Below are 114566 nucleotides of genomic sequence, written 5' to 3'. Positions count from 1 at the left end.
GCGGAGATTAACCCCGCCAGTGCACTTCCACGCAGCTCACGCGCAGTTCCTGCACGATGCGTGATTTCAGCTCCGCCGGGGCTTCCTCACCGCAGCGTTGCCGGAGCAGCTGCTGCACTTCCTGCTCTGCGCCCAGAAGCTCGAGGCAGCGCGGGCATTCCCGCGCGTGCTCCCGGATCAGCTTCAACTGGGTCTCGGCGCAGTTGCCATCAATGCATTCGCCGTTGACTTCCCCGTACATGGCGTTGATCAAGCCCGGACAGTTCGTCTGTTTGTCGTCTTGTGGATTCATCGGGTTGTTCCTCATCCCTTCACCTCTGATTTTGCTTTCTTCGCCGTGCTATTCGCCGCGCTTTTCGTCGTGCTCTTCGCCCTGTTCTGTGCGGCTGTGGGCTTGTCCACCGTGATCCCGTGCTCGGCGGCGACATCCCTGAGCTTGACGCGCAGCTGCTTACGGCCACGGTGCAACCGGCTCATCACGGTGCCGATGGGCGTATCCATGATTTCCGCGATGTCCTTGTAGGGAAGCCCTTCCACATCCGCGTAATAAACCACCATGCGGTAATCCTCGGCGAGCCCCATCAGAGCATCTTGGATTCGCTTGTCGGGGATGTTCTTCAGGGCTTCCACCTCGGCGGACTCCAGACCCACCGAATCGTGCGACGCCGTCTCCGCCATCTGCCAATCCGTCACATCTTCGCCGGCAGCCTCAGAAGGCCGACGCTGCGCCTTGCGGTAATTATTGATGTACGCGTTGGTCAGGATGCGGTACATCCACGCTTTCAGGTTGGTCCCCGGCCGGAATGAGGAAAAGGCCTGAAAAGCCTTCATGTACACGTCCTGCACCAGATCTTGCGCGTCCGCCGGATTACGCGTCATGCGTAACGCGGCGCCGTACATCTGGTCCAGCAGTGGCAGCGCGTCTGCTTCGAAGCGCTGCAGCAGCTCAGCCTGACTCTCGTCAGTGCGTTTCGATGCTGTGGGGGTCATCTGTCTCCTTCCCTCCAACGGATTAACGCTGGGTTTGCCCCTAGTATTCCTTTTCTTCTTCTTTTCCACCCGCAATGAGTTCAGGTCCATTGTTTCCGACGCCACCCACCGACTTATCAGCTGCTCGCGTGGCCAAATCCTGGATGGCTGCCTCGCTGGGCGCGTGTTGCGCCATCTCTTTGGCGTCGGTTTCTGGGGCCATCAACCACGCCATCGCCTCTTCGGCTTCCAGAACCCGGGGCATGCGATGGTGCAACCACTCCAGGGGTTCCGCCGCGTCCACGGTGACGATGGTGCCGTGCAGCTGGTTTCCAAAGGGCTTGCACAGACCCGCCACCACGAATGGTTTGTCATCCTTGCGGTGCGTGTACCACGGCTGCTTAGAACCCTTTTGCCCTGTCCACTCATACCAGCCGTCCATCACGAACAGGCACCGCGAGCTGCCTTTGAACAGCGGTTTGGAGAACGCGGTTTCCCCGCGGGCGTTGAAGACGGACGCTGAACCACCGCTGCCCTGGCTGCCACTTTGGGCTCCACCTTGGCCACGGGGATATCCCCACTGCGCTGGACCCAGTGCCAGACGCTCGCGGAATTCCCGCACCACGGGCACCTGGTGAGTGGGGGCGATGTTGTAGTTCGGCCGGTACGGCCCCACGCCCTCCATGCGCGCAGCCACATCATCGACCTGCTCGGCTCCCGTGGCTCGCTTCACGGCATCGATGATCTGCTCCTGAGCACTGAAAAGTACATATCTGCCACACATATCACCCATTATGGCGGTTTTCCGCTGTGCCCAGTGACTCTTCCGAGGGTTTTGGTGCCACAATGGAAGGCATGTCTGAACAACTGTGGTCCGCCCCCACTGCCGATTCTCCGGTCGTGGCCACCGTCTCGATTCCCGGTTCGAAGTCCATCACCAACCGGGCTTTGATTCTGGCTGCGCTGGCCGATGGCCCCTCTGTCATTGAAGGTGCGCTGCTCAGCCGCGATACCCACCTGATGATGGACGCGCTGCGAGCTTTTGGCACTTCCATCACCGAGGACGGCACCACCCTGCGCGTGCAGCCGGCGATCCAGCTCTCGGGCGGGAGCGTGGATTGCGGGCTCGCAGGAACCGTCATGCGCTTTGTCCCACCCGTGGCGATGCTGGCAGGTGGAACGGTGGAGTTCGATGGCGACCAGGCTGCGCGCAAGCGCCCCATGTCCACCACGCTGGAATCCCTTGAGGCGCTGGGCGCGGACTTGGAGTACCCATGCGGGCACAAGGGACTGCCTTTCCTGGTTCATGGACGCGGTGGAGTTCCCGGTGGTGAAGTTCGCATCGATGCCAGCGCTTCCTCACAGTTCGTCTCCGGGCTCTTGCTGGCCAGCCCCAAATTCGCTCAGGGCGTGCGGGTCATTCACGAAGGCACGGCGTTGCCTTCCCAGCCCCACGTGGAGATGACCGTGTCCATGCTGCGCGAGGCGGGTGTGGAAGTGGACGTGGAGTTCAATCAGTGGACCGTCTACCCCGGCAGCATCGCTGGCCGCACCTGGCACGTGGAACCGGATCTCTCCAACGCCACCCCGTTCATGGCAGCAGCTGCGGTCACCCGTGGCAACGTGCGCGTCCTGCACTGGCCACAGACCACCGACCAGCCGGGTGATCAATTCCGCGAGATCCTGCGGGACATGGGTGCAGAAGCCATCTTCCACGCGGATTCGCGCAGCCTCGAAGTCACGGCAGACGGTCCACTGCGCGGAATCACGTGGGACCTGCATGACATCGGAGAGCTCACCCCCACCATCGTGGCCCTGGCCGCACTCGCGGACAGCCCCTCGCACCTCTACGGCATTGCCCACCTGCGCGGACACGAGACCAACCGTCTGGCAGCACTGGCCGCGAACATCAACGCGCTGGGTGGCGACGTGCGCGAAACCGAGGATGGATTGATGATCGAGCCCCGGCCTCTCCATGGCGGGCGTTGGGAATCCTACGAGGATCACCGCATGGCAACCGCAGGTGCCATTCTGGGACTGGTCATTCCCGGCATCGAGGTGGAAAACATCGAAACCACGTCCAAGACCCTCCCCGGTTTCCGTGATTATTGGACGGACATGCTCGGCGGCGCGGGAGAGCTGAATGGCTAGACGCGGACAGCGGAACTGGGACGAAAGCGACATCCGCTTCCGCCCCTCCAAGAGCTCCCGGCCGCGCACCAAGGATCGGCCGGAACACGAAGATGCCGAATTCGGCATGGTGGTGAGCAAAGACCGCGGGCGCTGGGGAGTCGTGCTGGACAGCACCGGTATCCAGGTGACCAGCATGCGCGCGCGAGAGCTGGGACGCACTGCCATCGTGGTGGGTGATCGCGTGGGCATCGTCGGTGACACCTCCGGCAAGAAGGACACGCTGGCGCGCATCGTGAAGCTCGAGGAGCGCTCCAGCGTGCTGCGACGCACCGCGGATGACACTGATCCCTACGAGCGCGTGGTGGTGGCCAATGCTGACCAGCTGTTCATCGTCACCGCGGTGGCCGATCCACCGCCCCGCGCTGGGTTTGTGGAGCGCGCGCTGATCGCCGCCTTCGTGGGCGGAGTGAAACCAATCCTGTGCCTCACCAAATCCGACCTCGCTGACCCTTCCGAATTCGCGGCGGAATTCCGGGATCTGGACGTAGAAGTTGTGCTGGCAGGAGTTTCCGAGCCATTGGACGCCGTCCAAGAACTAACCGCCGATAAGGTGACGGCGTTCGTGGGGCACTCTGGCGTGGGCAAATCCACGCTGGTCAACCGCCTCATCCCCACCGCGATGCGTGAGACGGGCGAGGTGTCTGGCGTCGGAAAAGGACGGCACACCTCCACCCAGTCAGTGGCGCTGCCCCTGGAGGGAGGCGGCTGGATCATTGATACGCCAGGCATCCGCAGCTTCGGGCTGGCGCATGTGCACCCGGATACCATCGTGGGCGTGTTCGAAGACTTGCGCGCGGTGGTCGAAGACTGCCCGCGTGGATGCACCCACATGGGGCCACCGGCTGACCCGGAATGCGCGCTGGATTCGCTGGAAGGTGCCAGCGCTCGGCGCGTAGAAGCGGTTCGACTGTTGCTGGTGGCATTGCGCACCAACAACGAGTGGGAGCTTTAAGGAGCTCTAGAGCAGATCCACCAAGAAAGGCAGCTCCTGGGAGTCGTACCAGCTCATGAAGTTGTCTTCGCAGTCGCCCAGGGTGAGCTCGGCCTCTTCGGAACCCAGATCGGCCTCATCGATGACCTCGATCGCGGCCGTCGTAGCGGGCTCGGCATCTTCATCATCCACATGGATGGCGGCCAAGTTCTGGGTTGTCACGAGAGCCGGTGAGAGACGGACCACTGATTCCCCGTCTTCCGGGGAAAAGGCAACTGCGCTTTCTTCCATATCCGCGCTGATCACCACGCGACGGTGTGGGAAACGCTGCTCATCACCGATGGTCAGCAGGCGCAGAGACGCGCGCGCAGCATCGAGGAAGGCCATGTAGGCCATTTCCTCATCATCGCCTTCGGTGTAGAAATCGCGCACCGCTGGGGTCAGAGCAAACCCGACGCCAGAACGGATGGGCATCTGACCCTCCTCCGCGAGCGTGCGCAGCAGGTCAAACGTGGCGGGGATATAGACGCGCAGGGTCACTAGTATTCACCCTCCAGTTCAAGCACGCCGGTGATTTCCACGATGGCGCGATCAAACTGCTGGTAGAAAATACCGATCATGCCCGCATCCACGGCGCCGCGGATGTTCAGGATGGAATCATCCACCAGAACCAGATCCTTCACGGACAGATCCAAGCGATCCGCGACGATCTCAAAGATTTCCTCGCTGGGCTTTTCCGCGCCCACCTCGCCGGAGAGGATCACGTCATCCACGTAGCCCTGCTCTTGCCACGCACGGATCTGCGCTGCTCCGGGGCCACCGTTGTCATTAGACAGGATGGCGGTTGAGATCCCATCCTCCTTGGCCGCGGTCAAGACTTTCCGCCACCGGCGACGATCTTCTTCCGCACCGTCCAACACTCCGCAATAATCCACTACTAATCCACGCATAACTTTCATTGTGCCACTCCCCGCAGTTCGCGGCTATAGTGGGACGACGAACGGGGAATTCATGTGGGGGATTCAAACGGGGGATATCACCATGGCACTGCACGCTTTACCTGGCTATATCTACCTCAAGCGGCCCAGCGGGCGGGCATTCTCGCCCGCAGAGCTGTTGCCCGCCCCGGAACGCGTGCAGGTGAGCAACACCCCTCCCCCAGCGATACTGCCCTCCGCCCCACCCCGGGAAGTGCTGGGCCGGTTACTGGTGATGTGGCTGGAGGCCGTGGATGGGAGGCGTTCCCCGCGTTCTCTCAAGAACGGCCCTTTCCACCCAGACCTGTTGGCACAGCTGGGCAAGCATCAGCGTTTGGCTCATGCCAAGGGCCCGGGGCAGGGATCGGTGGTGGCGTCGAAAATAAAGACGCTGCACATTCAGAAGTCCTCCGGCCCCACGGTGCGCTTTTGCGCCGCAGCGGTGATCGGTGGCCGGGTCAGGGCGATCGCGGGGACCATGCGCATGGGGCGGGTACCGCGCAGAAATGGGCCCCCACCCGCCAACGTGAATCAGTGGAGGATGGAGACCCTGCAGATCATCTGAACGAGCTAGAGGTTAGCCGCCGATGGTGGTCTGTGGCTTGGCGTTCTTATCGCCCTCATGAGCCGCGGGATCTTCCACCTTGAGCGCAGAGCTGGAGTTATCCAGCTGCTTGCGGATGAGGAAGAGCTGGCGCACGGTCTCTTCCTTGATGCCGTCCTTCATGTGGTTGAACATGTCGCCACCCTCGCGCTGGTATTCCACCAGTGGGTCACGCTGGGCCATGGCGCGCAGGCCAATGCCCTCCTTGAGGTAATCCATCTCGTAGAGGTGCTCGCGCCACTTCTCATCCACAACGTTGAGCAGGGTTGCGCGCTCCATGCCGCGCATCTGCTTTTCGCCGCTGAGCTCGGTGACCTTTGCCTCGAGCTCGTCGTATTGTGCGTTGGCATCCTTGAGGATGGCCTCCAGCAACTGGCTGGAGCTCAGCTCGCCTGGCTTGCTGTACTCATCGCCATCCACCAGGGACTTGTGGGAAATCCGAGGGCCGTAAAGAGAATCCAGCGCGCTCCACAGCTTGTCCAGATCCCAGTCCTCCACGTAACCGGTGTTGGTTGCGCCATCCACGTATGCGGCGACGGTGTCCTCGAGCATGGCGCGGATTTCATCTTCCACGTTCTCACCCTCGAGAATCTGGCGACGCTCGGAGTAAATGACCTTGCGCTGCTCGTTGAGCACTTCGTCGTACTTCAGGACGTTCTTGCGCATCTCGAAGTTAGCGGCTTCCACCTGCGCCTGCGCGCTCTGCACGGCCTTGGTGACGGACTTGGACTGGATGAAGTCATCATCCGGGATGCCCAGGCGGGTCATCATGTTTTCCATGGTGGCACCCACGAAGCGCACGATGAGGTCATCACGCGTGGAGAGGTAGAAGCGGGTCTCGCCAGGGTCGCCCTGACGCGCTGCGCGGCCACGCAGCTGGTTATCGATACGACGGGACTCGTGGCGCTCGGTGCCCAGCACGTACAGGCCGCCGGCCTCGGCCACAGCCTTGGCTTCTTCCTTGGACTTCTCGCGGAAGGTTTCGATCTCCTCTTCCCATGCAGCCTCGTAGGCCTCCGGGTTTTCTACGGGATCAAAACCGCGCTCGCGCAAATCGATGTCCGCGAGAATGTCTGGGTTACCACCCAGTACGATGTCCGTGCCTCGTCCCGCCATGTTGGTAGCCACGGTGACCGCACCCTTGCGGCCAGCCTGAGCGATGATCTCGGCTTCCTTTTCGTGGTACTTGGCGTTCAGCACGTTGTGCTTGATGCCGCGGGATTGCAGCAATCGGGAGAGGTACTCGGAGCGCTCCACGGAGGTGGTACCGACCAGCACTGGCTGGCCCTTTTCCACGCGCTTGGCGATGTCATCCGCGGCCGCCGCGAACTTCATTTCCTGCGTCTTGTAGATCAAGTCCACCTGGTCTACGCGCTTGTTTTCCTTGTTGGTGGGAATAATGGCCACGTTGAGCTTGTACGTCTGGTTCAGCTCCGCAGCTTCGGTCTCGGCGGTACCGGTCATTCCCGCCAGCTTGTCGTAGAGACGGAAGTAGTTCTGCAGGGTGATGGTGGCCAGGGTCTGGTTTTCGTTCTTGACCTCCACGCGTTCCTTGGCCTCGATGGCCTGGTGGATGCCTTCGTTGTAGCGGCGGCCATCCAGGATGCGGCCGGTGAACTCATCCACGATGACCACTTCACCGTTGCGGACGATGTAATCCTTGTCCTTGGTGAACAGCTCCTTGGCCTTGATGGAGTTGTTCAGGTAGCTCACCAGCTGGGAATGCTCAGGAGCATAGAGGTTTTCAATGCCGAGCTGGTCTTCTACGAACTCGACGCCCTCCTCCTTCACACCAATGGTTTTCTTTCGAAGATCCACTTCATAGTGAATATCCTTGGTGAGCTTTGGCGCGATGTTGGCGAATGCCTTGTACCAGTCGCTGGATCCTCCAGCTGGGCCGGAGATGATCAATGGCGTGCGGGCCTCATCGATGAGGATGGAGTCCACCTCATCCACGATGGCGTAGTTGTGTCCACGCTGCACTAGGTCATCCACGCGGTGTGCCATGTTGTCGCGCAGGTAATCGAAACCGAACTCGTTGTTGGTTCCGTAGGTGATATCAGCTGCATACGCCTGGCGACGCTCAGCTGGGCTCTTGCCGCCGAGGATCACATCGGTGGTCAGCCCCAGGAAGCGGTGCACGCGGCCCATCCACTCGGAGTCACGCTTGGCGAGGTAATCATTCACCGTCACCACGTGCACACCCTTGCCGGACAGTGCGTTGAGGTAAGCGGGAAGTACACAGGTCAGGGTCTTACCCTCACCGGTCTTCATCTCCGAAACGAAGCCGAAGTGCAGGCCAGCACCGCCGGTGATCTGCACGGGGTAGTGCTTCTGCCCCAGCACGCGCCACGATGCCTCGCGGGCCGTGGCGAAGGCATCCAAGAGCACGTCATCTAGGGATTCTTTATCCTCTTGAACCCTCTTTTTCAGTTCATCCGTCTTGGCTCGCAATTCTTCATCGGTGAGCTTTGCATACTCATCCTCGAGTGCGATTACCTGATCAGCAATCTTGGTGAGCCGCTTAACTGCGCGGCCTTCGCCAACACGGAGAACCTTCGAAAGTCCAAGCACGTCCTAGTTGTCCTTCTGTTTGGAGATTTAAGAGGCTCAGCCACGTAACTGGCGAACCATCTTCGGCAAGCCACCCATCAGGGTGGCCGGAAACAAATCTCTATCCTACCCCTAGCCCCCGCCACGCGGGGAGGGGCGGAGGCGTTTTCGAAGGGTATTCCAAGGTAGGACGCAAGGCAGGACGCGGCTGAACCGCCAACCGGTAGCTACTGCGCAGGCTGGTTCTGCAGAGCGATCAATCCGTAGTCAAACGCGTGACGACGGTAAACCACGGAGGGCTGATTCGTCTCCTCATTGATGAACAGGTAGAAATCATGCCCCACCAGCTCCATCTCACTGAGGGCATCATCCACGCTCATCGGGGTGGCCACGTGTTCCTTGGAACGGACGATCTGCCCTGGGCGGAACTGATCCTCGTAAGGATCCACGTCGTACTTGCCCTGCTCTCCGGCATCAGTGTTGCCCTGGTTCGAGGCGGGTTCTGCACCGTTGTCCACCAGCGCAGCGGTGGCCTCTCCCACGGAGATGGGGGCGCGGTGGCCGGATCGCGCGATCTTGCGTCGAGCCTTCACCTTGCGCAACGAGCGTTCCAGACGGCCGAGCGCTACCTCCAACGCTGCGTAGAAGGAATCTTCCTTGGCTTCCGCGCGGGCAATGTGGCCGGTGCCGGTGGCCGTGATCTGGATCCGGTCGGACTCATCGGCGCGGCGAGGATTGGGCTCATGCTTGAGCTCCACGTGGAAGAAATTCAAGGTGGGGTCAAGCCGCTCGATCTTGGCGAGCTTGGCGTTCACACGTTCCGCGAAGTGTTCGGGCACCTCCACGTTGCGGCCAGTGATCTGCACTTCGGCTTCTGGCATCCGCGTTCCTTCGCGCTGATCTTCACGTTGATCTGCACTCGGTGAGTGGTGAGCATTCGACATGTGAAACCTCCTAGATGGAGTTCATCGTTCTTGCGAAAGGCCGGGTGCCCTCCGTAGGGGCGACGAAACGTGTACACCCTCCACACTAGATGGTTTTATTCACCTACGGTTTCGCTTTTATTAACTTTTACGGGCATTCTCAGGCTGGCCAACCCCGCGCGTTACCCATCACGCAGCAGCCAGGACAAGAGCCGCGTTCACCACCACTCCCCGGCCCCGCAACACCGTGGCGAATTGGCTGAGCGTGGCTCCCGTGGTGCACACATCATCCACGATGAGCACCTGGGTTGGCAGCCCCCGCGCACCCGCCTGATGTTCCGCGCGCAAGAGTCGCCGCAGCTTGTGCAGCTCGGACTTGTCCACGCGGAGATTCGCTGACACATTCGCCCTGCGCTGCGCCCGATTCAAACCGACGGAATCCGCCGCCGCATCATCCAGGTATGCCACATCCACCACCACTATTCCCGGGTGTCGGGCTGCCACCAGGTGACATATCCGGCTCACCACGTCTCCACCGCGGGCGCGGGCGGCGTTGCGTCGGGAAGGAGCTGGAAGCAAAACCACCTGGCCCCATTGCGGATCCGGCACGCTCCCCTGCCTCACCAAGTGCATCACGCCGGCCTCCAACACCCGGGCTGCCACGTGAAAGGCCATGGGGCGTAAACGTTCCTTGAGCGCAATGATCAACGCCCGGCGCGGCCCGCCGTACGCCCCCGCGGCAAACACAGGGAGCACGGAGACGGGCGGCTCCGCGCGCACCCAGGGGCGCTGCAATTGCGCACCGCAATCGGCACAGAGTTGATCCCCCACTCCCCAACCGGCAGCGGGCAGTTCGGTCTCCGGGCTGACCACGCGCCCACAGCACAGGCAATCCGCGGGCCACACCAACCCGCTCGCGGCTCGCGCCAACTGCCGCGCGCCATCACCGATGCCACCGCTTCTTGCCCCCGAGATGCTCCCCACAGCTCCCCCAAGAAAACTCGACCTGACTCAGATTCCCCCGCTGCTCAGCCTAGCTACTGGGTGAGGATTGGTGCTGCCCGTTGTCCTCGCACGGGTGGCACTTCGCGCCAGAAATCCATGTCTGACGTGGAATTATCCAGCTGCATCAACGCGCGTGCATCGGTGGCGTACATGTGGGTGGAATTGGCAGCCACGGCCACCACTGGTGCGGAGAGATTCCGCGCGGGGATGGAAGAAGCACTGGAGCCATCCACGGCCACGCTCCACAGCGGGCTATCCGGAGCTCGCGTGCCCACCAGCAACCCGCCTTCCGGTGCCCAATCAGCGCTGATGGCGGTATCGCCAATCTGGTGACCCACCTGTGCCAATGGACCCAGGGCGGGGCGGCCATCCTCGTTGACCTTCAGCACCGCGATGTACACGCTGCCATTGATCAGCAGCACTGCTCGCGCCCCGTCGCGGGAGACGCGGAAGACACTGATGCGGGCGGAATCATCTTCGAGCTCCTTGACCTCATCCATGTTCACATCCACCCGCTCAGCGGAATTATCCGGTCGGAGATCCATGCGGACCAACTGCCGGCCGTCAGCCACCACATACAGCGATTCCGCGTTGGCGGACCATGCCGGCCTGGTCAAAGTGTTGGCATCCAGCGCCTTGTGTGGGGAGCCATTCGCCTCGCCCATGAGGAGCGTGCGTCGCTCATCCCCGCGGCCAGTCACCAGTGCGAACAGGTCTCCCCGTGGCGCGTAGCTGGCGGACTCGTTGTACTGCGCGTTGATCCAGCCGTTAATGGGTTCGGCACCGGAGTCATCGGAAAGGTTCACCACGTTGCCATCGATGATCGCGCGCAGCGGGGTTTGCGCCTCCGCGCGTGGATCAAAGCGGGAGACATCATCCACGCCCCAGTTCTCCCCGACACTCTCGGACAGCGGCACTCCATCTGCCATGATCCGATACGGTCCCCGCACCTCTGCGGCGGCCAGCATCCACACCACCTGAGCGGCCAGGAGTTCGCGCTCGGCTGGCTTGAGCCCCGTGATCCCCGCAAACTCCACGGAGATTCCGCGGCCATCAAGGTCATGCGTCTGCGCCGTGGCATTATCCGGCAGCAGAGAGCGCACCGCCCCGGACAGGCCCTCCCGCGGACCTTCCACAAACAGCGATACCAGCGAAGCACCCAGCGATTGCTGCTGCGTGTAGATCCACCGACGATCCGGCACCAGGGTTTGCCCCGCCAGATCCGAGAAGTAGATGGTGCGCGGCTGGTAGGCAGTAGTGAAGTCCGCGCGGTCCACGATCACCGCTCCCGGAAGATTGCTCACCCGCCACTGACCGTTTTCCCTTTGCAGGTCATAGGTGGTTTCATAACCGGTGAACAGGGGCGTATACGTTCCGCCCACTCCCACGCTGCCGATGAGGTTTCCCCGCACCTTGTAGGTGATCTTGTCTTCCCCCGAGACCCCCTCGGAGGCGATTTCCATGTTGTCCAGAATGAACAGCTCGTTTTTCGCCTGCCAGTTCTTGTTGGCATCCGCGGTGAGGAACTTTCGCGCCGCCTCGTGGTTAGACAACGGGTGTGCACTGGCAGAGAAGAAATCACGCAGCATGAGGTCCGAGGGATTATCCGGGGTCGGCTCCGGGACTTCCTTCATGGCAGGCGTGTTGGAATACGAACTCACCACACCCGGCGAAGATTCACCCGGCAGCGTGGTACATCCGGCCAGTAACGTGGCAGAACTCACCGCCGCTGTGACCGCTAGGAAATGCTTCCGCCGCCCGTGGTTCATGCCTCGTCCTTTCCATAATCTTCGGGGACCTGTTTGATTTCGACGCCACCCGCGTCGATCTCATCATCACCCGAAGTATCTGCGGGATTCACTTCCGCATCGGTCACCGCCAGCGGCAGTGGTGAATTGCGCACGGTGGTTCCCCGCACCAATGGCAGGGTGAGGCGGAAGCAGGCTCCGACCCCCAATTCGCCGATGGCTTCCAGCCTGCCGCCGTGCAATTCCGCATCTTCGCGGGCGATTGCCAGACCCAGGCCAGTGCCGCCAGTGCGACGCTCTCTGGAGGGGTCCGAGCGCCAGAAACGATTGAACACCATCTCCTCTTCACCGGTTTTCAGACCCACGCCGCGGTCCACCACTGTGATGGCGAGAGCCTCGGTGCCAACGGCCAGGTTCACATCAATGGGGTTGCCCTCGGAGTGATCCACCGCGTTGGCCAGCAGGTTACGCAGGATGCGCTCCACGCGGCGGGAATCGATCTCCACCAGCACGGGTTCCTCCGGCAGGTTCACGTTGAAGCTGGTGCCAATCTCATCGGCAATGGCGCGTACCTGTCGCAGGGCGGAACGGACCACTCCGCACACATCCACGTGTTCACCGGAGAGGTTGGCCACGCCGGCGTCGTGCCGAGAAATTTCCAGCAAGTCCCCCAAAAGCGTTTCGAAACGGTCCAACTCCTTGTTCATCAGGGTGGCCGCGCGGGCGGATACGGGGTCCAGGTTCTCGGCGTTATCGTTGATGAGATCCGCGGCCATGCGCACGGTGGTCAACGGGGTGCGCAGCTCGTGGGACACATCCGAGGTGAACTGGCGCTGCAGGCTGCCGAACTCTTCCAAGTTGTGGATCTGAGTGGAGAGTTTTTCGGCCATGTCGTTGAAGCTGGTGGCGAGGCGGGCAACCTCGTCTTGGCCATCCACCACCATCCGCTCGCGGAGGTGACCAGCGGCAAAGCGCTCGGCGATCCTGGAAGCCGTGCGGACTGGAACCGTGAGCTGCTGCGAGAACACCCACGCAATGACCACCAGCAGAACCAACAGCACGATGGCACCCGCGATCAGCAAGCCGCGCATCAGGGCCAGCGTGGCCTCTTCGGAATCCAGGGGCATCTCGAGGTAAAGCTCCACCCCAGGGATGTCCGTGGCCACCGGGGAGCCGATGAGCAGGGCTTTTGACGGCCCAGCGCTGGTTTCGCGGGTGACGTACTGATACGCCACCTCGCCCTGCTGCACGACCGCGCGTAGTTCCGGCGGGACCTCGGATCCGGTGGGAATGATGGTCTCGTTATTCCGCACGCCGGTGGCGATGAGGATGGGCTCATAGACCGCGGTGCTGGTGTCCTCGATCTCCCCCTGCCGATCCGACACCGCGGCGAGGGCGGAATTCAGCCGCACGGACGTGGGGTTGGAGGCATCCGTGGAATCGATCTGCTCTTCCACCACGCCACGGGCGCGGTCCAGCTCTTCGGTGGCGTTGTTGTACTTCTGGTTCAAGAGCTGCTGGCCCACGAAGCTGATCAGCACAAAACCGAGGACGAAAATGACCAGCGTGGAGGATAGGAACACCGAGCCGATCACGCGCAGCTGGATCGAGGTGCGCCAGCGCAGGGAGAGCAGGCGCCACAGACGCTTGGTGGTATCCACCGGTGCAAGGCTGAACTGCAGGAAACCGTCCTTGGCGCTGCGCGGTGGGTTGATCTTTTGCAGGTCGCTTCGCTCGGAATCCGCGAGGGACTCCGCTGCTGAGGCGCTGCTCAGCCCCACTTCTTTGCCTGCGGTGGGAGTGCTGGGTGCACCGCTCGGGGTGCTCGAGGCGGATGCTGCAGCAGCTGATTTCCCCGGCGAGACGTTCAGCGCAGCCGCAGTTGGCAGACCAGAAGGCTGACTGAGCGGATGGCTCGAAGCCTTGGCCGCCGTCTCAGATGCGGGCGCAGGGCGGGAAACTGGAGTGGATGCGGGCACAGATGTGCTGCTTTCCGCCTCCTGGGGATCTTTCCTGGGGCTCAAGCTACTTACACGCCGGTCTTGTAACCGATGCCACGAACAGTCTGGATAATCTGCGGGTCATCGGGATCTTGCTCAATCTTGGAACGCAGACGCTGGATGTGGACGTTAACCAGTCGCGTGTCCGAGGACTTGCGGTAACCCCACACCAGTTCCAGCAGTTCTTCGCGGGTGAATACTTGGCGCGGGCGGGAAGCCATCACCACCAGCAGTTCAAACTCGATCGGGGTCAGGGAGATTTCCTCGCCCCCGCGGGAGACCTGGTGGCCAGCGACGTTGATGCTCAGATCCGCTACTTCCAGCTCTTCCGGACGCTCGTGTGGCGTGCGACGCAAACGAGCGCGCACGCGAGCCACCAATTCCTTGGGCTTGAATGGCTTGTGAATGTAATCATCAGCACCAGATTCCAGGCCCAGCACCACATCAACGGTGTCCGTGCGCGCGGTGAGCATCACGATGGGAACGGTGGATTCATCGCGGATAGACCGGCACACATCGATGCCGTTCATGCCGGGGAGCATGAGGTCCAGCAGGATCAGATCCGGGTGGACTTGCCGCGCCTTTTGCACGGCTTCCACTCCATCCCCCACGACTACCGTCTCAAATCCTTCGCTGCGCAGAACAAGGGTGAGCATTTCTGCGATGGCTGGGTCATCATCAACAACCAGAATTGTCGGTGCCATGTGAACTTAATGTGTCCGTTCTAAAAGAGTTCTGCGAGCAAATTTCATGAAGGTCTTGATCTGATTCAACCAGATGGCCATAGCCACAATGTCAAAAGCAGCCAAATGGCGCCACCCCGAATGACGCGATGGGGCGGAACGCGGTGGAGCCCAAAAACAATGTGGTTAGTCTACCTTGAGCTCGCGACAAATCAGGTCCGCGATCTCCTCGGCGAGTAAGCGGGTTTCCCCCCGTGCTGCGTCCACCACATGCCACGGACTGCGCCAATTGCTCTGCGCCAGTTCGCGATACGCCCGAACGGTGAGCTGCTGCAGGTCATCATCGGTCTCGTAGGCATCGCGCGCGCGGCTCGCATCGCCCAGCTCACGCTTCACCGCGCGCTCGGCAGCCACCTCTGCGTCTACATCCACCAGTACCTGCAGGTCTGGCACGGGCACGCCGAGCATGCCGAACTCCAAGCTTGCTACCCAGTTCACCACGTCGTGCTCGCTCAAGCGCGCATCTACGGCGGTCGCTGAGCTTTCACTTGCTGTGCCCTCCCGCTGCGCGCTGCGAGCCGCGGAATACGCAGCATTGGACGCGGTGTAGCGATCCAACAGGATCACGTAGCCATCGCCATCCAACTCAGAGAGATCATCAGCCACGTCATGGCGATCCAGCGCGAACAAGGTGGCCATGCCGTGGATTGATTCGGTGAGATCACCCATCTTCTGGTGCAGAGCGCTCTGCGCCAGCTGGGCGGGGATGGAGTGTTCATAGCGCGGGAAACCCAGCTTGGCCACCGCCACTTCGCGGGAGATCAACTCCTGCTCCACTGCGGTAACCAAGGTGTTCTTCCCTGCTCCGTCGACACCTTCAAAGGCGATGATCATCTCTGAGATTCTCTCTCCGCGCACCCGCGCTCAATTGGTTATGGATGAAAGCGTTCGCGCTCTGCCAGCGTTCAAACCGTGCTCAAACGACGTTCAAGCAGTGTTCAAACAAAGGCAGAGCTAGCGAATTAGTAGCGGTAGTGCTCCGGCTTGAATGGGCCTTCCACGTCCACACCGATGTACGCGGCCTGCTCCTTGGTGAGCTTGGTCAGCGTTCCACCCAGTGCTTCCAGGTGAATCCGCGCCACCTTCTCATCCAGCTTCTTGGGCAGGCGGTAGACCTCATTGCCGTACTGCTCAGGCTTGGTGAACAGCTCAATCTGCGCGATGGTCTGATCCGCAAAGCTGTTGGACATCACGAAGCTAGGGTGCCCCGTGGCATTGCCCAGGTTCAGCAAACGGCCTTCGGACAGCACGATGATGCTGATCTCCTCACCCTCCGCATTAGGGAATGTGAACTCATCCACCTGCGGCTTGATGGTCACGCGCTTCACATCATCGCGATGCAGCAGGGAGGCCATGTCGATCTCATTATCGAAGTGACCGATGTTGCCCAGCACGGCGTGATCCTTCATGTTCTGCATGTGCTCGAAGGTGATGATGCCGAAGTTGCCGGTGGAAGTGATCACAATGTCTGCGTCTCCGATGGCATCTTCCACGGTCACCACCGGGAAGCCGTCCATCAGCGCCTGCAGGCCATTGATGGGGTCCACCTCGGTCACCTTCACGCGAGCACCCTGGCCGGCCAGCGCCTCGGCGCAGCCCTTGCCCACATCGCCATAACCGCAGACCAGCACGCTCTTTCCGCCGATGAGCATGTCCGTGGCGCGGTTGATGCCATCCAGCAGGGAGTGGCGAGTGCCGTAACGGTTATCGAACTTGGACTTGGTCACCGCGTCGTTCACGTTCATCGCGGGGAAAGGCAGCACGCCCTGTTCCGCGAAGTGGTACAGGCGATGCACGCCCGTGGTGGTTTCCTCGGTCACGCCGCGAATTTCCTCAGCAGCGCGGGTCCACAGTCCGTTGTCTTTCTCCAACACGCGACCCAGCATCTCCAGGAATGCAGTGTGCTCATCGGATTCGCCGGTGCTGGGGTCTGGGACCAGGCCAGCGGCTTCGTATTCGCGGCCCTTGATCACGGCCATGGTGGCATCGCCGCCATCGTCGAGGATCATGTTCGCATTCACTGCCTTGCCCTCAGCATCGGTTCCCCAGGCAAAGATCTGCTCCAGGCACCACCAGTATTCAGGGAGGGATTCACCCTTCCAGGCGAACACGGGGACACCGGCGGGCTGTTCAGGAGTGCCGTTTCCCACAACGGTGGCTGCAGCTGCCTCGTCTTGCGTCGAGAAAATGTTGCACGATGCCCAACGAACGTCCGCGCCCAGCGCCGTGAGGGTTTCGATGAGCACTGCCGTCTGCACGGTCATGTGGATCGAGCCAGCGATACGCGCTCCCGCCAGCGGCTGCTCCTCGGCGTATTCGCGACGCAACTCCATGAGGCCGGGCATTTCATGCTCCGCGAGGCGAATCTGGTGCCGCCCAGCTTCCGCCAACGAGAGGTCACGGACCTTGAACTCCAACTCGCCAATCCGATCGACGTTCATTTCCATGCCCTCTTCGCTCCTAGCTATTTGGCCGCCGTTTTTCTTTTTTTCGACGCCAATTCTCCGACCAATTTCCAACAGCACATGCGGTTAATTCGCATGCCTGCTCGATGACGTGACCAGTCTAGCCGGTGGCAAGACAGGCACCCAAGGTCTGCGCTATGTCAGCGCCTCGGAAAAGGTTTCTAGACCCTCTGGGGCATCATCGCCACGGGAATCCAGCTCTTGGTCCAGCAGCAAGCTGGCCTGTTCCTGCAAGGTATCGGGGCACTGGCCAATGTATTCGCGGACGAACGGGTATTCATCCGCGATCACCGCAGAGCTGAAAGGCGCGCCACACCAGATGGCTGCCACGCTGGCTGCGCAAAGGCCATTCGTGAATTCCACGTCTCCGGGCTCGGCATGGCGCAGGGCGAGGATGACGGAATCTTCCAGCGCTGTAGAAATTTCCTCTTGCTCTAGATCCACCAATTCATCGAGGAATTCGATGTTGCTTTCATCATGGAAGACGACTTCGTCCCACACACTCACGACACTAACTCCATATCTAGGGGTATCTTCACCGATTCTGATCAGCTCGTCTTCTCACTATCCCGAAGGATTAAACCCCCTGGGGAAGAACTCTCAAAGTGAACCCTAGCCCACCCGGAGCGACTTCGGCAGAGCTTGAATCCCTATGAATTTTTCCCGTTTTCTCGGGGTTAGTCGCAGCTTCTTGAGGTTCGCCAGGATCGGATGTGCACATCCGGAGGTGCCTCCGACACAATTTCAAATTTTCCTTTACTATCGAAGTAAGTGCGTGTCAGCAAAAATGCCACCTTTGTGGCTAATTGGAACCAAATTGTGACCTTGCATTCAGTGCATGAAGTGCGAGAGTATCGATGAACCAATGGATAACGCTTCGCCACTCACCACGATTTGTACGCCCCACACCGCTTGCTCACAAATGATCTTTAATCGCCCAGACCCACACGCTCTACAAACCCTGCCGACCACGGCAGGTGCCAACTCAGAAAGGAGGAGGACATGAATCGCTTCGAGGAATCTTCAGCCCCTCAGAACGCAAACAACCAGGTGGAAAACCAAGCCACTGGCGAATCTGCAGCTGAAATATCTGCGGAAACCACTGCCCTCCCCGCTCTCGAGTCGGCTGGATCTGAAGCGCGTGGCGTGGGTGCTCGTTTTATCGTGGGATTCGCTGCTGCTGGCTTGCTCCTCGCCGGTGTGGTTGGCGTGTGGACGCTGCAATCCACCAGCGAAACCGCGCAGGCCAAGCAAGACAGCGCCGCGCGCGAAACGGCTATCGAGTCAGTGTCTGACAGCCCGGATGCCGAAACCACCTCCGCGGAAAGCACGTCTTCCCGCCCAGAGGCGGCAGGCACAGCATCTGCTTCTCCGGCACAACCCGGTACCGCTGCCTCCACCTTGGGAAGCACCCAGCTGACGGCGGATCCTTTCCTGCCGCCCAATGCGTGGAGTGGCCGCAGTTCCACACCCGCTGCAGAACCACAGGTTCCCACCTCCGTGGCTCCTGGGCAGCCTTCGGTGAACCCAGTGCCAACGACGGTGGCCCCTCAGCAGCCAGGCAATCTCCCACCGCTGCCTAGCTTCCCCATTCCCACCGATATTCTCCCCACTGATGTGGAAACACTGCTTCCCAGCCCGTCGCAGTCCTCCGGTGTGCCAACCCCCACCGTGACCACCACGGAGTTGCCGGAGAATACGGAAACCCAGGGATCCCCCATGAGCGCTAATCGGGAGGCCAACGGTGCGGCTCGAGCTGTGGAGACCGCGCCCACCGATACCACCCGCTAACGCCACCGTTCACCGCTCGCTCGCAAGCAAAAAGCCCCTCCCGGGGGCTTTTTTCTTTTTGCGGAGTCCTCACCAGAACCCGCAAGGACCTACCTAGTTCTTGTCGGTCCCCACCGTGGCGATGAAAGCCAGGGAATCCTCGGCCTCCACTGCCACCTCAACCGGGCTGGAATTCGCGCCAACCCACACTGCACGACCGGAGGCCAGCGCGATTTCTCGACGCGGCTCATCGCTGCGCAACACCACTCCAGCTTGACCCACGCTCAAGATGATCGCGGGGCCTTCCACCGTTCCCCTGCGCCCAGCGGGGATCCTCCGCAGGCGGAAATCCGGCGCTGGGGTGTCATAGAATCCTTCAGCATCAGCCTCAAGGACAGGATTATCCAGCGGGGAGAAGGTCATCACCTTCATCAACTCCGGTACATCCACATGCTTGCTGGTCAGCCCACTGCGCAGCACGTTATCGGAATTGGCCATGATCTCTACTGCCGTGCCGTTCAGGTAGGCGTGCAATTGCCCAGCATCCAGGTACAGGGCCTCACCGGGTTGCAGGCGCACATGATTGAGCAGCAGTGAGCACAACACACCCGAATCCCCGGGGAACTGCCGAGAGAGAGTCAAGACCGTCTCCAGCGAAGGGATGATCCATGGGCTCAGGGAGTCAGGGGTGGCGTCGATTAGCTGCTCACAACGAGCCACCACAGCCTGCAGCATTTCGGACATGAAGTCCTGCGGGAGGGTCACCCACGTGGTGAACAGGCCGCGAATGTCCGCCGCATCATCCCCAGAACCCAGCATGGCGATGAAGGAGTCGAGCTCTGGGAGTTCCAGAGCACGCAGGAGCTCCACCGTGGAGGCAACCGCGCGGAAACCGGAGAGGGCGTCGAATGGGGTGAGGGCAACCACCAGCTCGGGCTTGTGGTTATCGTCCTTGTAGCTGCGGTCGAACGCGTTGAGCGGAACACCCGCGGCATTTTCCGCCGCAAAGCCTTCTTCGGCCTCTGCCTTGGAAGGGTGGGCTTGCAGGCTCAGGGCCTTGTCCGCCGCCAGGAACTTGAGCAGGAATGGCAAGCTCTTGTGCGCTTCGCCCAGCTGTGTCGGATCCGTCTCCAGGAACTGGTCCAGGGTGGATTCCTCGCTCACCACCAGGCTGGGGGCTGCCGGGTGCGCGCCGAACCACATTTCCGCTTCCGGATGATCCGTGGGCAATGGACGGCCAGTGAGCTGCGCCAACGCGGTGTGGGAGCCCCAGTCGTAGGAACGGATTGTGCCTTCAATCAAATGCACGATGAGTAATCTCTTCCTCGATCAGGCGCGAATGACGGAGAGGGCTTCATCCACGATTGCCTGTACTCCGGCGGCGGTCTTGGCTTCCACGTTCAAGCGCAACAACGGTTCGGTGTTCGACGCTCGGACGTTGAGCCATGAACCATCTTCCAAATCAATGGTTACACCATCCAGCTTATCCACACTGGCGGTTCGATCGGCGAAAGCTTCCACCACGGCTGCGGTACGGCCCGCCTGATCCTGCACCTCGGAGTTGATTTCCCCGGAAGCCTCGTACTTGTTGTACGCCTGCTGCAGCTGGCTCAGCGGCATGTCCGAGGTGCCCAAGGTGGAGAGCACGTGGAGAGCGGCAAGCATGCCGGAATCCGCGTTGAAGAAATCTGCGAAGTAGTAGTGCGCGGAGTGCTCGCCGCCGAAGATGGCTCCGTGCTCCGCCATCTGTGCCTTGATGAAGGAGTGGCCCACGCGGGTGCGCACGGGAGTGCCGCCCTTTTCCTTCACCAGCTCTGGGACGGACTTGGAGGTGATCAGGTTGTGAATGATCGTGGAGCCGGGGTTCTCCTCCAGGTAGTGCTCAGCGATGATGGCGCAGATGGCCGAGGGAGATACGGGGGCGCCCTTTTCATCGACGATGAAGCAGCGGTCGGCATCGCCGTCAAAGGCGATACCCAGATCCGCGCCCACCTCGACGGTGAACTTCTGCAGATCCACCAGGTTGGCCGGATCCAATGGATTGGCTTCATGGTTCGGGAAGTTGCCATCCAGCTCGAAGAACAGTGGCTCCAGCTCCAGTGGCAGGCCCTCGAACACGGCGGGGACGGTCAGCCCACCCATGCCGTTGCCGGCATCCACGGCCACCTTCAGCGGGCGGATGTTCAGAGGAACCAGGCTGCGCAGGTATTCCGCGTATCCCTCTAGGACATCCTCACGGGTGTCCTGGCCGGCTGCACCGGAAAACTCTGGCACGCCCTGGAGCAGATCCGCGGTGATTTCCTGCAGACCGGAATCCTGGCCCACTGGACGCGCGCCGGAGCGGCACAGCTTGATGCCGTTGTACTTGGCGGGGTTGTGGGATGCCGTGAACATCGCTCCCGGGCATTCCATGACTCCGGAGGCGTAGTACAGCTCATCGGTGGAGGTCAGCCCCAGAGAGACGGTGTCCAACCCTTGCGCGTTCACGCCTTCAGCGAAAGCCTGGGACAGGGCTGGGGAGGTATCGCGCATGTCGTGGCCGATGACCACCTTGGATGCGCCCTCTTCCCGCATGAGCTTGCCGAACGCGGCGCCGGTATCGCGGACAAAACTCTCATCCACTTCGTTGGGGCCGTTGCCCACCACTCCGCGCACGTCGTATGCCTTGATGATCTGGGAAATCGCCTGGGTTGAGCGTTCAGTCATGGTTCTGGGTTCTCCTCACAGTGTGCGAGCTCTTTGGGCTCGCTGCTGTTGAAAATGGATTGTCTTTTTGGCTACTTGTCTTGTTCCCGTACGGCGCGCAGGTGACGCCGCGGGGAGGATGGCGGCAAGTTACGCCGGGCTGGATGGTGGCCGGTGGGCAAGGGAATCTGCTCCCTCCTCACCATGCGCGGAGCGATTGCTTCCGGAAGCTCATCCACATGTTGCGAGGCTTGTTGTACTGCCTCCATGAGTGCCATGAGTTCTGACTCGTCTGCATCGTCATCCGCGTGAAAACCAACCAGTGCTGGGTCAACGCTACGCATCTCCCAGCCTCGGGGCACGGTTGTCCGCGCCGCGTGTTCTGCACACAGATCCCACCGGTGTGGGTTCCCGAAAACCTGCAGAGGTCCGATGATGGCCACTTGCTCGGCGTAGTTGAATTCGAGCGTGGCCACAGCAGGCTTCGGGCATCCGGGTCGGGAACATTGTCGGCTCACAGTCACCCAGAACATTCTAGCCGGTTTACCTAGCTCTGGGACTCAAGCGGGACTATCTCTCGTGTCACATTCGCCGCCTTGGAGAGGCGTGTACTGCAAGCGAGACCATCAGCCCGGGGCAAGGCGGTTTCCGCGACCAGCACGGGGTGTCACGGCAGGAAAATTTTTCCCGCAGGATTACACTTGCTTGCCATGGGACACATCACGCGCGTGAGGAATGATCGGCACGGTCGGGGGCCGCGCGGTGCGCTACTCCCCGAGCTACCTCGCCATAAAACGCGTTCCCAAAAGTTCGATAACGCCGTGATGGATGCCTATGAGCCCATCGCCGAGCAGTTCGAGTCCCAGCTCTCCTCTCTTGATGTGGCCGTTGACGTGGTTCCCCGCATGCGGCTCGAGGTGGGTTATCAGCAGTGGCCGGATGACGTGGTGGCTGAGGGCCAGGTCCCGCTGGGCCGTTTGGTGCCGGCTGGCGTGGATGCGGAAGGTCGGCCTACGCGGCCTCGCATCATTATTTTTCGACGCCCAGTTGAACTGCGCGCGGATTCCCCCGAAGCCCTGCGTGATCAGCTGCACCACATGTTGGTGCGCTTGGTTGCCGTGTACTTGAACGTCACCCCTGAGACGATCGACCCCCGCTTCACCTGGGATCGCTGAGCCGTATAGCTCTAGCCTGTGGCACAGATCCACGGCACAAAAAAACCCGCGGAGATTAGTCCGCGGGAACACTTGAACTGAGACCGGAAGGCCCCTGCCGAGGAGCCCTAGCCCAAGCGCTTCTTCAGCTTGCGACGTTCGCGCTCTGAGAGCCCGCCCCAGATGCCGAAGCGTTCGTCGTTCGCGAGCGCGTATTCCAGGCATTCATCGCGCACTCCGCAGGCTTGGCAGATCCGCTTAGCTTCGCGAGTGGAGCCACCCTTTTCCGGGAAGAATGCTTCCGGATCGGTTTGGGCGCAGAGGGCCTGTTCCTGCCAGTCCTGCTCCACAGCCTCGAAGAGGAGATCGAAGTTCTCTGTGAGGTCAAAAAGGTTGCGCTGACGTGTGTCACCGTGCACGTTGACGCTCCTATCCACTGCGGCGGAACCGTCAGCGAACTGGCCGTTATAGGCCGTATCTACTGACTTATCCACCGTGTTCTCCTTGTTTCTAACGCGTGCCTTGCCTGTCTCACGTCCATCGCTACTTCTCGTTACTCTTCATGGCTCGCAGGCAGGTATTTCACCACGGGCACAAGTACTTCAAAAGCAGAACAGCGTGTCACTACTGGACAGATTACACAATGGTAATTACATCGCGTCAACCTTTGGATTTATCAGCAAGACCACTCTGGTCACATGCGTAACATCAGCCCCAACTCAAGGAGAAAGGTGAGGACGAGCACGGGGGCGGCAACACGAGATACCAGACCATTACCTGCGCCAAGCACAAGATATGGGAATAAAACTGAAGTTTCCTTCATTTAGACCCAACATCTGGATATTTTTTTAGATTTTTTTCGTCTCGCGCTCAAAGTGAGAGCGCGAACTCTAGAACTGAGTTGTTTTTATACTCAGTTGGCGTCGACACGGTGACTCGCAGCGGGGAAAACAGCCGCAAGAGAACCGACCAGGCGAGCGTCGTTAGATGTCAGACGTGAAGCGCAGGCCACCATCTGGGATCTGCACTCCTGGCCACACGCGGGCGCCATCGCGCAGCTCACAGCGGGCGCCGATGACCGCGCCTTCGCCAATGATGCAGTCGGTCAGCTGAGCCCGGGCACCCACTCGTGCGCCAGCACCAATTACACAGCGCTCCACGATGGCTCCGGCTTCGATCTGCACGCCGTCGAAAATCACGGAGGTGTCCACGCGAACTCCCGCGCCCACCTCAGCACCGCGTCCGATCACGGTGCCGCCCAGCAGCAACGCGCCACCGGCAACGGCAGCCGAAGGATCCACCAGCGCCTCGCCGTGGCGGCCGTCCAGCAGAGGGGATGGAGCGATTCCGCGCACCAAGTCAGAGGAACCGCGCACGAAGTCGGATGGGGTGCCCATGTCTCGCCAGTACGCCTGATCCACGTGACCATAGACCTTGCGGCCGGTCTCCAGGAGCTCCGGGAAGATTTCCCGCTCCACAGACACGGGGCGGCCGGCGGGCATTGCCTCGATGATTTCGCGCTCAAACACGTAGGTTCCGGCGTTGATCTGATCCGTTGGGGGATCTTCGGTCTTCTCCAGGAAGGCGCTGACGCGGCCATCGGCATCCGTTGGCACGCAGCCGAAGGCGCGGGGATCGGCCACGCGCAGGAGGTGCAGGGTCACTTCTGCCTGGCGATCAACGTGGCTCTGCAGAATGGATCCCAGATCCGTGCCACCCAGCACATCGCCGTTGAACACCATTGCCCTATCAAAACGCAGGTGGGATGCCACGTTGCGGATGCCACCGCCGGTTCCCAGTGGCTCATCTTCCACCACGTATTCAATCTCCAGCCCGTACTTGGAGCCATCGCCGAAGAACTCTTCAAAGACCTCAGCCTTGAAGGAGGTGCCCAGCACCACGTGCTTCATTCCTGCGGCCTGGATGCGCGCCAGCAGGTGCTGAAGGAACGGGAAGCCCGCTGTGGGGAGCATCGGCTTGGGGATCGAGTTAGTCAACGGGCGCAATCGCGTTCCCTTACCGCCAACCAGAATGACAGCATCGGTGTTGGCTGCGAGGTTCTCAGTCATGCTTATTCCCAGTCCTTTACTCAAATACGCAATTACTTCAACGCGAAGAAATCGAACAAACTTACTGCCCGGCAGATTAACTCACCTTGTACGGAAAACTCCCCTGCCCACGCCGCAGAATGGGGAATTTCCTCGGCTCATCTCGGCTGACCCCACGAGCCCAGCCCAGACGGCTCAGGCGTGCAGTGCGCGCTTCGCCGACCAAATGGCGATTCGGCAGCGCACCGCCAGGCCAGCCTTCAGCGCCCATCGCACGGGAGCCTGCACGGGTCCCCGCAGCCGGTCCGCTTGGAATCGGTAAGCACTCTCGTGGTGCGCCCGCAGGGTGATCTCTGGGTGCTTGCTGGCGGAATGTCCCTGCGCATGGGCAATTTCCGCTGCGGGAGTGAACACGTTTGTCCACCCTGCCTTGGCCAAGCGGTCTCCCAGATCTACGTCTTCCATGTACATGAAGTAGCGCTCGTCGAACCCGCCCACGGAATCGAAAGCATCCCAGCGCAGCAGCAGGCAGGAGCCGGAGAGCCAGCCCGCGGTGCGTTCGCGTTTCATATCCCCCTGCTGCTGATACTTCACGGTCCAAGGATTGCCCGGCCACACCTCCCCCAAAAGCGCGTGCCCCACGCCGTTGAACACTCCGGGGATTTCCCTGGCGGAGGGGTATTCGGTGCCGTCGGCTTCCCGAATGACCGGGCCTACTGCCCCGGCGCGAGGATGCGCACGGGCCACGTCCACCATCTTTTCGATAGCCCCCGGGGAGAAAATCACGTCCGGGTTGGCGATCACAAAGAATTCAGAGTCGATCTCCCCCGCATCGCGCAGCGCGCGGACGTGTTCCACGCCCAGGTTCATCCCCGCGCCATAACCGATGTTTCCCCCGGAGTGCACCAGCTCCACCGCCATGGGGTGTAATGCCTCCGCCACTGCCTCTGGCGAGCCATCCTTGGAGCCGTTATCAACCATCACCACGTGCGAACCAGCTGTGGTGGCCGCGGGTACGGAGCCCGCAAAATCCCAGAGGTGTTGCCCGGGGGAAAAGGTGACGGTGATAATCGCAATCGGTGCCATGGTCAAGCACCCTACTGCATGGCTTGAGCCAGCCCATCCTGCCACGCTGGCAGCGGAGTAAGGCCGCTGGCCTGCCATTCATCGATGCACAGGGTGGAGTTCAGGGGCCGGGTCGCCGCCGTGGGGTACTCACTGGTGGGAATCCCCCGCACCCGTTGCGGGTCGTGTCCCCCGGCCGCGAAAGTGGCACGCGCCAGCTCCTTCCATGTGATGGCTTCCCCGGAACCAGCGCAGTGCATGATCGGCGCAATCTCCGCAGCCGCCACCCGCGGATGCTCGCCCACCAAGGCCTGCGCCAACTCAATCAACCCAGCTGCCAAATGTGCGGCGTAAGTGGGCCTGCCCCACTGATCGTCCACCACCGCGGGGTCCACTCCCCGCTCGGCCAGCTCGTACATGGTGCGCACAAAATCCTTGCCCGCATTCCGTGGCCCCGTGTACACCCAGCTGGTCCGCACCACGTGCGCCCCATGAGCCAGCGCTGCCTGCTCCCCGGCCAGCTTGCTGCGTCCGTATTCATTGCACGGGCCGGTTGGGTCGGTGGGCGCGTTGCACTCCCCTATTTTTCGACGCCCACCAAACACATAATCAGTGGACACCTGAATCATGGGGATGCCCAGCTCCTGGGCCTGCTGCGCGATGAGCCCCGGCGCGAGTTCATTGACCTTGCGCACCTCGGTTGCCTGTGAATCCTCCTCGGCCGCGTCCACGGCGGTGAATGCTGCGAGATTCAGGATGAGTGAGTTGGGTGGGGGTGGCGTCGAAAAAAGGGGACGAATATCCACCTGCCCACCGGCCAGGTTCAGGTTTTCCCGGCTCCACCCCACGGCCTGCGGGTCCAGGGCGGCCAGCGCGCGGCCCACTTGCCCACCGGCTCCCGTGAAGTAGATCTGCATGCGCCCCAGTGAACCACCTCACGTGATTCCGCGCACCATCGCCTAAATTAATGTGTCTAAACGAAGTGCACGCACTATGGTGAAAGCACTAGCACGCCCTCCCACTAAAGAGAACACGGCAGGAACATATGGCCAGCAATCCTGAAGAAACTGAGCAGCGGAACTCGCGTTCGCGCCACTCTCGGCACATTCAGGCTTCTCCGGTTCCTGTGCGACGGCCCCGGCAAATGGGTAATCGTCCTCTCAAGGCCAGCTTGGCGGTGCTTTCTTCCGCCTTCCTGCTGGCCACCGGCGTGGGTTATGCCACCATCGGCAACCTCAACAACCAATTGGCGCAGGCCAGTGGCTTGAACCTGGGCTCGCAACCGGACGGGGCCACGGACATCTTGCTGGTGGGTGTGGATTCCCGCACGGATGCCCAGGGTAAGAAGCTGAGCCAAGAGGAAATCGATATGCTCCGCGCTGGCGAGGAAGAAGCCACCAACACGGACACCATGATCCTCATCCGCGTGCCCAATGATGGCTCCTCCGCCACCGCTGTCTCCCTGCCCCGCGATACTTACGTGGAGACCCAGGACATGGGAAACATGAAGCTCAACGGCGTGTACGGCACGGCCAAGTTTGAGAAGACTCAGGCGATGGAGAAATCCGGGGCAACGGACGCAGAAGCCATCGATAAGGCCTCCACTGAAGCCGGCCGCAAGGCGCTGATCGACACGGTGGGTGACCTCACCGGCATCAATGTGGATCACTACGCAGAAGTGGGCCTGCTGGGATTTGTGCTGCTCACCGATGCCGTGGGTGGCGTGGACGTGTGCCTGAACAACGCGGTGGATGAGCCTCTCTCCGGCGCGAAATTCCCCAAGGGCTACCAGACCCTGGACGGCCCGGATGCGTTGAGCTTTGTGCGTCAGCGTCATGATCTCCCCCGCGGCGACCTGGACCGCATCACCCGCCAGCAGGCCTACATGGCCAGCCTGGCCAACCACATCTTGAGCTCCGAAACCCTCACCAACCCGTCCAGCCTCAACAGCATCAACGATGCCGTGAAGCGCTCCGTGGTGCTGGATGAAGGCTGGGACATCATGGGCATGGCCACCCAGATGCAATCCCTGGCTGGCGGCAATGTGACTTTCCAGACCATCCCCGTGACCAGCATCGATGGCACCGGAGATTACGGCGAATCGATCGTCACCGTGGATAGCGCTCAGGTGCACAAGTTCTTCGCTGACCTGGCCGTGAAGGATGAGCCCGCGCCCGAGGAAAAGCCGGAAGAAGCGGTGGATCCCAACGCCCCGATTGAGTCTTTCAATGCGAAGGCTTACACGGTCAACGTGCTCAACGCTGGCGAGGTGCCCGGGTTGGCCGCCAACCTGGGAAGCCTGGTGGAAGGCTACGGGTACAAGCAAGGTGACGTGGGCAATGCCTCCGAATCCGGCATCTCCGAATCCCAGGTGAATGCCAAGGACAAGAACGATCCCGCCGCCCGCGCCCTGGCTCGCCAGCTGGGCGGGCTGCAGGTGGTGGAGGATCCCACCCTGGATGAGAAGGAAATCTCCGTCACCCTCTCCGGCACGTATTCCGGCCCAGGTGCATACGGTGTGGACGTGCCTCTGCAGGACCCCAACTCCCCCAACGTGGGCACGCTCACCGAGGGCATCCGCGATCTGGATGGCGATGGCTACGAAGATTCCACCGATGAGAATTCCTCCGACAGCGGTGAATCCTCCACCCCGACCACCGATTCCAACGGCGTGGTGGGCCAGGAAGGCGTGACCCCGGATAAGCCGCAGCTCACCCAGCCGCTGGACGCGGGATCCAACGCCCCCATGTGCGTGAACTAGCAGTGTGCACGGCCTAGCAATGTGCACGGTCTAGCAACTCGCTAGTGTGGGTGAGCATGGATCTGATCACCCCCCTGCTCGATGAGCCCGCTGCCCCACGCCTGACCACCTACACCGAGGCCGGGCGAATGGAACTTTCCGGCATCACCCTGGCCAACTGGCAGTCCAAGGTGGCCAATCTGCTGTTAAGCCTCGGTGTGGGTGAAGGCGATTCCGTGGCCATTGCCGCCGCCCCTGGTTGGCAGCCCGCGTGCGTGGCCATCGGTGCGTGGAAAGTAGGCGCCCTTGTTATCGACGCCAGCACCGACACCCCAGATGTTCTCTTCACTGATTCGCTGCAGCTGGCCGAGGAGTTCGAGGATTCCCCTGCCGGAGCTCAGGTGCGCGAGGTTTACCTTCTCTCCTCCGATCCTTTCGGCCGCGGGGTGGAGGAAGCCGGGGGTGAGGTTCCCTTCGGCATCAACGACTTCTCTCCCGAATTGCGCGTACAGCCGGATGCCTTCATGGGCACCGCACCCGTGATTCCCAGCGCTGATCAGGCCAAACTGCAGATGAGCTTGGAGCAGTTGGAAGTCACGGAGGGAGCTCGCGTGGTGTGCGGAGCGTGGGATGACGTGGCAGGTCTTATCCGCTGCCTCTCCCCTTTGCTGGCTGGTGGTTCCGTGGTGGTTTCCACCGATGCTTCCCCGGAGCGCCTGGCGGAACTTCAGGACACAGAAAAAGCCGACGTGGTGCTTTAAGCACCGCGTCAGCTTGAAGTATGCGCCAGCTGAGGTTCAGGGATAACCCGCGGGAGGAGCGAGTGAGGTACTACTTCACGTCGCGCTTCCAGTTGAAGAAGAATGCCGCGCCAGTGGCTACGACGACCCACAGTGCGAGGACCAGGAACATGTGTCCCACATCTGGGCCTTGGCCTTCCACACCGGCATTCATCATGAGGTCCAGAGCAATGTGGCCCGGGGACCATTCGTAGAGCACGCGGGCGATCTCGTACTGACCGGCCACGCTCAGCAGGATGTTTTCAATGACCATCATCCACACCAGTGGGAGCGTCAAACCTGCCACGCGGCTGCGGGTGATCACTGCGATTCCGGCTGCGATCAGCGCGTAGCCCGCCATCACCAGCGCCAGCATCACCGTGTACTTGATGTCCCCACCGGTGAATTCCAGCTTGGGGAGAATCGCCACCACCAGCAGGCCGAGCAGTACGCCGGCTGCGTAGTTGAGAATCGTGAAGAGCGCGATCAGGATGAAACGCGCGCCCAGCCAGTGCCACCGCGATTTCTGCGTGAGGAAAGAATGAGCCTGCATGTGGTTATTGATCTCGCTGGCACCTGCGGAAGCACCGTACACAACCGCGAGCAGGATGAAGACCATCAGGCCGGTTGATAGATCCGACCACTCAATGTTCATGGGCTGGGAGGAAAACAGACCCTGGAGCACCATGAAGCCGTAGAGGCTGCCGGTGAAGAGAATGGCCCAGATGATGGTGCCGCGCACCGATGCCATCTTGCGAAACTCAGACTTCAGCGCATGTCCAAGGTGGGAATTCTTTGCCACCACGTTGCTCTTCTGCACGCGATTGGTCTGCTGTGGGCTGGCCTGTGCACCTACCTGAGCACCTGGCTGAGGACCCGGTTGTGGGCTGGGCTGTGGGCTCGGCTGAGGATTGGGGATGTGAGTTGCATTCATTACTTTGCCTCCTGCTGGTTAGCGGTGAACTGTTGAGCTGCGGGGGCAGATCCCGCGATGTCATGGGTGCGGTATTCCTGAGCTTGTGAGGTAGCCGCGAGGAAGCGTTGCTCCAGGTTGGCGGCCTCGGTGCGCAGCCCGGTGACGAAGAAGCCCTGCTGCTGAGCAATTTCCGCAACCAGATTGCGGATCTGCTCCTCGTTGACGTTCTGCCCCACATTGACGTTGAGCACGCGCTCGCAATCCGCCTGCACTTCCAGGCCCTTGCTGCGCAGTTGTTCACCCAACAGCACTGCTTCGCGACATTCCACGATGACCTTGGTTCCATCTGCCAAGAACTCGGCCATGGAGTATTCACCGATGAGCTGCCCACGGCCGATCACCACGAGGCGGTCGGCGGTCTGCTGCATCTCAGAAAGCAGGTGGGAGCTGACCAGCACGGAGCGTCCTTCGGAGGCCAGCTGCCTGATCACTCGGCGGATCCAGGAAACACCCTCTGGATCCAGGCCGTTGACCGGCTCATCCAGGAGGAGGTGCTGCGGGTCTCCCAGCAGCGCGGTGGCCAACCCCAGGCGCTGCTTCATGCCCAGGGAGTAGCCGCCGACCTTCTTTTTGGCGGCATCGGTGAGACCCACCATGTCCAGGCATTCCTGAACGCGGGAATCGGACACTCCGGCACCGGCCGCGATTGCCTTCAGGTGATTGATGCCGGAACGCTTGGGCTCAAACCAGTGCGCATCCAGCACGGAGCCTGCCACCGCGGACTTCGCGTCCAGGGAAGCGAAGCTGCCGTGGTAGCCCTCCCCGTGCGCGTAGGCACCGCTGAATGCAACGTGGCCTTCGGAGGGAGCATCCAAACCGAGCATGCAGCGCATGGTGGTGGACTTGCCGGAACCGTTGGGGCCGAGGAAGCCAGTGACCTGGCCATCGGGGACGTGGAAACTGAGATTGCTGACAGCGGTGTTTTTACCGTATCGCTTGCTGAGGTTTTCGACTGTGATCATGGTTTCTATCATTCAGTGAAAATCTCCGTGGTACATCAACCCGAAGTATCATTTCTGAAAACTTCTTGGTGTCATCCTGGGGGATGACCCCCTAGCCGCCGAGTAATCCCTCGGGGTCAACCAGGGAATTCTTGAAAGCGAACAATACCGCATGCACCCGGTCCCGAGAACCGGTTTTCAGCAGGACCCGCCCCACGTGGGTTTTCACCGTGGGAAGGGAGATGTACAGCTCTCCGGCGATCTCCTGGTTGCTCTTACCCCGAGCCATCAAGCGCAGGATTTCCAACTCGCGCGGGGTCAAGGGATCGGCCAGCCCCAAGGAGCCATCATCCGCAGAAGCCGGCACCGCTCGCGCTGCCATTTCTCCATGGGCCTCAGCTTCAGCTCCACCAGCCGGGACACCGGAATTATCTAACGCGGTGAGGCGTCGAACTTGACGCAACAACCGGGAGGTTGCCCGCGGGCTGATGACAGCTTCCGATTCCCCCACCGTGCGCACCGCCGCCAGCAACTCCTCAGGTTCCGCGTCCTTGAGCAGGAACCCACTGGCACCTGCCTCCACGGATCGCAGCACGTAATTATCGTTATCGAAGGTGGTGAGGACGATGATCTTTGTGTCTTCCCCGCCTGGCCCGCGCGGGGCCAAAGCCAAGATCTCCGCGGTGGCGGCAATCCCATCGAGCACCGGCATCTGCACGTCCATGAGGATGATATCCACCGGCTGTGATTCCGCCAGCTCCTTGGCATGCTGGCCGTTCTCGGCCTGCCACACCACCTCAATATCCTCCTGCGAATCCAGCACCAGGGAAAAACCCGCGCGCACCAGCGGCTGATCATCCGCAAGACCGACCGTAATCTGAGAAGGCTTCATGCCAGCCACCCTAACGCGCCACTGGCATCACAGCAGTGACATTCCAGCCGCCCACGAAGAGCTTCGACGGCCCCCACGTGGCAGACCCGCCATGTACTCGCGCGCGCTCGGCAATACCCGTGAGCCCGCGGCCGGATCCGCCCAACTCATTGTCTCCCTTTTGGTTATCCACCACGATGCTCAGCTTGTCTTTTTCCCATTCCAACCTCAACACCACCCGTACCTGACCCGCGTGTTTCATCACGTTGGTCAGGGATTCCTGCACGATGCGATACACCGTGAGATCCTGCACCTCTCCCAGCACCAGGGGTTCACCAGAGACTTCATAATCCACTGTGACTCCGGAGCGCTTGGCGTCGGAAATAAGATCGGGGATGCTGAAAACACCCGGCGCGACCGCCGTGGTGCGGTCTTCCTGCGAGCCATCGTGCAACACGGAAAGCAGGGAACGCATCTGCACCAGGGCATCGCGTCCGCGGTCTGAAATGGTTTCCAGTGCTTCGATTGCCTTGGCCGGATCCTTGCGCCCGGCATAGCGGCCGCCATCTGCCTGGGCGATGACCACGGTGAGTGAATGGGCCACGATGTCATGCATCTCGCGGGCAATGCGGTTGCGTTCCGAAACCGTGGCCAGCTCGGCACGCGCGGCGAGGGCTTCCATGGCGTCATTGCGCTTGGCGGTGTTGCGACCCAGCATCGCCGAAAGACCAATGCTCACACTGATCAGCAAAGTCAGCACCACTGCCAGGAAACTCAGCTCCGGTGCCTGAGCTGGGTCTCCACCCAGATTAATCTCGATATAGGACCAGGCCACGGAGGCCATCGAACCCGCCCACAGTAATGCCAGCCATCCCCGGGTACGAGTGCGCGCATAGGCGGCGATGTACCAGGCTTCAAAGCAGACGATGACATACGTCAGCGGGTATGCAGGGATCGCCGAAAGCCCCACCAAGGCCAAGCCCACCGCGGTAGCTGTGAGGCCCGGAGTCACCTTCCACCGCTGCACCAGCAACGCCACGAAGGTCACTGCCAGCCCCAGGTAATACGCCGCGTGCTGCCAGGCGCTCAACTCCCATGTCCCGGTATCCACAAACAACGCCGTACCCAGCCCAAACCCCGCCAGCTGCAGGAAAATCTGCAGCCACAACGAAGTCTCCTTGTACCACGGCCCAGAAGAGGCCAAGGGGTAATTGTTCAGCATAAGTTTCCACCGTAGGCAGTTCTGATATTTCTCGCGTCCACCTGCAGTATGATTAGCAGCCATGTCAGACGTGAAATTCGACCATGTGTCTATCCAATACCCCGGAGCAGAACGCCCCACGGTGAAGGATCTTGACCTCCAGATTGCCGATGGAGAGTTCTTGGTGCTGGTCGGGCCCTCGGGCTGCGGCAAATCCACCACCCTGCGCGCTCTCGCTGGGCTGGAGGACACCACCGGTGGACGCATCACCATCGGTGGCAAGGATGTCACCGGAACTGAGCCCAAAGAGCGCGATATCGCCATGGTGTTCCAGGATTACGCCCTCTACCCACACATGAGCGTGGAAGAGAACATGGGTTTCGCCCTCAAGGTGGCTAAGACCCCCAAGGCGGAAATCAAGGAGCGCGTGCTGGCGGCTGCCCGAACTCTGGGCCTGGAGGAGTTCCTGGATCGCAAGCCCAAGGATCTCTCCGGCGGTCAGCGCCAGCGCGTGGCCATGGGACGCGCCATTGTCCGCGAGCCGCAGGTGTTCCTCATGGATGAGCCCCTGTCCAACCTGGATGCCAAGCTGCGCGTGCAAACCCGCGCGCAGATCGTGAAGCTGCAGTCCACCTTGGGCGTGACCACCGTGTACGTGACCCACGACCAGGTGGAGGCCATGACCATGGGCGATCGCGTGGCCGTGCTCAACGGCGGCGAGTTGCAGCAGGTGGACGACCCGAAAACCCTCTACCACCGCCCAGTCAATGCCTTCGTGGCCGGCTTCATCGGCTCCCCCTCCATGAACCTGCTCAAGACCCGCGGTGGCATCGAAGGCTGGGATGTGCGCCTGCCGGAAAGCCACGCGGACAAGGGATTGATCATCGGCGTGCGCCCGGAAAACCTAGAGGTTCGCCCCGCCGAGGCTGGCACCACCCAGGAGGGCATCACCGGAACCGTGGACATGGTGGAGGAGCTGGGTGCCGATTCATATGTTTATGTAGATACCCCGCACGGCCAGCTCATCGCCCGTGGCAACTCCACCGGTCCAGCCCCTACCCACGGTCAGTCCGTCAGCGTGGCCATTCTTCCCGACGCCACCGTTCACTTCTTTGATGAATCCACAGAGCTGCGGGTGGAGAACTAAACAAGCGGGTCCTCCCGCGGTTCTCATAACGGGGGTATGGGGTGCTGGTTCAGATCCCGGAAATACTCTTAGTTTTCCACCCCAACCCACTAGCATGACCGGACAAAGAGTTCTCCTGTGGAATTCTTCACAGTTTCCTTGAGTTCGAAAGAAAGGCTCCCCATGTCCCTTCCCAATAAGAAGTTGCTGGCTGTTCTCGCAGCATCCGGCTTGGTACTGACTGCTTGCTCCGAGAGCGAAGACAGCAATCAAGAGGCGCAGAACACCGATGGCCGTGGCGAAATCACTTTCGCAATGGGCAAGAACGATACCGATAAGCTCCGGCCCATCATCGAAAAGTGGAACAAGGAACACCCAGAGGAGAAGGTCAAGCTTCAGGAGCTGGCCGGTGAAGCTGATGCTCAGCGCGACACCCTGGTGCAGTCCCTGCAGGCTGGCTCCAAGGACATCGACGTGATGGCCCTGGACGTGGTGTGGACCGCACAGTTCGCCGCTAACGGCTGGCTGGCTCCACTGACCGGTGAGCTGGAGACCAAGACCGATGATCTTCTTCCCGCAACTGTGAAGTCCGCAACCTACAACAACACCCTGTTCGCCCTTCCGCAGAACACCAATGGTCAGCTGCTTTACCGCAACACGGACATGGTCAAGGAAGAGCCAAAGAACTGGAACGACGTGGTGGAGGCCTGCAAGAAGGTGGAGGGCCAGGACTGCCTGACCACCCAGCTCAAGCAGTACGAGGGCCTGACCGTAAACACCGCCGGCTTCATGGCTGGCTGGGGCGGCGGCCTCACCAGTGAAGATGCCACCCCAACCGTGACCTCCAAGGAATCTCAGGCTGGCCTGCAGGCCATGGTTGATGCATACAAGGATGGCACCATCAGCTCCGCCTCCACCGGCGCCACTGAGGAGGAGACCAACCTCTCCTTCACCCAGGGGGACACCGCGATGGCCATCAACTGGCCATACATGTACGAAAACTCCGAGGCCGATGGCTCCGCAGTGAAGGGCAAGGTGGAGGTTTCTCCACTGGTTGGCAAGGACGGCGTGGGCGTATCCACCTTGGGTGGCTACAACAACGGCATCAACGTCAACTCCGAGCACAAGGCCACCGCGCTGGAGTTCATGGAGTTCATCACCAACGAGGAAAACCAGCGTTCCTTCGCTGAGGCTTCCTTCCCACCAGTGCGCTCCTCCATCTACGATGAGGCAGACATTCAGGAGAAGTTCCCTTACATGGAAGCTCTCAAGGTGTCTCTGGAAAACGCTCAGCCTCGTCCAGCTTCCCCAACCTACGATGCACTCTCCAAGGCAGTTCAGGATAACGCTTATGCTGCGTTGACCTCCGGAAAGTCCGTGGAAGATGCAACCAAGGACATGGAAGCAGCAATCCGCAACACCCAGGGTTAATCACCCTTCTTCACGCGCCGGGCTACCAGCCCGGCGCTTTTTATCGACAGGAGACCGCGTGTCATCGCCGACCACCTCGGGAACATCCACCGCTCGCCCTGCATCTCTGAGCTCAACTCGCTCCGCGGTGCCCGATGGTGGAGGCACGAAGCCACCCAAGAAGAAGCGAGACCTCCGCGCTGTGTGGCTGGTCGCACCCGCCATGGCGCTGCTCGCGGTGGTGATCGGTTACCCGGTGCTCCGCGCGATCTACCTGTCTTTCCAGGCCGATAGGCACCTGGATCCGGAAACCGGCATGTTCGTCTCCGGCGGTTTCGCCGGGTTCCAGCATTACCTGTACTGGCTCTCCAACCGCTGCATGACCCCCACCGGCCAAGTAGCCGAGTGTGCGCAAGGCCAGCTGGCCACGGACTTCTGGCCAGCGCTGAAGATCACCCTCTTCTTCGTGGTGGTCACCGTTCTCCTAGAAACCCTGCTGGGTCTGTGGATGGCGCTGGTGATGAACCGCAGCTTCTTCGGCCGCGGCCTGCTGCGCGCCGCCGTGTTGATCCCTTGGGCCATCCCCACCGCGGTGACCGCCAAGCTCTGGCAGTTCATCTTCGCCAACCAGGGCATCGTCAACTCCGTGCTGGGCACCTCCATTCACTGGACCACGGACCCCTGGGCCGCGCGCGCCGCGGTGATCATCGCCGACGTGTGGAAGACAGCCCCCTTCATGGCGCTGCTCATCCTGGCTGGTCTACAGATGGTTCCGCAGGGAGTCTACGAGGCCGCCCGCGTGGACGGTGCCTCCAAGTGGCAGCAGTTCACCCAGATCACCCTCCCGCTGATCAAGCCTGCTCTCATGGTGGCCATCCTCTTCCGTACGCTCGACGCCCTCCGCATGTATGACCTGCCCGTCATCATGATCAGCGAGTCCTCTGACTCGCCCACCGCGGTGATCTCCCAGCTGGTCATCACGGCCACCAAGCAGGGTAATTACAACGCGGCTTCGGCCATGTCCACCCTGATCTTCCTCATGATCTTCGGCATCGCCTTCATCATGGTGAAGTTCCTCGGCGCGGATGTGAGTGGCACACAAAACATGCCGACTTCCGGGAAGAAGACAAAGTGGTGGCGTCGAAAGAAAAAAGATGACGGCGCGCTCACCAAGACGGCAAGCACCAACGTGGCGGAAGGAGCCCAGCGATGAAAACGGTTCGCAATTACCTAGCAGTAGTGCTGATTCTGGTCTGGGGCCTGGCCCCGTTCTACTGGATGGTTGTCACGGCACTGCGCCACAAGGATTACACCTTTTCCACTAACCCCCTGCCCAGCCACCTGACGATGGATAACTTCCGCGATGCGCTGGCCACGGATTCCGGTAATAACTTCCTGCGGGCGATCGGCAACTCGCTGTTCATCAGTTTCGCCACCACTCTGATCGCGCTGGCCGTGGGTGTGTTTACGGCTTACGCGCTAGCCCGGGTGGATTTCCGGGGCAAGGGAATGGTGACGGGAATCATCCTGGCGGCCTCGATGTTCCCCGGCATTGCGCTGGTCACCCCACTGTTCCAGCTGTTCTCGAAGATCGAGTGGATCGGCACGTACCAGGCACTGATCATCCCGAACATCAGCTTCGTGCTGCCGCTGACCGTTTACACGCTGACCAGCTTCTTCCGCGAGCTGCCGTGGAAGCTGGAGGAGGCCGCCCGCGTGGATGGCGCTTCTCGCTCGCTGGCTTTCCGCAAGGTGATCCTGCCGCTGGCAGCACCCGCAATGTTCACCACCGCGATCCTGGCGTTCATCGCTACGTGGAACGAGTTCATGCTGGCCAAGCAGCTTTCCACCCCTGATTCTGAGCCGGTCACCGTGGCCATCGCCCGCTTCTCCGGCGCCAGCGCCTACGAGTTCCCCTATGCCGCCACGATGGCTGCGGGCGCCCTAGTGACCATCCCTCTTGTGATCATGGTGCTGATTTTCCAGCGACGCATCGTCTCCGGCCTGACCGCTGGTGGCGTGAAGTAGACGAGCAGATATGGCTGGAAGCCCGGACGATCATCGCAAGAAACTGGTGTGGGAATCCCTGGTTGGGTTCTTCGGTTTCTTCACGTTCCTGGCCCTGATTCAGGGCGTGTGGAACCTCTTCCAGCCAGAGCCCGCACTGATGCCTTCGTTGATCTTGCTGGTGTTGCCGGGTTTGTTGGCGCTGGCCTGGAAGGGCTACAGCCGCTACCGCTAAGCAGGGGTACCGCTCAGCAGGGGGCTCGGGCGGTTTATTGGGGTTTCGGGGGCGCAACCGTGGGGATGTCCAATCATTAACCACCCCGCATTAACTACCCGGGGCGGGAACAGGATACTCTCCTATCAGTTAACTCGCTCCTTCTAGCAACAGTTGTGGAAGTCCCATTTATGAAAGCTAAGCGCATCACGCAGTCGCTGCTGTTCCGGATCTTCGTCGCGATCGTCCTCGGAATTATCTGTAGTTTCTTCGCCCCCGAGTGGGCGGGGCGGCTCTTCGCCACGCTGAACGGCCTGTTCGGCAACTTCCTGAGTTTCTTCGTTCCAGTGCTCATCTTCGCGCTGATCACCCCGGCGATCGCCAACCTGGGTCAGGGTGCCGGCAAGTGGCTGGGCATCACAACTGCCATCGCCTACGGCTCCACGGTGGTTTCCGGACTGCTGGCATACGGTACCGCTCAGGCTTTGTACCCCACCCTGCTCAGCAACATGAACGTGGATACGGTTCAGGACATCGAAGAGGGTCAGCTGACCAGCTTCTTCACCGTGGAGATGCCGCCTCCGTTCGAGGTGATGACCGCTCTCCTGCTGGCCTTCTGCGTGGGCCTGGCGATGACCGCCGTTCCTTCCGATAGCCTCCTGCGCGCCAGCAACCAGCTGCGTGACGTGGTGATGAAGGTTATCGAGACTTTCATCATTCCCCTGCTGCCGATCTACATCTTCGGTGTGTTCCTCACCATGGGCATGAACGGCAACCTCACCCACACCATCAGCATGTTCCTCGTGGTTCTGATTGTGGCCGTGGTGGGCACGCTGATCCTGCTCATCCTGCAGTTCGCCCTGGCCGGGGCCATCGCCAAGGTCAACCCCATCACCGCGTTCAAGAACATGCTTCCTGCTTACGCCACTGCTCTGGGTACGTCCTCTTCTGCCGCCACCATTCCGGTGACCTACGAGAGCGCCAAGAAGAACGGCGTGAGCGAGTCCGTTGCTGGATTCGTGATCCCGCTGTGCGCCACCATCCACCTGGCTGGCTCCATGATGAAGATCACGCTGTTTGCCTTCGCCGTGATGTACATTTCCGGCGAGACCGTTTCCGTGGGCTTGGCCATCGGCTTCCTCTTCATGCTCGGCGTGACCATGATTGCTGCCCCGGGAGTTCCCGGTGGTGCCATCATGGCCGCGGTCGGACTGCTGACCAGCATGCTGGGCTTTAGCCCCGAGCAGGTGGCACTGATGATCGCCGCGTACATCGCCATCGATTCCTTCGGCACCGCGGCTAACGTCACCGGTGACGGCGCAATTGCGCTGGTGGTGAACCGTTTCGCCAAGGGCAACCTGCACTTCACTGAGGAGCCTGCCGTTGACACTGCGGCAACCGCCGTGGGATCAACTCAGGATAGCGAGCGGATGCGCCACAGCGAATAAGCCACAAACTCTCTGAGATAGGCCGCGGGCCGTGCAGCTTCAGGGGTGATCGCACCGAACACCTGGAAGTGCACTGGCCCGCTTTTTGCTGGCCTCATCGGCTCATCAGCCGGGCCCGCCACCGGCCTCTCCCCTTGCCCGTCCCCCAGCAACCCCGCCACCAATTGTGCGGTGGCCTCGGTTCGCTTGACGTGGAAATCGCTGGTCACCACGGCAATGTTTTCTGCCGGATAGCCCGCAGCGCGCAGTGCGTCCACGCTCAGCCGCAGATTCTCGCGCGTGTTCGTTGCCTGGTTTTCCTCCAGCACCGGCACTCCCCGCTCCGCTAGGTGCACCCCATGGGTTCCCCGCAGATAATCTGCCATTGCCGCGGCTTCCGAGATCTCCTCATCCGCACCCCTGCCGCCGGAAACCACCACGGGCACGGACCCCGACACCAGTCCCACCGCGCGATCCAATCGCCGCGCCAGCATCGGCCCTGGGCTCCTGCCCACCAATCCACACCCCAGCACCACCACGGCATCAACCCGGGAGTTAGCCACAGCTGTCCGGCTCACGGCCATCCCGCGCAGGAATGTGAGGAAGCTCCACAGCACGGCCAGCCACACAGCAATTCCCGCAGCTGCGAGAACCCGCACTCCCCAGTGCGGAACCGTGACGGCCACGGCTGCCCCAAGTATCAGAGAAAAATAATCTGCCGCAGCCATCACCGTGAGCAGATGCACCCACCGGCGCTTATCCCCCGTGCGCACCAAAGGCAGCGAGAACCGCGCGCCCACCAGCAGCGGCAGCAAGTGCAGGCAATAAACCACCAACAGGGCACTCCAGTGCTCACCCGTGCCGAAGATCCACACCAATACCGCCAGCAGCGCCCAGCAGAGCTCCGCTCCCCCAATGGCTACTGCACCCACCCAGGCGGAGCGCTTGAAGCGGTTCAGCACAGCGCTCAGTGGCCCGCTTCCTGGGCGCGGTTCTGGCCGGGAAATTATTCCCCGCCCATCAACTTACTGCGCAGCGCACGATCCTTCTCCAGCACCTGTTCGCGCATGTTGTCCTGGTATTTCACCATTTGCTCCAGCAGAGAATCATCGGCTACGGCCAGCGTGCGCACGGCCAGCAATCCGGCGTTCTTCGCGCCATCAATGCTCACGGTCGCGGTGGGTACCCCAGCGGGCATCTGCACGATGGAAAGCAGAGAGTCCAACCCGTCCAGATTGCCGAGCGCGCGAGGGATGCCGATCACGGGAAGCGGGGTGGCCGCGGCAATCATGCCGGGCAAGTGAGCCGCACCGCCAGCGCAGGCGATGATCACCTTGAGGCCCTTGCCGTGCGCGCCGCGCGCGTAATCCAGCATGCGCTCCGGCGTGCGGTGAGCGGACACCACGCCGATCTCCATGGGGATGCCGAACTCCGCCAGCACTTCGGCAGCGGGCTCCACTGTGGGCCAATCCGAGTCCGAGCCCATGACGATCCCCACCAGCGGGCCGTTGTGTGCTGGGGCGCTCGCGGAATCTTTAGGAGTAGCTGCAGAAGTCATCGTTTTTCCTTCGTGAGAGAGTCGCAAAGCCGGCGCATCGCACCAAAAGTTCTGCTGCCTACCCTAGTCCGTGTAGCCGTCTGCCCAGTGCGCGGTAACGAGGAAATCCGCCGCCAAACGCGCCTCAGCCCGCAATTCCTCCACCGTCTGCCCCTCGGAGGCCACCATGTTCACGTGGCCCATCTTGCGGCGTGGGCGCCAATCCTTGCCGTACATGTGGAGCTTGGCCTTGGGGAATCGACGCCACATCTCATCCATCCGCGCGTGAATCGGCATTTCTGGGTCCGTGTCTTTCCCGAGCACGTTCGCCATCACTGTCGCCGGGCCAATCAAGGAAGTATCTCCCAGCGGACGATCCAACACCGCGCGCAGGTGCTGTTCAAACTGGCTGGTGATGGAGCCATCCTGGGTCCAGTGGCCCGTATTGTGCGGGCGCATGGCGAGCTCGTTGACGATGATCTCCGGCTGTCCTGTCTCATCCAGGGTCTCGAAGAGCTCCACGGCCAGCACACCGGTGACCTCCAGCTCGGTGGCGATGTCCTTGGCCAGCTGCTCGGCGGATTCCAGGATGCTCAGCTGTGCAGATCCCTCCGCGGCTGGTGCGGGTGCCACTGCTTCCACGCAGATCCCGTCTTCCTGCACGGATTCCACGACCGGCCAGGTGCGCACTTCACCCGAGGGGGTGCGTGCCACCATGGCGGAAAGCTCGCGCACCAGCTGCACCTTTTTCTCTGCCATCAGCGGCAAGCCCTGGCCCAAGAGGTCCCCCACCAGCTGGGCAGCGTCCTCCTCAGAGGCGGGGAACCACACGCCTTTGCCGTCGTACCCGCCGCGGCGGGTCTTCACGCACACGTTGCCCTGCGTGATGCGGTAGAACTCCTGGATTTCCTCCACCGAAGTGATCTCCATGAACGGAGGCACCGGCGCGCCCATCTCGCGCAGGCGCTTGCGCATCACCAGCTTGTCCTGGGCATTCACCAGAGCCCTGGGCTGGGGTTGCACGTTGATTCCCGCGGAAATGAGGGATTCCAGGAACTCATCGGGAACGTGCTCATGGTCGAAAGTAATGGCGTCGGCCCCCAAAGAAACCTCTTCCACGTGCGCGCGGTTGGTGTAATCGCCCAGCACCACATCGGCGGTGACCTGGGCTGCAGAGGCATCCGCAGTCCCGGCGAGAACCCGGGTGCTCAAGCCCAGCTCGATCCCGGCCTGGTGCATCATGCGGGCCAGCTGCCCATCACCGATGATGGTGACCAGCGGCGCACCCGGCGCGTGGGCAGAGGTGCGGGACAGGGACCAATCGGCGGAACGCTCCGCGGGATCGGTTGCCGGATTCTGACTGGAGGACGTGCTGGTCTGTTGTGCCACGGCTAATAACTATAGTGGCCGGGTCTCGTTTCTCAGAAGCCGCACAAAGCGCTTGGCCTTCGGCACGTTGTGCAGCATCACCGGGGTGCGCGCGCCCATGGTGTAGAGCGCCACGTCCGATCCGCGATGGCGGGCATCCACGATGTGGGCCATGGGGATCTCGCTAATCTGGCTGCGCCAATGCCCGCTGGCGGTGATGAGGCGCTCGTTGGTGAGCATCATGCGGGAACGGGCGCGGAACACCAGGTGGCGGATGCATCGGCGCCACGCCAACACCACCCACAGAATCAGCAGCCCACGCCGCAGCCACAGCAGCACCATCAACGTCTGATCCTGCGGTAGTTGCGCCACCACCACGCTGGAGGGCGAATAGTGCACCCCGAACGTGGCCTGCGCGACGGCATCGAAATGCGCATCGATCAGGCCCACGCCCAACCAGACCAGCCCCGTGATGACGATCATCTCCAGCACGGGGAAGATCACCGAGCGGCGCTGTGGGCTGAGGTCCGCGAGCAGCACCTCATGCGGATCAATCGTGACTTTGGCCATGGCTAATAATCCCTGTCTCAGTAATCCTTGGTCTCATCACCCGGGCGGACGTGGATTACGTCGCCGGCGCTGACTTCGTGTCGGGTGTTTTCTTTTTCGACGACCAACTCGCCACCCGGCGCGAAATCCACCGCAACGCCCTCCAAAATTTCCTCCTGAGGCAGCTTCACGCGCACGTGCGCGCCGAGGGTGGCGGAGAGTTGCTTGTAGCGAGACAGGAAAGCCTCCGGTGCGCCGCCGAGGTTGCGGAAGCGATCCAGGTCTTCCTGCAGGCGCAGGAGGATGCCCACGATCAGATCTTCTCGGCTCACCAGGGCGGGAACAGTGTTATCCCGGAGCTCATCTTCCGGGGTGGCGCTGGCTGCGGTCTCCAGGGCCAAGGAGGTGGCGTGGGGCACGGGGAGTTCCTCCCGCGTGAGGTCATAGTTCAGCCCAAAACCCACCACTACCCGGGGAACACCGTGGACCTGCGGGGCTTCCACCAAGATGCCCACCAGCTTGCGGCCGTCCACGAGCACGTCGTTTGGCCACTTCAGCTCAGCCGGGACCCCGGTGATCTCGCGCACTCCCCGACCGATGGATAGCCCCACCAACAGCGGCAGGAGACCCAGGCGCTCGGCGGGGATTTCCGGCAGGGTGAAGCTGATGGAGGTGATCACTTGGCTGCGGGCAGGCGCGGACCACGGGCGGTTCATCCGCCCGCGCCCCGCGGTCTGCTCCTCCGCCAACAACACTGTTCCATTCGGCGCATCCTGGCGCGCGCCGAGATCCGAATTGGTGGAGCCCGTGGACTCCACCACCTCCACGTCCGCATAACCCACGGCACGCAAACGCTCCCGCAGTGCCGCGGCATCCAGCGCACGGCGCTGGGAGCTCGGGCTCGCAGGCTCAGCTGTGGCTAGTTGGTGGCCGGCTTGTTCGTGGCTCCCTTGTTGACGGCTCCCTTGTTGACGGCTCCCTTGTTGACGGCTCATGGTGCTTGAGCATAGCGTGCGCATATTCCCACGCAATCGGCTCAGGCATTCGGCTCAGGATTTTTGAGACTAATTGTTGTTCCCCAAAAATAAGCCCGTAAACTGTTCCGCATGACTGCTACCCCAGACATATCCACTACCGCCGGAAAGATCGCGGATCTCCAGCAGCGTCTCGCGGAGGCTCGCATCCCCGTGGGCGAAGATGCGGTCCGCGCCATCCACGATGCGGAAAAGCTCACCGCGCGCGAGCGCATTGAGGCTTTGCTGGATGAGGGTAGCTTCACGGAGATCGATGCGCTGGCGCGTCACCGCTCCACCGCGTTCAAGCTGGATAAGACCCGCCCTCTGACCGACGGCGTGGTCTCCGGCTACGGCACCATCGACGGCCGTGCGGTATGCGTGTTTTCGCAGGATTCCAGCATCTTCGATGGCCAGCTGGGTGAGGTCACCGGTGAGAAAATCGTCAAGGTCCTGGAGATGGCCGTGAAATCCGGCACCCCGGTAATCGGCTTTTATGATGGCCTGGGCACCCGCGATAAAGAGGGCATCGTGAGCTTGGAGATGTATTCCAAGATCTACCGCCTGCAGGCGCAGGGCTCCGGTGTGATCCCGCAGATCGCCATCGTGGCCGGTGAAGTGGCTGGATCCCAGGCTCATGGCGTGGCGCTGTCGGACCTGGTCATTGGAATTGCTAACCAGGGCAGCGTGCGCTTGAACAAGGAGGATGCCGCTGATTCCATCGCGGATGCCACCTCCGGCCTGAGCCACCTCACCGCGGCTGATGAGCACGCCGCGATGGATCTTGCTGCTGAGCTGCTGGATTACCTGCCTTCCAACAACCGCGCTCTGGCACCCCGCGCGGATGACGTGGCCGAGGGTTCCGCCATTGACCTGGATTCCGCCATCCCCGACGAGCGCGATGCACAGTTCGATATGAAGGAGATTCTCTCCTCGGTGGTCGATGAAGATTCCCTGCTGGAGCTCCAGCCTGTGTTCGCGCCAAGCGTGATCACTTCGCTGGCTCGCGTGGCTGGCATCCCCGTGGGCATCATCGCCAATCAACCGCTGCAGGATGATGCGTGGCTGGATATTGATTCCGCCGAGAAGCTGACCCGCTTCACGCGCTTCTGCAACACCTTCAACCTTCCGTTGGTGTCCTTCGTGGATGCCCCGGGCTTCCATTCCGGAGAGTCCTCCGCCGCGACCACCCGCCGCACGGCCAAGCTGTTCGCCTCCACCGCGGATGCCACCGTGGGCAAGATCTCCGTGGTGGTCCGCCGCGCGTTCGGTTCGGCGTACCTCGCGATGGCCGCCAAGCGCATGGGCACCGACCTGGTGTTCGCCTGGCCCACCGCGCAGATCTCCACCGCGGATGCCGCCACTCTCTCTGCCACCTTGGGCAAGGATGAGGCCGAGCTGGAAGAGATGCTGGTCAACCCCTACGCTGCTGCCGAGCGCGGTTTGGTGGATGCCGTGATCCCACCGTCCCAGACCCGCAAGCAGGTCATCGATGGCCTCCGCCTGCTGGAGCGCAAGGTGGAAGACGGTTTCCACCGCAAGCACAACAACATGGCGCTGTAGGGGCCTTTTCAGGGATAAGGAGTTAGCTTCATGTCGAATCAGAATCCAGAGAATCACAACCCTGCCGAGCAGAATTCAGCTGAGCAGAACCCTGAGAGCACGCAGCCGGTTTCTTCCCACGTGGAAATCATCAAGGGCAATCTTTCCCCCACCCAGCGCCGCGCGGTAGAGCAGTTGGTGGGCGGGTTGGCCGAGTCCGTGGAGCGCGAGAAGAACGTCAAGCCACATCCGCGCGGTCACTATGGCACCCCGGGCAAGCCTCGTGCCATCAACACCTCTAACCCCGCTGGGTTCCGCACCGCCCGCCTGCCGTGAGCACGCCGAGCATGAGCGCACCAAGCATGAGCGCGCCTACCCACAACCGAGTCATCCTCGCCTCCACCTCCCCTTCGCGGCTCAGCATTCTGCGCTCAGCGGGCATCGAACCGCTCGTGGAACCCTCCGATGTTGACGAGGACGCAGCCGCTGCCCAACTCACGGACCCCTCCCCGGAGGAATTCGTGATGCATTTGGCGGAATCCAAGGCACGGGCGGCGTGGCGGCGTCGAGAAGAAGAGGGAAGAAACTCCCCATCCGACGTGCTCATCGGCGGCGACAGCATGCTCCTCCTGGACGGAAAACTGCAGGGCAAGCCGTACACGGTGGAGGAAACCATCGCCCGCTGGCAGCAGCAACGCGGCAAGGTGGCGCACTTGGTGACGGGCCACAGCGTGATCTACCAAGGCGAATCGCGCGTAGAGGCTGCCGTGACCGCGGTGCACTTTGGCTTTGTTTCCGACGCCGACATCCGCGCCTACGCCCAGACCAATGAACCACTTCTGTGTGCCGGGGCATTCACGTTGGAGGCGATCGGCGGCTGGTTTATCGACAAGATCGAGGGAGATCCATCCTCGGTAATTGGCCTCTCGCTACCGGTGGTGCGCCGGTCAATGGAGCATTTCGGCCTGCGCGTCAGCGATTACTGGAATCTCTAGCGCTGATCCATCGGCACCACGTGGCGCTGCTCCGGGCCGCTGTACTCGGAGAGCGGGCGGATCAGGGAGTTGTTCTCGAACTGCTCCACGATGTGCGCCGTCCAGCCCGCCACGCGGGCGATGACGAACAGCGGGGTGAAGAAGTCCACAGGGAATCCCAGCAGGTAATAGGCGGGGCCGGCTGGGAAATCGAGATTGGGCTGGATGCCGGTGCGAGAATCCATGGTGGCCGCCAGGTTCTCGTACATGGCGACCCACTTGGCGCCATCGTGGCGCTCGGCAAGGGCGCGGAAAGACTGCTCCATCGAGGGCACCCGACTATCGCCCTTCTTGTACACGCGGTGGCCAAAGCCCATGATGAGCTTCTTGTTATCCAGCGCATCATTGACCCATGCTTCGGCCTTGTCTGGATCATTGATTTCCAGCATGGTGTGCATGACGAACTCATTGGCACCACCGTGCAGCGGCCCCTTGAGAGCACCGATGGCTCCTGTGATGGCGGAATACACATCTGACCTGGTGGAGGTGATCACGCGGCTGGTGAACGTCGAGGCATTGAAGGAGTGTTCCGCGTAAAGGATCAGGGACTTCTCGAAATCCCGCACGTCCTCCGGGTTCGTGGCCGGGGAACCTTCCTCATTGCCAAACACCATGGAGAGCAGGTTTTCCGCCACGCCCTTATTGGGATCAGGGGCCACAATATCCTTGCCCTGACGCCTGCGGATATCCATGGCCATTGCCATCGGCAGCTGGGCCAGCAGGTTATGACCCACGTGAGTGATGTGCTCGGTATCCGGGGTGAAATGCTCCGGATCCTTGGTACCCATGTAGGACACCGCAGTGCGCATCACGTCCATGGGGTGGCAATCGGTGGGCAGCGAGTGGATCAGTGAAATCAGGCCTGGGTCCAGCTTGCGGTAGGAACGGCCGCGCTTATTGAACTCCGTGAGCTGCTCCTCCGTGGGCAGCTCCCCGTTCCACAACAGGTAGAAGACTTCCTCAAAGCTGCAGTTCTCCACCAGATCCTGCACCGCATAACCGCGGTAGGTCAGGGAGTTGGTCTCCGGCATGACCTTGGAGACAGAGGTGTAATCCGCGATGACTCCGTACAGACCCTTGCGGACATTGGGGTTGGCATCTGGAGTGGCGGGTGAGGTGGTGCTCATGATGTTTCTCCTAGTGGGTGGTGCTGGTGGGTGGTGCTGGTGGCGAGACTGTCGGCTTACTGGGCTAGCGGCTCAGAACAATCCCGGCGGGATGTGCGGGGCGCGGGAAAGGGTCTCATCATCGAAAGTCACGTTGAGTTGGTCCAGTTCGGAGGCACCGAGGTCAGCGGTGTTTTCGGCGACGCCAAGGAAGCGCTCCTGCTCGGCGTCGGACACAATGCCCTCGGCTAGCGTGCGGAATTTCGCGATGTAATCCTCCCGCCGGAACGGCCGAGCACCCAGCGGATGAGCATCGGCCACGGCCAGCTCCTGCTCGATCACGGTGCCATCGTTCATGGTCACCACTGCCCGCGCGCCAAAAGCCTTCTCGTTCGGATCCTCGGAGTGATAGCGGCGCGTCCATTCCGGGTCTTCCACCGTGCTGATCTTGTTCCACAGCTCGATGGTGGACGGCCGGTTGGCGCGCTCCGGGGCATAGCTGCGCTCGTGGTGCCACTGCCCGTCTTCCAGAGCAACGGCGAAAATGTACATGACCGAGTGATCCAGGGTCTCGCGGGAGGCGGAGGGATCGAACTTCTGCGGATCGCCGGAGCCCGTGCCGATCACAAAGTGCGTGTGGTGGCTGGTGTGCAGGACGATCGAGGCAATGTCCTGCAGGTTCGGGATCTTTTCCCGCATTGCGCGGGCGAGGTCAATCGGAGCTTGGGATTGATATTCGGCGGAGTGTTCCTTGGTGTAGGTATCCAGGATGGCTCGCTTCTCCTCCCCCGACTCTGGGAGTGGCACGGTGTAGCGCGCTTCGGGTCCATCGAGCATCCACGCGATCACCCCATCCTCACCCTCCCAGATTGGGGCTGGAGCTCCCTCCCCGCGCATGGCCCGATCCACGGCTTCCACGGCCATCTTGCCTGCGAAGGCCGGGGCATGAGCCTTCCAGCTGGAGATCTGTCCCTTGCGCGACTGCCGGGTTGCCGTGGTGGTGTGCAGCGCCTGGCCTACCGCCTGATAGATGGTCTGCCGGTCCAAGCCCAGCAGGGTTCCGATGCCCGCAGCAGCGCTGGGTCCGAGGTGCGCAACGTGGTCGATCTTGTGCTTGTGCAGGCTCATGCCCCGCACCAGGTTCACCTGGATCTCATAGCCGGTGGCAATGCCACGGATGAGGTCCTCGCCCGTCAAGCACTTGCCCTCTGCAAGGTGCTGGGCGACCGCCAGAATCGGTGGAATGTTATCCCCGGGGTGGGAATACTCCGCGGCCAAGAACGTGTCGTGGAAATCCAGTTCGCGGACCGCCACCCCGTTGGCCCAGGCTGCCCATTCTGGGCTCACCAGATCCCCCACTCCGAACACCGACGCGCCCCCGGAACGCGGAGCTGCATGGGCAAGGGCTTGCGCCCGAGCTGCGGAAACTGGGCGTCGAAGAACAGAAGCCACCGCCACGGACGCGTTATCGATGATCCGATTGATCACCATTTCCGCGGTGTCCTCCGGAACCGCGACAGGATCAGTGGCTACCTCGGCGACCTTCCAGGCAAAATGCTGTTCTTGCGGGAACTCCTCAGCGGATTTCCAGACGCGCACGGTGTGATCAATCATCGAAACCTAGTCTCTCCTGAGAAGCTGAATGTGTTGCGGATCACACTACCGAGGTAGACGAATACTTTCTCAGGAAAAACTAAACCCCGCGGTATTCCCACCCCATCACGGGGAGGAAACCACGGGGTTCCGAAGAGACTTTGGTTAAGCGTGCTTGGCTTCCACGCGCTTGATGGCCTCTTCAGCCACCAGCTGCTGGATGCCCATGTCCAGCTCAGACGTGAATCCCACGCAAGAGCAGTTGATCTCGCCCAGCACGTAGGTGTCGGTGCCATCCACGTCATCGGCCAGCATAAAGTCTGCGGTCCAGATCAATGGGATGTCATCTCCGCCGAGACGCTCAGCGATCACGGGGCGAGCCTCCGCGAACATGTCCACCAGCTCCTGCCACTTCTCTGGCTTGTCGTAGGTGTAGGTGGCGCCGGAGAACAGGGTTGCGGAGAAGTTATCTCCACCTGCGGCTGGCTTCTTGTGCACCACGAACACTGGGTGTGGGCCCACCAGGAGGATGCGAACTTCGCCCTCCACGATGCGTGGCATGAAGCGCATGTCCACGAGCATGCCGTTGTCACCCACGATGTACTGCTCACAGAAATCCATGAACTGGCCCAGCTCGCGAACCTCGGTGTGGTTATCCACGGCCTCGGTGCACTTGACCTTGGTGTCCAGCGGAAGAACGGTGCCTGGCTCCACGGACTGTGCCAGTTCCTTATCTTCCAGCTGCACGCGCCAGATGCCGGAGCCGGTGGAGCCACGGTTCTGCTTCAGAACGCGCTCACCGTAGGAAAGGGTCTTGGGGAAGGTGGAGTGGAAAGAATCCACATCGTAGTAAGCAGCGGTGTCTTCGGGAACCAGATCGGTATCGTTCAGCTTCACCAGAGCGTCTTTGGCACCGTAGGCCATCATCTCTTCTGGAGTGGACATGCCCACCAGGCCGGCATCCTTGGCCAGCTTGGTCAGCAGATCAAAGTAGGTCTTCTCGCCACCGGGGATGTTGCCCGGGTTCACGCGGGAAATGTAGGCATCGTACTTCTTGGAGACATCCTCGAAGATCTGCTCAGCGCGATCTGGGTGGAAGTACACAACTTCTGCAGTCCAGCCCTTCTCGCGGATGGCGTTCACGATGGGCATGGTGTCCCTGCGGTGCCCGTCCTCCCCCTTGTCATTTCCACCCTCTACCTCGAATACAACAATGCTTTTCTTCAATGTCTTGCCCTTCCCAGAGAGTTATTAAGTTTCCTCTGAGTATTTTATTGCCAGGCACCCATAACCGCAGGGCAAGCCATCCGCCGGCTCTCAGGATCACCGGGCCACAGAACCCCGATTCCCCCTATTCTGCGAACGCTGCATAAGAGACGCAGGAGAGCACGTAAACTCCCCTGCAGTAGGAAGGTGAAGCATGGGAATAGAACTAGACCCCAGCCCGGAGCTGGCTCAATACGCGCATCCACACAAGTTGGTGACCAGCGCGTGGTTGGGTGGCAAGTTGGGCTTGCCAGATCTCAAGGTCATTGAGAGCGACGAAGAATCGCTGCTGTATGACATTGGTCATATCCCCACCGCCATGCGGATCTGCTGGGACAAGGACCTCAATGATTCCCCGCACCGCGACTTCATAGATGGCGCTGCATTCGCTCGCCTCATGCAATCCAAGGGCATATCCCGAACGGATACGGTGGTGATCTACGGAGACCGTTCCAACTTGTGGGCCATGTACACGCTGTGGGTCTTCGAGCTTTTCGGCCACCCAGACGTGCGCTTGCTCGATGGCGGACGCGATGCGTGGATGCAGGAGGAAAAAGAAATCTCCTATGCCGTTCCAGAATTCCCGGCCACGGAGTACCCGAAGGTAACGCGCGATGATTCCACGCACCGCATCTTCGCCGATGAGCTGCAAAGCCGCTTAGAGGAGTTCCAGATTCTGGACCTGCGGGACCCGGTGGCTTTCTCCGGATCTTCTCCCGAGGACACCACCGCGCACAACAGCGTGAATGTGAGCCGGACTGGGCATATCCCCGGGGCGGCTAATCTTTCCAGCTCGGCCAACCTGTACCCCAACTCCCGTTTCCGCGCGCGGGCCGAGCTGGATCAACAGCTCCATTCCGCGCTGGCTGGGCAGGACCGTCAGTTGCAGCCCACTGGCCCCACGGTGGTGTACTGCACCGATGGAGCGCGCGCTGCTGGGCAGTGGTTCACCCTGCACCATCTCTTGGGCTGGGAGAATGTGAGGCTCTATGACGGCTCCTGGGTGGAATGGGGAAATCGGGTGCGAGCGCCGATCGCTCACGGTGACGCCAGCGCCAGCGCGTAAGTCCGGTACTCAGCGGATTCCCCGCGTAACATTTGCCAACAAACACTCGCTTCTATGTTCTGGAAGCAACCATGACTAAAGTAGTGACGTTCATGGGAAACTCTGAAGAAACCATTGTGGAGGATTAAGACGTGTCGGAGACTGCTCGGAAGATCACCAAAGTGCTCGTCGCAAACCGCGGCGAAATTGCAGTAAGGGTGATCCGCGCAGCTCGAGACGAAGGCATCGCCAGCGTGGCAGTGTACGCAGATCCGGATGCGGATGCTCCCTTCGTACGCATGGCCGATGAAGCCTATTCCATCGGTGGGCAAACCTCAGCCGAGTCCTACCTCGACTTCGAGAAGATCCTTGATGCCGCCCGCAAGTCCGGTGCCGATGCCATCCACCCCGGTTATGGATTCCTCTCCGAAAACGGCGATTTCGCTCAGGCTGTCCAGGATGCCGGCCTGGTATGGATCGGTCCACCACCAGCAGCTATCCACCAACTGGGTGACAAAGTCACCGCCCGCAACATCGCCACCCAGGTGGATGCCCCGCTGGCACCGGGAACCAAAGAACCTGTGAAGGATGCGGCCGAAATCCAGGCATTCGCCGAGGAGCACGGCCTGCCCATCGCGGTGAAGGCTGCATTCGGTGGTGGTGGCCGAGGCATGAAGGTGGCCTACACCATGGAAGAGATCCCCGAACTCTTCGAATCCGCAACCCGCGAGGCCACCGCGGCTTTCGGCCGCGGCGAGTGTTTCGTGGAGCGCTACCTGGATCGCGCCCGCCACGTGGAAGCTCAGGTGTTGGCGGATGAGCACGGCAACGTGGTAGTTGCCTCCACGCGTGACTGCTCCTTGCAGCGTCGTTTCCAGAAATTGGTGGAGGAAGCACCCGCCCCATTCCTGTCTGATGAGCAAAACGCGCGCATCTATGAATCCGCCAAGGCCATTTGCCGTGCCGCGGGTTACGTGGGCGCTGGCACCGTGGAGTACCTGGTAGCTCAGGATGGGCTGATCAGCTTCTTGGAGGTCAACACGCGCCTGCAGGTGGAGCACCCCGTCACCGAGCAGGTCACCGGATGGGATCTGGTGCGCGAGCAGTTCCGTATCGCCAATGGCCTGGAGCTCAGCCGCACCGAGGATCCCGAGATTCATGGGCACTCCATCGAATTCCGCATCAACGGCGAGGATCCCACCAATAACTTCATGCCCGCTCCCGGCCGGGTCACCGGATACCGCGAGCCAGCGGGTCCTGGCGTGCGCATGGATTCCGGAATCGAGGAGGGCGCGACCATCGGTGGCCAGTTCGATTCCATGCTGGCCAAGCTGATCGTCACTGGTCAGACCCGCGAAGAGGCCCTGCGCCGCTCTGCCCGCGCACTGGATGAATACGTGGTGGAAGGCCTGCCCACGGTCATCCCATTCCACCGCGAGATGGTGACCCACCCCGAGTTCACCGCCGAGAATGGCCAGTTCACGGTCTACACGCGCTGGATTGAGGAGGAGTGGGACAACCAACTGCCCGCCTACGAAGATCCCCTCGATGCGCCTGCCGCCTCCGGCGATGTAGTGGAGCTGCCTCGCCAGAAGGTCGTGGTGGAGGTGGACGATCAGCGCGTGGAGATCACCGTTCCGGGTGAGCTCATGGCTGCTGGCCAGAGCCTGCGCCGCCCACGTCGCCGCCGTGGCGTGGCTGGTCAGGTGGCCATCACCGGCGACACCGTGGCTTCCCCAATGCAGGGCACCGTGGTGAAGGTGGACATCGCCGAAGGCCAGGAAGTTGCCGAAGGCGATAGCCTGCTGGTGCTGGAAGCCATGAAGATGGAGAATGCTGTGAAGGCACACAAGTCCGGCATCATCCAAGGCCTCTCCGTTTACGCTGGTCAGGGGGTCACGAAGAATGAGCCAATGATGGAGATCGTGGACCCTGAGTCCGCGGAATAGCCCGAGTTAGCGCCCCGCTATGGACCGCATGGCCAATCAACTGGCTGGCCACTTGGCCAGGTACACCAAGCCCCGTCGTGGTTTCGTCTTGTCCTTGGATCAAGGCACCACGTCCACGCGGGCCATTATTTTCGACGCCAACGGCGTGCCAGTCAGCGATAGTCAGCTGGAACACCGCCAGATTTTTCCTCGGCCGGGCTGGGTGGAGCACGACCCCGAGGAGATTCTTCGTCATTCCCGCCGCGTGATCGCCGATGCCATTGCGGTGGCGGATCTCTCCTCAGAGCAGATTGCCTGCTTGGGCATCACCAATCAACGCGAGACCACGGTGATGTGGGATCGGAAGACCGGCAAGCCGGTGTATAACGCGATCGTGTGGCAGGACACGCGCACGGACAGCATCATCGCCTCGCTGGACAAGGAAACCAAGGAGATGTTCCAGCAGCGCACTGGCCTGCCTGCTTCCACGTATTTCTCCGGGCCGAAGATCCGCTGGCTGCTGGACAACGTTGAGGGAGTCCGTGAGCGGGCAGAGCGCGGAGAGCTCGCGGTAGGCACCATTGATTCCTGGCTGGTGTGGGAACTGACGCGTCGTTCCCGGAAACACCACGGGAGTGCCGCCGCGGCTGGCAAGGGTGTCAAGCACGTCACGGATGTCACCAATGCATCGCGCACCATGCTCATGGACCTGCGGACTCAGAAGTGGGACCCGGAGCTGTGCGCGGCGCTGGACATCCCCATGAACCTGCTGCCGGAGATCGTCAGTTCTTCTGAAGTTGTGGGTACTGTGCGCCGCTCTGGGCCTGCTCATGGCGTGCTGATCAGCGGCATTCTGGGCGATCAGCAGGCGGCCACCTTCGGGCAGGCATGCCTGCGCCCGGGTGAAGCCAAGAACACGTATGGAACGGGCAACTTCCTGCTGCTCAATACGGGTACGGAACCGCAGACCTCCGACCATGGTTTGATCACCACCGTGGCCTACCGTTTGGGCAATCAGCCCGCGGTGTTCGCACTGGAGGGTTCCATCGCCGTCACCGGCTCCTTGGTGCAGTGGCTGCGGGATAACCTGGGCTTCTTCGCTGATGCCGAGGACGTGGAGGAGCTGGCCCGCAGCGTGGAAGACAATGGGGGCTGCTACGTGGTGCCGGCGTTCTCTGGATTGTTGGCTCCCCGCTGGCGGCCGGAAGCTCGTGGCGCCATCGTGGGCCTCACCCGCTATGTGACCAAGGCGCACATTGCCCGCGCCGCCTTGGAATCCACGGCCTTCCAAACCCGCGAGGTGGTGGAGGCGATGAACAAGGATTCCGGCGTGCCCCTGAAATCTCTCAAGGTGGATGGCGGAATGGTGCAAAACTCCCTGCTCATGCAGTTCCAGGCTGATCAGCTGGGATTGCCAGTCACTGTATCCAAGGTGGCGGAAACCACCGCTCTTGGCGCGGCCTTTGCCGCTGGGCTCTCCGTGGGATTCTTCAGCGATCTGGATGAGATTCGCAGGTTGTGGCGCGAGCGCTGTACCTACAAGCCGGATTCCACCAAGGAAGTTCGCGATGAGCTTTACCGCCAGTGGAACCGGGCGGTTGAGCGGAGTTTTGACTGGGCGGAAGACGAGTAGGATGACGGGCATGAACCACCCAGGCCATCCGAACTCACCTCATCTGCGGGTTAGTGACCCGGAGCGCCAGGATGCAATCACCGTTTTGGGCAGCCACTTCGCAGAAGGTCGGCTCACCCTGGATGAGTTCGAACTGCGCAGCTCGCAGGCCGCAAACGCGGTTCACCGGGGTGACCTCGATGCGATTTTCCGGGACCTCCCGGCACTCTCCCCCGGCTCGCACCTCATGCCCATGTATTCCGCGGCAGAGATTGAACGGGTGCGTCGCAACGGGGCAAAACCCAAGCCCGCGATTCTCGGTCTCACGGCCATCGGCGCAGTGGGCGCTTCGATTATCCTCTCGCCCATCTGGGCTTCCTCAGCCGTGCTTTTGCTGCTCATCCCCGCGGTAGCGCTGCTCCTGTACGTGGCCAAGGTGGGGCCGGATTCCTGGCACGCGCCTTCGCAGAAACGCTTGGAGCGCAACCGCTTGCGGGCCATCCGGATGGAACGGCAGATGGAGATTGAGCAGCGCAAGGCGCAGCGGCGCGCTCAGCGCGATGAGCTCACGCATAACGCCATGCAGTTTGCCAACAAGTCCATCGGCAAGCGGATTAACCGCCACAACTAGGGACGTGCCACGTCCTTAGCGTGGAACTGCTCCACCACTCCGGCGAACATGCGGATGCCCACGCCGATGGAGCGCTCGTCAAACACGATATCTGGCTGGTGCAGGTCCGGCTTCTCCCCCTTGCCATCCCACGCGCCGAGGCGCGCCATGGATCCCGGCACGTGCTCGAGGTACCAGCTGAAGTCTTCTCCACCGCTGGACTGCGGGGCCTCCCGCAGCGCGTATGGGTCGCGGTCCTTGACCGCCTGGGCGATTAGCGCGGTGGCCACATCATCGTTGGTGACCGGCGGCACGCCCTTGGTGTAGCGAATCTCCATCTCGGCACCCGTGGGGGCCACGATCTGTTCCAGGAGTTCGGTGAGCAGCGCCTCGCCTTGGCGCCACACGCCTGCCTGCGCGGTGCGGAATGTGCCCAGCAGGCGAACTTCCTGCGGAATGGCATTGAACGTGCCCCCGCCATTGATCGCTCCGAAGACGACAACGGTGCCTGAGCGAGGATCGAGGCGTCGGGTAAGAAGGCCCGGCAGTTGAGTGATGATCAGACCCGCTGCGTACACCAGATCCGACGTGAGGTGCGGACGGGAGGTGTGGCCACCGTGGCCGCGCAGGATGATCTCGATCACGTCAGAGGCGCTGGTGATGGGGCCGGTGCGCACGCCGATTTCCCCGGTTCGCAGCTTGGGCTCGCAGTGCACTGCGTAGATGGACTGCACGTCATGCAGCGCACCGGCCTCGATGACCTCCACTGCCCCGCCGTCCATGACTTCTTCGGCAGGCTGGAAGATGCAGCGCACGCGCACGGGCAAAACATCCTCGCCATGCTCCTTGACCAGCGCGGCCAGCCCGCAGGCCAGGGCCAGGACGATCACGGTGTGGATGTCATGCCCACAGGCGTGCATCACCCCGGGGTTCTCGGAGGCAAAATCCAGGCCGGTCTGCTCCTGGATGGGCAGGGCATCGATGTCACCGCGGAAGGCAATCATCGGTGCATCTGCGGGACCGATGTCCACGGTCGCGCCGGTGGAAGGCAACGCGCGGGGCTCCAGCCCGGCTTCGCGCAGCTTGCTCAGCAGAAATTCGGTGGTGGCAATCTCCATGTGGGATAGCTCGGGGTTGCGGTGCAGTTGGCGCCGCCACTGCCGAATAATCTCGCGGTTTTCCTCAACCCACGCACTCACAAAAGTGGAGATGCTCACGCGATCCACGCTAGCCCTGACCTTCCTGTTGCCGAGTATCTGTTCTTTTTTTCCGACGCCACCCCTGCCACTTCCGCAGCTAAGTAGTGCATCTCAATCCTCCCTAGTGTAGACCCACCCCGTGACGCTGAGTGCATGCTGTGGGAGCGAGCGGTATTTTGGGGTACATGACTGAATCTGACTTGTCCCCGCAGGAATTGGCCACCCAAGCATCCCAGGCTCTGCTGGAGCGAACCTCGCAGGATAAATTCGATGTCGCGGTGGTGTTGGGTTCCGGTTGGCGGCCAGCTGCTGACGTGCTGACGGAGAACGCGGAGGAGCTCATGGAGTTCCCCATGGCGGAGCTTCCGGGCTTCCTGCCTCCGTCCGCTGAGGGGCACGGTGGAACGATCCGCGCGTGTGTCATCGCAGGTCAGCGAGTGTTGGTGCTACTGGGTCGCACCCATGCGTATGAGGGTCATGAGCTCTGGCGCACCGCGCATGCCGTGCGCACCGCAGCCGCCGCTGGTGTGAGCACCGTGGTGCTGACCAACGCAGCCGGTGGCCTGGTGGAGGGCATGCAGGTGGGCGAGCCCGTGCTGATCAGCGACCACATCAACTTCACCGCCAAGACTCCCCTGAGCGGCGCCAACTTCGTGAACCTGGTGGATGCCTACTCCCCTAAGCTGCGTGAACGCGCACAGGAGCTCCGCCCCGGCATGCGCGAGGCCGTTTACGCGATGATGCCTGGTCCGCAGTATGAAACCCCCGCGGAGATCCACATGCTGCGCACCCTGGGTGCGGGGCTGGTGGGCATGTCCACGGTCTACGAAACCATCGCCGCGCGCGAAGCCGGGGTGGATGTCCTGGGCATCTCACTGGTAACCAACCTGGCTGCCGGCATGACCGGCGAGGCTTTGAATCACCTCGAAGTGCTGGAGGCAGGCAATGCCGCAGCGCAGGATATGGGCGAGCTGCTCCGAAAGCTGCTGGGCGCCAAATGAACCTGAAATTTGGAACCGCAGGCCTGCGCGCAGTGGTCGGTCCGGGGGTTGATCAGCTCAACGTGCCCAACGTGACCCGAGCTACGGCGGGAGTGGCAGCGTGGATGAAAAAGGCGTTGCAGCCCATTCGTGCGGATGGCCGTTTCCAGGTGGCCGTGGGTTACGACGCCCGCTACGGCTCCCACCCGTTTGCCCGCTCCACGGCCGAAACCTTCGCTGGTGCCGGGTTTGCCGTAACGCTCATCGCTGAGCCAGGGGCCACCCCGATCTTGGCGTGGCTGGTGAAATCCCGGCAGTTCGATGCGGGCGTGCAGATCACCGCCAGCCATAACCCCGGCGGGGACAACGGCTACAAGCTGTACCTGGACGGCGGGCGGCAATTGCTGAGCCCTGCGGACGTGGAGATCGAAGCGGAGATTGCCCAGCAGCCCGCCGCCTCGCTGATCCCCCGTTCCGAAGCGAAATCCATGGATCTCGGTGCGCAAAACGGTTATGTCACCGCCATCTCCCAGCTGGTGGCCTGCGGTGAGCAGGAGAAACTCCGCAAGCGCCGCACCTTGAAGATCCTCTACACTCCCCTGCACGGCGTGGGCGGTGAGGCGCTGGAATCCGCGCTGCGCACCAACGGTTTTGGCGATATTCACTTCGTGGCCGCTCAGCGCTGGCCCGATCCGGAATTCCCCACCGTGGCCTTCCCCAACCCGGAAGAGCCCGGAGCCACGGACCTGCTGTTGCAGGAGGCCCGCGAACTGCAACCAGATCTTCTCATCGCCCTTGATCCCGACGCCGACCGCTGCATGCTCGGCGTACCCGATCCAAGCAACACGAAATATGGATACCGCATGCTTCGCGGTGATGAGACCGGCCCACTGATGGCGAAGAGAATCGTGGGTGAGTGCAGGGTGGCGTCGGAAGAAAAGGACGGCCAACCTGCACCTGTGGTGGCGACCACGGTGGTGTCCAGTCAGCTGCTGGGGCGCATGGCCGCGCACTATGGCTGGAATTACGTGGAGACGCTCACCGGGTTCAAGTACCTCGCGCGCGCTGCGGATGACCAGCCCGGGGAGCTGGCGTTTGCCTACGAGGAGGCTATCGGCACGTGTCCAGCACCGCACGTGGTAGCAGATAAGGATGGCATCGCCACCGCGCTAATCGCCGCGCAATGGGTTGCCGAACTGAAGGAAGCTGGGCGTGGGCTGCTGGATGAGCTGGCCGAACTGGAGGCCACGCATGGCGTATTCCGGACCGGACAGGTGAGCATGCGCTACGAAACATCGGAGCAGGCATACAAACTGGTCTCTCAAATTTTGAGTGCTCCACCGCGGGAATTGGGAGGCTTGGAAGTGCAGGCCTCAGTAATCAAAGACTCGGCTGATCGCATCACCGACGGTGTAAAAATGACTGGCCAACAGGGCGAATTGACCGTTCGAGTCATTGCCCGCCCTTCGGGCACAGAACCGAAGGCCAAGTTCTACTTGGAAGTCACCGGCCCTGCGGGAAGCCGCGAAAACGTTGAGGCACTCTACGACAAGTTCGAATTTGATGTCATCAACTTGTTTTAGTTGAGCTCGCTGAGGTCGATGTTTCGGGGGCCGTAGAGGCGGTCACCGGCATCGCCCAAGCCGGGCAGGATGTAGGAATCCGAGTTCAGCTCTGGGTCCACCACTGCCGTGACCAGCTTTTTCACATTCACGCCAGCCTCAACCAGCGCGTCCACACCCGGCTGGGCGGAGATCATGCAGATGCACGTGATGTCATCCGCGCCACGACCTTCCAGCAACCGGATGGCGTGCAGCAGCGAGCCTCCGGTGGCCAGCATGGGATCCACCAAGAAGACTGGCTGACCGGAAAGATCCTGTGGCAGTGCTTCCAGGTAAGGCACTGGCTCGTGGGTTTCTTCATCGCGAGCCAGGCCAATGAAGCCCACCTGCGCGTCCGGAATCATGGAGAGCGCAGGGTCAATCATGCCCAGGCCAGCGCGGATAACCGGCACGATAATCGGTGGCTTAGCCAGGCGGAAACCCTCAGCGGTGGCCACGGGGGTCTGAACATCGAAGGACTGCAGCTCTAAATCCTTGGCTGCCTCGTACACCAGCATTGCGCCCAGGTCCGCGAGCGCGGCGCGGAATGCTGCATTGTTACTGCGTTCGTCCCTCATGATCGTCATGCGCGATGCGATCAGCGGGTGTTCTACCACCTGAATTTCCATGGTTTCTGAGTCTACTCGGTCTGCTCCAGCGCCCGCGTGAACCTTTGCTCAAGTTGCGGAGTCTAAGGGTGGTGAAGAAATTTTCTGGACGGGAAAAGACTCATCTTGGGGCGGAGCGAGCGGTGAATGTGTGGAATGAGGGTGCAGGTGGCTCGTTAGTAGCTTCCGTGGGGGACATTGATTCGGTGGCCGCCGCGGTGGCGCAATTGGGGCGTCAACTGGGCAATCCGCGTGAAGCGATGGCCGCACGGTGGGTAGCGCCCATCGTCCCGGAAGCCGAAGGTTTCCTGCAGGCGTTAACTCAGGCCCGCGGTCAGCACGCCACCTCCCTGCAGGCTCTCTCTTCCTTTTTTCTCGACGCCCACTCCTCCCTCACCCACCTCAACAGCCAGTTCGTGGAGCATGAACGCGGCACGGCTGCGAACTGGAATCGGTGGGAACGATGAATCTTCTGGAACTGATTCAACCGCTTGCCCAGTTGGCACCCTCACCTCTTTCGGCAGGTCATACCGCACTCCCGCGAGACACTGACCTGGATTTGGCGCGGGAGATTCCCGTTCGCCTAGCCGGCGCGTTGGAAGGCGAGGCCGGTGTGGCGATTGAGCGCTCACTGAGCAAGGGCGCAGACGATGTGCAACAAGCTCTCGAGGCAGGTTCAGCGGTAGATCGCATTGCCCGCAGGGCTGAACAAGCTGTTGATTCTGCGATTCAAGACATCACGGTAATCGCGAAGGAATGCTTGCAGGCATGCGCCGCCGCCATGGTTTCTTCACTGGCCAGCACCGGAGTTTTGGGCGGGATGGCTGCGGCAAAGGTTCCCGCAATCGTGGACGAATACTGGCTGCGGGCACACGAACGGCTGGCTGCATTGGGCCGGGAACTCAGTGGACTCACCGTAGAAATCAATGGCGTGCCTTTCCCAGATGTTGGCGTAGGGCCCAAAGATGGGAGCATCACGGGGAACCCGCGAGGAGCTGTAGGCTCTGCACTTCCTGCATCTCCCGCGGCTGCCGAGACACCCGCGCTGTTATCTTCCGCTGATTCCACCTCTGCTGGAGTCCCGCCCATCGAGCCAATTCCCAGCGATTCCAGCACGGCCGATCCTGCCCTTCCTAGTCCAACTGACGCGGATACCGTGGTTGTTAGTGCCCCGTCCCCCGAAGCTGCCAAGGCAGTAGAGGCAGCCCGCAGTGCCCTGGGCACTCCGTATCAATGGGGTGGCACAGCACCAGGGGTGGGGCTTGATTGCAGTGGATTGACCCAATGGGCCTATGCCCAAGCCGGGGTGGATATTCCCCGGACGGCGCAACAACAGGCCATGGGCACCCCGGTTGATGCCAGCAACCTCCTACCGGGCGACCTCGCAGTGTGGGACGGGCACGTCGCCATGCTCACGGGAGATGGGCAGATGATCGAGGCGGGAGATCCCGTGCAGATCAGTCCCGTGCGGACGGAAAACATCGGCATGAACTTCCTTGGCTTCTACCGTCCTACCGGCTAGAAGCACCCCTCCATCCATCACGCACACAGCACCCACGCTCCACCTAACCTTCACCGATACCGATTGAAGAAAGATTGCCCTCATGCGGAACTCCGGACTCGCAAGAATCGTCAGCCAACCCACCCCGCGCGAATATAACGTCGCCCAGTTTCTGGGTGAAGAGCCACCCACTGTGCCCACGGTGCTCACCGCGGAGCTTCGGCACACTCTACGGAAACATACAGATCCCACGTCGAAAAGCAGTCCGCAGACCAGCTAGAATGACCACTTATGGCATTTGAAAAAGGCTCGCGCACTTTCGGCAATGGCATTGTTGCCCTCGAAATGGAGCTCACTAGCGGTACCTGGTACACGCTGTGGGCGCCAAACTGGCAGGTTGGAGGCGAACAATGGCAGGCATTCCTCGGGGATAAAGACCACCTCTTCGTCTTCAAATCCCCCGCCGAAGTGCTGGCGTTTATCGAGTCCACCCCGAAGCATGACCTGTCTGATCACCCGAAGTGGCAGAACTTCCTCAAGGACAAGGCCACCAACGTGGTGCCCAAGTCCGATGGCAAAGTCAGCTTCGTAGAGCTTCCCGCCAAGCTCGCGGATCGCCCAGGCTATGAGTCAACCCTGGCAGTGACCCGCAGTTTCGATCTGTTGCAGTCCTTCGGCTCTGTGCTGAATATCTCCAGCATCAACTCGTGGTTCAAGAGCTACTCGATCCTGCAGAACACCCGCCGTGGCGCGGATCATTACGCGAGCCAGAATGGCATGGAAGAGTGGTCTGGAGTGGGCCGCACGGTGCTCGATAAATGGGCCACCATGACCGATGACATTGAGCCATTCCTCAAGCACCCAGACTTGGATGAAGCGGATGTAGAAGATGCCCAAAAGCGCATCGATGCAGCTCGTGAAGCACGCCAGGCCAAGCTTGCGACAATGCAGGAGAAAAAGGAGACTGCGTCCGAGGATGCAGACCCTTATGATTCCACTATCTGGGCCTCCACCGGGATCGATCCGATCCGCATCACGATGAACAACCAGTACGTCTACACCCTGCGCTGCTACGTGGACTCTAAGCCGGTCTTCCTGGGCCGCCACGGGGAGATCAACACCTTCCCCAACCCTCGCTCTCTGGTGCGCTGGCTGATCGATGCTCCGAAGCACGATCTCGATGAGCTTGCCACCTGGGGAGATATCCTCACCGCAGCCAATGCCGGTGAGCTAGAGGTTGAGGTTCACCCCACCAATGAGTACTCCTTCAATGGTCTCCGCGAGGACATCAGTAAAGATCTCAACGCGGTGGATACCGATCAGCTTTCCCGCGCTTATGAACTGCTCGCAGACGCTGCAGACTGGGCCGAGGACGATGCCGTGAACAAGGTACTGCTGGCTTACCCACGCCTCCAGAATTACCTGGCTTTCCAGATGGGCACCCCAAGTGAGATCACTCCCTCGGCTCCTTTCGACGAGGAAGTGAAGGGCTGGAGGGTTCTCGAAGAAGGCCTGACCAAGCGATTCACTAAGTTCTGATCCGCGCACTACACCCCGTAGATCAACGAAAGCCGGCCTCGCTATTTTGCGAGGCCGGCTTTTGCACTATCGATCAGCGAGTGAATGCTTTAACGAGGTTGGGAATTTCCATCAGTTGGGAAGTTGCCATCGGTGGGGTTGTTCCCGTTTTGAGGGAAGCCACCACCAAACTGCTCATTACGGGGTGCTGCCTGGTTGGTCTGCTGGTTTGGCTGGCCACCAAATGGCTGGCCTGGAGCTCCATAACCTGGCTGGCCTGCAGGTCCAAAACTTGCCTGGTCTGCAGGTCCGAAACCTGGTTGAGCTGGGCCACCGAAGCCCTGCTGGCCTGTGAGATCGCTAGCGTTCTTCTGCTTACGCAGGCCGAAGTCAATCTTGGAGGACTCCAGAAGCTGGGCGCGTTGTGTGAGCAGAAGCCACACGCCAACAGCCAGAACCAGCAGCTGAACCAACCATGAGAGGTAGTATCCGGCACCGAAGCCCTCGGTTACTGATCCGCCGTAAGTGGAGACTTCTTCGGTATCGAGCCTGCCACCGGTGAAGGAGAACAGAACCAGCAACAGCAGGCCGATCACGCCAGAAGCGGTGGTCAGGATACCTGCGAGAAGCCCTTCCCTCTTGAGGAAGAAGAGGACGATAGCGCCGATGACCAGCCCCAGCGTAAGGATGGTCAGCACCATGTGCCCAGGATCAGCCTTCACCATTTCTTCTGCTGCGCTGGGATCCACGCCATTGACCTTGCCCTGACCCCATCCGTTGACAATTGCTTCCACGGAGAAGCCGAAGACGGTGACCACTGCGCTGTACCACTTCATGGTGAAGAAAATGAGCTGCAGTACGGTCAGCGCAGCCAGTCCGGCTCCAACTAACTGCAGGAGCGGACGGGAGCGCAGGCTGGCGAGAGCTGCGTTTGCCTGCGCCTTGGCATTGCTCTGGGTACTTGGGTTGCCTGGGTTACCTTGCGGGGCAGGATTCTGCTGCCACTGCTGGCCCTGGTTTGGCTGACCCGCATTGAACTGCGCTGGGTTCGTTTGCCCTGGGTTAGCCTGTCCCTGATTGAACTGGCCTGGGTTGTTATGCCCTGGGTTTGCCTGACCCTGGTTGAACTGGCCAGGATTCTGCTGCCCTGGGTAACCCTGCGAACCAAACTGACCCTGCGGTTGTTGACCGAAGTTATTCTGGCCCGGCTGCGGGGCATCAGACCCATAGGGATTCTGATTTGTCATGTGGCTTCCTCCTCTTGTCGTTCACTCGCCGTGATTCGGCGCCAAAAAAGCTGGTGAAACTACAGTCTAAGCCATCTGAGCTTTCACTATGCGCGCAATTCGTGATTCAGCGCTTCCAGCTCTCCACCGCCGGCCATCTCTTGGGTGAGCTGCTCCAAAGTAACCTCGTCGCGCGAGGCATCCAGCACCTGCTTGCCCAGATTCAGCAGCACAAAGTGGTCTCCCACCAAGTGCGCGTGATGCGGGTTGTGCGTAATAAACACCACGCCCACCCCGCGTTCCGCAGCGGCGCGGATGAATCTCAAGACCATACCGGATTGCTTCACACCCAGCGCTGCGGTGGGCTCATCCAGAATCAGTACCTTGGCTCCGAAGTACAGGGCGCGGGCAATAGCCACCACTTGGCGCTGACCACCGGACAGCGTGCTGATGGGCACGTCCACATCGGCGATATCCACGCCCATCTTCCGCAGTTCTTCCGCTGCGGTGGTACGCATCTCGGCTTCCTTCAGTCGACCCAGGAAACCGGTCTTTTCCTGCCCCAGGAAGAAATTGCGCCACACGCTCATCTGATCCACCACGGCCAGATCCTGGTACACGGTGGCAATCCCCCGGTCCAGTGCGTTCTTTGGCGTGCGGAAAGAGACCTCGTCCCCCTCCACCAGCATCTGCCCCGAAGAGGCAGTATGCCTACCAGCCAGGATCTTGATCAAGGTGGACTTACCGGCACCGTTATCGCCCAGTACACACGTAACTTGTCCTGGGAAGATCTGCAGGTTGATGTCTTCGAGCACGTGGATTTCGCCATAGCTCTTGCCAATGGAATTAAGTTCCACGAGCGCCGGGTTGGCGTCGGATAAAGAGGTCATGAACGGGCTCCCATCAAACGCGAGAAGGAATTATTACTTATCACGGCGAGCAACAACATCACACCGAGGAAGAACTTGAACCAATCTGGATTCCAGCCCGCGTAGACGATGCCCTGGTTGGTCATGCCGAAAATCAACGCACCAATGGCCGTGCCCACTGCGGTACCGCGGCCGCCCGTCAAGGCACAGCCGCCGATCACCGCGGCGATGATGTAGAGGAATTCATTGCCGACGCCCTGCCCGGCCTGGATGGAGTCGAAAGCGAAGAGATTGTGCATGCCAACAAACCACGCAGCAAACGCCACGAACATGAACAGGGTGATCTTGACCCGACGCACGGGAACGCCCACGGCGCGGGCGGCTTCGGCGTCTCCACCTACAGCAAATACCCAGTTACCGAAGCGGGTCTTGAAGAGCAACCAGCTTCCCAGAGCCACGAACAAGATCCACCAGAGCACGGTGACCTGCACGTGCACCCCGAAGATGTTCAGCGAGCTGGCGAAGACGGCCTTGGCTGAGGTGTAGCCTTCCATGTCAGAGATGGTGGGTGTGGCTACCTGGCCGGTGACCATCTTGGTGACTGCCAGGTTGATGCCCTGCAGCATGAGGAAGGTGGCCAGGGTGATGAGGAAGCTGGGGATGCCCGTGCGCATCACCATGTAGCCGTTGAAAGCGCCGATAGTCAGGGCGATGAGCAGGGAGAGCAACACGCCGGCCCAGCTGTTGAGCCAGTAGTTGTAGTTCAGCATGGTGGCCGCCAGCGCGGAGGTGGTGACTGCCACGCCGGTGGAGAGGTCGAACTCGTCGCCGATCATCAGCAGGCCCACGGCCAGCGCAATGATGCCGATGGTGGAGCTGGCGTAGAGGACGGTGGCGAACGCGTCCATGCTGCGGAACGCGGGGGCCACGATGAGGAAGAGGGTGAAGATGACGATGGCACCCAGCGCACTGGTGAGCTCCGGGCGGCGGAACAGGGTCTTCATGGTTTAGCGCAGCCCCTTTTCTGCGGCGTCTGCGATGGCATCCACGTTACGGGAATCCACGAAGCTCGGGCCGGTGAGCACGGCCTGGCCACCACCCACGGTGGAGCCGTTACGCTTGGCCAGCCACAGGGCATCCACTGCCATGTATCCCTGCAGGTAGGGCTGCTGATCCACGGCGAACTGCACCTTGCCATCGCGGATGGCCTGCACCAGTTCTGCGTTGGTGTCAAAGGTGGCGATCTTGGCATCAGAGTTGGCAGCATCCGCTGCCTTCTTGGCGACGAGTGCCACTGGAGCCACCAGGCCCATCACGTAATCGATGCTGGAATCCTGGGACAGCTTGGCCTGGATGGTGGACTGCACGCTGGTGAGATCCATGCCGTTGACATAGATGGTCTCTACCTTGGCGGGCTGAGCACCCTTCTTGATGCCGCTGCAGCGGGATTCCTGGGAGGTGTTTCCCTGCTCGTGAATCACACAGAGGACGTGCTGGGCTTTGTCCTCAGCGAGGCGCTCGCCAGCGCGCTCACCGGCGATGGACTCGTCCTGGCCGAAGAACGCGGTGAGGCCGTATTTTTGGTAGTCAGACATGCCCGCGTTCAAGCCGACCACGGGGATGCCCTCCTTGCTGGCGCGCTGCGCAGCGGGGCCGATGGCCTCTGCGGTGGGCAGGGTCAGGGCGATGCCATCCACGTGGGAATCGACAGCATTTTGCACCAGGTTGGCCTGATCTGGAGCTTGTGGGGAAGAGCTGTAGCGAAGTTCGATGTTGTTCTTCTTCGCTGCATCCTCGGCACCAGCGCGGACGAGATCCCAGAAGGTATCTCCGGGAGCACCGTGGCTCACCATGGCCACGGTGTAGCGCGGGGTATCCACCCCGCCGCCACCTTCGCCGTTGCCTGCGGTATCGCGTGGGCGACCGCCGGTTGCGGAACATGCGGACAGAGCCAGCAGCGCGGCGATGACCACCAGCGCGATCACCGCCCGGGCGGCAAATGCTGGCGTGGAGGCGGCACGGAGGGCCGGCTGATTATTCACTGAACTTGTTGACACAAAAGCTGATTGTGCGCAGGTCAGGGGCGGTAGTCAAACCCACTTGCACGCTTCTGAATCAATAAAGAGCGCTGGTGCAGCGGTTATTGCTTGGTGCCACCCACGGGGCCGCCTGCAGCGCCACCGTTAGTGCCGTCTTCAGTGCCGTCTTCGTCATCGTCATCATCCAGGCTCAAACCAAGCTGTTCCAGCTCAGCCTTGAGGTTTTCCATGGAGAGCTCCATCTGCTCCTGACCATCCAGTTCACCACCGGGATGACCGTGGTTATGACCGTGGCCGCCATGCAGCCTGCCGAGGCCACCCGATAGCCCGCCTGTCAGCTCAGCATCGTCCATATCTTCACCGGTGGCGTCGTAGTCTTCTGCCCCGAAGTGCTCCCCCAGCTGCGCGTAGGCGGGGTAGATGATGTTGCGCTCCAGATCCTCACGCAGCGCGGCGGTGCAGAAAGCCACCTCTAGAGCATTGGTGGTGAACTCCAGGAACTGCCAGTATTCCAGGTCAAACGCCTCGGCAAGCACCTCAAACTCATGGGTCATGGTGGTGCCGGATACCAGACGATTATCCGTGTTGATGGTGCACACAAAGCCCATGTCATACAGCAGATTGAAGGGGTGATCGGCGATCTCCTCGGCGATACCCGTCTGAGTATTAGAAGTGGGGCAGATCTCCAACGGGATGCGCTGATCCCGCACCGCGCGGGCAATGGGCCCCAGCTCCACGCCGCTCATGGTCGCCTCGAAATCCTCGAAGACACGCACTCCATGGCCGATGCGGCGAGCACCCTGCGCCAGGGCATCCTTCATGGATTCCGGGCCGGCAGCCTCACCGGCGTGAATGGTGAAGGGCACCAGATTGGCACGCAGCAGGTCAAAAGCTTCCTTGTGATTCGACGCCGGGAAGCCGTCCTCTGCACCCGCGATGTCAAAGCCCACCACGTATCCCTCGCCAGGGGTGTGCTCGCCGAAGTTATCCACCGTGAGCTGGGCAATTTCGGTCGCCCGGTCCGCGTGGCGCATTGCGCACAGCAGCAGCCGAACGTGGATGCGCTTGCCCTGTTCAGAGACCACGCGCTCACCTTCCTTCACGCCCTGAACCGTGGCATCCACCACGTCCTGCAGACTCAAGCCCTGCTCCAGGTGCTGCTCCGGCGCGTAGCGCAGTTCCGCGTACACCACGTTGTCTTCCGCCAGATCTTCCACTGCCTCGCGCGTGACCCGCACCAGGGATTCCTTGGTCTGCATCACCGCGGTGGTGTGCGCAAAGGTGGTGAGGTAGGTGGGCAGGTCACCGGAGTTGGCAGCATCATAAAACCACTGCTCCAGCTCCACAGGATCGGTGGTGGGAAGCTGATATCCAATCTGGTTCGCCAGCTCCACGATGGTGGCGGGGCGCAATCCGCCATCGAGGTGATCGTGCAATTCCACTTTGGGGAGCGAGGCCAGAATTTGTGTATCAATCATGTGCTGCATCCTACCCTCATGGGCCAATGCCACAGCCCCCTCCCCTTCTGCGCACCGGCACTCGTGGCCGGGTAATCAAGCAGAAGGAAAGGGGGCTGGGATGGAGATGGGGAGGAGTTAGCGTCGGAACATAGAGGCCACGGCGCCGCCGACCAGAACACCCAGTGCAGCGCCGGTGCCCACCAGGCCAGCGCGGCCGGCATCGGAAGAGCCGGTGCGGACTTCCTGGCGCACGCGAATGATCGCTGCGGGTGGAGCCTCGGGACGCAGCTCAGCCAGGGACTCTGGAGTGGTTGCTGCCCACGCGGAGCAGTACAACAGGATGCGCCAGATGAGGTACATCGTCACCATGATGCCGATGATCGGGCCGAAGGTCGCAGCCGCTGGGTTGCTCAGCGCGTTGGAGAAGAACAGGGTGGCGAACTGCTTGAAGACCTCGAAGAGCACCGCGCCGATGATCGCGGCCTTGGCCACGGACTTGCGGTGGGTTTTCGCACGTGGCAGGGCGCCGATCATCCAAGCGAAGACCAACCAGTTGGCAATCACACCAATCACCAGGGCCGCGGCGAAGGTGAGGAAGCGAATTCCTGGCACACCATCCAAGCCCACCATTTCGATGAGTCGATCGGTAATGCCGGAGTTACCCACGGTGGTGATGGCGAAGGCCACGATCAGCGCGAAGATCAGACCAATCAGCACCACCAGGTCCTTGAGCTTGCCGACGATGAAGTTATCGGCCAAGCCATTGACCTTCCACATCTCGGAAGCGCCCATGCGCAAGTGAGCTACCCAGCTCAGTCCGGTCCACAGTGCCAAGAGCAGTGCCACGGAGAAAACGGACTTGCGCTGCGCCACGGCATCTTCGATGACGGTCTTGAGGGTCTCGCCCATCTCACCACCGGCACTATCGGTGATGGAGGTGGTGACCTTGTCCATCAGATCCTGGTTACCGGCTAGCACCATGGCGAGGATGGCAAAGGTCAGCATGAGCAGCGGGAACAGGGAGAGTACGGAGAAGTAAGTGATGCCTGCGGCGTACTGATTGCCGCCGTGCTCGGTGTAGCGCTCCTGCATGCGCATGATGTGATCGAACCACTGCCACTTATCGCGGTACTTGTCGATCATTCCGGGCTCATCTTTGCGGGTGCGCTCCACACCGCGTTCATCCAAGTTCGCCGGGTTGGGCTGGGTGACCATAGTTATGCCATCTTTCTTTTCACTCTTCCCGCACCGATGCTGGTGTCAGCTCCCCTGCCGAATTTCGCTCAACGTCGATTTCGGCTGGGTGCAGAGGTGGAAGAGTAACTAGTTCTTGAACGTCTTAACAGTGTCACTGTAACGGAAATTGCCAGCATCGTCCGTCATGCATCGTCCGTCATGCATCGTTCCCGGCCGCCAGGGCCTCCCAACTACTGTGGCTTGAGGAAGCCCACGTTTTCGTAGACCTGCTCCATCGTGCGCGTAGCAATCCCCCGCGCCCGGTCTGCACCTCGGGCCAACACGCGCTCCAGCTCCGCGCGGTCAGCCATGTACTCATCGAACTTGGCGCGCAGTGGGGTGGTGAACGTCTCCAGCGCCTCGGCGGTGTCCTTCTTCAAATCGCCATAACCAGCGCCGGAGCTCTGATATCCAGCCACGATCTGGTCGATTGATTCCCCGGTGAGGGAAGACTGAATCACCAGCAGGTTGGATACTCCCGGCTTGGTTTCCTTATCAAAGCGGATCTGGCCATCATTATCCGTCACGGCGCTGCGGATGCGCTTGGCGGACACCTTGGGGTCATCCAGCAGGTTGATCAGTCCCTTGGGGTTCTCCGCAGACTTGCTCATCTTGGCGGTGGGGTTTTGCAGGTCGTAGATCTTGGAGGCTCCCTGCGGGATGAAGCCCTCTGGAACCACGAAGGTCTTCTTGTAGCGGGAGTTGAAGCGCTCCGCGAGGTTGCGCGTGAGCTCCAAGTGCTGGCGCTGATCCTCACCCACGGGCACCAGGTGTGGGCGGTAGAGCAGGATATCCGCGGCCATGAGCATGGGGTAGGCGTAGAGGCCTGAGGTGGTGTTGTCATTGCCCTGCTTGGCGGACTTGTCCTTGAACTGGGTCATTCGGCGCGCCTCGCCATCACCAGTGATGCACATCAGAATCCATGCCAGCTGCGCGTGTTCTGGCACGTGGGACTGCACAAACAGGGTGGAGCTATCCGGATCAATGCCCAGGGCCAGCAGCTGTGCGGCTCCGGCCAGGGTGCGGTGACGCAGCTCCTTGGGGTTGTAACCCGGCACGGTAATGGCGTGCTGATCTGGGATGAAGTAGAACGCATCATAGGATTCCTGCAGCTGAATGAACTGCTTGACCGCTCCCAAGTAGTTGCCCAGGTGGTAGCTATCGCTGGTGGGCTGCAGGCCGGAAACAACGCGTTGCTTCTTCTCGCCTGCGGTGGCTTTTTCGCCCACTGTGGTGTGAGCTGGCTGTGCTGGGGCTGGGTTTTCAGGCGCGTTCATAGGTTCGCAGTTTACTCCGCCGAGTTTCCGCTTTCTTGGGCGGGATCTTCTGCCTCTCCCCTGCGTTTTTGTTCGTGGCGTGCGCGGCGCTGCTGCCTGCGTTGTGCGTTACCGACGGTGCGCCTTTTCATTTCTTTTCGACGCACCCCTGCCTTATTCATCACCCACATGGTGAACCTGCCGGCGGGATCCCGGCGGATCTCTCGTTCTTGATATTCAAAAACGGGCAGCGCGATGTTGTAGTAGATAGCCACCACACGCAGGGTAAATGCGGTGAGCAGGGTAGCGATCACCGCGGTGTTCTCCGGAATGTCGGAGAGGTGCATCGCGGAGTACATCAGCCCGGCAATCAGCGCGATGCTGCCGTAGAGCTCGGCGGAAAAGACCAGCGGGATGCGGTCGCAGAGGATATCGCGCATCACACCGCCCACCACACCGGTGACCACTGCCGCGAAGCAGGCGATGACAATCCCGTGTCCTCCCGAAAGAGCCACTTGTGCACCGAGGACGGAAAATACTGCCAGACCCACGGCGTCGGCAAGAAGGAAGATGGTGCGGAAGTAATCCATCAGGAAGCTGGCCAGCACGGTGATGAGTGCTGCCGTCACCACGATCACCAGGAAGATTGGCTCGCTCACCCATCGCAGTGGGTAGTGGCCCAGCAGCATGTCGCGCACCGTGCCTCCGCCAAGTGCGGTGACACACGCGATCATGCTCACTCCGAACAAGTCCATCCGTTGGCGGCCAGCGGCTAGGGCGGCGGTCATCGCCTCGGCGGTGATCCCGATGACATAAAGAACTGTGAGCATGGTGTGCGAAAACTCCCCGAGCGGCTTGAGATTCCAGGATGCCTAGTTGTATTCCACGATCACGGGTGAGTGGTCGCTCCATCGCAGGTCAAAGGCCTCTGCCTTATCCACCCATGCGGAGCGTGCGTGCTTCAGCACATCTTCGGTGGCCACCTGCAGGTCAATGCGCCAGCCAGCATTGGTATCAAACGCCTGTCCGCGGAAGGTCCACCAGCTGAACACGTCGGTGGATTCTGGGTCGAGCCGGCGCATCACGTCGAACCACTGCGGATCCGTGGCTGCTCCCGCTGCCAACCGCGCCTGTGCCAGCTCACCTGGGGTGTAATCGACCGCGCCATAGAAATCACGCTCGCCACCAGCGGGGTTGCAGTTCCTGCCGGAATCTTCGGCATCTCCCACCTGGGTGGCCTCATCGGGCCACACTCCCAGCACGTGATCCAGGAACGCGCGCTCGGTGGGGAGGAACCCGGACTTGGTGCGGTTGGTCCGCCAATTTTTCAGGTCCGCCCGGCGGTGGCAGATGTTCCAATCGCCGCCGATGATCGTGGGCCGACCAGCCTCCGAGCGAGCGTGCATGAACGGCGCGAAGGCATCCAGGAAGCGGTATTTTTCGTCCTGTTTCGTCGTCTTGGCGGAGCCGGATGGCAGGTACAAGCTGCCCACCGTCACGTCCCCCAGGTCCTTTATTCCCGACGCCACCACGGCCTCCACGTAACGCCCCGAGCCATCAAATTCCCGGGCCGCGGGGATTTCCTCGCCCTTCTCCCCTTCGCCATGGCCGAAGCCAACGGTCACATCCTTGAGCTCGGTACGGGAGAGGATGCCCACCCCGGCGCGACCCTTGGCTTCTGCCGGTGCCTGAGCCAGGTGCCATCCAGCAGCCAGCGCTGGCTCGAGGGCTTGCCGGGTCTGCTTTTCATCGGCGCGGACTTCCTGCATGAGCACCACGTCCACCCCGGTGTTTTCCAGCCACGGGAGGATTCCGCGGTTGTTCTCGCTGCGCTCTTTGGCGGCTGCGCGAATGCCGTTGACGTTGACTGTGGCGACAGTGAAGCTACTCATGGCTCCACAGCCTACCGAGTGGGTGGGACACTCCCCCTAATCAGCCGGATAGCGCTAACACAAAGTCTTAGCGCTGAGTACCCACCTGCACCTGACGCTTACGCAACAGGAATGCAGGGATCCACAGCAGCGCACCACAGGCGGCCATGATCGCTCCGGCCAGCGCGGGAGCAGAATAGCCATGACCTGCGGCGATAACCGCACCGCCCACGGCTGCACCCGCCGCATTCGCCATGTTCAACGCGGAGTGGTTGAGCGCGGCGGCCAGCGATTGCGCATCTCCTGCCACGTCCATCAAACGGGTCTGCAGACTGGGCACCAGCATGGATCCCATCATGCCGATCACGCCAAAGTTCACGATGCCCAGCCAGGCCACCTGGGAGGAAAAGTAGAAGGCGCTGAGCACGAAGATGAGCGCGACCAGCACACCCAGGATGGTGAATTCCAGATTCCTATCGGCCAGCACGCCACCGATGTAGGTTCCGATCACCATGCCGATGCCGTAGACCATGAGCGGGATCCAGATTTTCGCGGCGTCGAAGCCAGCATTCTCCGTGAGGGTGAAGGAAATGTAGGTGTACACCGCAAACATGCCACCGAAACCCACCGTGCCGATGCCCAGGGTGAACAGCACCTGCGAGTTGATCAGCGCGCCGAGCTCGGTGAGGGGTTTGGTGGCTGGCATGCGGCTCATGTGAGGTACGGCGAACCAGAGCGCCACCATGGTGATTAGGCCGATGAGCGCCACGAACAGGAACGCGGTATTCCAACCCCAGGTGGAGCCCATCCACTGCGCGGCGGGTACACCGATAACGGTGGCGATGGACAGTCCCAGGCCGGAAAGCGCCACGTACTTGCCTCGTTTGCCCTCGGGCGCCAGGGAGGCGGAGATCAGCGCCACCACGGAGAAGTACGCACCGTGCGGGAACCCGGCGATGAAGCGGGAGACCACCAGCACTTCGTACGAGTTGGCGAAGTAGGAAAGGCCATTACCCACGGTGAAGGCGGCCATGAGGATCAGTGCTAATCGACGCCGCGGAACCCGGCCCGTGAGCGTAGTAATCAATGGTGCACCCACCACCACGCCCAGCGCATAGGCGGAAATGATGTGACCCGCTTGGTCCTCGGAAATCTGGAAATCATCCGCAATGAGGTTGAGCAATCCCATGGCCACAAACTCCGTGGTGCCGATGCCAAAACCACCCAAACCCAAGGCCACGATGGCGATGATGCGCCAGCGGTGAGAGATCTCTGTCTGTCGCGGCAAGGCGCGCCTGCGGAACAGTGAACGAGAATTATCGGTCTGCGGAGATGGGGTGCTACCAGTCACAGGAATGCTGTAAACCTTTCGGTGGTCATGGTGCGGCGGTGTGCGGGTGGCATCGTCGCAGGGTAAATATTGAGTACTTTTGCCCGGCGAAATTATGCTCGGGCTAGGCAATCATGGGTGCGTTTGTTCACGTAGTGTTGAACACTAGACCGTCCAAAAACAGATGGCGAGACCAAAGAATTCGCCCCACCTGTTTGCGGCCGAAGTAACAAAACTTACCCCACTGACTACGCAGGGAGACGGAAAGCCTCATGGCAAAGATCATCTACACCCGCACAGACGAAGCGCCATTGTTGGCCACGTACTCTTTGAAGCCAATCGTGGAGGCGTTTGCTTCCACCTCGGGCGTTGAAGTGGAAACTCGGGATATTTCCCTGGCCGCCCGCATCCTGGCGGCGTTTAATGACAAGCTCCCCAAGGACCAGCAGGTTCTGGATGCTCTCGCAGAGCTCGGCGAGCTGGCGAAGACTCCCGATGCCAACGTCGTGAAGCTCCCCAACATCTCTGCCTCCGTGCCGCAGATGAAGGCTGCCATCAAGGAGCTCCAGGATGCTGGTTATGATCTCCCCGACTTCCCCAACGAGCCCCACACCGATGAGGAAAAGGACGCTCGTCAGCGTTATGACAGCGTGAAGGGTTCCGCCGTGAACCCCGTGCTGCGCGAGGGCAACTCTGACCGTCGCGCTCCCAAGGCCGTGAAGAACTTCGCGCGCAAGCACCCTCACTCCATGGGCAAGTGGTCTCCGGATAACAAGTCCAACGTGGCCACCATGGAAGCCGATGATTTCCGCCACAACGAGCAGTCCGTAATCATGCCTGCCGATGACGAGCTGCGCTTCCAGCTGGTGGAGGCAAACGGCAACACCACCGTGCTGAAGGATTCCCTGCCAGTGCTGGAAAATGAGATCGTGGATGCCACGGTTCTTTCCGCCAAGGCTCTGGATGCCTTCCTGCGCGCGCAGGTCACCCGCGCCAAGGTGGAGGACGTGCTGTTCTCCGTGCACCTGAAGGCCACCATGATGAAGGTCTCTGACCCCATCATCTTCGGCCACGCTGTGCGCGCCTTCTTCTCTGACGTGTACGAGCAGTACGGCGAGGAACTGATGGAGGCTGGCCTGGACGGCGAAAACGGCCTGGCTGCCATCTTTGAGGGCCTGAAGGATTTGGACAATGGCGAAGAGATCAAGGCTGCCTTTGATAAGGATCTCAAGGATGGGCCTGCTCTGGCTCAGGTGAACTCCAGCAAGGGCATCACCAACCTGCATGTTCCTTCCGATGTGATCGTGGATGCTTCCATGCCAGCCATGATCCGCAGCTCCGGCCAGATGTGGAATGCCAATGATGAGCTGGAAGATACCCTCGCGGTACTTCCCGATTCCTCCTACGCGGGCATCTACCAGGTGGTTATCGATGATTGCCGCAAGAATGGTGCTTTCGATCCCACCACCATGGGCACGGTTCCTAACGTGGGCCTGATGGCGCAGAAGGCCGAGGAGTACGGCTCCCACGACAAGACCTTCAAGATCCCTGCTGATGGCAAGGTGCAGGTCATCAACAAGGCTGGCGACGTGCTCATGGAGCACGATGTGGAAACCGGCGATATCTGGCGCGCCTGCCAGGCCAAGGATGTTGCCGTCCAGGACTGGGTAAAGCTGGCCGTGACCCGCGCCCGCGCCACCGATGTTCCCGCCATCTTCTGGCTGGATCCAACCCGTGCGCATGATCGCAACATGACCACCCAGGTGGAGAAGTACCTGAAGGATCACGATACGGATGGTCTGGATATTCGCATCCTCGCGCCGATGGAAGCCTGCCAGGTTTCCATCGACCGCATCCGCAAGGGCGAGGACACCATCTCCGTGTCCGGCAACGTGCTGCGCGATTACCTCACGGACCTCTTCCCCATCATGGAGCTGGGCACTTCCGCGAAGATGCTTTCCGTGGTTCCGCTGATCGCTGGTGGCGGACTCTTCGAGACCGGTGCTGGCGGCTCTGCTCCGAAGCACGTGCAGCAGTTGCAGGAAGAAAACCACCTGCGTTGGGATTCCCTGGGCGAGTTCCTCGCGCTGGCCGAATCCCTGCGCAAGCTCGCGGAGATCGATGACAATCCTCTCACTCCTATTCTTGGCGACGCCTTGGATGTGGCTACCGAGCGCCTGTTGGACGAGGACAAGTCCCCATCCCGCGAGGTCGGCGAGATCGACAACCGTGGTTCTCACTTCTACCTGGCGATGTACTGGGCTCAGGAGCTGGCCAAGCAGACTGAGGATGAGAAGCTGGCCGAGGTGTTCAAGCCCGTAGCCAAGGAGCTGGAAGATAAGGAAGCTCAGATCTCCAAGGAGCTGCTGGACATCCAGGGTTCCCCTGCGGATCTGGGCGGCTACTACTGGGTGGATGAGGACAAGGCCAACAAGGTCATGCGTCCATCTGAGACGTTCAACAAGATCATTGATGGGTTGAACAAGAACAAGTAGTTCTCGATTAGAGCTTTGCGAAGCTCGTTGATGGTGGCGCGGTTGAAAAACCGTGCCACCATTCTTGTGTCTCTGTATACCCCCGGCGCAGCACCGGTTACTTACCCGATCGCCTGAACACCCGATTCCATTCCCCCAAATAGACAGCATTGTCTACCGTTTGCAACAATCCGACCAGCGAAGACGCAGATAAAAATTACAAAACTAGACAAAGCGGTTTGTTTTGCCTCCCGATGCGACTAGAGTCAGCCAAAAGCAGATTCATCAAACCTAAAGGAACAACCATGACTAAGTACGACAACTCAGATGTAGACAACTGGGGATTCGCCACCCGCCAGATCCACGCGGGCCAAACCGTAGATCCCACCGGCGCGCGTAACCTGCCTATCCACCTCTCCACGTCTTTCGTATTCGATTCCGCAGAGCACGCCAAGCAGCGCTTCGCTCTGGAGGATCTCGGCCCCGTGTATTCCCGCCTCACAAACCCCACGGTGGAGGTTGTAGAAAATCGGGTGGCTTCTCTGGAAGGTGGCGTGCATGGCGTCGCCTTCGCATCCGGGCAGGCGGCGGAAACAGCGGCCATTCTTAACATCGCTGGTGCGGGCGATCACATCGTTACCTCCCCTCGCCTTTACGGCGGTACTGAAACGCTCTTCCAGAACACGTTGGCTCGCCTGGGCCTGCAGGTCACGTTTGTGGAGGACCCGGATGATGTGAACTCCTGGCAGGCAGCGGTACAGGACAACACCGTGGCGTTCTACGGCGAGACCTTCGCCAACCCACAGGCAGATGTGCTGAATATCCCCGCTATCGCTGAGGTTGCGCACAATAACCAGGTTCCGCTGATTGTGGATAACACGCTGGCCACGGCTGCTTTGGTACGCCCGCTGGAGCTGGGCGCGGACATCGTGGTGGCATCGCTCACCAAGTTCTACACCGGCAACGGATCCGCACTGGGCGGCATCCTGGTGGATGGCGGAAAGTTCGATTGGACCGTGGAGCGAAACGGCAAGCCTGTCTTCCCCGGTTTCGTTACCCCGGACGCTGCCTACCACGGCCTGAAGTACGCGGATCTGGGCCCGGCTGCCTTCGGCCTCAAGGCTCGGGTGGGTCTGCTGCGCGATACCGGCGCCACGCTCTCCGCGCTGAACGCGTGGGTCATCGCCCAGGGCCTGGACACCCTCTCCCTACGCGTGAACAAGCACAATGAGAACGCCCGCGCAGTCGCCGAGTTCCTCGCGGATAACCCCAAGGTGGGCTCCGTGCAGTACGCCGGTTTGGAATCCTCCCCGTGGTACTCCGTCAAGCAGGAGCTGGGCCTGGAGTACACCGGTTCCGTCCTGGCCTTCACCTTGGCTGCGGATGACATCAACAGCGATGAAGCCCGCGCCCAGGCATGGGCTTTCATCGATGCCCTCAAGCTCCACTCCAACCTGGCTAATGTTGGTGACGTGCGCTCACTGGTGGTCCACCCCGCCAGCACCACGCACTCGCAGTCCAATGAAGCCGGCCTGACCCGCGCGGGCATCTCCCAGGCCACCATCCGCCTGTCTGTGGGCATTGAAGATATCGAGGATATCCTCGCCGACTTGCAGCTCGGTTTCGCCGCCATCTAGTTTCTCCCCCCTTGTTGAAAGGCCCCATGTTGCACGCCGACCTCCTCCCCGCATCCGGCTCCTCCACCCACATTTCCGTGGGGGATGTGGTCACCGAGGCCGGCGTGACCATCCCCGATGTGCAGTTAAAGCTGTTTGCTTATTACGACGCCACCTCGGCCGACCCCAACTATGCCGATTTTTCCGAAGGTCCCGAGCCGGGCTTGGATGTGCAGGATCGGCCAGTGCTGCTGATCGAGCATGCGCTGACCGGTGATGGGAACTTGGCGGACTGGTGGCCGGAAATGGTGGGCCCGCACAAGCCGCTGGACACCACCCGCTACCTCATCCTCTGCGCGAACGTGCTGGGCGGATGCTCCGGTTCCACCGGCCCCGGGTCCACGCACCCGGATGGCAAGGCATGGGGTTCTCGCTTCCCCGGCATCTCCATCCGAGACATGGTCACCGCGGAAAAAGCGCTGCTGGACACCCTGGGCATCACGCATGTGCAGGCGGTGATCGGCGCATCAATGGGCGGGGCGCGCACTCTCGAGTGGACGCTCATGCACCCCGACTACGTGGGTGCCGCCCTGGCCATCGCGGTGAGCGCGCGCGCATCCGCGTGGCAGATTGGCCTGCAATCCAGCCAGATCCGCTTCGTGGAGGCAGACCCGCACTGGCACGGTGGGGATTACTACGAAACCGGTGAATCACCGGCGGAAGGCATGGGGCAAGCCCGCCGGATCGCCCACCTCACCTACCGGGGTGAGCTGGAGATGGATGAGCGGTTTGGCGTCGACCCACAAAGAGGCGAAGACCCCTACGGCCCCTACCGGGGAAGCAAGCAGCGTTTCGCGGTGGAAGGGTACCTGGACCGGCATGCGGACAAACTCAAAGTTCGTTTCGACGCCGGCAGCTATGTCACCCTCACAGATGCCCTGAACAGGCACGATGTTGGGCGCGGGCGGGGCGGAATGAACGCGGCACTGGCACGATCCGAGGTACCGACGATGGTGGCCGGGGTGGATACGGACATTCTCTACCCGTGGCACCAGCAGGAGCACCTCTCGCGAAACCTGGGCGATTTCATTGGGCTCTCTCAGATCACCTCACCCACGGGTCACGATGGCTTCCTCATTGAGGGGCGGCAGATGGGGCAGATTTTGCAGAAGTTCCTGCTCAAGGCGGAACACATCGGCAGGGATGCGCGGGGTTAGTTAGCCTCGCTGTTAGCTTCCCAGCGGATCCACGCTGACCGCGATCCACAGCATGCCCACGCCCACGATGGCGTTGAAGAAGGAATCAAAGCGGCGGCTGCGCACGGCCAGCACGCCCATGATCCGGCTATCGACCACCCAGCGAATGATCGCCAGGAACACCAGGGAACCGCCAAACGCGGTTGCTCCCCGGCGCCAATGCTCGGTGGCGAGGAACACCACGGCAGCCGCGACTCCCACCAAAAAGATAGCCACGAGGGCCGCTTGGGCCAGCGGGTTCAGCGGCGAAGGCGGGACAGCCCGATCATGCGGGTTGTCCAGCAAATTGGCGCGCTCTTCATCCAGGTGCGGATGTTTTGGGCGCGGGATGCTGTGAATGGGATGGGACATAAACGCTGGCGACTAGCCCTGCTGAGCCAGCAGCTCGGCCCGCTCCACCACATTGCGCACCAGGAAAGCGCGGGTCAGTGGGCCCACTCCACCTGGGTTGGGGGATACGGCACCGGCAATATCCCAGACCTCTGGGTGCACGTCGCCGGCTAGCTTGCCATCCTTGCGGGAGACTCCCACGTCCAAGATGGCTGCTCCGGGCTTGACCATGTCCTTGGTGAGCATGTGGGGCTGACCCGCGGCAGCCACGATCACGTCAGCCTCGCGAGTTTCCGCAGCCAGATCCTTGGTACCGGTGTGGCACAGGGTGACGGTGGAATTTTCCGAGCGTCGGGTCAACATCAGGCCGATGGGACGGCCCACGGTCACGCCGCGGCCGATCACCACTACCTTGGCTCCGTTGAGCTCTACGTCGAAACGACGCAGCAGGGAGATCGCACCGTTCGGGGTGCAGGGCAGAGGTGCGGGCTCGTTGAGCACCAGCTTGCCGAGGTTCACGGGGTGCAGGCCATCGGCATCCTTGGCGGGATCGATGCGCTCCAGCACCGCATTTTCATCGAGGTGCTTGGGCAGCGGCAACTGCACGATGTACCCGGTGCAGGCGGGATCCTGGTTGAGCTCATCGATCGTCGCGTTGAGCTCTTCCTGAGTCACGTCAGCAGGGAGATCCTTGCGGATGGAGTTCACCCCGATTTGCTCGCAATCGCGGTGCTTCATCTTGACATAAGAATGGCTGGCGGGATCATCTCCCACCAGCACCGTAGCCAAACCCGGGGTGATGCCCTTCTCGCGGAGTGCTTCCACGCGGGTAGCGAGATCAGCGAAGATCTCATCGCGGTACAGTTTTCCATCCAAGGTGATTGCAGCCATGAGTTTCATTATTCCACGGCTGACCCCGCGGGCGGGATTACTCCCCGCCGAAGAAATCGAACTGTCGCCACGCCTCATACGTTGCCACCGCGGCCGCGTTGGACAGGTTCATGCTTCGACGCCCAGGAAGCATCGGAATCCGCACCTGTTGAGTAATGCGCGGGTGGCTCAGAATGTCCTCACCCAGTCCCGTCGGTTCCGGCCCGAAGAGCAGCACATCCCCCGGCTGATACTGGATATCGGTGTACCACACCTCCGCGTGGGCGGAGAAGGCGAAGATCCTGGCATCGGGAAGCGCGGCAAAGGCCTCATGGAAGTTCGCGTGCTGGGTGACATCAGCCAGGTCGTGATAATCCAGCCCGGCGCGTTTGACGTTCTTTTCGTCGAAATTAAAGCCAAGCGGACCGGCCAAGTGCAGCCTGGCCCCGGAACCGGCACACATGCGGATGGCATTTCCCGTGTTTGGGGGGATGACGGGACGATCAAACATGACGTTGATCAGGCCGTTGTGGCCCTCGGGCTTATTGCCGGTTTCCTGCTCGCCTACTGCGCTCTCCATGAGCGATAAGCCTAGGGATGTGCACCCGGGGCGGACAAATAGCCAATCGATCTCCCTGAACCAATGTCTCATCCGTGAGTAGGCTCGAGATCATGAACACATCACCAGAAAATAACCGTTCTGCAGACTCCACCCCGAACACTCAATCCGACCGGGAATACGACGTGGTGGTTTATGGAGCCACCGGGTTTGTCGGCACCTTGGTGGCGGAATACCTGGCTCAACACAGTGGTTCTGCCAACATCGCGCTGGCTGGCCGAAACCAAAACAAATTGGAAAAGGTGCGGGAGGAGATTGCCCAGGACACGGGTGTCTCCGCCTCCCGCGAGTGGCCACTGCTGGTCGCGGATTCTTTCGATGCCCCATCCTTGCGCGATATGGCGAACAAGACCAAGGTGGTTATCTCCACCGTGGGGCCATACACCCGCTACGGCGAAGAGCTGGTGCGCGCATGTGCCGAGGCCGGCACGCACTACGTGGACCTGTGTGGCGAAGCGCTGTTCATGCACCGCACCATCACCAAGTTCCACTCCACTGCCGAGCAATCCGGTGCCCGGATCGTGCACGCTTGTGGCTTTGATTCCATCCCCAGCGACATTGGCATGCTGATGCTCCACGAGGCAGCCAAGGAATCCGGCGAACCTCTCACCGAGGCCACGATGTTGGTCAAGATGAAGGGTGGCCTCTCCGGAGGAACCATCGATTCCATGCGCGTGCAGACCGCCGAGGCCAAGAAGGACTCCGAGGGCGCGAAGGCGATTGGCGATCCCTATGGCCTCAGCGCTGATCGTTCAGCCGAGCCATCGAAGGACGATCCCGAGCTGGGTTCACAGCCTGACTTCGGAATTATCAACACCGCGAAGCATGGTGGCCCAGAGGGCTGGGCTGGGCCTTTCTTGATGGCCGGAAGTAATACGCGCGTTGTGCGTCGTTCCAATTCCCTGCTTGACCACGCTTATGGCCCGCGCCTGCGTTACGCCGAGTACCAGCCCACCGGTGCGGGCCTGAAGGGCCGACTGACCGCATTCGCCCTGGCCGGAGCATTGGGTCTGGGATTTACCCTGCTCAACGTGGACAAGCTGCGCCCCCTGCTTTCCCGCTGGGTGCCGGAACCAGGCGATGGCCCATCCAAGGAATCCCGCGAGAGTGGCTTCTTCAAGACCACCCACTACGGCACCACGGAATCCGGCAAGCGCTACACCTCCACTGTCTCCGCGCAGGGTGATCCCGGATATAAGGCTACGTGCGCCATGCTCAGCGAAGCCGCGCTGACCTTGGCGCTGGATCAGGACAAGTTCCCGCAGCGCGCGGGAGGAATCCTCACGCCAGCCACCGCCCTGGGCACCGCGTATGTGGACCGCCTGCGCGCAGCTGGCTTCAGCATCGAATCGGGCGCTGCCAAGTAGGGCGCAGCGCCTTCAAGTTCTTGCCAGGCCTGCGCACCTTTGCAGGCCTCCGCATTTTCTCTACTCCCCCTATTTGCTGCATATTTTGATTGTTCGCAGCGCATGAGGGGCAGTAGTTCCCTATCCTTAAACGTCATGACTACCTTTGTGAACGCATACTCCACGCTCCGAACCCCCATCCCCTGGTTCGGAGCCGGAAACGGCCCTACGTTTGTGCGCTCACTCATTAGCGAAGATGCCAACGGCCCTTTCCTCTCCGAGCAAAACGAGGGCAGCGATGCACACGAGCTGCAAGAACACCTGAATGGATTTGCCGGATATGCGCTCAACACCGGGGTGGAGCGGGCAGGTTCCTATAATTCCAGCATCCATTCCGTGTTCCAGCACATTTCCCGAGCTCACTGCCACTACGTATTTGAACGGCCCGAAGGCTATTCCCTGGCGGATTTCTCCGAAGAATTTTCTGCGTGGGGAAAGCAGGCAAACTCGATCTTCTTCCTCTGGGATGGATCCGTGCGCAACGGTGAAGGCATTGACCTACTGGATCCCCGCACCCCGGAGGGTGCGACGCCACCTTCTGCCCCGCACACGGAAGAATCGATTATCCGGCGCGATCGCATCCGCGGGCGGTTGTTCGAAGAAGGCATCCTAATCAGCACTTATCTGCCCCCGGTCATCGGGGAATCTGAAGTTGTACTGCGCAAGCCTTCTGAGGTGCGCCAGCGGGCGCAATCCTTGCTCACTTTGGCGCATATCGCCGTGGATGTGGTGGCTGGGCAATCCGTTAACGTCGACGAATACCTGACTCATCTCCAGATCACGGAATCCAACCTGACCCAGGAAGAGACGGAATTCCTGGCTGCGGTGCGACGCTTCAATTCCTTCGGCGAGGGCCAATCCCCGAACTACCCCGCAGAGCTCACTGAGGGCGCGTTCCAGATGCAATGGGGTTTTGTGGCCGCGGAGCTGCTGGCGTGGGTTATCGGCGCCACGGATGCTGATCCGTTTGAGCTCAACCCACCCCAGCCAGCAGTGCTTACGGATTATTTGACGCACCAGACTGTCAGGAAGAGCTTGCGCCCACGCACCTTGCCAGAGATCTGCGACGTGCTGGAATACACCTATTCCATGCGCTGGTACGCGGTGAACCAGACGTTAAAGGCGAACGAGATTACCGAGCGCGGCGGGGATCCAGCCAAGGAATTGCTGGGCTTGCAGCTGGAGCCGGTGCAAAGCTCCATTCTGCTGGAGCGTCACCGAGCGCTATCTTGGTTGACCCATCCGCACGTGGATTACGCGGACGTGGATCTTTCCACCTAGCTTCTTGGGCGCTACCCAGCGTCCACATCCAGCCGGTGCCGCTCAAAGAACGCCAGCACTTCGCTGGTTGCGGAGATCACTTCCGTGGTGCGCTGGCCTTGCCCGCCTGCCACGGTTGCTGGCCTATTCAGCGCCTCTCCCGTGCCGGAATAACCCTTGGTTTCGCCCGGCCAGGTGTGCTCGGCGTTGACGATATCCACCTGCATCACTTCTGCATCCTCAGCGCACCCCTTCCACTCGGTGCGGTTAACCTCCTCCGAGACTTTCACCGCCATTGGTGCCCCGAAGCATGCTGTGCGCGCCGCATACAGGCTGCTCAGGCGCATGGCGGACAAGTAAGGACTGCCGTGCCGTGTGCCGCCGTTAAAGCTGATGGTGGAATCCAACCCGCCGTGAATCTCGAGGAATGGCAGGGCTGGCCCCTTGGTGAACGTGATGCTCTCTGGAGTGTTTGGATCCGATTGCTTGGTGGCACAGTTACGCCATGTACCGGGATAGTAAGCCCCGGAGACGCTGGCGATGGCCGCGAAGTGCTCTGGCATCTCGCACGCCAGCTTCAGCCCGAATCCACCGCCATTGGACATTCCCGCTGCATAGATCCGGGTGGCATCCACCGGGTAAGTGGCGCTGAGCCTATCCAGCAGATCGCGCACGAACTGCACATCTTGCCCGTGGGTGGTTTCCGCGTAGGGGGCTCCTTCCCATGCCTTGTTCTTGCCTTCCGGGTACACCACGATGGCCCCGTCCCCGCCGTCTTTGCCCCAGGCCTTGCCCAGTCCCGAGTACGCGGCCATCGTTTCCGGCTTTTCCTGGTACCCGTGGAATGCCAGCACCACGGGCACGGGCTTCCCCTCTGCTGCGGTTTGCGGGATCTGCGCGTATGCGGGTCGGCGCTCCCCGTTGGTATCCACCCAGACGTGGCCGCTGGTTCCTGGTTTTGGGGCATCCTGCAACGGCGCTTGTCCGTTGGAGCTTCGGGCCACGGGCATGATGTCGGGTTGTTCGGATTCAGGTACGCGCGGGACGGCATCTTCCGTGGATTCCGCGGTTTCTCCCGTCTCCGAGGCTTCTTGGACGCTGACTGTTTTTGGCCAGCCAGTAGCCGTTTGTACGCGCGCACCGATGTACCCGGACGTCACTACCAGTACCGATGCCAAACACACAGCGATAGTTCTCCTCCGCCTGAACTGCTGTGGTGTGGGTTGGGCACGGTGTTTCACATCGTTGATCCTACGAGTCGCACATCGCGTGTCAACACCAGATTCCCCCGCTGGGTTCCCTGACCAGCCCCTGCGAAGATCCCCGCGAACACCTCACTGGAAATCCCGCGAGCGACTCCCCAGCCGCGCGGCCTGTCCCATCCCCGCAGCCACCAGCTCTGGTTCCACAGGTTCCAGCAGATCCGCTGTCACCGACGCCGCCCCCGTCGCATTGTGCACAATCCCCCGGATCACCACCAGCCGCGTGCTCAGAGCCTCGATCCGCTGCTTGGTCCACAGCCCGCTGGTCACCATCACGTTGGCCATTCCGGTTTCATCCTCCAGCCCGAAAAACACCGCGCCACCTGCGGTCATGGGGCGTTGTCGGTGGGTCACCATTCCTCCCACACGGATGCGCGTTCCATCGGGTATCTCCAGCAATTTTTCCGACGCCACCACGGGCACCCCGCCCCGCTTCTGCCCCGCTTTCGCTCCTGTCCGGATGGGCTGTTCATGCCAGGTATTGAGGAAGCCCCGTAAAAGTTCCACGGGGTGGCCGTCCGGGGTGACCCCGGTGCTGGCCAGATCCGCGGCAGCCAGCTCGAAGGAGCTCATCCCCGGCAGAACGGGAGCATCCACGTGAGAGGTGCCGGGGAGCATCCCCGCCCGTTCCGTGGCGGCGATGCCCGCGGCCCACACCGCCTGCCGGCGGGACATACCCAAGGGTTCCAATGCCCCAGCCCGGGCCAGGTGCTCCACCTGGGCAACGGTCAGATCCGCTTCGCGGGAGAGGTCGCTGATCGTCCGATATTCTCCGAGGCGTTCGCGCACCTCCACGATCCGCGTGGCCACATCCTTGCCGATTCCTTTGATGGAGGCCAGACCCATCCGAAGAGCCCCCACGGGCTCTGCGGTTCCGCGACCCAGCCCGTGGATGCCGCGAGGGGTGTTGGTGGTGGGAGGTGGCGTCGAGAAATCAATCACCGCATCCGCCTGCACATCCGATTCATTGATATGAACAGGGAGGATGCGCACGCCGTGACGCCGGGCATCGGCGATCAGCGATTGGGGTGAATAGAAACCCATGGGCTGGGCGCGCAGCAGAGCCACGCAGAATTCCGCTGGGTAATGGTGCTTCAACCAGGCCGAGTAGTACACCAGGGAAGCAAAGGATTGCGCGTGAGATTCCGGGAAGCCGTAGGAGGCAAAGGCCACGATCTTGTCCCACAGCCGATCCGCGACCTCGCCGGTGATGCCGTTGGTCTCGCGCAACCCGTTGTAGAAACGTTGGCGAAGCTGCTCCATCTTCTCCGGTGAGCGCTTGGATCCCATGGCTCGGCGCAGGGTATCCGCCTCCGCGCCGCTGAAACCGGCGGCATCCACCACCACCTGCATGAGCTGCTCCTGGAACAGGGGGATACCCAGGGTTTTGCTCAGCGCGGGTTCCAGGCAGGGGTGATCGAACACCACGGGTTCCTCGCCATTGCGGCGGCGGATGTACGGGTGCACGGAACCACCCTGGATGGGCCCGGGGCGGATGAGCGCCACTTCCACCACGAGGTCATAGAACGTGCGGGGTCGCAGGCGCGGCAGGGTGTTGAGCTGAGCGCGTGATTCCACCTGGAACACGCCGATGGCATCGGCACGGGTGAGCATGTCATAGACCTCTTTCTCCACGGGGTCTAGCCGCCAGAGCTCAATATTCCTGCCTCCGCGGTGGGTGCGGACCTGGTCTAAGGCGTGGTGGATGGCTTCCAGCATGCCCAGTCCCAGCAAGTCGAATTTCACCAGGCCCACGGTGGCGCAATCGTCCTTATCCCACTGCACCACACTGCGGTTTTCCATGCGCGCCCATTCGGTGGGCACCACCTCTGCGGTGGGTCTATCGCAGATCACCATGCCGCCGGAGTGGATGCCCAGGTGGCGGGGCTGTCCTTTGAGCTGCCCGGCCACGGTACTCACCAGCTCTGGGGGCTCCTCGGTGCCACGTGCCCAGGCATCCACCTGGCCCGGCGCGTATCCCAGCGCGCGGGCGGCATCGCGCAGCGCACCCTTGCGGCGGTACGTGATCACGTTGGCCACCTGAGCTGCGTTATCCCGCCCATAGCGGGCATACACGTATTGGATGGCCTCCTCCCGGCGACCGGATTCGATGTCCACGTCGATATCCGGCGGGCCATCGCGCTCCGGAGAGAGGAAGCGTTCAAACAACAACCCGGCCGCCACGGCATCCACGTTGGTGATGCCCAGGGCAAAACACACCGCGGAGTTGGCTGCGGAGCCGCGCCCCTGGCACAAAATGTCCGCGGAATGGCAGAAGCTGACGATGTCATGGACGATCAGAAAATAGCCCGGGAATCCCAGCTTTTCTATGGTCAGCAGCTCTCTATCGATGGTTGCCCATGCCCGCGCGGTAGCGGACGTGGATTGATCCACCCCCTCCTGTTTCTCCGGCCCTGCTTCTTTCGGTCGAGCCCCGTAACGCACCGTGGCACCGCGCGCGGTGACTTCCCGCAGCCAGGACATCTCCGTGTGCCCCTCCGGCACGGGGAAATGCGGCAGCTGCGGCGCAATGAGGTTGAGGGTGAACGTGCATTCCCGCGCCACCTCCACCGTGGTGGCCACGGCATCGCGCAGCCACTGGTTATCCCCCGCCAGCCGCATCATCTCCGCGCCGCTGCGCATCCATGCCCCGCCCAGGGGGTGCGTGATGGTCTCTGCGGCGCGCACATCTTTGCGCTCATGCAGCGCGCGTTTCACCCCGGCCAGCCGCGCCCGCTGCGGATTCGCGCACGTGGGCGCGGAGCTCACGATTTCCCTCAGCCCGTATTCCATGGCCAGGACGTGCAGCTCATCATTGTGATCCACATCCACGGGTTGCATGGTGTGCACCAGCTCCACCACGCAATTATCCGCCCCGAACGTGCGTACTAATTCTTTTGTTCGACGCCGCATCTCCCACCCCAGCACAATCAACCAATGGCACTGCTCGTGTTCATCGAATGCGTAGCGCGCGATCTCCTCCACCGGCGGATACACCACCACGTCTTTGTCTCGGTCTGCCATGTGCGCGTCTGTCATCAAGCGGGACAGCCTGCGGTATCCCTCTTGCCCGCGGCACAGTACCGTCAGGGCCGCGGCTTCCGCGCCATCGATGGATAGTTCCGCGCCGAACACCGTGGGCACTCCCCGTTCCGCCGCCGCTGCGGCGAAGCGGGCAGCCCCGTAGAACCCATCCCTATCCACGCACCCCAATGCGCTAATACCCAGTTCTACGGCTTGTTCTACTATCTCTTCCGGTTCGCTGGCTCCCCGGAGAAAGTTGTATGCGCTGCAGGCATGCAATTCCGCGAAGGGCACGGCTGGCTCCGCCTTAGTCGACTCCGCCCCAGATCCCGCAGCACCGGACGAGCCCCCAGACCCCGATGATCCCGCAGCCCCATCCGCCTCCGGGTCATACCTCTTGTCGAAGTACTCCACCCGCTGGCCTTCACCGATTCCCACGGCATGCAGGGTGCCTGCGGACTTGCTGGAGAGGATCCTCTCCAGCCTCGACCAGCTCAGCGACGCAGCATTCATAGACACATGCTCAGCATACACACTAATAGGTCAGGTGTTCTATTTTATTTTCAGGCACAGGCCACCGCTAAGACAGCGCCGGAGTGTGGCGTCGAAAAACAAAAAAGAGGGGGACAAAACCCGCCCAGCCATGCCCAAACACCGAAAAACTAGACCAAGTTGTTCATTTTGCGATCGGGATGATAAATTCAGCCCAACCCAAAAGACGATAGAAAGAGGACCCCGCATGTCCCTTCGCAAAAAAGCAGCAGCATCTGTGATCGCCATCGCCGCAACCTTCTCCCTCGCAGCCTGCGGTGGCAACGACGAAGATGTCATCAAGGTCGGCACCACCGACCAAGGCCAAGAGCAGTGGCAGGTCTTCCAAGAAGAAGCCAAGGCACAGGGCCTGAACCTGGAGCTCGTTCCGTTCTCCGACTACTCCCTGCCCAACCGCGCACTGGAAGAGGGACAGATTGATGTCAACAACTTCCAGCACCTGATGTTCCTGGCTGACTACAACGTCAACAGCGATGCCAACCTCACCCCAATCGGCGCCACCGAGATCATCCCACTGGCCCTGTACTTCAAGGACCACAGTGAGCTGAAGGACGTCGAAGAGGCCGGCGAAGTTGCCATCCCGAACGACCCAACCAACCAGGGCCGCGCACTGCACATGCTGGCAAACGCTGGCCTGCTGGAGCTCAAGGACAAGTCCCTGCTCTCCCCCACCCCAGCTGACGTGGATACCGCAAAGTCCAAGGTGAAGGTCACCCCAGTGGACGCAGCCCAGACCGTGACTTCCTACCAGGACGGCACCCCATCCGTCATCAACAACTCCTTCTTGTCCAATGGCAACATTGACCCCAAGAGCGCAGTTGCACAGGATGACCCCAGCGCCCCAGCTGCAGAGCCTTTCATCAACGCCTTCGTGACCACCGAAGAGCGCAAGGACGATGAAGACCTGAAGAAGCTCGTGGACGTATGGCACTCCCAGAAGGTTCAGGATGCCATTGATCGCCAGACTGAAGGCACCTCCGTTGAGGTGAAGAAGGACGGCAAGGAGCTGGATGAGATCCTCACCGGCATCGAAGGCAAGATCAAGGACGCCAAGTAAGTCCCGCGAACGGGCTGAAGTGAGACCAGTCTCCGGACCGGATCTTGTCTGAAGCCACTGTCTCGCGTCACGAAAGGGGCTTGCCGCTCAGCTTCACTGAGAAGCCTGCGGCCGGCCCCTTTCGCTCGCTCTCCCCGCTCCACTAACTCTTCAAGCAAGCATTCCAAAACACGCAACCCACACACGCAACGAGGTTTCCCATGGCTCAACAGGCCACCACAACCACCGGTACTGAGGTGGAATTCCGCGGCGTCCATAAGGTTTTCGCCCAAGGCCGCAAGGAAGTCACTGCCCTCAAGGACGTCAACACGTCCATCCCCGCCGGATCCATCGTGGGCATCATCGGTTACTCCGGTGCCGGTAAGTCCACGCTGGTCCGCCAGATCAATGGCCTGGATCGCCCCACCTCCGGTGAGATTCTGCTGGATGGCAAGGACATCGTCCCGCTGAAGGAATCCGAGATGCGCAAGCTGCGCTCGGATATCGGCATGATCTTCCAGCAGTTCAACCTCATGACCTCCCGCAACGTGGAGGCCAACATCGCCTACCCACTGAAGCTGCAGGGTATGGGAACCGCCGAGCGCAAGGCGCGCGTGCAGGAGCTACTGGAGTTTGTGGGCCTGTCCGATAAGGGCAAGTCCTACCCCGAGCAGCTTTCCGGTGGGCAGAAGCAGCGCGTGGGTATTGCCCGTGCGCTGGCCACCAACCCTCGCCTACTGCTGGCCGATGAGGCCACCTCCGCACTGGATCCTTCCACCACCCGCGACGTGCTGGAGCTGCTGCGCAAGGTCAATAAGGACCTGGGCATCACCATCGTGGTGATCACCCACGAGATGGAAGTGGTGCGCAGCATCGCCGACCGCGTGGTGGTCATGGAAGCCGGCCAGATCGTGGAGCAGGGCAGCGTGTACGAGGTCTTCTCCAACCCCCGCACCGCCGTGGCCGCCAACTTCGTGGCCACCTCCCTGCGTAACACCCCGGACATGGTGGAATCGGAAGCCTTGCAGGCAACGTCTGGCCGCCTGTTCACCGTGACCATGGCGGAGGGCATTGGATTTTTCGACGCCATCTCCGAGGCAGCTCATGCAGGTGTCGCCGTGAATATCGTCCACGGCGGTATCACCACCTTGCAACAGCACAGCTTCGGCAAACTGACCCTGCGCATGACCGGTAACTCCCCGGAGGCCGACGCAGCCATCGAGAACTTTTACCAAGCGATGAACCGCACCACCGAAATTGAGGAGATCCGATGAGCACAGACAACACAATGATCCTGGCTCAAATGGACTGGGACCGCCTGGGCCCAACTTTCACGAAGGCCATTTGGGACACGCTCTACATGGTCTCCATCACGCTGGTGCTCTCCGCAGTGCTGGGACTGCTGCTCGGGCTGCTGCTGTACACCACCCGTTCCGGTGGCGTGCTGCAGAACCGGCCGGTGTACCTGCTGCTGAACTTCCTGGTGAACTTCTTCCGCCCCATCCCGTTCATCATCTTGCTGACCGCCATTGGTCCACTGACGGACATCCTGGTGGGTTCGCGCATCGGCATGGAAGCGGCGATCGTGGGCATGGTGGTGGCCGCCACCTTCGGTGCTGCTCGCATCGTGGAGCAGAACCTGGTGTCCATTGATCCCGGTGTGATCGAGGCCGCGAAGTCCATGGGCGCTTCCCCGCTGAAGATCATCACCTCCGTGATCATCCCCGAGGCACTGGGCCCGCTGATCCTGGGCTTCACCTTCGTGTTCATCTCCATCGTGGATATGTCCGCGATGGCCGGTTACATCGGCGCTGGTGGCTTGGGAGACTTCGCCATCGTCTACGGTTACCGCACCTTCAACGATCAGGTCACGTGGATCACCGTTGCTGTGATCATCGTGATCGTGCAGATCGCGCAGCTGCTGGGCAACTGGGCGGCGCGCAAGATCATGCGCCGCTAGGTTCTTGGCTGGCCGGTGCTTGGCTGGCCAGTGCTCGGCACTTGCCGCCAGGCACAACAAAACCCCCAACCGGTTCTTCCGGCTGGGGGTTTTCGCTTGTGCTCAGCTACTGCTGATACTTGTCGCTTGTCCGTCTAGTCTCTAAATATTTTTGTGGGAGCTCAAGCACCACCCTTAGGCTGGGCCCTCCTGGCAGCCACCAACCTGTGTCTATTATCTCTCTGTTTCAGTTTGGAAGTGTGCTCCATCCAATCTAAGTAAAATGAAACCAGTTCGTTTACTGCACAGAATTTCTAATAAGCTAACTTAAAATTAAAGTTCACTTGTTTACTCGAATCTTCGTCCTCCTAAGGAGAAACCGATGGCCGTTCCTTCGTGGGACAAATTCATGATTCCCTGTTTGGAAGTTCTAGCTGATGGATCCACACGTCAACGATGAGAAATAGTTACGCTGGCTTCGAACATCCTGCAACTTACCGATGCAGACCGCAGTGACTTGATCTCTTCGGGAGGGCCACGCTATGTGAATCGTACAAATTGGGCGATCACATACTTGAATAAGGCAGGCGCCATTTCGTCTCCGGCCCGTGGACACTGGTCGATTACGGAAAAAGGCACCGAGTTATTGCATAAACACCCTCAGGGTCTGACTGAAAAAGCTTTGCGCTTAGAAGGCAACGAAAACTATCTCAAGTTCATAACCCCCCCTTCCCACAGTGTTTTGGATGCCCCAGATCCCGCTACAAGCCCCGAATCAAATTTAACTCCTCTAGAGCAAGTAGAAGATGGGCAACGGCGAAATGAAGATCTAGTGGCTGATGAACTGCTTCGCAGACTGCACGAACGTGAACCAGTATTTTTTGAGCAAGCGGTTTTGGATTTACTCATGGCGATGGGTTATGGGGGATCACTTGGAAGCGCAAAACGCACCCAGTTGACCAATGACAAGGGCATTGACGGAGTTATCGACCAAGATGCTTTGGGACTTTCGCGGATTTACGTTCAGGCCAAGCGGTACGAAATGAGTAATACAATTACTCGCCCGGATGTCCAAGCATTCGTCGGAGCCCTCCATGGCGCTCAGGCATCACAAGGGGTATTTCTAACTACCTGTTCATTCACCGCAGGAGCAAAGACATACGCAGATTCAGTCTCATCAAGGGTTGTTCTTATCGATGGGCCACTGCTTTCCAAGCTAATGATCCGTCATGGCGTAGGAGTTCAGATCAAACGGAGAGTACACATTGTGGAAGTCGATGAAGATTACTTCGACTAAATACGGTACAAGTAATGGCACTCTTGATGATCTCATCTCGCGTACAAGTAATCCCCATCCAATTTAATGGATGGGGATTACTTTCCTACCTTTTACAAGATCTTAAGTTTGTTACTGCTTGTCGGTGAGCTTGACGATTGCGTCGCTGTTCACGCCAACCACGACAACGTCATCTTCAGTGCCCTCAGTCTTCACGCGAAGGCTCTTGGTCTCGATGTTCTCGGACTCTTCGTAACCCTCGAAGGTTCCTTCGATGGTCTTGCCTTCGACAATAAAGCGAATCTGCTCGCCAACGTGGTTGTCTAGGCTGTCTGCTCGTACGTTTGCGGAATCGGTGTTGCTGGCTTCGCCAGCGCCTGTGTTTGAATTTTCGTTAGCCATGCAATCTATCGTACCAGCGTAAAATTTTCGGGGCAGAAACTTTCCCGCAGGTCGCGCTAGCTTTCTTCTTTAATCCCCAGCACTACCCAGGAGCTCACCCGCTTGGGCTTGTCCCCGCAGGAGCCCTTGGTCATCACCGATGGGCGGCTCTCCAGCTCCACTGTCCACTGCCGATTCTTGGTCGCATCGTGCACCACACGAATCGCGCGTTTCTTCTCCCGCGGTTGCTCCTCAGGAGTTTCCACCTGTAATCCGGCCAGGGGAATGGACTCGCTGGCGTCGTGAAGCATCCGGCCCACAGCCAACTCAGCCACCTGACCCGGGCTGTCCCACACACCCCGCCCGCGGTTGCCCTGTAGCCACAGCTCCCCGCGCTGCGCATGCTCGAGGATTTCGTTCGCGGAGTTCACCGCGTTGCGCCCGTAGGAATAGTTGCCGGGTAGGAGCATCGTGGCTGGTGCGAAGCGGTGCCCCTTGGTGTGGGAGGTTTCCCACACATAATCACTGGGCCATTCCTTCGAGAGGTCAGAGGCCAGCGGCCGACCCCATACCGCACAGCACAGATCCCGCCTGCCGTGCGTGCACACCAGCAGCACGGGATGCTCCACCCGCACTGCCCCAGGAGTGTTTCCGGGTTGGGAAAGGTCCAGCTCCAACAGAGATTCCGGCCCTTCCACCCGCATGCGCTCGAGGACGGGCTGCGTCACATCGCCAATTCCCGCCGACCAACTGAGGTAGAGCACCGGACGCAGATCATCGGTTTTGTAGTGCTGCCCGGCGCGCCCAGGCTGCCGAATGAACTGCAGTTGCGCGCCATGAGATTTGATGAATTTTTTGAGCTTCCCCGATAGCTCTTTCCCCAATGCTTCCCCATCGAGGATGTCTCGTCCCCAACCGCGTGGATACTCCAGCGCGAGGGTGACCTTTCCCCCACGCGCGGTACCTGCCAGCTGCTCCCCCGTCAGCGTGGAGCAGACAGCTTCCTTCCACTTCTCTTCGTCATCCGGACTGCTCATGGTGACTCCGGCTAGTGGGTTTCTCCGCGTGGACATATCTCTCACGTTACCAGCGCAGTTTTTCTCTACTCACCTGCGTTTCTGCTTTGCTCCATCGGCTTGTCTCCTACTCCACATTCCTTTTGCAGCATCTCCCCTTCCTCAGTACGAGGCCTCGATTCTCCACGCGGTATCCCTACTCACCAGCAAGAAGGCTCCTGGTGGGTCCGCGGTAGCCACCTGCATCCGCGCATAACGCTTTCCCCGCGCCCACCATTGCTCATCCACTGGCCACGGGCCGGCCCATCCGGTGATCTCCACTCGCCGGGCACCCCACTGCAAGTAGGCGGGTTCATGGCTGAGCAATCCTCTGCCAGAGACATAGATGGGTTCATCCTGAGCGTTACGCACCTCCACTTTGGCGGCGGGGTGGGCTGCCGAAGGGGCTGTCATCCCTCCTGCTTTCACTCCGATCACCGAAGGCAACGGGTGCAGCAACTCGCCCTGCCACTGCCGGGTCATCAGTGCGCTGACCTCTTCCGGGTCTTCATCCCCATAGGGAACTGTCATCACTCGGCTGGCCACTGCGCGCCCACCGCGATGCACCGGGCGCAGCACATTGTGCACACCGATCAACGCTTGGGCACGACCGGCCGCAGCGCGGATGGCGCGAATCCCTTCATCCGGGCCTCCCCAGAGCGCGGACTCCACCGAACCCGCGGGCACTGTCTCCACGGGGACCAGTTCCAGAGCCACCACACCCACGGGCTGATCCCAGTCTTCGGAATCTCCCCGGGGTTGTTGCCGCAGACGAGTAATCCACCCCTCAAGCTGCCAGCGCACCCGCTGGGCGGTGTCCTCTTCTGTCAGCGGTTCCCGGCACCGCCACATCCGCTCGATCATCGTGGCACCCGAATATCCCGCTGGTGCCGAGAGATATGCGCGCACGGCCAAGCGCAGGCAGGCATCTCCCGCAGCGAAAAGCTCCGCGTGCAGACGTGCCGCCACGTGCCGCGCCACAAACGCCGCGGTTTCCGTCTGCGCGATAGGCTCATCCACCTCATGGCGCACCTCAATCGGTGGCACATCTCGCCGCGGGGATACCGAGCGATCAATCTCCCCTGCCGCAATGCGATGCCACTGCGCACCCACCGCCCCGAAGCGCGCGGAAACATCCCCGCGCGGCAGCGCTGCGAACTCCCCGAGGGTGCGCACTCCCAGCTCTCGGAGCACTCGGACCACATCCGGGGATCCATTGAGCGCGGGTTCGCTGACCATCTCCTCCACCGGCAAGCTGCGGATAAACTTTGGCCCCTGGCCAGGGGGGATATTCCTGCCGCGCCGCGCTGCCCACACCGCGGTGACCACATCATCGGCCGTTCCGGCTAGACAATCCGCCTGCATGCGCACCGCTGCATCCAGCAGCAGCTCCACGGCCTGGTCCTCGCCCCCGTAATAACGTGCCAAGGAATCAGCGGGGAAAGCCACCAGCCCGGGCCGGAGCGTTTCCACTCCCGCGGCTACCTGCTCCAGTGATGTCAGCACGTCCTCGTGCACCGCCAACTGGCGCGCGGGGTCATCTTCAGCCACTTCCAGCTGCGGGCACAAAGACAGCGCATGGCGCTGCTTCATCCCCTTGCGCACCCCGGCTTTCCGCGCTGCAGCGTTGCACGCATTGATTTTGTGCTCCACCACAACCGCTCCCGGTTGCAGAAGATCCCAGCCTTTGGCCTTGCCGATGGAATACACGGGCCAATCCGGGAACCACAGGACCGTCACGCGCGGGCTCATCGGGCGATCTCTTGGGGCTCAGGGGTGGCGTCGACCATAAAGGAAGAAGTGGCACCCACCACGGCATGGAAGCTCCGCGGTGGCTGGGATTTACCCCACACGCGCCCATCGACCTCCACGCCGCGAACCCGGCCAGACCCGCGACCTAAACCGCGGATGCCGACAACGTGGGCATCGATGTTCAACTGCACCTTGGGCCACGCATGACCGGATACCACCAGAGCGCAGCGGCTCTTGTGCAGGCGAGCCTCCACGGGGCGGGTGAAGGTAGGGGACGCATTCTTCACTGGTCGGTAGAACACCATGTCCAGGCTTTCCACCAGCGTTCCCAACACAGCACCTGCGTGCGGGGCGGGGTCGGGGATCACCATCATGCGCTCAAGGTCTCCCCCGGCAGCATCGACGGCAGCCAGCGCCAGGTGCGGATAGCCGACGACAGCCACGCAACTGCCCGCGCGGGTGGCAGCCACGAGCAGCTCCACATGTACGGCGGGGCAATCCGCCACGGCTGTCACCATCGCCCGGGGAATGCCTCCCATGTCTACCGCGCGTTCCAACCAGGGCGGGCTGGGAAGCGTGGTGATGTGGCCAAAACGGGGAGCTGGGGTTGGTGCCGGGCTGGGCGATGAGCTCGGTGCAGAAGCGGGCTCAGCGAACGGGCTGGGCGCAGAAGCGGGCTGGGCGGATGCACTGGCGGGAGCCATCGCTGCGACTGGCTCCCCGGTGATGCGAGCCATCTTCTTACGCAGGTCATAGATGGTGTGATCGATATCCCGAGAAGCAGTTTGCGGCGCGATAGACATGAAATACCTCCTTTCGGGCAGGTCAAGAGGGTTTACAACAGGATTGATGAGGAAATCGGGACGAACGAACGTATGGAACATCAGTACCATTGGGTCAGAACAGAAGGTTCTGCGCCGTCTTAATAAAATAGAACACCTGTTCCCATAACGGTTAGAATATGCCCCGACGCACGCCCCGTCAACCGCGCAGATCAGACCACGCAATCACGCCGTAATTCCCCCATTTGCCCCCTGGCTTCTACACTGATGAACCATGAGTGAAGCCAGCCGTCCCATCACCGCCCCCACTCCAGTGCGTGCCACCACCTCGCTGCTTCTGGGCCTAGCGGTGGCCATCATGGCCATGCCCATCGCCACGGGCATCAAGCTGATCGGGCTGCTGCTCAGCGTGGCAATTGCCCTGTTGGTGACCTTCAACCACCCTTATCGCCGCGAAGTCCGTAAGGCGGTCGAGGTGCGCAACGAGAAGTACACCACCAGCTTCACGCAGGTACTCCCCCTCTTCCCGCTATGGCTGGCCCTCATGGTGCTGCCGGTGGTTGCCAGCAGCTGGGTCTTGGCGGGCATCGTGTTTGCGATTGCCGCGGCCTACGCATGGGCCGTCCACCCACAGCTGGATGGCACCGCGCACATCCGCCCCATCACGCAAGAAACCGGCCGCCCCCGCAAGAAATAGCTTCTCGCGAAAACGGCCGGCTCTCTCAGGCGGGGAGGCTTACTCCCACTCGATGGTTCCGGGTGGCTTGGACGTGATGTCCAGCACCACGCGGTTCACATCTTCCACCTCGTTGGTGATGCGGGTGGAGATGGTCTCCAGCACGTCATAAGGCACGCGCGTCCAGTCCGCAGTCATGGCATCCTCGCTGGATACGGGACGCAGCACAATCGGATGACCATAAGTACGGCCATCGCCCTGCACACCCACGGAGCGCACGTCCGCCAGCAGCACCACTGGGCACTGCCAGATGGTGTTATCCAGCCCGGCGATGGTCAGCTCCTCGCGCGCGATGGCATCTGCCTTGCGCAGCAGGTTCAGGCGCTCCTCGGTGACCTCGCCGATGATGCGGATGCCCAAGCCAGGCCCTGGGAAAGGCTGACGCCCCACGATCACCTCGGGCAGACCCAGCTCGCGACCCACCGCGCGCACCTCGTCCTTGAACAGCAGGCGCAGCGGCTCTACCAGGTCAAATTCCACGTCATCGGGCAGTCCGCCCACGTTGTGGTGGCTCTTGATGTTCGCGGTACCGGAGCCCCCGCCGGATTCCACCACATCCGGGTACAGCGTTCCCTGCACCAGGTAATCCACCGAGGAGCCTTCCGGAGCGGAATCCAGCACACCGGCCACCGCACGCTCGAAAGAACGGATAAATTCCGCGCCGATCGCCTTACGCTTGGCTTCCGGCTCGGAAACGCCCGCCAGCTTGTCCAGGAACGCTGCGCGCTCGTCCACCGTCACCAGGTTTGCGCCAGTCGCAGCCACGAAATCGCGCTCCACCTGCTCGCGCTCCCCCTCGCGCAGCAGACCGTGATCCACGAACACACAGGTCAAACGGTCACCGATTGCTCGCTGCACCAGCGCTGCGGCCACTGCGGAATCCACGCCACCGGAGAGTCCACAAATGGCTCGGCCTTCCGGCCCCACCTGCTCCTTGACCTGCTCGATCAGCTGCTCGGCGATGTTGCCCGCCGTCCAGGTGGGCTGCAGGCCGGCCGTTTCCGTCAGGAATCGACGCAAGATCTCCTGGCCATGAGGTGAATGCAGCACCTCTGGGTGATACTGCACACCGGCCATCCGGCGCTCGGCACATTCAAATGCGGCAACCGGAGCACCCTCGGAGGTGGCGGTCACCTCGAAGCCCTCGGGCGCCTCAGAAACAGCATCCCCGTGGCTCATCCACACCTGGTGCTCTGCGGGCAGTCCCGCGTGCAAATCGCCACCCGTGACCTGCATCTTGGTGCGGCCGTATTCGCGGCGGCCGGTCTCCGCCACGGTGCCACCCAGAGCGTTGGTCATGGCCTGGAAGCCATAGCAGATTCCGAAAACCGGAACACCCAGCTCCAGCAGGCCTTCCTGCAGTGCGGGCGCACCATCGGCATAGACCGAAGAAGGCCCACCGGAGAGGATCAGCGCGGAAGGATTCTTCGCTGCCACCTCTTCGGCGGGCATAGAGTGAGGGATCACCTCGGAGTACAGATTCACCTCGCGCACTCGGCGTGCAATGAGCTGGGCGTATTGCGCACCGAAATCTACAACAAGAACCGGGCGCGGGGTCTGAATGTGGTCTGTCTCAGTCACAGGTAGTCAGTCTACCCGCCGAAACCTCGCTAGCGAACCACCAGGTCAACCTTCTGGAAGCTCTTCAAATCTGTATATCCGCACTTGGCCATGGACCGACGCAAAGCTCCCACAATATTCTGCACACCATAAGGGTTAGAGGTGGGTCCAAACAGCAGCTCTTCCAGAGGCAAGGTGCCGTATTCGCCGGTGAAGCTCACTTCGCCACGTGGTGCCTTAGGGTGGCCCGCCACCGCTGGCCAGTACCACGATGGCGCACCTGCGGACTCAGCAGCGGCCAGCGGGGCGCCCAACGCCACAGCGTCTGCACCGCAGGCGATAGCTTTGGCCACCTGGCCAGAGGTCGCTAGTTCCGAATCGGCAATCACATGCACATAGCGGCCGCCGGTCTCGTCCAGGTAGTCCCGACGCGCCGCAGCGGCCTCAGCAATGGCCGTGGCCATGGGCACGTCAATACCCAAAGCCGCGCTGTTGGTGGTGTCACCAGAACCCACGATCACTCCGGCAGCACCGGTCCGCATCATGTGCATGGCCGTGGTGTAATCCACCACGCCACCAGCGATAACCGGCACGTCCAGAGAACCGATGAACTCCTTCAAGTTCAGCGGTTCTCCATCGCGGTGCACGTGTTCCGCAGAAACCAGGGTGCCCTGCACCACCAGCATGTCCATGCCGGACTTCAGCAGCGCCGGAGCCAGATCAGCCGCGTGCTGCGGGGAGACACGCACGGCAAAGCGCACGCCGGAATCCCGCACCAGGCTCAGGCGTTCCTGCAGGAGATCCACGTCCAGCGGCTGCGCGTGCAGGCGCTGGAGAACCTCGTTGGCCGCTCCGTAATCGGCGGTCTTGAGGGCGGAGTTGTCAGAGGCGGCGTCGAAAGAAGAATAAAAGCTTTCCAGCTCTCCGCGGGCCGCATTCACAACCTCTGCTAATGCGGCCTCGAGATCCGCAGCGCGGCCCCACAGGCCCTCCGCGTTGATGACAGGCAAGCCACCCAGTTTGCCGAATTGAATGGCGAATTCTGGGGTCACCACGGCATCGGTGGGGTGAGCCATGACGGGAATATCGAACTCATAGGCATCGATCTTCCACGAGGTGTCTACGTCGTGTGAGCTACGCGTACGCCGAGAGGGGACGATATCCACCTGGTCCAGGCCATACACGCGACGCGCCACACGGCCGCGTCCAATGTCCACATAATCCTGCATGAAATTAACCTGTCCTCTTCAACGGATTCAACGTGCTCAACGAGTTTACAAAGGGTTCTGGCGCTGGCGCGCGCTAGCGACCCGGGTTGTAGTTGGGGGCTTCCACGATTCCCTGCACGTCATGCGGGTGGGATTCACGCAGGCCAGCGCCGGTGATCTGCACGAAACGAGCCTTGTGCAGCTCCTCAATCATGGCTGCACCGGTGTACCCCATTGCAGCGCGCAGGCCACCGACGTGCTGGTGCAACACGGTCTCGATGGAGCCGCGGAAAGGCACGCGGCCCTCGATGCCTTCGGGCACCAGCTTCTCTTCGGACTTCACGTCTGCCTGGAAGTAGCGGTCCTTGGAGTAGGAACGCTTCTCACCGGTCAGGCCGCGTCCCTGCATCGCGCCCATGGAACCCATGCCGCGGTAACGCTTGTACTGCTTGCCACTCACGGTGACTGTCTCGCCCGGGGTTTCCTCGGTACCGGCCAACATGGAGCCCAGCATCACGGTAGAGGCGCCAGCGGCCAAAGCCTTGGCGATATCACCGGAGTACTGCATGCCACCATCGGCAATGATGGGCACGCCCGCCTTGTGTGCAGGCACGGCGGCTTCCATGATGGCGGTGATCTGTGGGGCACCCACGCCAGCCACCACGCGGGTGGTGCAGATGGAACCTGGGCCAATGCCCACCTTGATGGCATCCGCGCCAGCATCAATCATTGCCTGGGCTGCACCGCGAGTGGCCAGGTTGCCGCCGATCACATCAATGCGATCGCCGAATTCCTTCTTCACCCGAGCCACCATGTCCAGCACGCCACGGTTGTGCGCGTGAGCGGTATCCACCACCAGGGCATCCACGCCAGCGTCCACCAGTGCTCCGGCACGCTTCCAGGAATCCTCGCCGGTGCCGATACCCGCTGCCACCAGCAGACGGCCGGAGGCATCCTTGGCGGAGTTGGGGTACTTCTCGCGCTTGGCGAAGTCCTTGACTGTGATCAGTCCGGTGAGCTTGCCAGCGGCATCCACGATGGGCAGCTTCTCCACCTTGTGCTCGCTGAGCAGGCGCAATGCCTCTTCAGTGGAGACACCCTCCTGGGCAACCACCAGTGGCATGGGGGTCATCGCCTCAGAAACCGGGCGATCAAAGTTCTGCTCGAAGCGCATGTCACGGTTGGTGATGATGCCCACCAGCTGGCCGTCCGCATCCACCACGGGCAGGCCGGAAATGCGGTAGCGAGCACAGAGATCATCCACCTCGCGGATAGTCATCTCTGGGGAGGCGGTAACTGGGTCCTTGACCATGCCAGCCTCGGAGCGCTTCACGATCTCCACCTGCTCCGCCTGATCCTCAATGGACAGGTTGCGGTGCAGCACACCCACGCCACCTTGGCGAGCCATGGCCACGGCCATGCGCGCTTCGGTCACGGTATCCATGGCTGCGGAGGCAATGGGCACGTTGATGCGGATATTGCGCGTCAATTGAGTGGAAGTGTTCACATCGGAAGGGATCACATCGGATGCGTCCGGAAGCAGGAGGACGTCATCAAAAGTCAGCCCTACCAGCGAAACTTTCTGTGGGTCGTCGCCGCCTGTGGATACGGTCTGGGGGAATGTCACGCCCGGTTCCTTCCTCAAATGTTGTGCTCGTGAATGCCTGCGCCCGTGGAGGCTGCGAGCCCGGCGGTTTCACACCAGGTTGTGCTGTGCTCTGACCTCGTGAAAATCGCCGTTAAGGTGCGGGTAGCACTCGCCACGGCCGAATGCCTTGATAATACCGCCATCACCTGTATTTCTGTTCCCCGGGGTGAACTAGCAGGTAGTATGCAGTCTGTGAGTTACGGAAATCATGACATGCCTCTGGATCCATTCGCGGATGATCCCGATGATCCCGCGTCCCTGCTGGAACCAGATGAGGAGCATCCTCCGGTCACGCCCGAGGAAGCTGAGGCGCTGAAGTCCGATCTGCGCAACGTGCGGGATTTCCAGCGTCTGCTGGAACCGCGTGGCATTCGGGGAGTGTCCATGTTGTGTGAGGACTGCGATGAGATGCACTTTTATGATTGGGGCATCATCGAATCCAATATCAAGACCTTGCTGGCGCAGCAGATGGTTCCAGTTCACGAGCCCAGTGCTCAACCCAACCCGGATCTGTACGTGACCTGGGATTATTGCTTGGGTTACGCCGATGCCATGGACTTCGCCTTCAACGGCGCACGCCCCCGCTTCCCGTGGCTGCGCGATAAGTAAAGCGCCAGCTAGTCTCAGACCAGCCGGCGCTAGGCGTCGTTCTTAAAGCGTCAGCTCAAACGCCACGCGCTCAGAATCCGTTTGAACCCATTACTTCCGTAGTGGGCGCGGGCTGCGCTTCAATCGCCATGATTGGAACTGGCAGAACCTCAGCGGGGAAACCGCCGGGCAGTTCTTCCACGCGGATCTCATCCTGACGCTCCACTGGGACTTCCTGGGGCTCCACTGGCATTTCTTGGCGCTCCACGGTCTCTTCCACCGCTACCGGACGAGTAGTGACCGTCCATTCTTCAGTGGTATCCGTGGTGGGCGCAGGAGCAGCCGTGGCGGTTTCCGAAGGGTCACCCGAATACACAGTGGTGGTCGGGGTGAACTCAGTGTTCTCCGGAGTGGTCTCAGCAGCGGATTCCGTAGCGGATTCAGACGGGGAGTTCGTCTCCTCAGTCTCGCTAGGCTTGGTCTCCTCGGTGGACGCTGGGGTCTCGCTTGGCTTCACCACCGCGGTTGGGCCCGTGGTCTCCTTGGCCAAGCTCTCCGCAGTCGGGGTAGCGCTGTCCGACTCTGCGGGCTTCTTTGATTCTTCGACGCCACCAGTCTCAGACGCAGTAGTGTCCGTTGCCCCATTCGTGGCCGTGCTGGGTTCCATGCTTTCCATAGGAGCCTGGGTCTCTTCAACCTGAGACTTGGTGTAAGCCACGTATCCGAGACCGCCCACAGCGAGCGCTGCAGCCACGCCTCCGGCGATCAGCATTGCAGAAATCGAGGCACCACCAGCCGCAATTGCGGTGGACGCGGAGCGGCGGAATCCGACTGATCGGCGTGAGGTCAGTGGGACCGGGGCATCGGATTCAGCAGACTGAGCCTGGAATTCCTGGGTGTGGAATTCTTCGGTGTAGAAGTCTTGGCCAAGCAGGTCTGCCATGACGGGTGGCGCGGGAATGTCCTTATCAACCTCAGCGCGAGCACAAGCCAACAATGCAAGTAGCTGGTCAGCATCTTCGTAGTGCTCACCCAACGCGATCCGATCAATCGCGTTATCCTCTGCGAGGACATCGGAAAGTGATCCGTGCTCCTGCGAGGAATCTTTCTTGTTCATTGCTCTAGTTCCTAGTATTCGTGAGTCAGCTGGGCGGAAGAATCGGTTTTTGGCTCAAATGCGATCGAAGCTTTGCCATTGCTCGGAACTGTGCCACGCGCACTGCCCCGGCTGACATGTCAAGAATTTTGGCGGTCTCCTCTGCAGAGTAACCTGCAAAGACTCTTAGGGTGACGATTTCTCTTGCTTTGTCGCTCAATACATCGAGCAGTCCAGCCACTTCGTTACACGAGTCGAGAAAAAGTATCTCAGATTCAGGGGTCTCTGTGGCTACTTCTTCATCTGGAACTTCTGCTACCGGCTGGGAAAAATCACGAGCATGGGCACGGCGGGCATCCACAACCTTATTCGCTGCAATGCGAAACACGAAGGCCATGAATGGCACGCTTTGTTCTTGATAAGTGGGGAGAGCACGAGCGACTGCCAAGCAGACTTCTTGGGCAATGTCATCAGCAGTAGGATAGCGCCCATTTCCCACGCGCGCGCGACAATAACGCACGATCTGGGGGTGAATCAGGTTGATGAGTTCCTGCAGGGCTTTGGGGTCGCCGTCCACAGCGCGCGGAACGACAGCTTTAATGGCTGCGTCCTTTTCCACTGTAGAAGTCATGAACTCACTTATCCCTGATCTGCCGATTCTTCAAAACGTGTTACTGCACACAATCTTCAAACAAATTAGCACATTTTCGGCAAAACTAACCCCTCCCTCCGGCCAATGCGCACCTCATTCTTCTCCATCTTGACCTCTACTTTTTCGGGTACGAGAAGGTTTTCCTCCACCCTCTCATCCCCCCATAGGGGGATTGTTCCCGCGCGCGTCAACATTTCACCTTCTGTTCACTATCCTCCATCCACGCAGGTGATGGACGGCAGCAAATCTCATGCATGCCTGTCTATTAGCTGGGTGTTACCTGCATGGTGCCTACTCGTTACCTTTCGTTCATGCGCCCCCGCGAGTCTCTACCTGTCGAACGCGACACTGATGACCACTTCAAGGAGACCCCACCGCATGCCACAGCCAAGCCAGCTTCCGGGCCCTACCTCTTCTATCTGGGAATGGCAGCTGCATGGCTCATGCCGCGGCGCTGATTCTTCCGTCTTCTTCCACCCAGATGGCGAGCGTGGCCGAGCACGTGCCATGCGTGAGCACCGCGCCAAGACCATTTGCTCCGAGTGCCCAGTGATGCAGCAGTGCCGCACCCACGCGCTTGAGGTCGGCGAGCCTTATGGCATCTGGGGTGGCATGTCCGAGTCTGAGCGTGATGCAATTCTTCGCCCCACCTCACGCAACCGTCATCGTCGCATCTCCGCTTAAGTAACGCCTTCCCTCAAGCCACACCCCGCTTGAAGCCAGGGCAAAGAAAAAGCGCCACCGGGAGTTTTTACTCTCTCGGTGGCGCTTTTTCAGCGCTCATCACTTAGTGATGATGTCCGTGGCCAGCAGCCCCAGCGGGCTTGGCTGGCTTATCCACCACGGCAGTTTCCGTGGTGAGGACCATGCGTGCCACAGAAGTGGCGTTAATTACTGCGGAGTGGGTCACCTTCACCGGATCGATAATGCCCTGATCCAGCAGGTTTCCGTACTCCAGAGTGGATGCGTTGAAGCCGGAGCCATTAGGCTGCTCGGCCACGCGATTAACCACTACGGCTCCATCCAGACCAGCGTTATCCGCGATCCAGTAGGCAGGCCGGCGCAGTGCACGAGACAATGCGCGCAGGCCGATGGCCTCATCGCCTTCGTACTCGGCAGCCAGGCTGTTGATCTGCTCAGCGATCTGTACCAGCACAGAACCGCCGCCGGCGATAACACCTTCCTGCGCTGCAGCGCGTGCAGCGTTGATGGCATCTTCGATGCGCAGCTTGCGCTCGTTGACCTCAGTCTCGGTAGCGCCACCTGCACGGATCACAGCGACACCGCCGGAGAGCTTAGCCAAACGCTCTTCCAGCTTCTCCTGATCCCAGGTGGAATCGGTGCGCTCGATCTCGGTGCGCAGCTGTCCACGGCGCTCCTCCACTGCTTCGGCAGAGCCTCCGCCGTTGACAATAACCGTGTCTTCCTTGGTCACCGTCACGCGGCGAGCAGAGCCCAAGTCTTCCAACTTGGTCTCGGCCAGCGATTGCGCGAGCTCCTTGTCCACGACAACACCGCCGGTCACGATGGCGAGGTCGTCCATGAAAGCCTTGCGTCGATCCCCGAAGTACGGCGCCTTCACGGCAACCACCTTGAGGGACTTACGGATGGCGTTGAGTACGAGCATCTGCAGTGGCTCGCCCTCCACGTCCTCGGCGACGATCAAGACCTGCTTGCCGGACTGCGCGATCTGCTCCAACAGAGGGAGGAAATCAGGCAGGGAGCTGATCTTGTCGCGAACCAGCAGCACCAGTGCGTCTTCCAGCACGGCGTGGCCGGTCTCTTCTTCGGTGACGAAGTATGGCGACAGGTAACCCTTGTCGAAGGAAATGCCCTCGGTCACGGTGGACTCGTCCTCGATGGACTGGGATTCTTCGACGGTCACCACACCGTCCTTGCCCACCTTGTCGAAGGCATCGGCAACCATCGCGCCGATCTTCTCATCGCGGGAAGAAACGGTAGCCACGTTGGCGATAGCCTCGGTGTCCGCCACGGGCTGAGCAGCCTCGCGGAGGAGTTCGAGCACCTTTTCGGTACCGATCTCAATGCCGCGGTTCACGGCGATGGGGTTGGCACCAGCTGCAACGGTGCGCAGTCCCTCGTTGATGAGGGCCTGAGCCAGCAGGGTTGCCGTGGTGGTGCCGTCTCCGGCGATGTCGTTGGTCTTGACAGCCACGGACTTCACCAGCTGCGCGCCCAGGTTTTCGAAAGGATCTTCCAGATCGATTTCGCGGGCGATGGTGACACCGTCGTTCGTCACGGTAGGGCCACCAAAGGCCTTATCCAGGACGACGTTTCGGCCGCGTGGGCCGAGGGTTACTTTCACCGCGTCAGCTAGTGCGTCCACACCCTTTTGCAGGCCTTCGCGGGCCTCTTGGTCGAATGCAATGAGCTTTGACATGCAGTTACCCGCTTACTTTTCGATGATGGCGAGGATATCGCGCTGGCTGAGCAGCAAGTACTCTTCGCCGTTGTACTTCAGTTCGGTTCCACCGAACTTGGAGAAGACAACGGTGTCGCCTTCCTTGATGTCCATTGGAACGCGCTCTTCGCCGGAGAAACGGCCTGGACCCACCGCGATGACGGTAGCTTCCTGTGGCTTTTCCTTAGCGGAATCTGGGATGACCAAACCGGATGCGGTGGTGGTTTCAGCCTCAACGATTTGAACCACAACGCGGTCCTCTAGCGGCTTGATGTTCACGTTAGCCACGATGAATACCTCCATGTATTCGTAATGTTCTCGGATGATGATCGAGTATTTTTCGATTGTGCCGGTTGGTTTCCGCGCACAGTCGTCGTCGCGGGTGAACAACTGTGTGTCAAACAACCACCTAGCACTCTACCCCTGCGAGTGCCAGCGCTCAACAACTTGAGTCCACACCGGTCAACTTCGGGTTACTGGCCAGTTCACAGCCATCGCAATACTCACAAGAGGACAGAAAAATGCCCGTGAGCGCTCCGATCAAGGCGAGCGCTACGGGCGAATAATTCTCGAGCTAATTAGATGCCGCGGGTGAGGTTCACCACGGCATCGTGCCAGAGCTTGAACTCTTCCGGCTGATCCTCGCGGTAGTTCTCCACTGCACGAATACCGTTGTGCACGGATTCGATTTCCTCTTCGCTGAGGTCAGCGCCGTTCTCACCGATAAACAGCACTGGGCCGAGGATCGCGCGGGTGGGATCGGAAAGGAAGCGAGCATTGCCGATCTCAGACTCGTTACGACCCATGGAAGCCAGTGGGTTAGGCTCCGGGTTTTCCGCGTGAGCTGCCTCGGAGGAGTAAATAGCTGGGATAGTCAGCCCGGACTCTACAAACGCTACGTGCAGGCGGTCATCAGCACTGCCGCCCAAAACCTCAGCTGCCTGAGAGATCTCGATATCGTGTTCTTCGGTCTTGAGGTCTGGGGTGACCAGGATGCTGCGTGCCATGTGATTCTCCTCTGTGAACTGTGGATGCGGCCAGTTCTCCATCTCTCTGCACTTAAATGCAAAGGAATGCGCCGAGAACCAACCCCATCTATTTATCCTCGCCCATTCTGCCAGCACCCAGGGGTTCTCGCAGTGCAAGTAGTGGGATTGGCCACAGTTAAACCAGCGGAACCTCTACGTCCAATCCCGGATCTGTACCCACCGTGAGCCCGCTGGGCTGTGCACCTTCCGCGATCAGCTGTGCAGCCAGCGCCGCGATCATCACTCCGTTATCCGTGCACAGCGCGAACGGCGGAACATGCAGCTCAATGCCGGCTTCCGCACAGCGCTGCGCCAAGAGCTCTCGCAGCCGAGAGTTCGCGGACACTCCCCCACCCAACAGCATGGTGGTGGCTCCTTTATCCTGGGCCGCGCGCACCGCCTTGCGGGTGAGTACATCACACACCGCTTCTTGAAACGACGCACACACGTCCTCCACCAGCAGCGTTTCCCCTTCTCTCTCTGCCTTTTCCACGTGCCGAGCCACGGCAGTTTTCAAACCCGAGAAGCTGAAGTCATAGCGGGCATCCTGCTGCCGCATCATCGCGCGCGGGAACGCGATGGCCTGCGGATTACCCCTCGCGGCCAGGGCATCGATCACCGGTCCGCCCGGATAGCCCAGCCCAAGGAGCCGCGCCACCTTGTCATAAGCTTCGCCCGCGGCATCATCCAATGTCCCGCCCATTTCCTCCATGGGTTTGCCCACGCCTTGAACGTGCAGGATTTGCGTGTGCCCACCGGAAGCCAGCAGGGCAATCGCATTGTTCATTGTCGACGCCACCCGCCCCTCACCAGCGGTGTCCAACAGATCCACCGCAACATGCCCGCCCAGGTGATTCACCGCATAGAAGGGGACCTGCCAGGCAGCGGCATAGGCTTTGGCTGCAGCCGCGCCCACGAGCAAAGCTCCGGCCAGCCCAGGCCCGATGGTGGCCGCCACTGCATCCGGCTTTTCCATGTAGCGCGTGGGCAGTCCCTGTGCCTGGCGGTCTCTGCGCAGGTCACGCAGTGCCTCGCGCATGGTGGGGCCCATTGCTTCCAGGTGCGCACGGCTGGCGATCTCCGGCACCACTCCGCCAAAGCGCGCGTGTTGTTCCATGGAGCTGGCCACCCGGTTGCTGATCATCCGCACGTGCGGGCTGGGGCCGGAATTATCCAGCTCTACGATGCCCACTCCGGTTTCATCGCAGGAGGTCTCCACTCCCAGGATCACCAGAGAATCATTCTTCTTGGCCTCGTCCTGCGCAGCCTTTTTCAGCCGCAGTTCATCCCTGTTCACCGATGAATTGAGCGCGGGGCGCATCATGGAATACGCATCTGCACCACTTGGTTGGTAGTAGTTTTTGCGGACCCGCGTGGTGAGAAAACCGTAGCGTTCATACAGGCCAATCGCCGGATAGTTATCCGTGCGCACCTCCAGGAACGTGTCCCCGCCCAGGGCATCCACGATCTCCAGACCTGCCTGCAGCAGGCGGTTAGACAACCCCTTGCCCTGCTCTCCCGGTGCTAGCCCAACGGTATGGATCTCCCATTCCGGATCAGCGGACGAGCCGTTTTGCGCGAGCCCCAGGTAACCCACCAGTTCCAGACCACGGGCGGTCTCACGCTCCAGGCCCAGGTAGTGCGTGTTATCCCGGCTGAGCTCATATTCAATGGCCTCTAGTGGCCACGGGGAATCCCCCTGAAACAGCAACTGCTCCAAATGAGCCATCGCTGGCGCGGCCGAAATATCCAGGCGCACCAACCTCACGTCATCCCCTGCCGGCGCACTCGCTTCCGGTGTTTCCACGGTTTCCCCCTGCCCCTCGACAGCCGCGAAATCCACCGCCTCCGAAGGCACCTTCCGCTTCGGCTCCACCGCATCAGGCCGGCGCAGATACAGCGCCCGCAGCGGTTCCCCGGGAACTTGAATACTCCTCATGCGCTCGGTGTAGCTCCCGCTAACGCGCATCATCGCTGCCTTGAGCAAACTCTCCGGGGTGGGGCACGCATCACTATCCATCACCGAATATTCCGCACCCACATCACCGGCGATGGCCTTGCTCATCACCAACGGATGCTGTGCCTCGGGGCTGTTCAACACATCCTCCGGCTTTGCCACCCCGGGCCCGGCAACGGTCTCCAGAACCCCATCGCCGTTCAAGTGGTAATGACCCCAGTACCATTCCCGACGCCGCGCATCCGTACACACCAACACATCCGAAACCTGCTGGTTTTCGTCTCCCACCTGGGCAAAAGCCCGGGCAGCGAGGGCCGCAGTTGATTCGACGCCATGGAGGGGAATGGAGAGGGCGTCGGCAAAAGCTTGGGCGGTGGCCATGCCCACCCTTAACCCCGTGAATGGACCTGGACCCACGCCCACGACCACGGAATCCAGTTGATCGGGTTGCAGTTCGGCTTCTGCCAAACACTCCACGATGTGCGGGGTGAGCAGCTCCATGTGCCCCCGAGGGTTGTCCACGATGCGCTCGGCCACAGTCTCGATCTTCTCCGGGTGAGCGGAGACTTCCACGATCCCAGCAACAACATAGGACGTGGAAGTATCAACGGTGAGCACATACATGCTGGTTAGTTTAGCGAACGCCAAGACAGGCAAAATCGCCAGCTGCTAAGCCACGGGGCCTCTCGGCCAAGTGGTGGTGCCACGTAAAGTGTTGGAGAGTTAACGTTTTTGCGATTAGTTAGGAATACGCCATGACTCAGCAGTCTGGACTGTTGCCTCAGATCTCCGGGTTTGCCAACGGCATCCGGAACCGTGCGCTGACCTACGGCCAGGTGTATCTACCAGTGGTTGCGGGCAAGTTGGTGAAGTCGATCACTTCAAAGAGTTCTTCTGGTACTTCCGGGGAACACGCAGGCGCGGCCGTTGATTCTGCTGCGACAGGGCCTGAACAACCTGCTGGCCGTTACCAACCGGCTGGGAATGATCGCACGGATGGGATCGTCGCTGCACAGGCTTCGGCGGCTCCGTTGCCACGAGAAATTCCCCCGGCCAAGTTTGCGGCCGAGGTCCCTACGGAATCTGAGTAAAGCTTTTCTGAGTAGGAGCTTCCAGGCCCCTCCCCCTACCAGCGGCAATTAGGGGCGGGGCACCAGGTAACGCCCTGCGCCGGAGACTACTTCGAGCTCCATCGGCAAGGTGGTCATGAGATCGCCATCCGCGTAGCAATTCATGTTGGGCATATCGATCCGCACGTGCTTGGCGCGGTAGAAGCTGATTCCATCACCTTCTTGCAGCGTCCCCTTGAGGATCTTGGCGAATTTTCCCACGGCCTTGGTACGGCTGATGTCACCCATGATTGTGAGATCGAATAGTCCATCGTGGTGATTGGCCGTGGGGCAGATTTTCATTCCGCCACCATAGGTCTGGGTGTTGCCAATGCTGCAGAGCTTGATTCCCTCGTCGATCACCGTCTCATGATCCAGCACGATGCGAGTGGGAATAGTGCGCCAATTCATCACTTCGCGAACAATCGCCAAGTTGTAGCGATTCTGCCCCTTGGGCCACGTCATGCGGTTGGTGCGATCCGTCACCAGAGAATCGAAACCGGCACACGCGATGGTGCCGAACCAGCGCGTTTCCGCTGGTTCTTCGGAATCCTGGGAGATTTCAGTGATAAGGCCCAGATCCGTGGTGGTGAAAAAGCCCTGAGCCACCACGTCCGCAGCCTTTTCTGGGTCCGTGGGAATGTGATATTCCCGCGCATGGTCGTTACCCGTACCGGCGGGGATGAGACCCAAGGGCATGTCCGTCTGTGCTTGGGCCTGCAGCGCCAGGTTGATGAGCCCATCGCCACCGCACACCACCAGGGCATCCAGGCGCTCATCCTTCACCGCTGCCTCAGCCAACTGCAGGGAGGAGGCTGCGCTGGCACCTTGGAGGGAAACCACGTCGATGCCCAGCTGGGAGAAGCGATCACGGGCGCGCTGAGCCGCGTGCACGGCCGCACCCTTGCCCGCCAACGGGTTGGTGAGCAAGGCGATGCGCTTGATTGAGCGCGTCCCGACTTCCAGAGGCCCGAAGGAGCCGTTCGGTTCGGACCCAGAAAGATTCTTCACTTTTACTCCTAGAGGCCTCGCCCACAGGCTGGCCGATTAATGGAAATTGCTGATGCTTCGCTGCCCCGGATCGAACCGGAACAGCAGCGCAGCAGCGTTCTTACAGCAGGGATCTAGCTGCAGAACCCTTACAGCAGGGTGCCACGGAACCCATTCAATGCAGAGAAAGTCTTGCCCGGGTTCAAAATTCCTGCCGGGTCCAACTCATTCTTCACGGCCTGGAGGATGTTGATTCCCAGCTCGCCAATCTCTTCGTTCATCCATGGAAGGTGATCCGTGCCCACCGCGTGGTGGTGAGTCACGGTTCCGCCGTTGAGAGTCATGGCCTCGGTGGCTGCGGATTTCGCTGCCTTCCACTTCTGGGCAGTCTCTTCCACGCTGTCGCTGGCACCGGCCACGATGGTGAAGTACAGCGAGCAACCCGTGGCGTACACGTGGCTCACGTGGCACATGATCAACGCGGTGGATTCTTCCGTCAGAACAGAAGCCAGTGCCTTGCCCACGGCTCGCTTCAAACGAGGCACGTTGGCCCAGTCCGTGGCGGTTTCCAAGGTCTCGCACAGCGCACCCGCGTCCATCAGTGAATCGCGCAGCACGGGAGCCCCGAAGCGCCCCTTCTCCCACTGGCGGGCTGGCTCCTCACCAACGGAGGTTCCACCGTGAGCGAGCAGCACATTCCGAGTTTCCTCATGGGTGCGCTGAGCGTGCTCCTCAGTGCCCTCAAACATGGTGATGGCCAGGCATCCCTTGACCTCTTCCTCGTCGTTCTCACCAATCTTGTCGGTGGAGGTGAGGTTCACGGAGGATTCGATCTCATCGGACAAGCGCAAGACAGCCGGTCCCGCACCCGATTGCTCAACCGCCCGCAGGGCATTCACGCCGTCGTTAAAGGAAGGGAAGCTGAATGCCTCATAGCGCTTGACTTCTGGGATGGGGTGAATGTGCACGCGCACGCGGGTGATGATGCCGAACAGACCCTCAGATCCCATGAAGAGCTGCTTCAGCGAGGGGCCCGCTGCGGTGGCGGGGCTGGCCTTGCCCGGCCGGATGATCCCCTTGGGAGTCACCACGGTCATTTCCCGGACCATGTCATCAAAGCGCCCGTATCCAGCGGAGTTCTGCCCGCTGGAGCGAGTGGCGGCGAACCCGCCGATGCTGGCGTAGGGGAAGGACTGCGGGAAGTGGCCCAGCTGCATCCCGTATTCCGCCAACTTCATCTCTGCGTGCGGTCCGAGCAGCCCGGCACCGAGGGTGGCCAGACCGGAGGTGGTGTCCACGTCTTCCACGTCAGTGAAGCGGGAAAGATCCACGCTGACCACGGCGCGGTGGTTCTCCGCCTTGAGGGGGCTCACTCCACCCACCACAGAGGTGCCTCCGCCGAAGGGAACCACCGCGATCTGCTGCTCAGAGCAGTATTCCAAGATCTCGAGGATCTCTTCTTCGCTCGCCGGGCTCACCGCCACGTCTGGAGCGGAGACTTCCTTGCCCTCGCGCCACTCCAACAGGTCCAGGTAGCTCTTTCCGCGGGCGCGGGGCCGGCGGTGGGCGTCGTCGGTAGATACGAAATCCTCGCCAACGATCCTGGAGAAGAACTGCACATCTTCGGCCGTCGCACGGGAAGCCACCAATGGGGGCTCGGTGGCAATCTGTGGGCGAGTTACGCCCAGAACCTTGCCGAGCATCTTCTGAATAGAGGGGGAAATCTCTTTTGCTTCATCATCTGTGCCCCACTTGTTGTAGGACATTGGCGGTATCCACATGCTGTTCATAGCGAACACGTTACTTGATCTTAAGAATTCCAAATCAATGGGATTTCTTCTCTACAGTGGAAACCATGACTAGCACTACTGCCTTTGATGCGCAGAAAACGATCCTTTCCCCCGAATATCGGGCTGACGTGGTGCGTCGCTTAACGCAGGGCGCGGAGTATGACTTGATCGTGGTGGGAGGTGGCGTAACCGGTTGCGGAGTGGCTTTGGACGCCATCACCCGCGGCCTCAAAGTCCTCCTGGTGGAGGGTCAGGATTTGGCCTTCGGCACCTCCCGGTGGTCGTCCAAGCTGGCTCACGGCGGGCTGCGTTACTTGGCCACCGGCAACGTGGGCATCGCTCGACGCAGCGCTGTGGAACGAGGCCTGTTGATGGAGACCATCGCCCCGCACCTCACCCGCGCTTTGCCACAGGTGGTGGCCATGGATGGATTCTCCCCACAGAAATTCATCCCCCGCCTGGGCTTCATC

The 114566-nt window shown here is 61.0% G+C and carries 104 protein-coding genes and 1 pseudogene (1 of these 105 cut by a window edge); 39 read left to right on the top strand and 66 right to left on the bottom strand.

Annotated elements, in window-relative coordinates; translation table 11 throughout:
- Positions 1–7 precede the first annotated feature (7 nt).
- Genes rsrA through IRY30_RS02965 form a run of 3 tightly spaced genes read right to left on the bottom strand, consistent with a single transcriptional unit; the run spans position 8 to position 1753 of the window.
- Positions 8–292, bottom strand: coding sequence for a mycothiol system anti-sigma-R factor (gene rsrA / locus IRY30_RS02975; protein ID WP_194555897.1), 285 nt, complete (start codon positions 290–292; stop codon positions 8–10).
- Between the two features lie 11 nt (positions 293–303).
- Positions 304–990: a sigma-70 family RNA polymerase sigma factor gene (locus IRY30_RS02970; RefSeq protein ID WP_194555896.1), complete on the bottom strand. Its 687-nt coding sequence runs from the start codon at positions 988–990 to the stop codon at positions 304–306.
- 40 nt (positions 991–1030) lie between these two features.
- On the bottom strand, positions 1031–1753 hold the full coding sequence (locus IRY30_RS02965) for an SOS response-associated peptidase (RefSeq protein ID WP_194555895.1): 723 nt from the start codon (positions 1751–1753) through the stop codon (positions 1031–1033).
- A 71-nt stretch (positions 1754–1824) separates the two neighbouring features.
- Between IRY30_RS02965 and aroA the strand changes: the two genes are divergently transcribed.
- Positions 1825–3120, top strand: coding sequence for a 3-phosphoshikimate 1-carboxyvinyltransferase (aroA, locus tag IRY30_RS02960; RefSeq protein ID WP_194555894.1), 1296 nt, complete (start codon positions 1825–1827; stop codon positions 3118–3120).
- Positions 3113–4114 carry a ribosome small subunit-dependent GTPase A gene (rsgA, locus tag IRY30_RS02955; RefSeq protein WP_194555893.1) on the top strand — a complete coding sequence of 334 codons (1002 nt, stop codon included), beginning with the start codon at positions 3113–3115 and terminating at the stop codon, positions 4112–4114. The genes aroA and rsgA overlap by 8 nt, the downstream gene beginning before the upstream one ends.
- A 6-nt stretch (positions 4115–4120) precedes the next feature.
- Here the strand turns inward: rsgA and IRY30_RS02950 are convergent, their stop codons facing one another.
- Positions 4121–4627, bottom strand: coding sequence for a DUF6912 family protein (locus IRY30_RS02950; protein WP_194556533.1), 507 nt, complete (start codon positions 4625–4627; stop codon positions 4121–4123).
- Between the two features lie 5 nt (positions 4628–4632).
- Positions 4633–5043, bottom strand: coding sequence for an HAD family hydrolase (locus IRY30_RS02945; protein WP_194555892.1), 411 nt, complete (start codon positions 5041–5043; stop codon positions 4633–4635).
- Positions 5044–5104: 61 nt separating this feature from the next.
- Between IRY30_RS02945 and IRY30_RS02940 the strand changes: the two genes are divergently transcribed.
- Positions 5105–5635 carry an Rv3235 family protein gene (locus IRY30_RS02940; RefSeq protein WP_194555891.1) on the top strand — a complete coding sequence of 177 codons (531 nt, stop codon included), beginning with the start codon at positions 5105–5107 and terminating at the stop codon, positions 5633–5635.
- Positions 5636–5647: 12 nt separating this feature from the next.
- Here the strand turns inward: IRY30_RS02940 and secA are convergent, their stop codons facing one another.
- The 9 genes from secA to IRY30_RS02895 form a co-directional block, all read right to left on the bottom strand.
- Positions 5648–8248, bottom strand: a complete 2601-nt coding sequence (gene secA / locus IRY30_RS02935; RefSeq protein WP_194555890.1) for a preprotein translocase subunit SecA — start codon at positions 8246–8248, stop codon at positions 5648–5650.
- Positions 8249–8454: 206 nt separating this feature from the next.
- The gene (gene hpf / locus IRY30_RS02930) at positions 8455–9108 is read right to left on the bottom strand and encodes a ribosome hibernation-promoting factor, HPF/YfiA family (protein WP_194556532.1); all 654 of its coding nucleotides are present in this window, start codon (positions 9106–9108) and stop codon (positions 8455–8457) included.
- Positions 9109–9339: 231 nt separating this feature from the next.
- The gene (locus IRY30_RS02925) at positions 9340–10134 is read right to left on the bottom strand and encodes a ComF family protein (RefSeq protein WP_194555889.1); all 795 of its coding nucleotides are present in this window, start codon (positions 10132–10134) and stop codon (positions 9340–9342) included.
- A gap of 53 nt (positions 10135–10187) precedes the next feature.
- Entirely contained in the window at positions 10188–11924 is a 1737-nt protein-coding gene (gene lpqB / locus IRY30_RS02920) for an MtrAB system accessory lipoprotein LpqB (RefSeq protein ID WP_194555888.1), read from the bottom strand.
- Positions 11921–13882 carry an MtrAB system histidine kinase MtrB gene (mtrB, locus tag IRY30_RS02915; RefSeq protein WP_374708554.1) on the bottom strand — a complete coding sequence of 654 codons (1962 nt, stop codon included), beginning with the start codon at positions 13880–13882 and terminating at the stop codon, positions 11921–11923. The genes lpqB and mtrB overlap by 4 nt, the downstream gene beginning before the upstream one ends.
- Before the next feature lie 50 nt (positions 13883–13932).
- Positions 13933–14607 carry an MtrAB system response regulator MtrA gene (gene mtrA / locus IRY30_RS02910; RefSeq protein ID WP_194555887.1) on the bottom strand — a complete coding sequence of 225 codons (675 nt, stop codon included), beginning with the start codon at positions 14605–14607 and terminating at the stop codon, positions 13933–13935.
- 165 nt (positions 14608–14772) lie between these two features.
- On the bottom strand, positions 14773–15480 hold the full coding sequence (locus IRY30_RS02905; RefSeq protein WP_194555886.1) for a dTMP kinase: 708 nt from the start codon (positions 15478–15480) through the stop codon (positions 14773–14775).
- A gap of 128 nt (positions 15481–15608) precedes the next feature.
- On the bottom strand, positions 15609–17087 hold the full coding sequence (ahcY, locus tag IRY30_RS02900) for an adenosylhomocysteinase (protein ID WP_194556530.1): 1479 nt from the start codon (positions 17085–17087) through the stop codon (positions 15609–15611).
- A gap of 159 nt (positions 17088–17246) precedes the next feature.
- Positions 17247–17612, bottom strand: coding sequence for a DUF4259 domain-containing protein (locus IRY30_RS02895; protein WP_309825424.1), 366 nt, complete (start codon positions 17610–17612; stop codon positions 17247–17249).
- A gap of 501 nt (positions 17613–18113) precedes the next feature.
- Between IRY30_RS02895 and IRY30_RS02890 the strand changes: the two genes are divergently transcribed.
- A complete protein-coding gene (locus tag IRY30_RS02890; protein WP_194555884.1) occupies positions 18114–18902 on the top strand; it encodes a hypothetical protein in 789 nt (262 codons plus the stop codon).
- Between the two features lie 93 nt (positions 18903–18995).
- Here the strand turns inward: IRY30_RS02890 and manA are convergent, their stop codons facing one another.
- The 3 genes from manA to IRY30_RS02875 form a co-directional block, all read right to left on the bottom strand.
- Positions 18996–20189 (bottom strand): mannose-6-phosphate isomerase, class I, encoded by a 1194-nt coding sequence (manA, locus tag IRY30_RS02885; protein ID WP_194555883.1) that lies wholly within the window; start codon positions 20187–20189, stop codon positions 18996–18998.
- A 21-nt stretch (positions 20190–20210) separates the two neighbouring features.
- Positions 20211–21587, bottom strand: a complete 1377-nt coding sequence (locus tag IRY30_RS02880; RefSeq protein ID WP_194555882.1) for a phosphomannomutase/phosphoglucomutase — start codon at positions 21585–21587, stop codon at positions 20211–20213.
- Positions 21588–21658: 71 nt separating this feature from the next.
- A complete protein-coding gene (locus IRY30_RS02875) occupies positions 21659–22084 on the bottom strand; it encodes a DUF3499 domain-containing protein (RefSeq protein ID WP_323741488.1) in 426 nt (141 codons plus the stop codon).
- A 192-nt stretch (positions 22085–22276) separates the two neighbouring features.
- Between IRY30_RS02875 and IRY30_RS02870 the strand changes: the two genes are divergently transcribed.
- Positions 22277–22741, top strand: a complete 465-nt coding sequence (locus tag IRY30_RS02870) for a metallopeptidase family protein (protein ID WP_194555880.1) — start codon at positions 22277–22279, stop codon at positions 22739–22741.
- Positions 22742–22848: 107 nt separating this feature from the next.
- Here IRY30_RS02870 and IRY30_RS10420 read toward each other — a convergent pair whose 3' ends face one another.
- The 4 genes from IRY30_RS10420 to IRY30_RS02850 form a co-directional block, all read right to left on the bottom strand.
- Positions 22849–23214 (bottom strand): WhiB family transcriptional regulator, encoded by a 366-nt coding sequence (locus IRY30_RS10420; RefSeq protein WP_288813256.1) that lies wholly within the window; start codon positions 23212–23214, stop codon positions 22849–22851.
- Positions 23215–23703: 489 nt separating this feature from the next.
- On the bottom strand, positions 23704–24789 hold the full coding sequence (gene manB / locus IRY30_RS02860; protein WP_194555879.1) for a mannose-1-phosphate guanylyltransferase: 1086 nt from the start codon (positions 24787–24789) through the stop codon (positions 23704–23706).
- Positions 24790–24963: 174 nt separating this feature from the next.
- Positions 24964–25854, bottom strand: a complete 891-nt coding sequence (locus IRY30_RS02855; protein WP_194555878.1) for a glycosyltransferase family 2 protein — start codon at positions 25852–25854, stop codon at positions 24964–24966.
- 11 nt (positions 25855–25865) lie between these two features.
- A complete protein-coding gene (locus IRY30_RS02850; protein ID WP_194555877.1) occupies positions 25866–26750 on the bottom strand; it encodes an SDR family oxidoreductase in 885 nt (294 codons plus the stop codon).
- Between the two features lie 128 nt (positions 26751–26878).
- On the opposite strand from IRY30_RS02850, the gene IRY30_RS02845 reads away from it, so the two are divergent.
- The gene (locus IRY30_RS02845) at positions 26879–28594 is read left to right on the top strand and encodes an LCP family protein (RefSeq protein WP_194555876.1); all 1716 of its coding nucleotides are present in this window, start codon (positions 26879–26881) and stop codon (positions 28592–28594) included.
- Positions 28595–28650: 56 nt separating this feature from the next.
- Positions 28651–29334 carry a TIGR03089 family protein gene (locus IRY30_RS02840; RefSeq protein WP_194555875.1) on the top strand — a complete coding sequence of 228 codons (684 nt, stop codon included), beginning with the start codon at positions 28651–28653 and terminating at the stop codon, positions 29332–29334.
- Positions 29335–29404: 70 nt separating this feature from the next.
- Here the strand turns inward: IRY30_RS02840 and IRY30_RS02835 are convergent, their stop codons facing one another.
- The 4 genes from IRY30_RS02835 to IRY30_RS02820 all read right to left on the bottom strand — a co-directional run bounded on the left by IRY30_RS02835 (position 29405) and on the right by IRY30_RS02820 (position 33362).
- On the bottom strand, positions 29405–30286 hold the full coding sequence (locus IRY30_RS02835) for an NAD(P)(+) transhydrogenase (Re/Si-specific) subunit beta (protein WP_194555874.1): 882 nt from the start codon (positions 30284–30286) through the stop codon (positions 29405–29407).
- Complete coding sequence (locus tag IRY30_RS02830; RefSeq protein WP_194555873.1) at positions 30286–31290, bottom strand: ABC transporter ATP-binding protein; 1005 nt, start codon at positions 31288–31290, stop codon at positions 30286–30288. Before IRY30_RS02830 ends, IRY30_RS02835 begins: the two co-directional genes overlap by 1 nt.
- 91 nt (positions 31291–31381) lie before the next feature.
- On the bottom strand, positions 31382–32161 hold the full coding sequence (locus IRY30_RS02825; protein ID WP_194555872.1) for a response regulator transcription factor: 780 nt from the start codon (positions 32159–32161) through the stop codon (positions 31382–31384).
- 10 nt (positions 32162–32171) lie between these two features.
- The gene (locus IRY30_RS02820) at positions 32172–33362 is read right to left on the bottom strand and encodes a sensor histidine kinase (protein ID WP_194555871.1); all 1191 of its coding nucleotides are present in this window, start codon (positions 33360–33362) and stop codon (positions 32172–32174) included.
- Positions 33363–33423: 61 nt separating this feature from the next.
- On the opposite strand from IRY30_RS02820, the gene IRY30_RS02815 reads away from it, so the two are divergent.
- The 6 genes from IRY30_RS02815 to IRY30_RS02790 all read left to right on the top strand — a co-directional run bounded on the left by IRY30_RS02815 (position 33424) and on the right by IRY30_RS02790 (position 39546).
- Positions 33424–34488 carry an ABC transporter ATP-binding protein gene (locus IRY30_RS02815; RefSeq protein ID WP_194555870.1) on the top strand — a complete coding sequence of 355 codons (1065 nt, stop codon included), beginning with the start codon at positions 33424–33426 and terminating at the stop codon, positions 34486–34488.
- Between the two features lie 162 nt (positions 34489–34650).
- On the top strand, positions 34651–35898 hold the full coding sequence (locus IRY30_RS02810) for an ABC transporter substrate-binding protein (protein ID WP_194555869.1): 1248 nt from the start codon (positions 34651–34653) through the stop codon (positions 35896–35898).
- A gap of 202 nt (positions 35899–36100) precedes the next feature.
- Complete coding sequence (locus tag IRY30_RS02805; RefSeq protein ID WP_194556528.1) at positions 36101–37090, top strand: carbohydrate ABC transporter permease; 990 nt, start codon at positions 36101–36103, stop codon at positions 37088–37090.
- On the top strand, positions 37087–37905 hold the full coding sequence (locus IRY30_RS02800; protein WP_194555868.1) for a carbohydrate ABC transporter permease: 819 nt from the start codon (positions 37087–37089) through the stop codon (positions 37903–37905). Before IRY30_RS02805 ends, IRY30_RS02800 begins: the two co-directional genes overlap by 4 nt.
- A 10-nt stretch (positions 37906–37915) precedes the next feature.
- Positions 37916–38119, top strand: a complete 204-nt coding sequence (locus IRY30_RS02795) for a hypothetical protein (protein ID WP_194555867.1) — start codon at positions 37916–37918, stop codon at positions 38117–38119.
- Positions 38120–38289: 170 nt separating this feature from the next.
- Positions 38290–39546 carry a dicarboxylate/amino acid:cation symporter gene (locus IRY30_RS02790; protein ID WP_194555866.1) on the top strand — a complete coding sequence of 419 codons (1257 nt, stop codon included), beginning with the start codon at positions 38290–38292 and terminating at the stop codon, positions 39544–39546.
- Here the strand turns inward: IRY30_RS02790 and IRY30_RS02785 are convergent.
- The 5 genes from IRY30_RS02785 to IRY30_RS02765 all read right to left on the bottom strand — a co-directional run bounded on the left by IRY30_RS02785 (position 39513) and on the right by IRY30_RS02765 (position 43974).
- A complete protein-coding gene (locus IRY30_RS02785) occupies positions 39513–40487 on the bottom strand; it encodes a YdcF family protein (protein WP_194555865.1) in 975 nt (324 codons plus the stop codon). The genes IRY30_RS02790 and IRY30_RS02785 overlap by 34 nt on opposite strands.
- A 44-nt stretch (positions 40488–40531) precedes the next feature.
- Positions 40532–41083, bottom strand: coding sequence for a 5-(carboxyamino)imidazole ribonucleotide mutase (gene purE, locus IRY30_RS02780; RefSeq protein WP_194555864.1), 552 nt, complete (start codon positions 41081–41083; stop codon positions 40532–40534).
- Positions 41084–41146: 63 nt separating this feature from the next.
- Positions 41147–42376 (bottom strand): 5-(carboxyamino)imidazole ribonucleotide synthase, encoded by a 1230-nt coding sequence (locus tag IRY30_RS02775; protein ID WP_194556527.1) that lies wholly within the window; start codon positions 42374–42376, stop codon positions 41147–41149.
- Between the two features lie 84 nt (positions 42377–42460).
- Positions 42461–43000, bottom strand: a complete 540-nt coding sequence (locus tag IRY30_RS02770; RefSeq protein WP_194555863.1) for a hypothetical protein — start codon at positions 42998–43000, stop codon at positions 42461–42463.
- 17 nt (positions 43001–43017) lie between these two features.
- Positions 43018–43974 (bottom strand): biotin--[acetyl-CoA-carboxylase] ligase, encoded by a 957-nt coding sequence (locus IRY30_RS02765; RefSeq protein ID WP_194555862.1) that lies wholly within the window; start codon positions 43972–43974, stop codon positions 43018–43020.
- Between the two features lie 111 nt (positions 43975–44085).
- Between IRY30_RS02765 and IRY30_RS02760 the strand changes: the two genes are divergently transcribed.
- The 3 genes from IRY30_RS02760 to IRY30_RS02750 are packed head-to-tail and all read left to right on the top strand — an operon-like array spanning position 44086 to position 46529.
- Complete coding sequence (locus IRY30_RS02760) at positions 44086–45555, top strand: acyl-CoA carboxylase subunit beta (RefSeq protein ID WP_194555861.1); 1470 nt, start codon at positions 44086–44088, stop codon at positions 45553–45555.
- A 30-nt stretch (positions 45556–45585) separates the two neighbouring features.
- Complete coding sequence (locus tag IRY30_RS02755; protein ID WP_194555860.1) at positions 45586–45870, top strand: hypothetical protein; 285 nt, start codon at positions 45586–45588, stop codon at positions 45868–45870.
- 11 nt (positions 45871–45881) lie between these two features.
- Positions 45882–46529: a Maf family protein gene (locus IRY30_RS02750; RefSeq protein ID WP_194555859.1), complete on the top strand. Its 648-nt coding sequence runs from the start codon at positions 45882–45884 to the stop codon at positions 46527–46529.
- Here the strand turns inward: IRY30_RS02750 and IRY30_RS02745 are convergent.
- The 3 genes from IRY30_RS02745 to IRY30_RS02735 all read right to left on the bottom strand — a co-directional run bounded on the left by IRY30_RS02745 (position 46526) and on the right by IRY30_RS02735 (position 50494).
- On the bottom strand, positions 46526–47695 hold the full coding sequence (locus IRY30_RS02745; protein ID WP_194555858.1) for a bifunctional 2-methylcitrate synthase/citrate synthase: 1170 nt from the start codon (positions 47693–47695) through the stop codon (positions 46526–46528). The two genes, IRY30_RS02750 and IRY30_RS02745, sit on opposite strands and share 4 nt — an antisense overlap.
- A gap of 72 nt (positions 47696–47767) precedes the next feature.
- Positions 47768–49288 (bottom strand): 2-methylcitrate dehydratase PrpD, encoded by a 1521-nt coding sequence (gene prpD / locus IRY30_RS02740; RefSeq protein ID WP_194555857.1) that lies wholly within the window; start codon positions 49286–49288, stop codon positions 47768–47770.
- A 144-nt stretch (positions 49289–49432) separates the two neighbouring features.
- Positions 49433–50494 (bottom strand): Cj0069 family protein, encoded by a 1062-nt coding sequence (locus IRY30_RS02735; RefSeq protein ID WP_194555856.1) that lies wholly within the window; start codon positions 50492–50494, stop codon positions 49433–49435.
- 193 nt (positions 50495–50687) lie between these two features.
- On the opposite strand from IRY30_RS02735, the gene IRY30_RS02730 reads away from it, so the two are divergent.
- The 4 genes from IRY30_RS02730 to IRY30_RS02715 all read left to right on the top strand — a co-directional run bounded on the left by IRY30_RS02730 (position 50688) and on the right by IRY30_RS02715 (position 55749).
- Positions 50688–51599 carry a sulfurtransferase gene (locus IRY30_RS02730; RefSeq protein ID WP_194555855.1) on the top strand — a complete coding sequence of 304 codons (912 nt, stop codon included), beginning with the start codon at positions 50688–50690 and terminating at the stop codon, positions 51597–51599.
- A 131-nt stretch (positions 51600–51730) separates the two neighbouring features.
- Entirely contained in the window at positions 51731–53527 is a 1797-nt protein-coding gene (locus tag IRY30_RS02725; RefSeq protein WP_194555854.1) for an acetyl/propionyl/methylcrotonyl-CoA carboxylase subunit alpha, read from the top strand.
- Positions 53528–53555: 28 nt separating this feature from the next.
- Positions 53556–55139, top strand: a complete 1584-nt coding sequence (glpK, locus tag IRY30_RS02720) for a glycerol kinase GlpK (protein ID WP_228502509.1) — start codon at positions 53556–53558, stop codon at positions 55137–55139.
- Between the two features lie 10 nt (positions 55140–55149).
- Positions 55150–55749, top strand: a complete 600-nt coding sequence (locus tag IRY30_RS02715) for a DUF1707 domain-containing protein (RefSeq protein WP_194555852.1) — start codon at positions 55150–55152, stop codon at positions 55747–55749.
- On the opposite strand, the gene IRY30_RS02710 is transcribed toward IRY30_RS02715, so the two are convergent.
- A complete protein-coding gene (locus tag IRY30_RS02710) occupies positions 55746–56945 on the bottom strand; it encodes an amidohydrolase (RefSeq protein ID WP_288813218.1) in 1200 nt (399 codons plus the stop codon). The two genes, IRY30_RS02715 and IRY30_RS02710, sit on opposite strands and share 4 nt — an antisense overlap.
- 167 nt (positions 56946–57112) lie before the next feature.
- Here IRY30_RS02710 and IRY30_RS02705 point away from each other — a divergent pair, with 167 nt between their 5' ends.
- Complete coding sequence (locus IRY30_RS02705; RefSeq protein WP_194555850.1) at positions 57113–57928, top strand: purine-nucleoside phosphorylase; 816 nt, start codon at positions 57113–57115, stop codon at positions 57926–57928.
- The gene (locus tag IRY30_RS02700) at positions 57925–59490 is read left to right on the top strand and encodes a phospho-sugar mutase (protein WP_194555849.1); all 1566 of its coding nucleotides are present in this window, start codon (positions 57925–57927) and stop codon (positions 59488–59490) included. Before IRY30_RS02705 ends, IRY30_RS02700 begins: the two co-directional genes overlap by 4 nt.
- Here IRY30_RS02700 and upp read toward each other — a convergent pair.
- Positions 59487–60137 (bottom strand): uracil phosphoribosyltransferase, encoded by a 651-nt coding sequence (gene upp, locus IRY30_RS02695; protein ID WP_194555848.1) that lies wholly within the window; start codon positions 60135–60137, stop codon positions 59487–59489. The two genes, IRY30_RS02700 and upp, sit on opposite strands and share 4 nt — an antisense overlap.
- A gap of 71 nt (positions 60138–60208) precedes the next feature.
- On the opposite strand from upp, the gene IRY30_RS02690 reads away from it, so the two are divergent.
- The 3 genes from IRY30_RS02690 to IRY30_RS02680 all read left to right on the top strand — a co-directional run bounded on the left by IRY30_RS02690 (position 60209) and on the right by IRY30_RS02680 (position 63156).
- Positions 60209–60583 (top strand): hypothetical protein, encoded by a 375-nt coding sequence (locus IRY30_RS02690; protein WP_194555847.1) that lies wholly within the window; start codon positions 60209–60211, stop codon positions 60581–60583.
- Positions 60580–61638, top strand: coding sequence for a C40 family peptidase (locus tag IRY30_RS02685; protein ID WP_194555846.1), 1059 nt, complete (start codon positions 60580–60582; stop codon positions 61636–61638). Before IRY30_RS02690 ends, IRY30_RS02685 begins: the two co-directional genes overlap by 4 nt.
- Positions 61639–61908: 270 nt before the next feature.
- Positions 61909–63156: a hypothetical protein gene (locus IRY30_RS02680; RefSeq protein ID WP_194555845.1), complete on the top strand. Its 1248-nt coding sequence runs from the start codon at positions 61909–61911 to the stop codon at positions 63154–63156.
- 89 nt (positions 63157–63245) lie between these two features.
- Here the strand turns inward: IRY30_RS02680 and IRY30_RS02675 are convergent, their stop codons facing one another.
- The 10 genes from IRY30_RS02675 to IRY30_RS02630 all read right to left on the bottom strand — a co-directional run bounded on the left by IRY30_RS02675 (position 63246) and on the right by IRY30_RS02630 (position 74443).
- Positions 63246–64382, bottom strand: a complete 1137-nt coding sequence (locus IRY30_RS02675) for a hypothetical protein (RefSeq protein ID WP_194555844.1) — start codon at positions 64380–64382, stop codon at positions 63246–63248.
- Between the two features lie 86 nt (positions 64383–64468).
- On the bottom strand, positions 64469–65251 hold the full coding sequence (locus IRY30_RS02670) for an ATP-binding cassette domain-containing protein (protein WP_194555843.1): 783 nt from the start codon (positions 65249–65251) through the stop codon (positions 64469–64471).
- The gene (locus tag IRY30_RS02665) at positions 65248–66234 is read right to left on the bottom strand and encodes an ABC transporter permease (protein WP_194555842.1); all 987 of its coding nucleotides are present in this window, start codon (positions 66232–66234) and stop codon (positions 65248–65250) included. The genes IRY30_RS02670 and IRY30_RS02665 overlap by 4 nt, the downstream gene beginning before the upstream one ends.
- A 3-nt stretch (positions 66235–66237) precedes the next feature.
- The gene (locus IRY30_RS02660; RefSeq protein ID WP_309826327.1) at positions 66238–67215 is read right to left on the bottom strand and encodes a substrate-binding domain-containing protein; all 978 of its coding nucleotides are present in this window, start codon (positions 67213–67215) and stop codon (positions 66238–66240) included.
- Positions 67216–67370: 155 nt separating this feature from the next.
- On the bottom strand, positions 67371–68747 hold the full coding sequence (locus IRY30_RS02655; RefSeq protein ID WP_194555841.1) for an adenosine deaminase: 1377 nt from the start codon (positions 68745–68747) through the stop codon (positions 67371–67373).
- Positions 68748–68864: 117 nt separating this feature from the next.
- On the bottom strand, positions 68865–69944 hold the full coding sequence (locus tag IRY30_RS02650) for a YhjD/YihY/BrkB family envelope integrity protein (protein WP_194555840.1): 1080 nt from the start codon (positions 69942–69944) through the stop codon (positions 68865–68867).
- Between the two features lie 212 nt (positions 69945–70156).
- A complete protein-coding gene (trpS, locus tag IRY30_RS02645) occupies positions 70157–71242 on the bottom strand; it encodes a tryptophan--tRNA ligase (protein WP_194555839.1) in 1086 nt (361 codons plus the stop codon).
- A gap of 11 nt (positions 71243–71253) precedes the next feature.
- Entirely contained in the window at positions 71254–72051 is a 798-nt protein-coding gene (locus IRY30_RS02640) for a trimeric intracellular cation channel family protein (protein ID WP_194555838.1), read from the bottom strand.
- A gap of 42 nt (positions 72052–72093) precedes the next feature.
- Positions 72094–73113 carry an exodeoxyribonuclease III gene (locus IRY30_RS02635; RefSeq protein WP_194555837.1) on the bottom strand — a complete coding sequence of 340 codons (1020 nt, stop codon included), beginning with the start codon at positions 73111–73113 and terminating at the stop codon, positions 72094–72096.
- Positions 73114–73180: 67 nt separating this feature from the next.
- A complete protein-coding gene (locus IRY30_RS02630) occupies positions 73181–74443 on the bottom strand; it encodes an MFS transporter (protein WP_309825463.1) in 1263 nt (420 codons plus the stop codon).
- Positions 74444–74694: 251 nt separating this feature from the next.
- Between IRY30_RS02630 and IRY30_RS02625 the strand changes: the two genes are divergently transcribed.
- From IRY30_RS02625 to metX, 3 genes are all read left to right on the top strand, one after another.
- The gene (locus tag IRY30_RS02625) at positions 74695–76917 is read left to right on the top strand and encodes an NADP-dependent isocitrate dehydrogenase (RefSeq protein ID WP_194555836.1); all 2223 of its coding nucleotides are present in this window, start codon (positions 74695–74697) and stop codon (positions 76915–76917) included.
- Between the two features lie 284 nt (positions 76918–77201).
- Positions 77202–78533 (top strand): O-acetylhomoserine/O-acetylserine sulfhydrylase, encoded by a 1332-nt coding sequence (locus IRY30_RS02620; RefSeq protein ID WP_194555835.1) that lies wholly within the window; start codon positions 77202–77204, stop codon positions 78531–78533.
- Positions 78534–78559: 26 nt separating this feature from the next.
- The gene (gene metX, locus IRY30_RS02615) at positions 78560–79729 is read left to right on the top strand and encodes a homoserine O-acetyltransferase MetX (RefSeq protein ID WP_374708555.1); all 1170 of its coding nucleotides are present in this window, start codon (positions 78560–78562) and stop codon (positions 79727–79729) included.
- A 12-nt stretch (positions 79730–79741) separates the two neighbouring features.
- Here the strand turns inward: metX and IRY30_RS02610 are convergent, their stop codons facing one another.
- From IRY30_RS02610 to IRY30_RS02600, 3 genes are read right to left on the bottom strand one after another with little or no spacing between them, the layout of a single operon-like run.
- Positions 79742–80119, bottom strand: a complete 378-nt coding sequence (locus IRY30_RS02610; RefSeq protein ID WP_194555834.1) for a DUF3017 domain-containing protein — start codon at positions 80117–80119, stop codon at positions 79742–79744.
- 12 nt (positions 80120–80131) lie between these two features.
- A complete protein-coding gene (locus tag IRY30_RS02605) occupies positions 80132–80989 on the bottom strand; it encodes a bifunctional methylenetetrahydrofolate dehydrogenase/methenyltetrahydrofolate cyclohydrolase (RefSeq protein ID WP_194555833.1) in 858 nt (285 codons plus the stop codon).
- Positions 80990–81026: 37 nt separating this feature from the next.
- A complete protein-coding gene (locus IRY30_RS02600) occupies positions 81027–81548 on the bottom strand; it encodes a tRNA (cytidine(34)-2'-O)-methyltransferase (RefSeq protein WP_194555832.1) in 522 nt (173 codons plus the stop codon).
- A gap of 92 nt (positions 81549–81640) precedes the next feature.
- On the opposite strand from IRY30_RS02600, the gene IRY30_RS02595 reads away from it, so the two are divergent.
- The gene (locus IRY30_RS02595; protein ID WP_194555831.1) at positions 81641–82954 is read left to right on the top strand and encodes a saccharopine dehydrogenase family protein; all 1314 of its coding nucleotides are present in this window, start codon (positions 81641–81643) and stop codon (positions 82952–82954) included.
- A gap of 135 nt (positions 82955–83089) precedes the next feature.
- Complete coding sequence (locus IRY30_RS02590; protein ID WP_194555830.1) at positions 83090–84274, top strand: DUF4272 domain-containing protein; 1185 nt, start codon at positions 83090–83092, stop codon at positions 84272–84274.
- 11 nt (positions 84275–84285) lie between these two features.
- Here the strand turns inward: IRY30_RS02590 and IRY30_RS02585 are convergent, their stop codons facing one another.
- Both IRY30_RS02585 and IRY30_RS02580 read right to left on the bottom strand, forming a co-directional pair.
- A complete protein-coding gene (locus IRY30_RS02585) occupies positions 84286–85413 on the bottom strand; it encodes a CE1 family esterase (RefSeq protein WP_194555829.1) in 1128 nt (375 codons plus the stop codon).
- Between the two features lie 174 nt (positions 85414–85587).
- Positions 85588–89052 carry an error-prone DNA polymerase gene (locus IRY30_RS02580; RefSeq protein ID WP_194556523.1) on the bottom strand — a complete coding sequence of 1155 codons (3465 nt, stop codon included), beginning with the start codon at positions 89050–89052 and terminating at the stop codon, positions 85588–85590.
- A gap of 226 nt (positions 89053–89278) precedes the next feature.
- On the opposite strand from IRY30_RS02580, the gene IRY30_RS02575 reads away from it, so the two are divergent.
- The 4 genes from IRY30_RS02575 to IRY30_RS02560 all read left to right on the top strand — a co-directional run bounded on the left by IRY30_RS02575 (position 89279) and on the right by IRY30_RS02560 (position 93363).
- Positions 89279–90148 carry a MetQ/NlpA family ABC transporter substrate-binding protein gene (locus tag IRY30_RS02575; protein WP_194555828.1) on the top strand — a complete coding sequence of 290 codons (870 nt, stop codon included), beginning with the start codon at positions 89279–89281 and terminating at the stop codon, positions 90146–90148.
- A gap of 200 nt (positions 90149–90348) precedes the next feature.
- Positions 90349–91401 carry a methionine ABC transporter ATP-binding protein gene (locus tag IRY30_RS02570; RefSeq protein WP_194555827.1) on the top strand — a complete coding sequence of 351 codons (1053 nt, stop codon included), beginning with the start codon at positions 90349–90351 and terminating at the stop codon, positions 91399–91401.
- A complete protein-coding gene (locus tag IRY30_RS02565; protein WP_194555826.1) occupies positions 91398–92087 on the top strand; it encodes a methionine ABC transporter permease in 690 nt (229 codons plus the stop codon). The genes IRY30_RS02570 and IRY30_RS02565 overlap by 4 nt, the downstream gene beginning before the upstream one ends.
- Positions 92088–92529: 442 nt before the next feature.
- Positions 92530–93363 (top strand): restriction endonuclease, encoded by an 834-nt coding sequence (locus IRY30_RS02560; protein WP_323741514.1) that lies wholly within the window; start codon positions 92530–92532, stop codon positions 93361–93363.
- Between the two features lie 111 nt (positions 93364–93474).
- Here the strand turns inward: IRY30_RS02560 and IRY30_RS02555 are convergent, their stop codons facing one another.
- The 4 genes from IRY30_RS02555 to IRY30_RS02540 all read right to left on the bottom strand — a co-directional run bounded on the left by IRY30_RS02555 (position 93475) and on the right by IRY30_RS02540 (position 97333).
- The gene (locus tag IRY30_RS02555; protein ID WP_194555825.1) at positions 93475–93744 is read right to left on the bottom strand and encodes a hypothetical protein; all 270 of its coding nucleotides are present in this window, start codon (positions 93742–93744) and stop codon (positions 93475–93477) included.
- A gap of 56 nt (positions 93745–93800) precedes the next feature.
- Positions 93801–94796, bottom strand: a complete 996-nt coding sequence (locus tag IRY30_RS02550; protein ID WP_194555824.1) for a sucrase ferredoxin — start codon at positions 94794–94796, stop codon at positions 93801–93803.
- Between the two features lie 105 nt (positions 94797–94901).
- A complete protein-coding gene (locus IRY30_RS02545; protein ID WP_194555823.1) occupies positions 94902–96530 on the bottom strand; it encodes a Y-family DNA polymerase in 1629 nt (542 codons plus the stop codon).
- Positions 96527–97333, bottom strand: a complete 807-nt coding sequence (locus tag IRY30_RS02540) for a hypothetical protein (RefSeq protein ID WP_194555822.1) — start codon at positions 97331–97333, stop codon at positions 96527–96529. The genes IRY30_RS02545 and IRY30_RS02540 overlap by 4 nt, the downstream gene beginning before the upstream one ends.
- 253 nt (positions 97334–97586) lie before the next feature.
- Here IRY30_RS02540 and IRY30_RS02535 point away from each other — a divergent pair, with 253 nt between their 5' ends.
- Positions 97587–98009, top strand: a complete 423-nt coding sequence (locus IRY30_RS02535; protein WP_194555821.1) for a hypothetical protein — start codon at positions 97587–97589, stop codon at positions 98007–98009.
- A 39-nt stretch (positions 98010–98048) separates the two neighbouring features.
- On the opposite strand, the gene guaA is transcribed toward IRY30_RS02535, so the two are convergent.
- The 3 genes from guaA to guaB form a co-directional block, all read right to left on the bottom strand.
- Positions 98049–99629, bottom strand: coding sequence for a glutamine-hydrolyzing GMP synthase (guaA, locus tag IRY30_RS02530; RefSeq protein WP_309825481.1), 1581 nt, complete (start codon positions 99627–99629; stop codon positions 98049–98051).
- Between the two features lie 29 nt (positions 99630–99658).
- Positions 99659–100837, bottom strand: a complete 1179-nt coding sequence (locus IRY30_RS02525; protein ID WP_194555820.1) for a GuaB3 family IMP dehydrogenase-related protein — start codon at positions 100835–100837, stop codon at positions 99659–99661.
- A 73-nt stretch (positions 100838–100910) separates the two neighbouring features.
- Positions 100911–102443 (bottom strand): IMP dehydrogenase, encoded by a 1533-nt coding sequence (gene guaB / locus IRY30_RS02520; RefSeq protein WP_309825486.1) that lies wholly within the window; start codon positions 102441–102443, stop codon positions 100911–100913.
- A 204-nt stretch (positions 102444–102647) separates the two neighbouring features.
- On the opposite strand from guaB, the gene IRY30_RS02515 reads away from it, so the two are divergent.
- On the top strand, positions 102648–103073 hold the full coding sequence (locus IRY30_RS02515; RefSeq protein ID WP_228502507.1) for a DUF5319 domain-containing protein: 426 nt from the start codon (positions 102648–102650) through the stop codon (positions 103071–103073).
- Positions 103074–103143: 70 nt separating this feature from the next.
- Here IRY30_RS02515 and IRY30_RS02510 read toward each other — a convergent pair whose 3' ends face one another.
- On the bottom strand, positions 103144–104169 hold the full coding sequence (locus IRY30_RS02510; RefSeq protein ID WP_194555818.1) for a hypothetical protein: 1026 nt from the start codon (positions 104167–104169) through the stop codon (positions 103144–103146).
- 25 nt (positions 104170–104194) lie between these two features.
- On the bottom strand, positions 104195–104779 hold the full coding sequence (gene shbA / locus IRY30_RS02505) for an RNA polymerase sigma factor ShbA (protein ID WP_194555817.1): 585 nt from the start codon (positions 104777–104779) through the stop codon (positions 104195–104197).
- 399 nt (positions 104780–105178) lie between these two features.
- Here shbA and IRY30_RS02500 point away from each other — a divergent pair, with 399 nt between their 5' ends.
- On the top strand, positions 105179–105484 hold the full coding sequence (locus tag IRY30_RS02500; protein WP_194555816.1) for a WhiB family transcriptional regulator: 306 nt from the start codon (positions 105179–105181) through the stop codon (positions 105482–105484).
- Between the two features lie 103 nt (positions 105485–105587).
- Here IRY30_RS02500 and groL read toward each other — a convergent pair whose 3' ends face one another.
- From groL to tsaB, 5 genes and pseudogenes are all read right to left on the bottom strand, one after another.
- Positions 105588–107201 (bottom strand): chaperonin GroEL, encoded by a 1614-nt coding sequence (gene groL / locus IRY30_RS02495; protein ID WP_194555815.1) that lies wholly within the window; start codon positions 107199–107201, stop codon positions 105588–105590.
- A gap of 12 nt (positions 107202–107213) precedes the next feature.
- Positions 107214–107510, bottom strand: a complete 297-nt coding sequence (gene groES / locus IRY30_RS02490) for a co-chaperone GroES (protein ID WP_194556520.1) — start codon at positions 107508–107510, stop codon at positions 107214–107216.
- 290 nt (positions 107511–107800) lie between these two features.
- On the bottom strand, positions 107801–108229 hold the full coding sequence (locus tag IRY30_RS02485) for a hypothetical protein (RefSeq protein ID WP_194555814.1): 429 nt from the start codon (positions 108227–108229) through the stop codon (positions 107801–107803).
- Positions 108230–108386: 157 nt separating this feature from the next.
- A complete protein-coding gene (gene tsaD / locus IRY30_RS10290) occupies positions 108387–109484 on the bottom strand; it encodes a tRNA (adenosine(37)-N6)-threonylcarbamoyltransferase complex transferase subunit TsaD (RefSeq protein WP_228502806.1) in 1098 nt (365 codons plus the stop codon).
- Between the two features lie 150 nt (positions 109485–109634).
- Positions 109635–110831: pseudogene (gene tsaB / locus IRY30_RS10285) on the bottom strand (tRNA (adenosine(37)-N6)-threonylcarbamoyltransferase complex dimerization subunit type 1 TsaB); the annotation flags it as partial.
- Between the two features lie 131 nt (positions 110832–110962).
- On the opposite strand from tsaB, the gene IRY30_RS02475 reads away from it, so the two are divergent.
- Entirely contained in the window at positions 110963–111298 is a 336-nt protein-coding gene (locus tag IRY30_RS02475; RefSeq protein ID WP_194555812.1) for a hypothetical protein, read from the top strand.
- A gap of 48 nt (positions 111299–111346) precedes the next feature.
- Here the strand turns inward: IRY30_RS02475 and IRY30_RS02470 are convergent, their stop codons facing one another.
- On the bottom strand, positions 111347–112327 hold the full coding sequence (locus IRY30_RS02470) for a diacylglycerol kinase (protein ID WP_194555811.1): 981 nt from the start codon (positions 112325–112327) through the stop codon (positions 111347–111349).
- Between the two features lie 128 nt (positions 112328–112455).
- Positions 112456–114096: an FAD-binding oxidoreductase gene (locus tag IRY30_RS02465; protein WP_228502505.1), complete on the bottom strand. Its 1641-nt coding sequence runs from the start codon at positions 114094–114096 to the stop codon at positions 112456–112458.
- A gap of 65 nt (positions 114097–114161) precedes the next feature.
- On the opposite strand from IRY30_RS02465, the gene IRY30_RS02460 reads away from it, so the two are divergent.
- Positions 114162–114566: the 5' end (the start) of a glycerol-3-phosphate dehydrogenase/oxidase gene (locus tag IRY30_RS02460; RefSeq protein WP_194555810.1), read on the top strand. 1251 nt of this gene lie beyond the right edge of the window; the window shows 405 of its 1656 coding nt (coding positions 1–405); it begins with the start codon at positions 114162–114164; its stop codon lies beyond the right edge, outside the window.

Origin of the sequence: Corynebacterium suicordis DSM 45110 (assembly GCF_015351405.1) — a bacterium.
Classification (GTDB): domain Bacteria; phylum Actinomycetota; class Actinomycetes; order Mycobacteriales; family Mycobacteriaceae; genus Corynebacterium; species Corynebacterium suicordis.
This window is presented reverse-complemented; position numbering and strand designations above follow the sequence as displayed.

Coding starts and splice junctions, on each gene's coding strand:
- rsrA (WP_194555897.1), bottom strand. CDS start 292: ATGAATCCACAAGACGACAAACAGACGAACTGTCCGGGCTTGATCAAC.
- IRY30_RS02970 (WP_194555896.1), bottom strand. CDS start 990: ATGACCCCCACAGCATCGAAACGCACTGACGAGAGTCAGGCTGAGCTG.
- IRY30_RS02965 (WP_194555895.1), bottom strand. CDS start 1,753: ATGTGTGGCAGATATGTACTTTTCAGTGCTCAGGAGCAGATCATCGAT.
- aroA (WP_194555894.1), top strand. CDS start 1,825: ATGTCTGAACAACTGTGGTCCGCCCCCACTGCCGATTCTCCGGTCGTG.
- rsgA (WP_194555893.1), top strand. CDS start 3,113: ATGGCTAGACGCGGACAGCGGAACTGGGACGAAAGCGACATCCGCTTC.
- IRY30_RS02945 (WP_194555892.1), bottom strand. CDS start 5,043: ATGCGTGGATTAGTAGTGGATTATTGCGGAGTGTTGGACGGTGCGGAA.
- IRY30_RS02940 (WP_194555891.1), top strand. CDS start 5,105: ATGTGGGGGATTCAAACGGGGGATATCACCATGGCACTGCACGCTTTA.
- hpf (WP_194556532.1), bottom strand. CDS start 9,108: ATGCCAGAAGCCGAAGTGCAGATCACTGGCCGCAACGTGGAGGTGCCC.
- lpqB (WP_194555888.1), bottom strand. CDS start 11,924: ATGAACCACGGGCGGCGGAAGCATTTCCTAGCGGTCACAGCGGCGGTG.
- mtrA (WP_194555887.1), bottom strand. CDS start 14,607: ATGGCACCGACAATTCTGGTTGTTGATGATGACCCAGCCATCGCAGAA.
- IRY30_RS02905 (WP_194555886.1), bottom strand. CDS start 15,480: ATGATCATCGCCTTTGAAGGTGTCGACGGAGCAGGGAAGAACACCTTG.
- ahcY (WP_194556530.1), bottom strand. CDS start 17,087: ATGAACGTCGATCGGATTGGCGAGTTGGAGTTCAAGGTCCGTGACCTC.
- IRY30_RS02890 (WP_194555884.1), top strand. CDS start 18,114: ATGAATCGCTTCGAGGAATCTTCAGCCCCTCAGAACGCAAACAACCAG.
- IRY30_RS02880 (WP_194555882.1), bottom strand. CDS start 21,587: ATGACTGAACGCTCAACCCAGGCGATTTCCCAGATCATCAAGGCATAC.
- IRY30_RS02870 (WP_194555880.1), top strand. CDS start 22,277: ATGGGACACATCACGCGCGTGAGGAATGATCGGCACGGTCGGGGGCCG.
- manB (WP_194555879.1), bottom strand. CDS start 24,789: ATGACTGAGAACCTCGCAGCCAACACCGATGCTGTCATTCTGGTTGGC.
- IRY30_RS02855 (WP_194555878.1), bottom strand. CDS start 25,854: ATGGCACCGATTGCGATTATCACCGTCACCTTTTCCCCCGGGCAACAC.
- IRY30_RS02850 (WP_194555877.1), bottom strand. CDS start 26,750: ATGCAGATCTACTTCACGGGAGCCGGTGGGCAAGTGGGCCGCGCGCTG.
- IRY30_RS02845 (WP_194555876.1), top strand. CDS start 26,879: ATGGCCAGCAATCCTGAAGAAACTGAGCAGCGGAACTCGCGTTCGCGC.
- IRY30_RS02840 (WP_194555875.1), top strand. CDS start 28,651: ATGGATCTGATCACCCCCCTGCTCGATGAGCCCGCTGCCCCACGCCTG.
- IRY30_RS02835 (WP_194555874.1), bottom strand. CDS start 30,286: ATGAATGCAACTCACATCCCCAATCCTCAGCCGAGCCCACAGCCCAGC.
- IRY30_RS02830 (WP_194555873.1), bottom strand. CDS start 31,290: ATGATCACAGTCGAAAACCTCAGCAAGCGATACGGTAAAAACACCGCT.
- IRY30_RS02825 (WP_194555872.1), bottom strand. CDS start 32,161: ATGAAGCCTTCTCAGATTACGGTCGGTCTTGCGGATGATCAGCCGCTG.
- IRY30_RS02820 (WP_194555871.1), bottom strand. CDS start 33,362: ATGCTGAACAATTACCCCTTGGCCTCTTCTGGGCCGTGGTACAAGGAG.
- IRY30_RS02815 (WP_194555870.1), top strand. CDS start 33,424: ATGTCAGACGTGAAATTCGACCATGTGTCTATCCAATACCCCGGAGCA.
- IRY30_RS02810 (WP_194555869.1), top strand. CDS start 34,651: ATGTCCCTTCCCAATAAGAAGTTGCTGGCTGTTCTCGCAGCATCCGGC.
- IRY30_RS02805 (WP_194556528.1), top strand. CDS start 36,101: ATGGCGCTGCTCGCGGTGGTGATCGGTTACCCGGTGCTCCGCGCGATC.
- IRY30_RS02800 (WP_194555868.1), top strand. CDS start 37,087: ATGAAAACGGTTCGCAATTACCTAGCAGTAGTGCTGATTCTGGTCTGG.
- IRY30_RS02795 (WP_194555867.1), top strand. CDS start 37,916: ATGGCTGGAAGCCCGGACGATCATCGCAAGAAACTGGTGTGGGAATCC.
- IRY30_RS02790 (WP_194555866.1), top strand. CDS start 38,290: ATGAAAGCTAAGCGCATCACGCAGTCGCTGCTGTTCCGGATCTTCGTC.
- purE (WP_194555864.1), bottom strand. CDS start 41,083: ATGACTTCTGCAGCTACTCCTAAAGATTCCGCGAGCGCCCCAGCACAC.
- IRY30_RS02770 (WP_194555863.1), bottom strand. CDS start 43,000: ATGGCCAAAGTCACGATTGATCCGCATGAGGTGCTGCTCGCGGACCTC.
- IRY30_RS02765 (WP_194555862.1), bottom strand. CDS start 43,974: ATGAGCCGTCAACAAGGGAGCCGTCAACAAGGGAGCCGTCAACAAGGG.
- IRY30_RS02760 (WP_194555861.1), top strand. CDS start 44,086: ATGACTGCTACCCCAGACATATCCACTACCGCCGGAAAGATCGCGGAT.
- IRY30_RS02755 (WP_194555860.1), top strand. CDS start 45,586: ATGTCGAATCAGAATCCAGAGAATCACAACCCTGCCGAGCAGAATTCA.
- IRY30_RS02750 (WP_194555859.1), top strand. CDS start 45,882: ATGAGCGCACCAAGCATGAGCGCGCCTACCCACAACCGAGTCATCCTC.
- IRY30_RS02745 (WP_194555858.1), bottom strand. CDS start 47,695: ATGAGCACCACCTCACCCGCCACTCCAGATGCCAACCCCAATGTCCGC.
- prpD (WP_194555857.1), bottom strand. CDS start 49,288: ATGATTGATCACACCGTGCGCGTCTGGAAATCCGCTGAGGAGTTCCCG.
- IRY30_RS02730 (WP_194555855.1), top strand. CDS start 50,688: ATGGGAATAGAACTAGACCCCAGCCCGGAGCTGGCTCAATACGCGCAT.
- glpK (WP_228502509.1), top strand. CDS start 53,556: ATGGCCAATCAACTGGCTGGCCACTTGGCCAGGTACACCAAGCCCCGT.
- IRY30_RS02715 (WP_194555852.1), top strand. CDS start 55,150: ATGAACCACCCAGGCCATCCGAACTCACCTCATCTGCGGGTTAGTGAC.
- IRY30_RS02705 (WP_194555850.1), top strand. CDS start 57,113: ATGACTGAATCTGACTTGTCCCCGCAGGAATTGGCCACCCAAGCATCC.
- IRY30_RS02700 (WP_194555849.1), top strand. CDS start 57,925: ATGAACCTGAAATTTGGAACCGCAGGCCTGCGCGCAGTGGTCGGTCCG.
- upp (WP_194555848.1), bottom strand. CDS start 60,137: ATGGAAATTCAGGTGGTAGAACACCCGCTGATCGCATCGCGCATGACG.
- IRY30_RS02685 (WP_194555846.1), top strand. CDS start 60,580: ATGAATCTTCTGGAACTGATTCAACCGCTTGCCCAGTTGGCACCCTCA.
- IRY30_RS02680 (WP_194555845.1), top strand. CDS start 61,909: ATGGCATTTGAAAAAGGCTCGCGCACTTTCGGCAATGGCATTGTTGCC.
- IRY30_RS02675 (WP_194555844.1), bottom strand. CDS start 64,382: ATGACAAATCAGAATCCCTATGGGTCTGATGCCCCGCAGCCGGGCCAG.
- IRY30_RS02670 (WP_194555843.1), bottom strand. CDS start 65,251: ATGACCTCTTTATCCGACGCCAACCCGGCGCTCGTGGAACTTAATTCC.
- IRY30_RS02665 (WP_194555842.1), bottom strand. CDS start 66,234: ATGAAGACCCTGTTCCGCCGCCCGGAGCTCACCAGTGCGCTGGGTGCC.
- IRY30_RS02655 (WP_194555841.1), bottom strand. CDS start 68,747: ATGATTGATACACAAATTCTGGCCTCGCTCCCCAAAGTGGAATTGCAC.
- IRY30_RS02650 (WP_194555840.1), bottom strand. CDS start 69,944: ATGGTCACCCAGCCCAACCCGGCGAACTTGGATGAACGCGGTGTGGAG.
- trpS (WP_194555839.1), bottom strand. CDS start 71,242: ATGAACGCGCCTGAAAACCCAGCCCCAGCACAGCCAGCTCACACCACA.
- IRY30_RS02640 (WP_194555838.1), bottom strand. CDS start 72,051: ATGCTCACAGTTCTTTATGTCATCGGGATCACCGCCGAGGCGATGACC.
- IRY30_RS02635 (WP_194555837.1), bottom strand. CDS start 73,113: ATGAGTAGCTTCACTGTCGCCACAGTCAACGTCAACGGCATTCGCGCA.
- IRY30_RS02625 (WP_194555836.1), top strand. CDS start 74,695: ATGGCAAAGATCATCTACACCCGCACAGACGAAGCGCCATTGTTGGCC.
- IRY30_RS02620 (WP_194555835.1), top strand. CDS start 77,202: ATGACTAAGTACGACAACTCAGATGTAGACAACTGGGGATTCGCCACC.
- metX (WP_374708555.1), top strand. CDS start 78,560: ATGTTGCACGCCGACCTCCTCCCCGCATCCGGCTCCTCCACCCACATT.
- IRY30_RS02610 (WP_194555834.1), bottom strand. CDS start 80,119: ATGTCCCATCCCATTCACAGCATCCCGCGCCCAAAACATCCGCACCTG.
- IRY30_RS02605 (WP_194555833.1), bottom strand. CDS start 80,989: ATGGCTGCAATCACCTTGGATGGAAAACTGTACCGCGATGAGATCTTC.
- IRY30_RS02600 (WP_194555832.1), bottom strand. CDS start 81,548: ATGGAGAGCGCAGTAGGCGAGCAGGAAACCGGCAATAAGCCCGAGGGC.
- IRY30_RS02595 (WP_194555831.1), top strand. CDS start 81,641: ATGAACACATCACCAGAAAATAACCGTTCTGCAGACTCCACCCCGAAC.
- IRY30_RS02590 (WP_194555830.1), top strand. CDS start 83,090: ATGACTACCTTTGTGAACGCATACTCCACGCTCCGAACCCCCATCCCC.
- IRY30_RS02580 (WP_194556523.1), bottom strand. CDS start 89,052: ATGAATGCTGCGTCGCTGAGCTGGTCGAGGCTGGAGAGGATCCTCTCC.
- IRY30_RS02575 (WP_194555828.1), top strand. CDS start 89,279: ATGTCCCTTCGCAAAAAAGCAGCAGCATCTGTGATCGCCATCGCCGCA.
- IRY30_RS02570 (WP_194555827.1), top strand. CDS start 90,349: ATGGCTCAACAGGCCACCACAACCACCGGTACTGAGGTGGAATTCCGC.
- IRY30_RS02565 (WP_194555826.1), top strand. CDS start 91,398: ATGAGCACAGACAACACAATGATCCTGGCTCAAATGGACTGGGACCGC.
- IRY30_RS02555 (WP_194555825.1), bottom strand. CDS start 93,744: ATGGCTAACGAAAATTCAAACACAGGCGCTGGCGAAGCCAGCAACACC.
- IRY30_RS02550 (WP_194555824.1), bottom strand. CDS start 94,796: ATGTCCACGCGGAGAAACCCACTAGCCGGAGTCACCATGAGCAGTCCG.
- IRY30_RS02545 (WP_194555823.1), bottom strand. CDS start 96,530: ATGAGCCCGCGCGTGACGGTCCTGTGGTTCCCGGATTGGCCCGTGTAT.
- IRY30_RS02540 (WP_194555822.1), bottom strand. CDS start 97,333: ATGTCTATCGCGCCGCAAACTGCTTCTCGGGATATCGATCACACCATC.
- IRY30_RS02535 (WP_194555821.1), top strand. CDS start 97,587: ATGAGTGAAGCCAGCCGTCCCATCACCGCCCCCACTCCAGTGCGTGCC.
- IRY30_RS02525 (WP_194555820.1), bottom strand. CDS start 100,837: ATGCAGGATTATGTGGACATTGGACGCGGCCGTGTGGCGCGTCGCGTG.
- IRY30_RS02515 (WP_228502507.1), top strand. CDS start 102,648: ATGCAGTCTGTGAGTTACGGAAATCATGACATGCCTCTGGATCCATTC.
- IRY30_RS02510 (WP_194555818.1), bottom strand. CDS start 104,169: ATGAACAAGAAAGATTCCTCGCAGGAGCACGGATCACTTTCCGATGTC.
- shbA (WP_194555817.1), bottom strand. CDS start 104,779: ATGACTTCTACAGTGGAAAAGGACGCAGCCATTAAAGCTGTCGTTCCG.
- IRY30_RS02500 (WP_194555816.1), top strand. CDS start 105,179: ATGCCACAGCCAAGCCAGCTTCCGGGCCCTACCTCTTCTATCTGGGAA.
- groL (WP_194555815.1), bottom strand. CDS start 107,201: ATGTCAAAGCTCATTGCATTCGACCAAGAGGCCCGCGAAGGCCTGCAA.
- IRY30_RS02485 (WP_194555814.1), bottom strand. CDS start 108,229: ATGGCACGCAGCATCCTGGTCACCCCAGACCTCAAGACCGAAGAACAC.
- IRY30_RS02475 (WP_194555812.1), top strand. CDS start 110,963: ATGACTCAGCAGTCTGGACTGTTGCCTCAGATCTCCGGGTTTGCCAAC.
- IRY30_RS02465 (WP_228502505.1), bottom strand. CDS start 114,096: ATGAACAGCATGTGGATACCGCCAATGTCCTACAACAAGTGGGGCACA.